This is a genomic window from Streptosporangium nanhuense, assembly GCF_059358815.1.
The window spans coordinates 224,541-337,315 of record NZ_JCADBG010000006.1; the positions used below are offsets into that span (position 1 = coordinate 224,541).

A 112,775-nucleotide genomic window follows, 5' to 3' on the forward strand; every position below is an offset into this window, starting at 1 on the left:
GACCGGCTAGCGGGCGGTCGGCTGATCCTGCTCGGGCTCGCGGACGACGGCCTCTACCACTCGCAGTTCGTCACGGGCACGAGCAACGGCGGTCTGACCGCCTATCCGGGCGGGGACCGGTGGCGCTGGGAGAGCCGCATCTTCGGCGGTGCGTACGACCGCGCACCGGCTCACGATCGCCCCGTCTACGGCGCGCTGAACTTCCGCGGCAAGCCCGTCGGCGCGGCGCCGCGGTTCGGGTCCGCGCACTTCAGGCTGACCGCGGAAGCCCTTTCACGGGCCACGTTCTGTTATCCGGACAGCGTCTTCGAACCGTCGGCCTTCGGTGTCGTGTCCCGCATGGCACTCATCGAACTGGCCGACGCCGATGATCCGGACGCCCTGGACGACTACATCGAGGCCCAGGTGCACGGATCGGTCAGGCTCGACCGTGACGTGGAGGCCCTGGTCCTGGATCCGAGTCATCGCGGAACAGCCGTGCAGGCCGCGGCCCACCGGCTTCCGTGCCCCGTCGAATGGCACGCCGGATTCCGGCTCGCCGTCGACCGGCTGCGACGCCACCCCGACTACCGCGGACAGGAACACGTCGATCTCGGTGCCGAGATCGCCGTGGACGGTCACCTCGATCCGCGGATCATCGGGGACGCGGCCCGTACGGGCCGCCACGCCTCGCAGGCACTCAAAAAGGTCTGGCACTGTCTGGCGCGTTTCGGCTCGCCGGCCGACGCGAGCCGGGCGGAGGCCCGCCACAGCATCGGCAGCGTGTGAAGTGCGCCGAGTATGGCAGGTGGACGACTGAGCAAGACGTGAGAGCCGAGGTCACATCGCCCCCGGCGGGCCGGGCAGGGTTATACCGAAGAAACCCTGCGCCCTGTACGTGGCGAGCTTCCGGGCCCTGCCGGTCCGGACGTTCACCGCGTAGGCGGTGAACGTCCGGTACGGCGGGTCGATCACAGCGGGCTCGTCGGCCGGCACCTGGGACAACGGCCTGCACCGCAGGGACGTGGTCAGGGCCGTGACCTCCTCGGCGCCGAGCCAGGTGCGCAGCAAGATGTGGGAGACACCGGCGGGTAGCCCGCTGATGACGGTCGTCCTCCGCTTCTTGCCGGTGAGCGTGTCCATCAGGGCGAGGTCGCCGCCCCGACGGCACGGCTTCTCGCGGGTACTGAGGTTCTCGATCACCGCGACGGTCTTCCCGTCGGGGGCGAGCGGGCTGAAGGAGTAGTGCACCGGCAGGATGACCGACGTGGAGTCGCCCTTCGAAGAGGCCGGCCACAGGTTCGAGATCGTCCGCAGTTGTGATCTGGGCGAGTACTCCGCGAGCGTGATGGTGGCGCCGTCCCGTGACAGCCCGATGGGGACCCAACGGTTCGGCAACTCGCGGACGACCCCGTCGCGCATGTCGATGAGCAGCGCGGGATCCTTGAACTCCGGGGCCTTGCTGAAGGCCACGAAGCGCCCGTCGTCCGACAGCATCAAACGCGAAATGCTTCCCAGCCGGCCCTTCGGCACCTTGCTCGCGGCCGTCGTCTTCTGGCCCGAGGCCAGGTCGTGGACCTGGAAGGTGCCTTCCGCGGCGCTGTAGTAGGCGATCTTCCGGCCGTCCCGGCTGATCGCCAGCGGGCTGTCGCGCAGGCCGGTGCGGCCGGGGGCGAGGCTGGGCAACGCCTCCGTCACGTGGTAGGTCCTGCCGCTCCGGGTGACCACCCGCCAGCCTCCGTCCCGGCAGTCCGACGGCGCCTTCCCGCTGGCCGGCTCGCAGAAGGTCTTGTACGCGTGGCTCAGCGGCCCCACCCCGCGCGCCGGCAGGTCGCCTCCGGAGGCGACCTCCTGCGGCCTGTCCGGCGGCGGCTCGTCCGGCAGCAGCCGGATGCCGGCCGTCGTGCCGAGGGCGACGGCCACGACCGTGGCCGCCGCGAGGAGCGAGATCACGGTACGCCGCCTGCGGTCGTGCGCCGCGATCGTGCGTTCGGCCAGGTCCACCTGTGGGGAGTCGTCGGCCATGTCGGCGAGCACGTTCCGTAGCCAGGTCATCGGTAGGCCTCCTCGGTCTCCATGTCGGCGAGCTTCGGCGCCAGTCCTGGCGCGAGTTCGCGTAAGCGGGCCAGCGCGTAGTGGGCCTGGCTCTTCACCGTCCCGATCGAGCAGTTCAGCAGCTCGGCCGTCTCACGTTCGGTCCTGTCCTCGTAGTAGCGCAGCACGATCACCGCCCGCTGCCGGGGCGGCAGCCGCATGAGAGCCTGGCGCATGACGAGCCGCACGATGGTGGAGTCCTCGCCCGAGTACGGCCGGTCAGGCGGGTCGGCGGTCGGGAGCTCGCTCCTGAACCGGTGCCGCCGCCACGAGATGTACTGGTTCAGCAGCGCCTTACGCGCGTACGCCTCGGGGCGCTCGACGCGCGACAGCCTGGACCAGCGCCCGAGCACCTTGAGCAGGACGCTCTGCAGCAGGTCCTCGGCCTGGTGGGCGTCTCCCGTGAGCAGGTAGGCGGTGCGCATCAGCGCCTGCTGATGGCCCGCGACGAACCTGCGGAAGCTGTCATTGCGGTCCAAGGGGACTCCTCTCAACCGTTACTGACTCCGGTGACAGGTCGAAAGGTTCGGTCCCACCCGGCCAGAACTTCGGGCCCCTCGGCACGGTCCGACACCGCCGCCCGGCAACGGCCATGTCCACCGGGGGCGATCAATGCGGCCTCCCGGCGCGTGACGTACAGGAGATGGGCTGACAACGGCCCGTGAGTCGCGCAGGAAGTCGCAGGGAGGGCCGATCGCGGGGTGGACGCCCAGGGGCTACGGCCCATGTGTGTCGACGGGCGGCGCCCTACCCCGTGACACCCGTCCTGACCTGCTGAGGTGCCAGGCCCGGGTGCCAGGACCACAACCCGGATGATCGACACCGAGGTGTACCTGCACCGGGATTCGAACCTGGGACCTCCGCATTATGAGTGCGGCGCTCTCACCGACTGAGCTATGCAGGCGTGCAGGAGGACGGAGTCGAACCGCCACAGCCGAAGCGTCCGGGTTACAACCGGGTGAGCTCACCACGTGCTCAGCTCCTGCGCGTTGAGGTGAGACTACCGAGCGAGCCCCGGCGATCTCACCTCGTTTTCGCGCACCGGGAGGGGACGCGCTTCACAGCGAACATCGGGCATATGGGACGGGGCCGCTTCTCCCGTCATGACGGTGAGCGTGCGGCGTACCCCACAATGAAGGAGATGTCTTCCGATCCTCTTGCGCGTGCCACCGCGTCTCTTCACGGCCTCGCCCTGGGCGACGCCTTCGGTTCCCAGTTCTTCGTCCCGGCCAACCGCCAGGCTCTGTCCGGCCACCTGCTTCCGCCCGAACCGTGGCAGTGGACCGACGACACCGAGATGGCGTGTTCCGTCTATCGTGTCCTGGCCGATCACGGTGTCATCGACCAGAATCGGCTCGCCGCCGGTTTCGCCACCCGTCATGACTTCGACCGCGGGTACGGCCCGGCCACCAACCGGATGCTCCGCCTCGTCCGCGAAGGCGGTGACTGGCGGACGCTCTCGGCCGAGCTGTTCGACGGCAAGGGCTCGTGGGGCAACGGCGCCGCGATGCGGGTGGCACCGCTCGGTGCCTGGTTCGCCGACGATCTCGCGCACGTCGTCCACCAGGCCACCCTGTCGGCGCGAGTCACCCACACCCACCCTGAGGCGGTGGCCGGCGCGATAGCCGTAGCCGTGGCCGCCGCGACGGTCGCCACGGAGCCCGCTCTCCCGTCAGGGCGTTTCCTGGACAGGATCACAGAGCGTGTGCCCGCGAGCATGGTCCGCGACGGCATCTCCGAGGCCCGTCTACTCCTCACCATCAGTGATCCTGTCCTCGCCGCCAAAGCGCTGGGCAACGGGCGGCAGGTCAGCGCGCACGACACGGTGCCCTTCACCCTCTGGGTCGCCGCCCGTGAACGCCGGGACTTCGAAGCGGCCATGTGGACCACCGCGACGGCAGGTGGTGACATCGACACCACCTGCGCCATCGTCGGCGGCATCGTCGCGGCTTCGGGGAACGTTCGCCTGCCTTCGGAATGGAGGAGGCGATGCGAGCCGCTACCGGCCTGGGCAGGCGCCCTGCCCCTCGGCCACGAGCCGGACGCTTCGAACAGTTTTCAGAGGCAGGGCTGGAGTGCCGGGGAGTGATGATCGGTTCTGGCCCCACGGAAAGGTATTGGTTAAGGATCAGTCGCAAACACCCGGTGCCGGCCGTGGATGGTTGGCATGAAGAACCCTCGTGTGCTCGTGTGCCCGTGTTGCCGCAGACCGGGCAAGGGTTCTCGCCGGCCTTGATCGCGCACCCTGCAGGATGATTCGAATCTGCGACCGTCGGATTAGAAGTGGAACGCTGCTTCTCGGCTTGGCGATACGCTGACCTGCCGGTAAATCAAGTGATCTTCATTTGGCAGGGAGGTCAATCCGCACATGTTCCGGATCTTGAAAAGCGCCTTGTGCGAGATTAACGGCAGGCGACTTCCTTTCAAGGGCGGCGAAAGTACCGGCCGATGTCAGGCCACCTCATCACGAACCACCATTTGATACTCTGCAGCCTCTGCCGCCTGCTCAACCAACCTGGTAGACGGGAATGCGGGACGAAGATCCATACGTCGGCGACGATGCTGTCCGCATGTTCGCGAACCACAAGGTCCAGGTCGCGCAGAAGCGGCCGGAGGATTTCCAGCGTCACGTCATCGATCTCACCGGTACGGCGGACCATGTGCGACACGGCGGTCAACCCCTGGCAGCGAAGCTGCCGTTTGTCGGAGGCGATGGCTTTGCGAGCCCGGGCAGCGATGACCTCGGCGTCGTCATGACACAGGGACAATCCGATCACGGCCACCCCGACCAGAGGATCACCTCGATTGAAGGCCGTGTCGACCTCGTCGGCGCACCCCTTCGGGTCGTGCGGAATGTTTCCCCAATCCACCCGGTCTCCCAATTACGCGATCTTCGCTTGCGCCCGTTCGCTTGAAGGCGCTGCCCGGATACAGCCACGGGGTTGGAGTAATCGGCGTTCCGGTACCAAGAGGGTTCGTCGCCCTCCACGCTTGATCCTCTCATCAGAGGCCGGTTCCATCGGAGCACCCCTGATCACGAATTTGTATCCGTCCCGTCCCCGGAGTTTGAGCGTCTCGCCTGAATGCCGATCTTCCGGACGCCGGTGATTATCGGTCATGACGTCCGCCCTGGACACCGTGTCCATCTGCATCGCCCGAAAGCGAAACGGACCCCATCAAGGCCTGGCACTGGGCTCCCGAACGACCGGCATGATCATTGGCAGCCATGTGCTGCGCCGGTCGCCAGGACTCCGCCCGTTTGATCTGTCCGACTCGGTTCGTGGTCACCCGGCCAGGCGGATTCGGGTGACTCTCACGCACAGCCCTCGTGTGAGGCTGAGCGCTGTGCGTACGCTGCCTCTGTGAACAGAGACGCGCTCGCCGGTCTCGTCGCCGGAACGGGAGAGGCCGGCCATGCGTGCCGCCGATCACTCATGGCCGGAGCGCACTTCACGATCTGGCCGGGCCTCGTTCCGACACTTGAGTTGATCAGTATTTACCGGCGGCGCGCACGCCACACTCGCCGCAAGAACATACCGACCCTCAGCTTCGACGAGACAATCCTCAACCTCGAAGCCTGCGGACTTGAGCACCTCACCCTCGGTGTCGTCCCAAGCACCCCGTCCGCTAGATCGCCGGGTGCTGGCCTTCCTGGCCTCCACCGGTGCCGAGCTGGACGTGGACGAATACGGGTGACCCTCGCCGAGAGGTAGTGATCCTCCCTCACCCGGGAGGGGTGACCGTAAGCTGCATGCTGCTCTAACAGTTTTCAAGAGGGCTGGGTTCCGAGCAGCGGAGGGGCCTCTCAGCAGGACGAGCAGTCCATTATGGAGATCAGTCTCCGAAGATCATCTCGCGTATATCCCGCGGTAGTCACCACCAAAGTCATGGTCATCACACCAGATAATGAAGTATGCCTCGACTTTCTGAGGATGTCCGCGCCAGCCTGCGCCTCTTTGCGTTCTACCTGGCCAACGGCACCATCGACATGGAGCTGTTGGAGGACATCGACTACCGGCCAGCCCTGATGGAGTTCGGTTCGCCGTTGGAGATGGTGTTCACGATCTTCACCAATGTGCTTGAGGTAGATGAGAACGGCATGGTCACCAACGAGGGGAACGCTCAGAGGCGGGCAGCCCAGTGGATCCGCCACCACTGTGACCCGTCTTACGAGGTCGACCCGCCGTTCCAACCATGGGAGACCGAACTCATCGGCCCTTGAACATCGGCTGTCCATAGCTTTGCCGTGGAACGGCGCGCGCGCTACTTTCCATACGCTCCGGCCACGGCGGGCCCAATGCCGACCGGCAAGTGCCTGGCAGCCAGCGCTACCGCCTCCTCCGGGCTGGCGGTTTCCCCCAGCACCGGTCTATATGAAGACGCCTTGACGACGTAGCCGCCTCTGCCGACTTGCAGACACACCACGTCGGGTGAGAACGGTGACCCCGTGGTCGTCGAGAATCGCAGTAACCAGTGGCTCACGTACGGAAACAACTGCCGTAGCCTAGGATCTGCGTAGGCAGCTTCGACCAGCACGCGATATTCGGGCTGTCTCGTCCAGCTCACGGTTTCGTGAAAAGGTTGAACACGTCGCTGAAGCCGTCAGTGAGGCTGTCGAGGAGGGCTTTGCCTTTTTCGGCGGTGGCCAGGGATGGCCGACCGATGATTCCGTTGTCTGTGTATGCCTGCATGCCCTTGGTCAGGAGATGGCGGCGGTCGTCGGCGATCCAGTCGGCGGACTGGTAGCCAGGGCGGATCACCTCGGGGCAGGCATGCAGCAGGAGAGAGGTCTCCAGTTCTCCGGCGTGCATGTCCTCGTGTGTGGAGCTGGTGAGCCGGGCAGCGCTTCGGGCTTCGTTCCAGTCCTCGCGGGAGGGGAACAAGGCCATGCGGCGGTCTTCGACGTTGGCCTCTTGGACGACGTTGCTCAGGACGTAGTTGCCGCCGTGGCCGTTGACGACGACCAGGGCGGTGGGTCCGGAGCGGGTGACGGAGGCGTAGACGTCGGTGACGATCGCGTGCAGGGTCCGCGCGGAGATGCTGACGGTTCCCGGCCAGGCGCTGTGCTCGTGCGAGCAGGAGATCGTCACGGGCGGGAGCAGCAGGACGGGGTGAGCGTCGGCGATCTGGCGGGCGATCAGGGTGGCCACGATGGTGTCGGTGCTGAGGGGCAAATGGTCACCGTGCTGTTCGAAGCTGCCGACAGGGAGAATCGCGACCTGGGCGTTGCGGTCTCGTTCATCGGTGGTGGTCGCGGTGGGCAGCAGGGTGGTCACCGGTCTCCTTGTGGCTGGGGTGCTGGCAGGGAGAAGGACTCCGAGAGGATGTCGAGCCTGGTGAGCAAGTCTGCCACGGAGGAGTCTGCAACCCATTGGGCCATGTGAGCGCGTAATGCTGTGAGCTGGGCGGTGACGCGGCTGGATCGAAGGGCTTGCATACGAGAGAGGGCGTCTTCGGTCACTGCGCAGGCGTGCTCTCGTTCACCCGCGATGGCGTAGGCGGTGGCCATACGGGTCAGGAACAGGACGTGGTCGCGCGCCTGGCTGGATTCGGGCCATTGGGAGCGGCTGGCCTCGAATATCGGGATGGCCGCGGTGGCCTGGCCCAGTAGGACGCGGATCGCGCCGGTTTCCATGGCGATGTAGGCAGGAGTGCAGTACGGGGCACGGTCGCTCTCGCTTTGCGCCGTCCCCGCAGTGGCTTCGACGAGGGCCGTCTCCGAATCGCGGGCAGAGTCTGCTGCCTCTCCGAGGTGGGCGTTCGCTGTCGCGCGGGTTCTGAGGATGACCGCCCTGAGTCGAGGTGTGAGGGCATCGGAGTTGGCCAGGGCCGTGTTCGCCAGTCCAAGGCCGTGGCCGTAGTCGCCGGACTCGGTGGCGATGGCGCTTTTGCGCATGAGGATGTAGGAGATGACGCGTGGGTCGCCCATCTCCATGGCATAGTCCAGGGCCTTGTTGGTCCACATCGTGGCGCGGATGAAGTCCCCCAGGTCCTGGTGGAGCCAGCCGCAGAATTCCAGCAGTTCGCTGGCGAAGTTCAAAGCTTCGGCGCGGTCGGCTCCTCGGGTCACCTGACAGAGCTGCCCGACTACGGGCACCTGGTCCTGAACCGCGCTGATCAAGAGGAGTGGCCCCATGATGGCCTCGGCCTGGATGTGGCCGGTGAGGACGTGCCGGAGTCCGGAGATGATGGAGCGGCTGGACGCACTGGTCAGGCCGGCGAGGTATCGAGTCGACAAGTTCGTCCTCGACGCTGACTGATCGGACGGTGGTGAGGTTGGTATGTGCCGAGGTTGTGGGCTGGCTGCGGGGAGCCGTTGTGGTGCCAGTCCGAGAGTCAGCCGGGCGGGGTCGGGCATGTCCAGGCCGTCGGCGATGCGCTCGATCACCTCGAATGAGGTGACCTGAACGGCTCCCTTCATGATCTCGCTGATCTTGCCTTGGCTGAGATTCGTCGCGATGCCGATGCGGGTCTGGCTGAAACCGGTGTACTGACGGATCAGCCGGAAGAGGTGCCCGATATCGCGGTCGCGGAGAGCTGCCAGTGTTTCCGGGCGCTGCCATAGCTCTGGCGGGATAACGACGAGTTCAGTCGCATCTGCAGGCATATGCGCCTCCCCCTTTCGCGGCTCGGCTTCCGGATATCCAACGCTTGTCACCGAGGGTTATCCCGTCAAGGGATATCGGTTATCCAGCCGGAGTATCGCGGCTCGGGATGGGGCGCGTAAGGCGAGGTGGCGACCCTTGATCCATGAGTGAGCCGACCATGAGGGTCATGGGTCCCGCCACGGTCGTGGTGAATCCACCGACCTCTTGTCACTGTCGAGTTCCGCTGGCGGCGACGTGATGAGCGGAGATGAGATTCCGGCCATCGGCCGGCAGAAGGCGATTACCCCGGTACGGGCGGCGCGGCGGCTGCGCGATGAGCTGGCCGCTTTGAACATCGCCTCGGATGTTCACGACGGGTACGGCCTGGCGCTGGTGTCGGTCTGGTTCGGGCTGGTCGTATGGACCGATGGCCAGGTGTTTCGCTGGTGGGCCGGACAGGAGACGGGACGGGCTCGCCTTCGGCGCTATGCCTTCTGTCCTGCGGGTGATCCGGTGACGGCCGCGCGTCGAGTCGCCGATCGTTGCGTCGAGCTTCGCGAGCGGGGGCCGGTTCCGGTTCCCGGCCCGAACGGGTGTGCTCCGCAATGATCGAGCTGACGGGCTGCCTGAGTCCGCATGTGTCCACGCCGCAGCCTGGTCATACGCGACTGGTCTGGCTGAGTCCTGACCGGGGGACGGCACGCCTGCGGGTGATCACCTGGACCTGCCGGTGCCGGGCCACGCTGTACGAGCTGTGCCAGGCCGGAGGGCAGGGCTTCATCCGGCGCACGCTCCAGTTGGAAGGCAGCCCGGAAGTACATGAGACCTATCGGTGGCCGATCCGGCAGGCCCGGCGATATATGGAGGGCGTTGCTCTCCGGGGAGGCCCGGTAGGCGGACGCGGCGGCACGGCGGGCCTCGGTTGGTCGTGTCGTCGCGTCACGGGAGGGGACGGGATGCTCAGGGTCCACGCCAAGTGCATCGACGGTCAGCGCGAGGTGGCCAGCCAAAGAATCTTGGCTGCGCTTGTCACGTGAGACGGATCATGCTCTGTGAAAGGCCCCCCGGGACCCCTCGGGACTCCGGAGCCCTCGGCCCCACCTGGGGAAACGGGGCCTCGGCCATTCCGCGTATGTTCCGCGACGGTTGGCATACGGCTGCTTTCGGCCGCCTGCGGCTGCATGAGGGGGTCGGACCTCGGACAAGCAAAAGACCAGGTCAGCGCGTGGATGACCTGGTCTTGGCAGCGCACCCTGCAGGATTCGAACCTGCGACCGTCGGATTAGAAGTCCGATGCTCTATCCAGCTGAGCTAAGGGTGCTCCCGCTCAATTGTGCATGATCCAGGGAGTGCCCACGTATCGGTTTTGGGCCGGTGTCGTGAGGATCACTCTGTGGATCTCCCGCTCTCCGGGGAGAGTGATCGCTCACCCGCTCCGGTTCGGGTGGGCGAGGGCCGTTCGGAGGGGGGAAGCTGGAACGCTGGAGGAGGCTTCCGGGTGGCTGACCTGGTCGTTCTTCCGCCGGGCGTGGCGGGGGAGAGGCCAGGGGTGTGGAACGGCGGGGAGGGCTTCCGGGGGGGCCTGTCGAGTGGGGCTCTATCCGAATTGTTCTCCCGCACGAGCGGGGCGGTCTAGGCTCGTATGCCATGTTCGTCACCACGGTCCAAGAGGAGATTCCCCTTCTGGGCGGTGATGTCACCGACGGGGTGGTGCGGGTCGGAGACACCGTCCGGCGGCCCAGCAGGGCTTCCACGGGGTCGGTGCACGCGCTCCTGCGTCACCTGGAGCGCTCCGGGTTCGAGGGTGCTCCCCGGTCGCTGGGGGCGGACGAGCGGGGCAGGGAGGTTCTGAGCTACGTCGAGGGGGAGTCCGCGGCCAGGCCGCTGCCCTCGTACGCGCTCACCGGGGAGTCGCTGGGCGCGCTGGCGCGGCTGTTGCGCGGATTCCACGACGCGGCGGAGGGGTTCGTCCCGCCTCGGGGGGCTGCCTGGGAGGCCGGGTCCAACGACGACGCGGCCCCCGAGCTGATCGGGCACTGCGACGTCAACCTCGACAATGTGATCTTCCGCGACGGGCTTCCCGCCGCGCTGATCGACTTCGACATGGCCCGGCCGACGACCCGGCTGTTCGACGTGGTGACCACGCTGCGCCACTGGGCGCCGATCGCCGATCCCGTCGATCTGGAACCGCTCCAGCGCCGCCTCGACGTCGGCCCCCGGCTCCGGTTGTTCTGCGACGCGTACGGCCTGGCGCCTCGCGACCGCCGTCGCCTGCTGGATCTCGCCCGGCTCCGCTTCGACCGCTCCTACCACGCGATGCGGATCAAGGCAGAGGCGCAGGGCGAGGGTGGCGGATGGGCCCGGATGTGGGCCGGTGGGGCGGGGGAGCGCATCCGGCGGGCCTGTGTGTGGCTGGAGACCCACCAGGATGAGCTCCATGAGCATCTCGTTTAGGCAGTCGAAGACCAAGAGGCGGCCGGGGGTGGCCGAGGGGGTGGGGATGCTCGCCGGGGTCGCGATCGACGCCGTGCTCGCCGACCCCCGGCGCGGGCACCCGGTCGCGCTGTTCGGCACCGCCGCCGCCGGGGTGGAGAGGCGGGTGTACGGGGACGGCCGGGCCCGGGGCGTCCTGCACGTGGCCTTGTGCGTCGTCCCGGTGGCGCTGCTCGGTCACCTCGCGACCCGGTCGCGCAATCCGGTGGTACGGGCCGCGCTGAGCGCGGCGGCGACGTGGGCGGTCGTCGGTGGTACGACGCTGGGCCGCGAGGGCGCGGCGATGGCCGGGTTCCTGGAGGACGGCGATCTCGCGGGGGCGCGGGGGAGGCTTTCGCACCTGTGCGGGCGCGACCCGTCCGGGCTGGCGGAGTCCGGGCTCGCCAGGGCCACCGTCGAGTCGATCGCGGAGAACACCTCGGACGCGGTGGTGGCGCCGCTGTTCTGGGGGGCGGTGGCCGGGGTGCCCGGCCTGCTCGCGTACCGGGCCGTCAACACGCTGGACGCGATGGTCGGCCACCGGAACGCGCGCTACGAGCGCTTCGGGTGGGCCGCGGCCCGCCTCGACGACGTCGCCAACTTCGTGCCCGCCCGGATCACCGGCCTGCTCGCCGCGCTCGGCGCCCCCCTGGTGGGAGGTTCGCCGAGGCGGGCGGCGGCGGTGCTGCGCAGGGACGGCCACCGCCACCCCAGCCCCAACGCGGGCCGCTGCGAGGCCGCCTTCGCGGGGGCGCTGGACCTCACGCTGGGAGGGGTCAACGTGTACGGCACCCGCGTGGAGCACCGGCCGGAGATGGGCGACGGGCCCGCGCCCTCGGTCGCGGACATCCGCAGGTCGGTACGGCTGGCGCGGGCGGTGGGCCTCGGGGCCGCGGCCCTGGCGGTCCTGGCCGTCCTGCGGCGCCGGTAGGTCGGGGAAAGGGGAAACCGGCGGGGGGCTTCGCCGGGAGCCGGGGAGCCGGGGAGCCCGGGTGGGCGGTGTGGACGCCGGGGCGGCATGCTGGTCGGCATGATGGTTGATTCCTCCGGAGAGATGCCTGTAATTCTTGTCGGTGCCGGGTTCGCCGCTCCTCCGGCCGGGGGGAAGGCGTGAAGGGGGCACTCCTGGTCGCGGGGACGACCTCCGACGCGGGCAAGAGCGTCGTCACCGCCGGGATCTGCCGCTGGCTGGCCCGGCAGGGGGTGAAGGTCGCGCCCTACAAGGCGCAGAACATGTCGCTGAACTCCTTCGTCACCGCCGACGGCGCCGAGATCGGCCGGGCCCAGGCGATGCAGGCCGCCGCGTGCGGGCTGGAGCCCAGCGCGGACATGAACCCGATCCTGCTCAAGCCGGGCAGTGACCGGCGCAGCCAGGTCGTGGTGATGGGCAGGCCGATGGCCGAGGTCGACGCGATGGAGTACTGGGACGTCAAGGAGCGGCTCCGCCAGGTCGCCGTGGACGCGCTGGAGCGGCTGCGGGGCGCGTACGACGTGGTGGTCTGCGAGGGGGCGGGCAGTCCGGCGGAGATCAACCTGCGCAGGGGGGACATCGCGAACATGGGCCTGGCCCGCGCCGCGAACCTGCCGGTCGTCGTGGTCGGCGACATCGACAGGGGCGGGGTGTTCGCCGCGCTGTACGGGACGGTGGCGCTGCTGGAGCCCGCCGACCAGGCGCTGATCGCCGGGTTCGTGGTCAACAAGTTCCGGGGGGCGCCCGAGATCCTCGAACCGGGGCTGGACATGATCAGGGAGTTGACCGGCCGCGAGGTGTACGGGGTGCTGCCCTGGCTGGACGGCCTCTGGCTGGACGTCGAGGACTCCCTGGCCCTGGACAACCGGCCCGCGATCGGAGCGCGCGCCCCGTACGGCAGGCAGACCCTGCGGGTGGCCGTGGTGCGGCTGCCGCGGATCTCCAACTTCACCGACGTGGACGCGCTGGCCTCGGAGCCCGGGGTGACGGTCCGCTTCGTGACCTCCCCCGGGGAGCTGGACGACGCCGACCTGGTGGTGCTGCCCGGTTCCCGGGCCACGGTCTCCGACCTGGCGTGGCTCCGCGCCACCGGCCTGGCCGCGGCCCTGCCGGGACGGGCGGTGCTGGGCATCTGCGGCGGCTACCAGATGCTCGCCAGGACCATCCGCGACGACGTCGAGTCGGGCGCGGGCCTGGTCGAGGGGCTGGGGCTGCTGCCCGCGTCGGTGGAGTTCGCCGCGGACAAGACGCTGGGCCGTCCGGCCGGCACCGCGTACGGCCGGCCGGTCGCCGCGTACGAGATCCACCACGGCGTGGTGACGGCCGACGGCGGCGAGCCCTTCCTGGACGGCTGCCGCGACGGTTCGGTGTGGGGTACCACCTGGCACGGTGCCCTGGAGAACGACGGTTTCCGCCGGGCCTTCCTCTCCGAGGTGGCCGCCGTCTCCGGCCGTGACTTCACCCCGGCGCCGGACACGTCGTTCGCCGCCCTGAGGGAGGAGAGGCTGGACGCGCTCGGCGACCTGATCGAGCGGAACGTCGACACGGACGCCCTGCTCCGGCTGCTGGAGGGCGGGGCTCCGCGGGGGCTGCCGGTGCTGCCGCCCGGCGGGTCCTCACGCGAGGCTCCGGACTTCTCGGCCGGTGCTCCCACGGCCGGCTGAACCGGTACTCCTTCTCGGCGTCGAGCCCGATGTTCCCCTTCAGACGAGGGGAGTGGTCTCTCGCCTTCCCGTGAGGATCAGCGAAAAAGGAAGTTTCCTCTCGCCGGGTAAACTCGGTGTTCCCCCACCAGATCCGATGGGGAGGTATGGGAGGCCGACCATGTCCCGCATCCTGATCCTGCTCTTCGTCATCGCGGTGGTCGCGGTGGTGGTACTCGGTGTGATCATGCTCGTCCGCGCGTCCGCGACACGGGCGTCCGAGGCTCGCGCGGCCGTCGCCGACAATCCCCGTGAGATCCTCAAGCGCCGCTACGCGGCCGGTGAGATCGACGAGGACGAATACCTCCGCCGCATGTCGGGCCTCTCCCAGGACTGGTAGCCCCGCGGGGCGCGATCACGCCGCCGGGGCGGGGGCCGGCTGGTTCGCGGAGATCCAGGCGTCGATCTCCTCCCACTGGTCGAAGAGCCAGCGGATCTGCTCCTCGCGGTCGCGCGGCACGTCGGCGGCCTGGACCCGCCACCACTTGGCCTTGATCTGGGCGCTGAGCGGGAGCCGGGTCCAGATGTCCCCGAGGGTGACCAGGTCGTCGAGGCCGGTGTGGGCGACGAAGACCACGTCGGCCTGGGGGCAGGCCTCGATGGCGGCGATGGCCCCGTTGGGGCGGGGGGCCATCAGGTGCTCCAGCTTGCGGGCCCGCGCGGCCTCCTCCGGCAGGCCCTTCTGCTCCAGCCGCAGGATGGCCCGCCAGCGGCGCTTGGGGGTGAAGTTGCCGCCCTCCGGGAAGATCACCAGGGCGTCGTCGGCGTCCATGTCGGAGGACAGGCGGCGGATCTCGTTGAGGACGCCGCTCTCGGCGACCTTGTGGGGGACGAAGGCGTTGGGGAGACGGTTGATCACCACGTCCAGCGAGGGGTCGAACTGCAGGGCCGCCTTCATCACGATCCTCGGGCGCCTGCCGTACCGGGCGAGAAGATGGTGGACGAGCAGGAACGAGTCGCCGGGGCCCGCGTGGCGCGACAGGACGATGACGGGGCGGGTGAGGCGCCGGGAGATCTCGTCGGAGGTCGGCGGCGGCTCGTCGATCGCGACGCTCAGGCGGAAGATCCGCACCGCGGCCTCGTAGATCTTGGACAGGAACCACTGGATCAGCTCGTAGTGCCGCTCCTGGTACTCGTCACGGTTGAGCCGGCCGCCCAGGCCGTTCGTCACCCACAGCCACAGGCAGGCGCACAGCGCCATCGACTCCAGCGTCAGCCACGCCAGCGCGAACCAGACCAGCCGGGTGCCGCGCCGCTGCGGGGGCGGCAGCCGCAGCGAGGCCGCGGTCACCACCAGCAGCCAGATCGGCAGCGTGAGCACCGCGCCGACGGTGAGCACGATGACGAGCGGGGCCAGGACCAGGCGGCGGATGATGCGAGGAGGCAGCACGAGCGGCTCCTGCCTGTGTGGATGTGCGGTTGTGGTGCGCGTACCGGGGGGCCGGTGTGACTCAGGTGGGTGATGTGCCGGAAATATCCCCTCATATGGGGTACCCCGATGTGGGCGTACGACGCGGTTCGCGTCACATCGGTGCGTGTGAGGGCGGCTCAGGGGGACGATCGCCGGGCCAGGTAGTCGGAGGAGGCCCGGTATGCGCGGTCAATGTATTCAGATATATGCGATAAATCCCGATAACGCAGCTGAGAAAGATCTATTCCTGGACGGGATTCGGCCCCGGCCGGCATGACGTGCACCTCGATGTCGTCCGGCAGGGTGGCCATCTCCTCGGTGAAGCGGTGCCGCCTGGCGATCTCGAAGGCGGTCATGCCGACCTCCCACGGGCGCCGGGGCACCACCAGGGGGCGCTCGATCCTGCCCACGTGCAGCACGTAGACCCGCCGGGCGCCGAGCGCGACGGCCCGGCCGACCGGGATGCTGTGCACCAGCCCGCCGTCGAGGTAGTGACCGTCGCCGACGCGGACCGGCGGCAGCAGCCCGGGGACGGCGCAGGAGGCGAGGACCGCGTCGACGAGGGGGCCCTCGGTGAACCAGTGCGCCGCGGCGCGCTCGACGGAGGCGGCCACGCACTGGAACGGCACGGAGAGGTCCTCGATGCGCGAGACGGGCAGCGTCCTGGCCAGCAGGTCGCGCAGCGGCTCGGAGGAGTGCAGGTGGGTGCCGCTCTTGGCGAGGGTGGACAGCCGGGTCACCCAGGAGCCGGCGAACGCCGTACGGACGATGTCCGAGGCCCACAGCGTGGTCAGGCGCTCGACCGCGTCACCGGGGGCGGCGGCGAGCACGACGCCGTTCAGCGCGCCCACGGACGTGCCGATGATCACGTCGGGCTTGATCCCCGCCTCGTCGAGCGCCCGCAGCATACCCACCTCGTGGGCGCCGAGGACGCCCCCGCCACCGAGTACGAAGGCAGTGTCCAGGCTCATGGGCTCACCCTAGCCCCGCGGCGGGACACGACACGGCCGGGCGGTTCCGGATCCGCGCAACGAAGGGGCGGCCAGCTGTCCGGGTCCGGTAATGCCCCCGGCGGCGGGGAGAGGGCACGATCTGATGCATGACAGCGGTGGTGGAGACCGAGGGGCTCACCAAGTTCTACGGCGGGCGCCGGGGACTTGAGGATCTCGACCTGGAGATCCGGCCAGGGGAGGTGTTCGGGTATCTCGGCCCGAACGGCGCGGGAAAGACGACGACGATCAGGCTGCTCCTGGACGTCATCCGCCCCACCAGGGGACGGATGACGGTCCTCGGCAGGGACCCCCGCGACGCGAGCGTGCGGAGCCGGATCGGCTACCTGCCGGGGGAGCTGGCCCTGGAGGGCAGGGAGAAGGCCGGGGAGTTCCTCGCCTTCCTCGGCGCGGTGCGCGACGGGGTGCCCAAGGGGCGGATCGACGGGCTGGCCGAACGGCTGGAGGCCGACCTCTCGGTGCCCATGGGCAAGCTCTCCAAGGGCAACAGGCAGAAGGTCGGGCTCATCCAGGCGTTCATGCACGAGCCGGAGTTCCTGATCCTCGACGAGCCGACCAGCGGCCTGGACCCGCTGGTGCAGCAGGAGTTCCTGGCGATGATCCGGGAGGTCCGCGCCTCGGGCCGTACCGTGCTGATGTCCTCCCACGTGCTGGCCGAGGTCGAGGACGTCTCCGACCGGGTCGGCATCGTGCGCGGCGGCAGGCTGGTCGCGGTGGAGGACGTCTCCGCGCTCAGGGAGAAGGCGGTGCGCCGGGTGGAGTTCCACTTCGACGCCCCGGTGCCCCGCGAGGCGTTCGAGAACCTGCCCGGGGTGCGGGACCTGCGGGTGGAGGGGGCCGGGCTGCGCTGCACCATCGACGGCCGCCCGGACGCGCTGATCAAGGCGGCGGCGAGGTTCACCGTGGTGCACATGGTCAGCGCCCAGCCCGACCTGGAAGAGATCTTCCTGACCTACTACAGCCAGACCGAAGAAGGGGAGGCGCGCGATGCCCACGCTGGTGTCGAAGAGCCTGCGTGACTACCGCAGGCCGCTGCTCGGCTGGACCGTCGGGATCAGCGCGTTCTTCACGCTGTACCTCGCCTACTACCCGACCATCAAGAGCAACCCCGAGGTTTACGGGAACGCGGCGCTGACCAAGTTCCCCGGGGCCATGCGCGACCTCATGGGCGGCCTGGAGGGCGGCTTCACCAGCGGCTCCGGCTTCCTGCAGGCGCTGGTCTACCAGCTGTTCGGGCCGCTGCTGTTCATCGCGTGCGCCGCGGTGATCGGCAACCGGGCGATCGCCAGGCCCGAGGAGTCGGGCACGCTGGAGCTGGTCCTCACCCTCCCGATCGACCGCAGGCGGCTGGTCCTGGAGCGCTTCGCCGCCCTGGCCCTCGCGCTGCTCGGCGTGGCCGCGGTCACCTTCCTCGTCGTGCTGGGCCTGGTGACGGCCGTCGACATGGGCGTCCCCGCGGACAGGATCCTCGCCGGTCACGTCGGCGTCTTCCTGCTCGGTCTCTTCTTCGGCACGCTCTGCCTGACGGTCGGCGCCGCGACGGGACGCCGGGGGGTCGCCCTGGCGGTGGTCGGGGTCGTCGCCGTGGCCGGGTACGTGGTCGAGACCATGGGCAAGAACGTGGACGGGGTGTCCTGGCTGCGCTGGATCTCGCCGTTCCACTACTACCTCGACGGACGGCCGATCCAGCTGGGATTCCCGGCGTGGGACTATCTCGTGCTGGCCGGGGCGACCGTCGCGCTGCTCCTGGTCGCGATGCCGGCCTTCGACAGGCGTGACGTGGGAGTCTGATGGACGAGCTGCTCGGCGGCCATCTCCGGGTGTTACGGGAGGCGGTCGCCACCGGCAGGCCGCCCGGCCGGGCCGAGCTCGACGACTGCCGCGCCGCCGGTGCGCTGGCCGCCGAGCGGGGCGCGTCCGTTCGGGCCCTGGTCGAGGCCGCGCTGGCCGTGGCCGAGTCGGTGCACCCCACCCCGCTCCCGGCCCTGCGGCGTACGGTCTCTGCCCTGATGGAGGGGTACGAGAACGCCCAGCGGTCGGCGCTGCGCCAGGAGGAGGCGGCGCGCAGGGAGTTCGTCGACGACCTGCTCCAGGGGCGGGCCGACAGGCTCGCCGAGCGGGCCGAGCACTTCGGGCTCCGCCTGGCCGAGACGTACGTGGTCGCCGTCGCACGCCCCGCCGGAGCCGCGGGAGCCGCCGGAGCCGTTGAGGTCTCCGGGGGCTCCGCGGCCGCCCCGGGCAAGGCTCCGGGGGACGGCGGGTCCGAGAGGGGCGGCGGGCTCGCGGGGGAGGCCGAGGGGACGGCCCGGCGGATCGAGGACGCGCTGGTCTCCCGGTTCGGCTCGCACAACGTGCTGGTCGCGGTCCGCGACGGGATGCTCGTGTGCGTCGCGCCGGGCAGCCTCACCGTCGCGAACGGCGAGTTCACCCACCACGTGCGCCAGGCGTTCGCGCCCGGCTGGCGGGTCGGGCTCGGCCGGGCGCACCGGGGCCCCGGCGGGGTGGTCACCTCCTACCGGGAGGGCGCCAACGCCATCGAGCTCGGTGACCGGCTGGGACTGCGGGCACCCGTGCTCAAGGCCGCGGACCTGCTGGTGTTCCCGGTGCTGCTGCGGGACCGCGCGGCCATCGAGGACCTGGTGACGAGCGTGCTCAGCCCGCTGCTGGAGGCGCGGGGCGGTCCCGAGCCGCTGCTCGCCACGCTGGAGGCCGTCTTCGCCTCCCAGGGCAACCAGACCGCCGCCGCGCGCAGGCTCGGCGTCAGCACCCGGGCGGTGACCTACCGGCTGGAGCGGATCCGCCGCCTCACCGGGTTCTCGCCGGACGACTCCACCCAGCGTTTCACCCTGGAGACGGCGGTCCTGGGCGCCCGCCTCCTGGACTGGCCCGCCCACCCGCTGCGCTGACCGGCCCGGGACTCCCACTCGTCGTACTGACAGGCCCGCGCAGATCGGGGCGATCCCTCGCGCCGTTACGGGATCAGGAGCACCTTGCCGGTCGTACGGCGCGCTTCGAGGTCCTCGTGCGCGCGGGCGGCCTCGGCGAGCGGGTAGCGCTCGGAGATGTGCACCCGCAACTGCCCCGCGGCCACCCAGCCGTAGAGGTCGGAGGCGCGCCAGGTGAGCTCGTCCCGGGTGGCGATGTAGGAACCCAGCGTCGGGCGGGTCAGGAAGAGGGAGCCGTTCCTGGCGAGAATCTGCGGGTCGAGCGGCGGGACCGGGCCGCTGGCCTGGCCGTACAACGCCAGCATGCCGCGCGGCCGCAGCGAGGCGACGCTCTCGTCGAAGGTGGCCGCGCCCACGCCGTCGTAGACGACGTGCACGCCGGAGCCGGTCAGGTCGCGGACCGCGTCGGCGAAGCCCTTGTAGCGGAACACCTCGTCGGCGCCCGCCTGGCGGGCCAGGATCTCCTTCTCCTCGGTGGAGACCGTGCCGATCACCCGTGCGCCGCGCAGCTTGGCGATCTGGGTGAGCAGCAGGCCCATGCCGCCGGCGGCGGCGTGCACCAGGACGTCGTCCCCCTCCTTCACCTCGTACGTGGAGTGCGTCAGGTAGTGCGCGGTCAGCCCCTGGAGGGTGACGGCCGCCGCGACCTCGGCGGTGACCCCCTCGGGAACGGCGAGCAGCTTGGAGGCGGGAACCGCGACTTTCGAGGCGTAGCTGCCCGGCACGCTCGACCAGGCCACGGTGTCGCCGACGGCGACGTCACGGACGTCCTCGCCGACCGCGGCGACGGTGCCCGCGCCCTCCTCGCCGGGGACGAAGGGCAGGGAGAGCGGGTAGCGGCCGATCCGGTGGTAGATGTCGATGAAGTTGACCCCGGAGGCGGCGACGTCGACGAGGACCTCGCCGGGGTTCACCGTGGGATCCGGGTGATCGTCGGTGTGGGCGAGCACCTCGGGCCCGCCGGTGGCGGAGATGACTATGGCGCGCATCGTGCTGAACTCCTTCGGTCGGTCGGCTGCCCTGGTCGTGCCCGGCGCCGTGTGGATCACTCGCCGTCGCGGCCGTCCGGTCAGGGCTGCGTGGGGGTGGCGGGGCCGTGCAGGGTGAAGTTGTCGAACGCGGTCCGCAGGACGGCGTTGCTGTTCTCGCCCACCCGGGCGATCACGCCGACCAGCCCGTTGGGCAGCGGGTTGGTGTCGAGGAACGACTGGGCCTGCTCGTCGTTGACCCACATGGTGAGCTGCACGCCCCCCGCGACGCCGCTGCACTCCGCCGCGAGCCGGATGACCTCGCCCTTGGGCAGGTCGACCTTGACGGGCTTGGTGAGCTCGCCCCCGGCGCTCTTGACGGTCTTGCGGATGCGGGCGTTGCCCGAGGTGTCGAGCAGGAACTCGTACCGGGTCGCCCTGTTGTCGTCCTCGCCCCGGCAGAACAACCCGTACTCGCCCATCCCGGTGGTGCCGGTGCGGATCCTGATGTCGGAGCCGAGCAGGATCCGGCTCGGTGTGATCGGCGTGGGGCTGGCCGAGGGGTCAGGGGTGGCCGGGGGAGCGGACACGAAGGGGATCGGGGCCTGCTCCCGCCTGACGGGGGAGTATCCGCTGACGTCGACGGCGTAGTAGCCCTCGGGGGCGTAGCCGTACGTGCCGGTCATCGGGCTGTAGGTGCCGCCGCTCCAGCCGGTGCCGCTCTGGGTGAAGTCGTCCTGGTAGAGCAGGGCGAGGTTCTCCGGCGGGCCGCCGGGAGCGAGCGCGAGGCGCAGCCCGAGCCCTCCGGCCACCACCATCAGGGCCGCCACCGCCACCCCGGCGAGCAGTTTCCGCCGCCTGGTCACCCCGCCCCGCCAGAAGAACCCGGTGTCGTCCCGCGGACGCTCGGGAAGGGTGTGGCCGGGACCGTCGGGGGAGGAGCCGGGCCCCGCCTGCGCGGTGCCGGAGATCGTGTGCGCGGCCTGGGAGGAGGGCGCGGTGTGCGCCCAGCCGGGATCGCCGGGCCGGCCCGCGTCGTCCCAGCCGGGGGCGGGGTTCTGTCCCGCGGGACCGGGGTGCCCCCAGCCGGGGGATGGGTTCTGTCCCGAGGGTCCACGGCCAGGGTCGGGGGAGGGGGGCCCGGTGGGGCCGGTCCACGGGGGGCCGGGCGGTCCCTGAGGTCCCTGAGGTCCCCGGGGTCCCTGCCAGGAGGCCTGGACCGAGTGGGCGGCCTGCTCGGGCGCGGCGGAGCGGCCCACCAGGTGGTCGAGGAGCTGCTGCGAGGTGGGCCGGTTGCGTGGGTCCTTGTTCAGCGCGTAGGTGACCAGCTCGCGCAGCGCGGGCTCCATGCCCTCCAGGGAGGGCTCGGTGTTGAGCACCTGGTACAGCACCGCGGGCAGCGCCTCGCCGCCGAACGGCGCCCGCCCGCTCGCGGCGAAGGCCATCAGGCAGCCCCACGAGAACACGTCGCAGGCGGCCGAGACCGGCTCGCCGCGCAGCACCTCGGGGGCCATGTAGCGGGGGGTGCCCAGGATCTCGCCGGTCCCGGTCATCCCGCTGAGGGTGTCCAGCGCGCGGGCGATGCCGAAGTCGATCACGCGCGGGCCGACGGGGGAGAGCAGCACGTTGGAAGGCTTGAGGTCGCGGTGCACGACACCGGCGCCGTGGATGGCGGTCAGCGCGGTCGCCACCCCGACGGCCAGCGCGTCGAGGCTGGAGCCGCGGAGCGGGCCGCCGGAGTCGACGGCCTCCTCCAGGTTGGGGCCGGCGACGTACTCGGTGACGACGTAGAGCTGGTCGTCGTCGAGCGCCGCCTCGACGACCGCGGCCGTGCAGAACCTGCGGACCCGCTGCGCCGCGTCGGCCTCCCTGCGGAAGCGCATCCGGAACCGTTCGTGCTGGCTGTACTCCGGATTGATGACCTTGATGGCGACCTGCTGCCCGTCAGGGGACTCGCCAAGATAGACCGTGCCCATCCCGCCCCGGCCCAGCCTGCTGAGCACGCGGTATCGGCCTATCTGCAAGGGTTCGTCGGGACTGAGGTTGTTCACCTTTGTACCTAACCGCATACGGCGTCACATGAGTGGTTCAGCCTATCGATCTCTTGCCGCTCGCCAGCAGTCGCAACAGCGGCAGGTCCACTTTTTCCAGACTGTCCACGGTCAGTACGTCGTCCGCCACCGGGTCGCCGGAGACCGACACCACCCGGCACCCCGCCGCGCGGGCCGCCGCGAGGCCGGTGGGACTGTCCTCCACGGCCACGCAGTCGGCGGGGTCGAGGCCCAGCCCGGAGGCCGCCCGCAGGTACGGGTCCGGCAGCGGCTTGCCGCGCGCGGTGTCCTCGGCGGCCACGACCAGGGCGAACCGCTCCGCCCCGACGGTGTGCAGCACCATGTCGACGATGAGCCGCGGTGAGGCGCTGACCAGTGCCGTGGGCACGCCCTCCGCCCTCAGGTCGTCCAGCAGCCGGATCGCGCCGGGCAGCGGCGTCACCCCGCCGGAGACCCGCTCGGCGAAGGCCTCGGTGAGCCGCGCCCCGACGCGTTCCACGTCGCCCCGCTCCACCTTGGCCCGACCCACGCCGACACGTTCCACGCCGGGCGGTACGGGTGCGCGGCGCGCGAGGTAGCCGGCCGCGTCCTCGACCAGGCGGCCGAGGACGTGGCCGGCGTCGGCCTCCGTCAGCTCCAGGTCCAGCTCGGCGGCGACCTCCACGCACGCCTGCCACCACATCCCCTCGGTGTCCACGAGCGTGCCGTCCATGTCGAACAGGACGGCTCCGAGCTCACCCGACACCCGCGACGTCCTCCGGCTCGGCCGCCTTCGAGGACCCAGGGAAGACCGCGGGGTCCTCGGAGGTGAGAGCGGGAGCGGGGGCGGTGCGCGCCGCGACGAGCACGGGCCGCTGCACGAGGGCGACGTCCACCCGCGTGCCCGGCGCCAGGCGTACCGCGTCGTGTCCCGGTACGTCGCTGAGGACCTCCAGCTCGCCCACCCGCACCCGCAGCCGCGCGGTGGAGCCGCGGAAGGAGGAGGCCACGATCGTGGCCTTCCCGTCGGGGGAGGGGGTGACCAGCACGGCCTCGGGGCGTACCAGCACGTCGACGTCCGGCGAGGACGGCAGGGGGCCGTCCACCGGCATGAGCTTGCCCATGACGGTGACCTCCTGGCCTGACAGGCGGCCCGGGACGTGGTTCATCGCGCCGACGAACTCCGCCACGAACGGGGTCGCGGGCCGGTCGTAGACCTCGGCCGGAGGGCCGCACTGCTCCAGCCGCCCCGCGCGCAGCACCGCGACCTTGTCGGCGACCGACAGGGCCTCCTCCTGGTCGTGGGTGACGAAGATGGTGGTGATGCCCAGTTCGAGCTGGAGGCGCCGGATCTCCTCGCGCAGCGAGACGCGGACCTTGGCGTCCAGCGCGGACAGCGGCTCGTCGAGCAGCAGCACGCGCGGCTCCAGCGCCAGCGCCCTGGCCAGGGCGACGCGCTGCTGCTGCCCGCCGGACAGCTCGTGCGGGTAGCGCTGGGCGTGCGTCGGCAGGCCGACCAGCTCCAGCAGCTCGTCGGCCCGCGCGTGCCGCTTGGCGGTCGGCACCTTGCGCACCCGCAGCCCGAAGGCCACGTTGTCCCTGGCGTTGAGGTTGGGGAACAGGCTGTAGGACTGGAAGACCATGCCCGCGTCACGCCGGTTGGCGGGGACCCGGGTGATGTCCTTGCCGTCCACGAGCACCGCTCCGGCGTCGGGGTGCTCGAAACCGGCGACGCAGCGCAATGCCGTGGTCTTCCCGCAGCCCGAAGGGCCGAGCAGGGCCATCAGCTCGCCCTGTTCGACGGTGAGGTCCAGGCCGTCCAGGGCCACCGTACGGCCGAACGCGCGGCGCAGCCCCCGGAACTCGACGGTCATCTGCGTTTCCTTCCTGCACCCGAGAGGGTGAGCAGCAGCAGCCAGATGAGGAGCAGGCTGATGATCGACAGGGCGACGGAGAGCTGCCCGTCGTTCCCGGAGATGGTGACGATCCAGACGGGGAACGTCTCGTAGCCGAGCAGGGCGGCGATGGTGTACTCGCCGAGCACCAGCGCGAGGGTGAGGAACGAGGCGCTGGCGATGGAGGACCGGATGTTGGGGATGATGACCCGGAACAGCACGTATGGCCACGAGGCGCCCAGGTTGCGGGCCGCCTCCACCAGCGTCCGCACGTCGATCGCGCGCAGCCCGGCGTCCAGCGACCGGTAGGCGAACGGCAGCGTCAGCATCACGTACGCGAGCACGAGGACGAACGGGAACCTCTCGTCCTGGATGGCGATCAGCGTCGCCCAGAACGGGGTGGCGGCCAGCGCGTCGACGCCGTCGCGCAGCGCCGTGCTGATGCCGACCACGTAGGTGATCGGCGGCACGACCAGCGGGAGCGTGGAGATGAGCTCCAGCACCGGCCGCAGCCGGGGCGCGCCGAGCCGTACGGCCAGCATCGCCGGAAGGGTGAGCAGCAGCACCGCGACGATGGTGCAGGCGGCCAGCGCGAGGGAGAGCAGCAGGCTGGGCAGGAAGCCGGGCGCCGACAGGATCCGCCCGTAGGCGGCGAGCGAGAAGCCCTGGCCCTCCGAGTAGACGGTGAACCAGAAGGACACCGCCATCGGCACGACGAAGTAGAGCGCCGCGACGACCAGTACGATCCACCGCCAGGCCTGGCGCTGCCCGGGACGCGCGGTGGCCGCGGGACCCGGGGTGACGTCGGGCAGGGTGGCTACCGCAACCATCGGGAGCTCCTCTTCTGCAGCGGCAGGTAGACCGCCATCACCAGCAGGGCGACGACGATCATGTCGAGGCTGAGCGCGAGGGCGACGTTCTCGTACCCGATGAGGACGTCCCCGGTGAGGGCCTCGGCGATCTGCAGGGTGACCAGCGGGACCGTGCTGCCCACCATGGCGTAGGCGGTGGCGTAGGCGGCGAACGCGCCGCCGAACAGCAGGACGACGCCGCCGAGCAGGGCCGGGGTCAGCACCGGGATGCCGACGTAGCGCCAGAACTGCCAGGTGGTGGCGCCGTTGTTCTGCGCCGCCTCCCGCCACTGCGGGCGCAGGCCGTCCAGCGCCGGGGTCACGACGAGCACCATCAGCGGCACCGAGAAGTACATGTAGACCAGGGCCAGGCCCCAGAAGTTGTACAGCACCCCCGAGCCGAGGCCCAGCGCGGTGGTGATCACCCCCGAGTTGCCCAGGGTGGCGATCCAGATGAAGGCGAGCGGCACGCCGCCGAAGTTGGCCAGCACGCCGGAGAAGGTCAGCACGGCCTCGCGCAGCGCCGTGAACCGGGAGGTGATCACGGCCTGGGCCAGGAACGTCCCGGCGACCGCGGCGACGACCGCCACCACGGCCGACAGCTGGACGCTGCTGAGCAGGGCGTTGAGGTAGGGGCCCTGCAGGCTCCTGGACAGGTTGGCGGTGCCGAAGGAGGACACCTTGGTCGCCGGGTCCTTGACGGTGAACGCGCCGGCCAGCAGCGTGAGCGCCGGGATCCCGAAGGCCACCGCCGTCACGACCAGCAGCGGCAGGGCTCCCAGCCAGTTCTTGGATCGAGGACGGCCGCCGCCGCGCGGGGCGGCGGCCGTGACGGCGGGGACGGTCATCCCGAGACCGCGGCGCCCCAGCCTCCGGCCAGGACCTCCTTGGCCTTGTTGACCTGCTCCTCCGTCGGGAAGGTGGGCTCACCCTCGACCGGCGGGAGGTTGGCCTCGGCGGCGGCGTCGACCGTGCCGTCGGCCTTCATGGCGGGCAGCAGCACCGGGCGGGCGAAACCGCCGAGGTAGAGGTTCTGGCCCTCGGGGCTGTAGAGGAACTCCTGCCACAGGCGCGCGGCGGCCGGGTGCGGGGCGTCCTTGTTGATGGCCTGGGCGTAGAGCTGGAAGTACTTGCCGTCGCTGGGGATGACGGTCTTCCAGTCGAGGCCCTTCTCGGCCATCTTGGGGGCGTAGGCGGCGTTGTTGTAGTCCCAGTCGATGCTGATCTGGGTCTCGCCCTTCTCGATGGTGGCCGGGGTGGTCTCGACGGGGTTGAAGTTCCCGGCGTCCTTCAGCTTCTTGAAGAAGTCCAGGCCGGGCTGGATGTCGTCGAAGGAGCCGCCGTTGGCGAGGGCCGCCGCGTACACGCCCGCGAACGCCGAGCCCGACTTGGTGGGGTTGCCGTTCAGCGCGACCTTGCCCTTGTACTCGGGCTTGAGCAGGTCGGCGTAGGTCTCCGGGCACTTGGCGATCTTCTTGGCGTCGCAGCCGATGGAGACGTAGCCGCCGTAGTCGTTGAACCAGAGGCCGCTGGCCTCCTTCTGGTTCTCGGGGATCTTGTCCCAGGTCTGGACCTTGTACGGCGCGAACAGGCCCTCGGCGGCGCCGCTGATCGCGAAGGACTGGCCGAGGTCGAGCACGTCGGGGGCGCGGTCCTGGCCCTTGCGGGTCTTCACCGCGTTGATCTCGTCGGCGCTGGCGGCGTCGGGGGTCTCGCTCTCGATCTCGATGCCGTACTTCGCCTTGAAGGTTTCGATGATCTTGCCGTAGTTGGCCCAGTCGGGCGGGAGGGCGATGACGTGGAGCTTGCCCTCCTTCTTGGCGGCCTCGACGAGCTTGTCCAGCCCGCCGAAGTCGGCCGCGGAGGTGGCGGTCCTGGCGTCCACTCCGGCCGCGGCGCCTGAGGCGCCTGCCGACGGTGCCTCCGTACCGGGAGCGGCACCGCACGCGGCGGCGCCGACCAGGAGGAAGGCCGCCAGGCCTGCAAAGCGAACTCGGGATGCGATCACTGTGTCTCCCAAGGGGGTGTCGCGCAATATTTCACGAAAGTAGACGAACTTGTACAAACAAGCTAGACCTGCTCTGTCGTGAATCAGTTGCTGTTTGGTGAACGCACGAAGTACGCCGGTGAAATGCGCGAACCTGGGCTATGTGTGCCATTGATGCTTGTTTAGGGTGGTGCTGAACCGGCCGCCAGGTGCGCGCAGCGAGGGATCCCGCGGACGCGCGCCGGGCCGGACGAGACAGGGCGGCTTGAGAGGCGAGGCGAGATTGCGCGGTCACCGAGTGTGCGCGGACGCGTGGAAGGGTGCCCTGGAGTTCGCGGGCCGTCCTGGAGGGGCGCGGGTGTCTGCGGGCCGCCCTGGAAAGGGGCCGGTGTCCGCGGGCCGTCCGGAAGGGGCGCGGACATGACGGCCCGGTACATGGGCATCGCGGAGGAGTTGCGCGACGCGATCATGCGGGGTGAGCACCCCGTGGGCGCGCAGCTGCCCTCCGAGGCCGAGCTGGCCACCCGCTTCGCCGCCTCGCGCGGCACGATCCGCCAGGCGGTCGCCGTACTCGCCACCGAGGGCCTGGTCGGGTCCCGGCAGGGGGCCAGGCGCATCGTGCTCGGCCGCGAGCGCAGCCAGAGCTTCGCCGAGCTGCACAGCTTCGCCCAGTGGGCGCGGGCGATGGGCTACCGGGTCAGCGGGCAGGTGCTGCAACAGCGCCGCAGGGGCGCCGACACCACCGAGGCCGTACGGCTGGCGCTCCAGCCTGGCGACCCGGTGCTCTCCGTGCTGCGGCTGCGCTCCCTGGAGGGCGAGCCGGTGATGCTGGAGCGCACGGTCTACGCCGGGTGGATCGCCCCGGCCGTCGAGCGCATCGAACCCGACTGCGAGTCGGTCACCCAGGCGCTGTACGACAGCGTCGGCCTCGTCTTCGCCTACGGCGAGCACCTCATCGACGCGGTGGCCGCGGGCGTCGAGGACGCCAGGCTGCTGGCCGTGCGCAGGGGCAGCCCGCTGCTGCGCCAGCGCCGGGTCACCACCACCCACGAGGGGCGGCCCGTCGAGTGGTCCGACGACCGCCACCGCGCGGGCAGCGTGACCTTCAGCATCCGCAACTCGGTGGACGCGAACCCGCTCGTGCGGCAGATGGGGGACTTGCGCCCGGCTCCGTGAGAACGTATGTTCGATACGCCAGGCCCGCCTTCCCCCGGGTGCTCATCCGAAAGCCGCGGGAGAAGCGTCTTGAGCAGACTTTACGGCGACCCCATAGAGGTGTGGATCCGCGACGGGCAGCCCGTCCAGTTCGTCTGGCGCGACCGTCTGTACACCGTCCGCCGGGTCCTCGACCACTGGGTCGTCGCGCGAGAGTGGTGGAAGATCTCCGACAGCGATCCCGGTGAGCGCCGGTTCTGGCGGGCCGAGGCGGCCTCGGGCGACCAGGCGGGCACCTACGAGCTCCGGTTCGACACCGCGGGCGAGGGCTGGTTGCTGCTCAGGGCGTGGGACTGACGCCTCACCCGGACGAGCCTCTCATCGGCGATGACTCGGACACCTCCGATGAGGCGGCCTCCGGCGAGGCGGCCTCCGGTGAAGCGGCCTCCCGGGAGGCGGGCGAGGAGGGCGGGGAGCTCCTCACGAGCAGGTTCGGGACCGCCTCCGCCGGAGGGGGCGGGAGGTGGCGCTCCGGATCGGCCCGCCGCCGGTGCCCGGCGCCCGCGGCCTGGATGCCGGTGATCTGCCGTACGGTCGCCGCGCACAGCAGGGAGGCGACCGCGACGGCGGTCAGCTCGACCAGCCCGAAACCGGTCAGGTTCGTGCCTCCCTGGGGCGCCCCCGGCCACAGCCGCGCCAGCACCAGGGTGAGCGCGACCAGCCAGCTCAGCCACCAGGCGGTGAGCAGCGCCGTCCAGCGCGGGCGGCGGTCCAGCGGCGGGCGGGAGGCCCACCACAGCCGGTCGAGCAGCACGGCGGGCGCGACCAGGTTGACCACCGGCACGAACCAGCTCACCAGGACCGGCGCCACCGCGGGCAGGTCGGCGCCCTGCCGGGCGCGGAGCAGCCAGTTCAGGTACGCGGCGAGGGCGGCGACGGCGGCCGCGGCGAAGAACATGATCAGGATGGCGAAGACGGTGACCGCGCCGAAGACCGCGTCGGCGCCGGGGGCGCGGGGATCGCCGCCGAGCTTCGATATCTCCAGGACGAGGCTCCGGCCACGGGCCTGTTCGAACACCACCAGGGCGGCGATCGCGATCACCAGCGCGGTGAGCGCGACATAGACGGCCGAAGCCGACCTTTTCTGTAGAGCTGGGATAGAGCGCATGTATATCTCCCCCCGCCATGCGCCGAGGACCTGCCCTTTTTCTATCCCGTCAGCTCTCTCGCTAATCAGCCCAAACGACCCGCTCAGCCGACGATGCCGGACTCCCACGCCCACGCGGCGATCTCCACCCGGTTCCTGGCTCCCAGCTTCGTCTGGATGCTCCCCAGGTGCGTCTTCACGGTCGACAGCGAGACGAACAGCTCGGCGGCCACCTCCTGGTTGGTCCGCCCCCTGGCCACCAGGCGCACGACGTCGAGCTCGCGCTCCGTGAGGGGTTCGCTGGGCGGCCGGGCGGCGCCGGCCCGGGGGTGGGAGAGGTGTTCGAGCAGGCGTACGGTCACCGACGGCGACACCAGCGCGTCGCCGGCCGCCGCGGCCCGGATCGCCTCGATGAGCAGCGTCGGCCCGCTGTCCTTGAGCAGGAAGCCGGTCGCCCCGGCGCGCAGCGCCCCGTAGACGTACTCGTCGAGGTCGAAGGTGGTGACGATGACCACCCTCATCGGGTCGGGCACCCCCGGCCCCGCGAGGATGCGGGTGGCCTCCAGGCCGTCCAGCTTGGGCATCCGGATGTCGAGCAGGCACACGTCCGGCCGCAGCCTCCGTGCCAGCTCCACGGCCTCTGCCCCGTTGGCGGCCGTGGCCAGGACCTCCATGTCCTCCTGGGCGTCCAGAATCATCTGGAACCCGGTTCGTACCAGCTCCTGGTCGTCGGCGATGAGCACCCGAATCGTCACCTGATGGATTGTGCCAGCACGGAGGCGGGACCGGATCGGGCATCCGGCCGATGTGCCGGTGAACGACGGCGAATCATCCTTTCGGCCGACCCGCGCCTGGGCCGCGGGGACCATCGGTCGATCCGTCGCCCCGCCCTCGCGCGGGAGGGTGCTCGGCATGAATGTTGTCCTTGAGGGATCCGGGCTGGTCAAACGCTTCGGAACGACCGTGGCGCTGGGCGGTGTCGGGCTCGCGGTCCACGCGGGCGAGGCCGTGGCGATCATGGGTCCGAGCGGGTCCGGGAAATCGACGCTGCTCCACTGCCTGGCCGGGATCATGAAGCCGGACGAGGGTGAGGTGCACCTGCTCGGCGACCGCGTCGACACGCTGGGGGAGCGGAAGCGCAGCGCCCTGCGCCGCACGCGTTTCGGCTTCGTGTTCCAGTTCGGCCAGCTCCTGCCGGAACTACCCGCCGACGAGAACGTCGCGCTGCCGCTCATGCTCGGTGACGTGCCCCGGGCCGACGCCGTACGGATGGCGCACGAGTGGTTCGGCCCGCTCGGCCTGGGCGGGCTGGAGGGGCGGCGCCCCGGGGAGCTGTCCGGAGGCCAGGCGCAGCGGGTGGCGATCGCCCGCGCGCTGGTCACCCGCCCCGCGGTCGTCTTCGCCGACGAGCCGACGGGGGCGCTCGACCAGAGCACCGGCCACGACATGATGCGCCTGCTGACCGGCGCCACCCGGCACAACGGCGCCTCGCTGGTCGTCGTCACCCACGACCCTCAGGTGGCCCGCTGGTGCGACCGCGTGGTCGAGGTCCGCGACGGCCACCTCCTGCCGGGCACCGGCACGCGGGAGCCGTACGGGGACGCGCGGGCGCCGTACGAGGGCACGCGGGAGCGGGACGGCGCCGAGGCGGCGACCCGGGCGCTTCCCGGGGTCCGGGCGTTTCCCGGGGTGAACCGGTGAGCGGGCCGCTCGGCCTGAGCTGGCGGCTGCTGCGCGGCGGGGGCCGCCGCAGCCTGCTGGGGGCGGGGCTGACCGTGGCGGCGGTGGCGGTCTCCACCGCGCTGCTGCTCTTCGCCGTCGTGGCCAACCTCGGTTTCCAGGACAGGGCGGCCCGTGAGGCGTGGCGCAACCCGGTACCGGCCGCGAGCGGGGCCGTGGCGATCCAGGCCGTCCGCACGGACTACGTGCGCGACCAGTGGATCACGGTCGTGGACCTCGCCGCGCTCGGCCCGCAGGCACCCCCGCCGCCCGGCCTGGAGCGCTTCCCCGCGCCCGGCGAGGTCTGGCTCTCCCCGGGGCTGGCGGAGCTCGCCGGCGAGCTTCCGGCAGGGCAGCTCGCCGACCGCTTCCCGGGAAGGCGTGGCGGGACGATCGGCGACGAGGCGCTCGTGTACCCGGGGGAGCTGGTCGCGGTACGCGGGCAGGCGGCGGACTCGCCGGTGATGAGGGCCACCTCGTCGGACGACTCCCGCGGCGGCTCCCTGCCGACGAGGATCTCCGGCTTCACGGGAAGGACGACGGACGACGCGGTGGGCTACGGCGCGCTCGGGCTGATCGCGAGCGTGCTCATGGTCGTACCGCTGCTGGTGTTCGGCGGCGCGGCGGCCCGCCTGACCGTGGCCCGCAGGGACCGGCGCCTGGCCGCGCTCCGGCTGGTCGGCGCCTCTCCCGGCCAGGTGGTCGCGATGACCGTCTACGAGGCGGTGATCACCGCGTTCGGCGGCGCGGTGCTGGGAACGGCGCTGTACGGGCTGCTCACCCCGCTGCTGGCCCGGATCGGGATCAAGGGAGGTCCCTGGTTCCTGGCCGACGTGTGGCCGGGGGTGCTTCCCACGCTCGCCGTGCTGGTGGCCGTGCCGCTGCTCGTCGGGGTGTCGGCCGTGGTCGGCCTGCGCCGCGTGGTGGTCAGCCCGCTCGGGGTCGCCAAGAGGGAGACCCCTCCGGCGATGCGCTTCGTCCGGATCGTCGTGCTGTTCGCGGCCCTGGCGGCGGTCCCCCTGATCGGCCGCGGCGCCGAGGTGGGGGTGATCGCCGCGGTCATCGGCGGTGCCTTCCTGTGCGTCAACCTCGCCGGCCCGTGGGTCGTCGCACTGATCGGCCGGATCACCACCCGTAAGGCCCGGAGCCCCGCCCGGCTGCTGGCCGGGCGCCGGTTGACCGACGACCCCAGGTCCGCCTGGCGGACGGTGAGCGGCGTGGCCCTGACGGGATTCGTGGCCGGCTTCGTCGGTCTCCTCGCCCCGGGCGACGTCATGTTCGAGGGCCCGCGGGCGGAGCTGCGCCTGGCCGTCCCCTCGGCGCGGGTGGCCGAGGTCACCGCCGAGGCGCGCGAGCGCCTGGCCGCGGCGGGTGTACGGGCGGAGGTCGGTCTCGTGAGGAAGGACGGGGAAGGGGGAGAAGGTGATGACGGCGGCGACGGTGGCGACAAAGTGATCGCCGTCTCCGTGGGCCGCACCGCCCCCGGCGGCAGCGGTTCCGATGCCGAGAGGCCGGTGGACGTGGTGGCACTCGACCGGGTGCGTACCGCGCTGGAGGGGCTGGTGCCCGGACACGGGGCGACCTCGGCCGCCGACGACAACCGGCTCGAGGCCCAGATCCTCGACGACATCGGCACCGGCACGGTCATCGTGCTCGCGGTCTCGTTCCTGGTGGCGATCGTCAGCGCCGGGATCACCGCGGCCTCCTCGGTCCTCGACCGCAGGCAGACCTACGCGCTGCTCCGTCTGGCCGGTACGCCGCTGGAGGTCCTGAACGCGGCCCGCCGGGCGGAGACCCTCATACCGCTGACGGTCATGGGAGGCGGCACCATCGCGGTCGGTGTCTTCTGCGCCCTGCCGTTCGCCGCCGTCGCGATGAACGTCACGGGCGCGATCATCCTGCTGGTCTGCGTCGCGCTCGGGTTCGCCGGGGTGATCGGCGCGGGGGCGGCGAGCGCTCCGCTCCTGCGTTCCGTCACCGCCGACCCGGCCCCCCGGCCGGACTGAGACCGGGCCGGGAGGGCGGTCGTGAGGAGAGGGGCGGGTCAGCCCAGGACCAGGTCCCTGACGGTCTTCAGGGAGGCCTCGTCGCGGGGGCCCATGACCAGGAGGTTGCTCACCGGGCTGTCCCGCCACAGCTGCAGGCGCTCGCGGATGCGGTCCACCGGGCCGACCAGGGAGATGCCGTCGGCGAGCTCGTCGGGGATCGCGCTGAACGCCTCGTCCCTGCGTCCGGCCAGGTAGAGGGCCTGGATCTCCTCGGCGGCCTCGGCGTAGCCCATCCTGCCGATGATGTCGGCGTGGAAGTTGCGGCTCTTGGCCCCCATGCCGCCGATGTAGAGGGTCAGCATCATCTTCACCCCGTCCAGCGCCGCCCGGACGTCGTCGGTGATCACGGTCATCACCATGGCGGCGATGTCGAAGCCGGGACCGGCTCCGGCGAGCGAGGGGCCGTACATCCGCTCGATCTTCTCGGGGAACACGAACAGCGGCAGCCAGCCGTCGGCGATCTCGGCGGCGAGCGCGACGTTCTTCGGGCCCTCCGCGCCGAGGTAGAGGGGGATCTCGGCGCGCAGCGGGTGGGTGATCAGTTTCAGCGGCTTGCCGAGGTTCGCGCCTCCCGGGTAGGGGAGGGGGTAGTGCTCGCCGTCGCTCGTCACCGGCTCCTCGCGGCGCCACACCTTCCGCATGATCTCGACGTACTCGCGGGTGCGGGCGAGCGGTTTGGGGAACGGCCTCCCGTACCACCCCTCGACGACCTGGGGCCCCGACGCGCCGATGCCGAGCAGCAGCCGCCCGCCGGTGAGATGATCGAGCGTCATCGCGGTCATCGCGGTCGCCGCCGGGGTTCTGGCGGAGATCTGCACCACCGATGTGCCCAGTTTGATGCGGGACGTCCGCGCGCCGTACCAGGCCAGAGGGGTGAAGGCGTCGCTACCGTAGGCTTCCGCGGTCCAGACGGACTCGTATCCCAGCCGTTCCGCGGTCTGGACGAGTTCGGTGGCGTCGTCGGCGTTCCGTTGCCAGTAGCCGAGGTTCAGGCCGAGCTTCAGGTCGGTGCTCACGGGGGTCTCCTCGCGACGTGACGCCGGACAGGCCCCGCAATTAGAACACGTTCTACATTGGTCGGTCGAGTGTGAGGTGTCGAAATTCGGTCTTTCGGGAAGCGTGCATTTGTGCTCAACGCCGCTCGCAAACTCCTCTCCCTGATGTCGCTCCTCGCCCTCGCCGCCGTGGGAACGATCCCGGCGGTGGCGCACGCGGCGGGGCGGCCCAACGTCGTGCTGATCCTCGTCGACGACCTGGACGCGGGTGATCTGCAGAAATTTCCCAACATCTGGAGCCTGCTCGCCCAGGGGGGCACCAGCTTCGACAGGTTCTTCGTGCCCAACTCCTGGTGCTGCCCCTCGCGCGCGTCGATCATGCGGTGCCAGTACGTGCACAGCCACGGCGTGTACACCAACACCGCTCCTGAGGGAGGTTTCACCAAGTACTACACATCAGGTCTGGAACGCTCCAATATCGCGACATGGATGAAATCAGCCGGATATCGCACCGGACTGATGGGTAAATACCTCAACCACTACCCAGGCGGCGCCGCCCCCGCCACCCACGTGCCACCGGGCTGGGACGAGTGGGACGTGCCGGTGCGCAGGCTGTACGAGGAGTACGGCTACACGCTCAACGAGAACGGCACGCTTCGGAACTACGGCTTCGCGCCCCAGGACTACCTGACCGACGTGCTCAGCGCGAAGGCGGCGACGTTCGTCTCCCAGCCGAGTCAGGACCCGTTCTTCCTCTACCTCGCCCCGGTCGCCCCGCACAACCCGGCCAACTACGCCCCCCGGCACCAGGCGGCCTTCGCCGGGGTGGTGGCCCCGCGCACCCCGTCCTTCAATCAGGCGGACGTGAGCGCCGAGCCGCTCTGGATCAGGTCGCTCCCGCCGCTCGACGCCGCGAAGATCCGCAGAATCGACCGGCACTACCGGGACAGGCTCCGGGCGATGCTCGGCGTGGACGACATGGTGGGCACCCTCGTCGAATCTCTGAGGGCCTCCGGCAAGCTGGACGAAACGTATATCTTTTTCGCTTCCGATAACGGGTTCCACCTGGGCCAGCACCGGCTTCCCCAGGGCAAGACCACGCCCTTCGACGAGTCGATCAAGGTGCCGCTGCTGGTCAGGGGGCCCGGTGTCCAGGCGGGCCGCGTCGTCGGGGACGTGGCCGCGAGCATCGACCTCGCCCCGACGTTCGCCCAGCTCGCCGGGGCCGCGCTCCCCAGCTTCGCCGAGGGCCGCTCCCTGCTGCCGCTGCTGCGGGGCGAGACGCCGTCCTCGTGGCGCCAGAACGTGCTGCTGGAGTTCTACCGCCCGACCAGTCCTGGCTCGGCCCGCCAGACCCCGGTCCCGGCGTACCAGGGGATGCGGACCGCCCGGTACACCTTCGTCCGCTACTCCACCGGCGAGTACCAGCTCTACGACCTCACCAGGGATCCGTACCAGCTCCGCAACCTCGCCGCCGAGACCCCGCTCACCGTGATCGCCGAGTTCAACCGGCAGCTCGACGCCCTGGTCTCCTGCTCGGGCGCCACCTGCCGCTCAGCCGACTCGGTCACTCCGCCCCTGCTGCCTTTCAAGCCCCTCGTCGTCCTCAGCCCCTGGGGGACGTGAGATGCCGGGGTAGGCCCGCCGCAGGTGGTCCTCGACGGCGGCCGAGGCCTCCGCCGCGTCCCCGGCGGCGATGGCCCGGTGGATCCGGCGGTGGTCGGCCATGAGCCCGCCCGTGTCGCCGAGGCGCTCGACCGCCTCGACCGCGTAGCGGCGGAGCGAGTCGCGCAGCGAGAGCATCATGGCGGTGGTCAGCCGGTTGCCCGAGGCCTCGGCGATGGCCACGTGGAAGGCCGTGTCGTGCTCGACGAACTCCTCGGCCGTCGTCGTGGCGTCCATGCGCTCCAGCGCGGCGGTCAGGGCCGACAGGTCGGCCCCGTGGACGGCGGCGTGCGAGGCCGACCACTTCTCGATCATCAGCCGGGCGTCGACGACCTCCTCCAGCGACAGGCTCGACAGCCCGAGGTGGAGCCTGAGCAGGTCGCTCAGGGCCTCGGCGGGCCTGGAGATGAGGAAGGCCCCCGCGTCCGGCCCTCTTCCGACCTGCGACGACACCACTCCCAGGGTCTCCAGCACCCGCATCGCCTCGCGTACCGACGACCGGCTCACCCGCAGCTGCTCGGCGAGCTGCCGCTCACCGGGCAGGCGGTCCCCGACCCGGAGCCCGTCATCCGCGATGCGCCGCTCGATCTGGGCGATCACGTCCTCGAACGCCCGGGTGCGCCGGACCGGTTGCCAACCGCTCAAGAGGACCTCCTCTTGTGGGGGAATGTGGTCAGACCATACTGTGGTCGGACCATTGAAAGGAAGGAGTGCCGTGCGCGTCGCCCTCTTCATCACCTGCGTGAACGACACACTGTTTCCCGGCACCGGGCGGGCGGTCGTCACGCTGCTGCGCCGCCTGGGGTGTGACGTCGAGTTCCCCCGGGCGCAGACCTGCTGCGGCCAGATGCACGTCAACACGGGATACCCCGATGAGGGCAGGCGGCTCGCGCGGCACTTCGTGGACGTCTTCGCCGGGTACGACGCGGTCGTCGCGCCTTCGGGATCGTGCGCCGCGATGGTCCGCGAGCAGTACCCGCGGCTCGCCCGCACCTCCTCCGTCCCCGCCTCCGCCGCCCGCACCTCCTCCGTCCCCGCCTCCGCCGCCCGCACCTCCGCCGCACCCGCCCCGGTCGGGGCCGGAACCCCCGGCGGCCTGATCACCGGGACCGTCGAGGCCGCGGCGGGAGACGCGTCCGGCTCCTTCGCCGCCGAGGTCGCCGAGCTGGTGCCCAAGGTCTACGACCTCTCCGAGTTCCTCGTCGACGTCCTCGGTGTCACCGACGTCGGCGCCTACTTCCCGCACCGGGTGACCTACCACCCGACCTGCCACTCGATGCGCATCCTCCGGGTGGGCGACCGGCCCACCCGGCTGCTGGAGCAGGTCAGGGGGCTGGAGCTGGTCCCGCTCCCCGATGCCGACCAGTGCTGCGGCTTCGGCGGCACCTTCGCGGTGAAGAACCCGGCGATCTCCGCGGCCATGTGCGCCGACAAGGTGCACAACGTCACGACCACCGGCGCCGAGGTTTTGTGCGCCGCCGACAACTCCTGCCTGATGCACATCGGCGGCACCCTGAAGCGCCAGCGCACCGGCGTGCGGATCATGCACCTCGCCGAGATCCTCGCCGCCACCGAGGCCACCCGATGAGCGGCACCTTCCTGGGCATGCCCGCCTTCCCGGCGAACGCCGCGGTCGCCGTGCAGGACTCACAGCTCAGATACAACCTCCGCAAGGCCACCCGTACGATCCGCGGCAAGCGGGCCTCCGTGGTCGGCGAGCTGCCCGACTGGGCCGAGCTCCGCCGGGCGGGCAAGGAGATCAAGGACCACACCCTGCGCAACCTGGAGCGCTACCTCCTCCGGACGGAGGAGGCCGTCACCGCGGCGGGCGGCCACGTCCACTGGGCGGCCGACGCCGAGGAGGCCAACAGGATCGTCGCCGACCTGGTCAAGGCCACCGGCGAGACCAGCGTGGTGAAGGTCAAGTCGATGGCCACCCAGGAGATCGGCCTCAACGAGGCCCTCCTGGAGGAGGGCATCACGGCGTACGAGACCGACCTGGCCGAGCTGATCGTCCAGCTCGGCGACGACTGGCCCTCGCACATCCTGGTCCCGGCGATCCACCGCAACCGGTCGGAGATCCGCGAGATCTTCCAGGACAAGATGGCCGACTGGGGACGCGCGGCGCCCGAGGACCTGAGCGACGAGCCCCGCGCCCTCGCCGAGGCCGCCAGGCTCCACCTGCGCGAGCGCTTCCTGTCGACCAAGGTCGCGATCTCCGGTGCCAACTTCATGATCGCCGAGACCGGCACGCTGGTGGTGCTGGAGTCCGAGGGCAACGGGCGGATGTGTCTCACCCTGCCCGAGACGCTGATCAGCGTGGTCGGCATCGAGAAGCTGCTGCCGAGCTGGCGGGACCTGGAGGTCTTCCTCCAGTTGCTGCCCAGGAGCTCCACCGGCGAGCGGATGAACCCCTACACGTCCACCTGGACCGGCGCGGTCGAGGGCCAGGAGTTCCACCTGGTGCTGCTCGACAACGGCCGCACGAACGTGCTGGCCGACGAGGTCGGCCGCCAGGCGCTGCGCTGCATCCGATGCTCCGCCTGCCTCAACGTCTGCCCGGTCTACGAGCGCGCCGGGGGCCACGCGTACGGCTCGGTCTACCCGGGCCCGATCGGGGCGATCCTCACCCCGCAGCTGCGCGGGACCGCCTCGGAGCTGGACGCGTCGCTGCCGTACGCCTCGACCCTCTGCGGCGCCTGCTTCGACGCCTGCCCGGTCGCGATCGACATCCCCGAGGTCCTGGTCCACCTGCGCGGCAAGGTCCGCCACGCGCGTGCCGAGCGCATGGGCATGCGCGCCGCCGGGTGGGTGTTCGACCGCCCCGCGCGGCTGGCACGGGCCCAGCGGTTCGGCGGGCGGCTGCGCAGGTTCGTCCCGGGGCGCCTGCCGGGGCCGCTGTCGGCCTGGACCGATACTCGCGACATTCCCGACATCCCCGCCGAGTCCTTCCGCGACTGGTGGAACCGTACCGACGGAGGCGCCCGATGACCCCCGCACGCCCGTCCGAAGCGACCGGCGCCTCCGGTGAGGGCGGCGCCTCCGGTAAGAGCGGCAGGGAGCTGATCCTGTCGAGGATCCGTTCCGCCGTGGCCGGAGCCCCCGAGGTCGAGATCACCCGGTCCTACCGCACGTCACCACCGGCCGGTCCGGAGGGCGTGGTGGAGTTGTTCGCCGAGCGTGTGGCCGACTACCGGGCCGCCGTGCACGTGGTCGAGGCGGCCGAGGCGGCGGAGACGATCGCGGCTGCGCTGGCCCGTCAGGGTGCCGTCCGGCTGGTCGTCCCGGACGGCCTGCCGCCGGAGTGGGCACCGGACGACCCGATCACCGACGATCCCCCGCTGAGCGCGACCGAACTGGACACGGTGGACGGGGTCGTCACCGGGTGCGCGGTCGCCGTCGCGGAGACCGGGACCATCGTGCTGGACGCCGGGCCCGGGCAGGGGCGGCGGGCGCTGACCCTGGTCCCCGACTACCACCTGTGTGTCGTACGGGCCGGGCAGATCGTGGCGGGTGTCCCGGAGGCCGTCGGCAGGCTCGACCCCTCCAGGCCGCTGACCTGGATCAGCGGCCCCTCCGCGACCAGCGACATCGAGCTGAACCGGGTGGAGGGCGTACACGGCCCGCGCACGCTGGAGGTCGTCATCGTCCGCTGAGCGCGGGCCGGGACCGACCCGGGCACGGGCCACGACCGGCCCAAGCAAGGGCCGGGACCGGCCCGGACACGGGCCACGACCGGCCCAAGCAAGGGCCGGGACCGACCCGGGCACGGGCCCGCCAGGCCCGGCGGCGCGGTCCCGATCCGCCGGGTGCCGAAGACCCGTCGGACGCTTTCACCGGATGCCGGAGGCCCGTCGGACGCTTTCACCGGATGCCGGAGGCCCGCCGCGCGCTTACGCCGGATGCGGTCCCCCGGCCGTACCCCGCTCGCGGGATGAGGCGAATGTCCGGGCTTGCGCGGGCGGGGGCGCCGGGATGAGGGTGGGGCCACACATCCCCCGGCAAGGAGGGCGCGTGACCGCCTTCGCACCCGATCCGCCGATCCTGACGGGCCGGCTCGTGATCCGGCCCTTCCACCCCGGTGACGCGGCCCGTGTCCGCTCGGTGATCGAGGCGCGTGCCAGGTTCCTGCCGCCCGGCGCGCCCGGTCATCCCTCGGGCGTCTCCCAGTGGCTCTCCCACGGTGCGCACGAGCTGCGCCGCTCCGGCCAGGGCGTACACCTGGCCATGGAGGCCGAAAACCTTGTCGTGGGGGCGATCAGCCTTTTCAGGACCCTCTGGGGCGCCGGGACCACCGAGGTCGGGTACGGGGTGCACCCGCTGCACCGGGGCCGGGGCTACGCCACCGAGGCACTGCTCGGCGTGACGCGCTGGGTGTTCGAGACCACCGCGATGCGCAGGATCGAGCTCCGCGCCGACCTGGCCAACACGGCCTCCCTCCGGGTCGCGGAGAAGGCCGGTTTCGTCAGGGAGGGCGTGCTGCGCGCAGCCGAGCTGGCGGAGGACGGCCCGCGCGACATCGTGGTGTTCGGAATGCTCAGAACTGATCTGTCCTGATCCGCGCCTGATTTTCGTGTCGTGGGCGGCGCGACGGAAGACCTCCCTGGCCAGGAGGGGGAACGGGCTGGTGGCGCGGGGTGTGAAACACCGGCGTGGCCGTGCTGGACGTCTCCCGCGAGCCCGGTTACCGTGCCATGGCGTGTGATCCAGTTGGCCCGGCCGGTGAGGGAGCATCGCCCGCCGCCGCCGGTCCCGTCTTTGCGGCCCGTCACACCCGCGCAAGAAAAGACAGAATTTACCTATCCGTTACCTGTCCATGTAGTGCCGTCATCGGATATTGTCGCGAGTCGCCACTGCGTAACCCCAGGTCAAGGTCATTGGAGTCCTGTTTCCGTCAACGACCCCCTCCTGAAGGAGAGGGCTTGAGGTGTAGCGATGCGCTTCGAAGTCCCGCGTTGACCAGCCCGAGTCGATCACTGAGGAGGTGCATTCGATTGACTACGTTTCATGTAGGCCGGCAGACCCACCAGCGGGTGCTTCCTCAGCCCGCTGCTCTGGAATCCGCGTCAGCAGACACGCCCGAGGGTGGGCACGAAACGGGACGCGGACACCGCCTCGCGGCGGTAGCCGGCGTGGAACATGGGCGAGGGGAGATCGGATCGGACGGCACCCGTCCGCTCCGGCGTCACCCCGACGGCGCCACGGCGCCCGAGGGAGCCGACCGTGAGGTTCACCCGGCCGTGTTCGTCCTGGACACACACGGCCAACCGCTTGATCCGTGTCACCCTGCCCGCGCCCGCCGCCTGCTGGCCTCCGGCCGGGCCGTGGTCCACCGGCATACCCCGTTCGTCATCCGCCTGCGTGAGCGTGCCGTCGCCGACTCCACGGTCCAGGGCGTCGAGGTCGGCATCGACCCCGGCTCCAAGCACACCGGCATCGCGGTGTTCACCGAACGCGACGGGATTCGTGCCGGCATCTACGGCATCCAACTCGATCACCGGGGTGCCCGGATCCGCGACAGGCTCGGCGCACGGGCCGCGCTGCGCCGGGGGCGCCGTTCCCGCAACCTGCGCTACCGCGCGCCCCGTTTCTCCAATCGCACCAGGCCGCAGGGTTGGCTCGCGCCATCCCTGCGACACCGCGTGGACACGACGATGTCCTGGGTGGGACGACTGGGGCGCTGGGCGCCTGTTCGAGCCGTCCACGTCGAACGTGTCGCGTTCGACACGCACGCCATGTCGGCGGGCAAGCTCCTCGAAGGAGTGGAGTACCGGTGCGGCACCCTCGCCGGATACGAGGTCCGAGAGTATCTGCTGGCCAAATGGGGACGCATGTGCGCGTACTGCGGCAAGCGGGACGCGCCGCTCAACATCGAACACATCCACCCGCGTTGCCGGGGCGGCTCTGATCGCATCGACAACCTCACCCTGGCCTGCGTCCCCTGCAACCAAGTCAAGAACGCCACCTCGATCCAGGAGTTTCTCAAGGCCACGCCCGCGCTCCTGGCGAAGATTCTCGGGAAGGCGAAGGCGTCGTTGCGGGACGCGGCGGCCGTCACCGGCTGGCCGTCCAGGGTGCTCGTGGTCAAGGCGACCGGGCGTGGCACCTACTGCCGAACCCGCGCCGACAAGTACGGGTTCCCCCGGCTGCGGCTTCCCCGGATCAAGACCGTGCGCGGTTTCCAGACCGGTGACCTGGTCCGGGCGAACGTCCCGACCGGGAAGAAGGCCGGGGTCCACACCGGTCGGGTCGCGGTCCGCTCCACCGGCACGTTCAACATCACCACCCGGCACGGCACCGTGCAGGGCATCGGCCACCGCCATGTACGTCTGCTGCAGAGAGCGGACGGCTACGCCTACACCCTCCGTTCAGAGGCGTGGCTTCGTGCCGCGTTTTCTCCCCCGCCTGAAGACGTGGGTATCCACGCTGGAGAAATTTGATGAAACCGCCGCTGCTGCTCATCGGGCAGGGCTCGCACGACGACAATGGATCTGCTGAATTCGGTAGATTCATCCACCGGCTCCGCTGCCGCCTGGACCAGACGGCAGCGGACGTCTCCGGCGGCTACATCGCCAGGGCCAGACCGCGTCTCAGCGACTCCGTCGCCTCGCTGGTCGCGCGCGGGCACCACCGGATGGTGGCCCAGCCGATGAGCCTCACCGGCGACGTGTGGCTCGGCGCGGACATCCCCGCCGCGATGGCCCGCGAGCAGGAGCGGCACCCCATGCTGACCTGCGACTACGGACGCCCCCTGGGCTCCGACCCCCGCATCCTCGCGCTGCTCGCCGAGCGCCTGGCCGACGCCGCCGCCGAGGTCGCCAGCCTCCGGCTGGTCCCGGCCGCCGCCGGGGCGTTCGACGACGAGCCCGAGCACATCGAGATCGGCGAGACCGCCGTCGTCCTGGTCGGCGACGGCTCCACCAGCCCCGAGACGAACGCCGACGTGCACCGGGTCTCCCGCCTCTTCTGGGAGACCCACGCCCACGAGTACATGACCGTGGAGACGGCCTTCGTCTCCCTCACCCCGCCGGGCGTCCCCGGCGGCATCGAGCGCTGCCGCCGCCTCGGCGCCAAGCGCGTGATCGTCGTTCCCTACCTGCTGTTCGCCGGCGGCCTGCTCGACCGCGTCTGGGCGCAGGCCATGGCCTACGCCGCCGGCCACTCGAACCTGGACGTCCGCTGCGCCGACGTCATCGGTGACTGCGAGGGCCTGGCCGACGTGGTCATCGAGCGCTACGAGGAGGCGCTCAGCGGCATCGCCTGGTGAACCCCGGCGAGCGTCGAAGCCGTGTCCCAAGGGAGACTGATCACATGACCATCCTTGAGGAGACCATCGCGGCGATCCGTCCCGCGGACCCGGCGGCCGTCGCCGAGGCCCGCGCCCACCAGGACCGCCTGACCAAGCCCCGTGGCGCGCTGGGCGCCCTGGAGGACGTGGCGGTACGGCTGGCGGGAGCCGCGGCGGTCAGCCCGCCACCGCTCCCGGTCCCCGCGGCTCTGGCGATCTTCGCCGCGGACCACGGAGTCCACGCCAGAGGCGTGAGCCCGTGGCCACGGGAGGTCACCCTGCAGATGGTCGGCAACTTCCTCGCGGGCGGTGCCGTGGCCAACGCCTTCGCCGCCCAGGTCGGCGCCTCGGTGACGGTCGTCGACGTCGGCGTGGCCGCCGACCTCGACCCCGCGCCCGGCCTGACGATTAGCAAGGTCGCGTACGGCACGGCCGACCTGTCCCGGGGACCGGCGATGACCCCCGAGCAGGCGACCGCGGCCCTGGAGGCCGGGATGGCCGTGGCCCGCGCCCTGGTCGAGGGGGGTGCCCGTTGCCTGGTCACCGGGGACATGGGCATCGCCAACACCACCGCCTCGGCCGCGCTGATCTGCGCGTTCACCGGCCATGAAGCGGCCACCGTGACCGGCAGGGGTACCGGCGTCGACGACGAGACCCTGGCGCGCAAGGTCGAGGTGGTTCGCGAGGCCCTCCGGGTGAACGGCCTGGAGGGCGGGCGGGGCGACGCCCCCGGGAGGCCCGCCCTGGAGACGCTGGCCGCGGTCGGCGGCCTGGAGCACGCGGCGATCGCCGGGTTCGTCCTCGCCGGGGCGGCTCTTCGCGTACCGGTCATCCTGGACGGCGTCATCGCGGGGGCGGCGGCGCTGGCGGCGGCGGCGCTGGCCCCCGGCGCCGTCGACCACTGCGTGGCGGGCCACCGTTCGGCCGAGCCCGGTCACGCCGTCGCCCTGGACCACCTCGGGCTGCGCCCCCTGGTCGAGCTGGAACTCCGGCTCGGCGAGGGTACGGGCGGCCTGCTCGCCCATCCCCTCGTCTGCGCGGCCGTCAGGGTGATGCACGAGGTCGCGACCTTCGATTCGGCCGGTGTGACGGACAAGGAAGCCTGATCTACGGAAGTCTTGGTCCGGCGGATTGACAGCGGTCAGCCCTTCCTTGACAGCTGTTAACACGGGAGCAGCGAAGAGGGCGCCGTTAGCCGGTAGGTTTACCTCTTAGCACGCCATGCTTCACAATTCCTCGCGAACGGGAGATCTGTCGTCATGTCGCCCTACCTGCTTGGCTTGCGCCTCTCCGGGCGGCGAGTGCTCGTCGTGGGTGGAGGGCGCGTCGCCCAGCGGCGGGTGCCGGCACTGCTCGAAGCGGGTGCCCTGGTCACCATCGTCTCGACGAGTGTCACGCACGCCCTCGACGACCTCATCGCGACGGGCCGGGTGACCTGGGAGACCAGGCGCTACCAGGTCGGCGACGTCGACGGGGCCTGGCTGGTGCAGGCCTGCACGAACGACCGCGCGGTGAACGCCGCGGTGGCCGCGGAGGCCGAGGCCAAGCGGATCTGGTGCGTACGCGCCGACGACAAGGACGCCTCGGCGGCCTGGACCCCGGCCAGCGGCAAGGTGGACGAGATCAGCGTGGCGATCACCGCCGGAGGCGACCCCCGCCGCGCCGCCGGGATCAGGGACGCCGTCGTCGGAGCCCTCAGGGACGGCACGGTCGACGCCAGGCGCAACCGCGCCAAGCCGGTGGGTGTGGCCCTGGTCGGCGGAGGGCCAGGCGACCCCGGCCTGATCACGGTTCGCGGGCGGCAGCTGCTCGCCCAGGCCGACGTGGTCGTCGCCGACCGCCTCGCCCCGCAGGCCCTGCTCGACGAGCTCTCCCCGGACGTCGAGCTGATCGACGCCGCGAAGATCCCCTACGGCCGCTACATGGCCCAGGAGAGGATCAACGAGCTGCTGGTCGAGCACGCCAAGCAGGGCAAGTTCGTGGTCCGGCTCAAGGGAGGCGACCCGTTCGTCTTCGGCCGTGGCGGCGAGGAGATGCTCGCCTGCGCCCGCGAGGGCATCCCGGTCATCGTGGTTCCGGGCATCACCAGCCCGGTCGCGGTGCCCGCCGCCGCCAACGTGCCCGTGACACATCGCGGTGTGAGCCAGGAATTTCACGTGATCTCCGTGCATGTTCCGCCGGGTGACGAGAGATCCACCGTCGACTGGCCCAATTTGGCCAGATCCGGCGGCACGCTGGTGCTTATGATGGCGGTCGAACGGATCGGAACGATCGCCGAAACGCTGATCCATGACGGACGTTCGCCGGAAACTCCCGTAATGGTGGTACAGGACGGTACCCTTCCGACCCAACGCGCTCTTTACGCCACGCTATCCACCGTGGCGGAGCGCGTGAGCGCGGCTGGGATTCGGCCACCTGCGATCGTGATCGTCGGCGATGTCGTGAAGGTCGGCCAGGAGGTCGAGATGGTTCGAGCGGAGCGAGTACCGTGAAATCGGCGTCCAACAGGCCCCCCCACTCAGGTGGTGGCCGCGACCCTCGCCTTGCCGGCACCCCCCAGGAGCCACCCGACGGCACCCCGTCGGATGACAAGGAATCCCCCGGCGAGCAGACGGTGACCTTCGGCGCCATCCGCGCCGACGACGACGCGGCCTCCATCCGCGCCCGCGGGCAGTCCCCCGCGACCCAGCCGGGAGCAGCCGCCCCCGGAACGGTTCCCCCCGGCACCGCCGCGCCCGGAGCGCCCGGCGGTCCCGCCGCGCCCCGGGGCCGGGTGGCCGGTCCCGCGGTCCCGGGTGGCGTGACCGGCCCCGCCGCGCCCTCGGGCAGGACCGCGGGCCCCGCCGGGCCGGGCAGGGCAGCAGGTGCCGCGCCCCAGGCCGGGGCGAGCGATCCCGCCGCCCCGCCCGCCCCCGAGGAGGCGATGGCGGCCTTCCGCGCCGCCGCCGCAGCCGCCCAGGCCAAGATCGAGGCCATCACCACCTCCCGTGAGGCGGCCCCCGGCCCCACCTCCCCGCGCACCCAGGGCGGTCGTCCAGCGGCCCCCTCACGAGGCGGCCCCGCCGCGGCTCCGCCCGGTGCGGCTCCGGGTCAGGGCGCTCCCGGTTCTCGTGGTGGCGGCCCTGTGGTGGCTCCGGGTCAGGGTGCTCCCGGTTCTCGCGGTGGCGGTCCGGGCGGCGCTCCCGGTTCTCGTGGTGGCGGCCCTGTCGCGGCCCCGGGTCAGGGCGCTCCCGCCTCCCCGTACGCCTACCGTCCGAGCGCCCCCGTCTCGCCGAGCGTTCCTCGTACACCCGGCCCCGGCACGCCTTCCTCCGGTGCTCCCGGTGCTCCCGGTGCTCCTGGTGCTTCCCGGGGAGGCGTTCCCGGCTCTCGCGGCGGCCCCGCCGCGGCCCCCGGTCAGGGCGCTCCCGGCTATCCGAACGCCCCTCGTGGGGGTGCTCCCGGCTCGCCGGGTGCCGCCCCCGGTGCCGCCGCCCCCGCCCCCCGGGGCGCCCCGGCCGCGCCGGGCGCTCCCGCCTCTCCGGGCGTGCCCCGTGGAGGCGCCCCCACCGCTTCTCCGGGTGTTCCCCGAGGGCAGGGTGCTCCCGGTCCCTCGGGCGCCTCTCGCGGCGACACCGCTCCCGGCGCGCTCTTCCGCCCGGGCGCCCCCGTCCCGCCGAGCGCTCCTCGTACACCCGGCCCCGCCGCGCCCTCCTCCCCGGCCGCCGCCCCCGGCGCGGCCTTCCGCCCAGGCGCCACTGTCCCTCCTGGCACTCCCCGGGACGGGGACGCCGCCGACAACGCTCCCGGCGCGATCTTCCGCCCGGGGGCTCCCGTTCCCCCGAGTCCCCGTACGGGCGGCCCCGCCACGCCCCCGCCGCCCGGTGGGGCGGGAAGTGAGACTCCGAGTCCCGCCCCCGGGGAAGCCTCGGCCCCCGCGGATTTGGAAGACACCGACGCCTCCCGTACTGCAGGCGAGGAAGAGCGGTCCCGCGCCGAAGGCGCTCCGCCCCTTCGCGCGAGCCGGACCGATGAGGAGCGGGAGCGGTCCGAGAAGGACGCGGAACGTGACGAGGTCGTCTTCATTCTCGGCACGACCACCGAGAAGCCGCGCGACGGCTCCGGGGAGAGCGCGGAGAGTGACGGTGGGACGCCCGGAGCCGACCACGCCGACGATCAGGTCGAGGCCGGACGGCCCCTGACGGACGGCGATGACGGTGAGGACCGTGAGGACGGTGAGCCCCGCGTGGGCGGCGCTACCGCCGGCACCTCGCGGGCCGACGACGCTCCCGAGGCCGGTGCCGAGAGCGCCGACGGTGCCCGGAGCGACGGCCATGGCGAGCTCCCGTCCCGGGACGAGGAAGAGGTCGAGGTCGAGGACGAGCCCGCCGGGATCGACGACGCCGAGACCGGCGCCGCGATCCCGCGAGCCGTTGAGACCGAGAGTGACGAGAGCGGGAGCGACGAGGTCCGGCGCGACGCCGAGACCGCCGGGACCGACGGCCGGACCGCGACCGACCCCGAGCCCTCCAAGACCGCCGACGAGAGGCGAGACGAGAGCGACGGGGACGAGGCCGGAACCGCCGACGGCGACACGGAGGCCGAGACCGAAGCCGAGACCGAGGCCGAGACCGAGGAGACCCGCGACGAGGACGGCGCCGGGTCGCCGGATGGCCGGACGCGGGAGACCCCGCTTCCCGAAGCCGTCTCCGAGGCGCTGAGCAGCGCGCTCACCGCCGTACGAACCGGTGTCACCGACCTCAGCTTCGGCCTGGACCTTCCCGGGGCGGAGGAGGCCAGGCGGGTCCAGGGCGAGATCCTGGCCCAGCTCGACGACTACGTGATCCCTCGTGTCCACACGAGCACCGCGCCCGCGCTCGTCGTGGTCGCGGGCTCCACCGGCGCGGGCAAGTCCACGCTCCTCAACACCCTGGCCAACGCCAAGGTCAGCGCGACCGGCGTGCGCCGCCCGACGACCGGGACGCCCGTGCTGGCCTGCCACCCCGACGACCACGAGTGGTTCGCCAAGGGCGACCTGCTCGGCAGCCTCCGGCGGCTCAGCGAGCCCGACCCCGAGGACGCGTCCGGGGGCCTCGTGCTCGTCTCCACCGAACGCCTCCCGGCGGGCGTGGCCCTGCTCGACACCCCCGACATCGACTCGGTCGTCGAGGAGCACCACGAGATCGCCCACCGCATGCTCGACGCGGCCGATCTGTGGATCTTCGTCACCACCGCCGCCCGGTACGCCGACGCCCCGGCCTGGCGGCTGCTCCGCCTGGCCAAGGAGCGCGGGGCCCGGCTGGCCATCGTGCTCTCCCGGGTCCCGCCCAGGTCCCAAGAAGTGATCAACAAGCACTTCGTCAGGATGCTCACCGAGTACGGCCTCGGCGAGGTCGACCGGTTTGTCATCAACGAGAGCAAGGTCACCGACGGGATGCTCCCCGACCACGAGGTGAGCGAGCTGCGTCTGTGGCTCACCGAGCTGTCGGTCGACGACCGGCGCCGTGCGCAGGCCGTACAGGCGACCCTGGACGGGGTGCTGAACAGCTTCCGCACCCGCGTGCCCGCGCTGGCCAAGCAACTGGAGATCCAGGTCGCCTTCCGGAGGGACCTGCGCGGCGACGTGGACGGCGCCTACACCCGCGCGCTGGCCGAGATCGACAAGAGCACCGGAGACGGTTCGCTGCTCCGGGGCGAGGTGCTCGCCCGCTGGCAGGACTTCGCCGGGTCCGGCGACCTCATGCGTACCCTCCACCTGCGCAGGCCGAGCCGTTTCGGCGGCAAGGGGAACCAGCAGGCGCCCGAGCGGCTCAGCGCCCTGAAGTCCGCGCTGCGGGCGGGGCTGGAGTCGATGGTCGTCTCGGCGGCGCACCGGGCCGCGGAGGAGGCCGCCTCGCGCTGGCTGAACCGTCCGGGCGCGCAGGAGGCCCTGGCGTCGGCACCCGGTCTCGGCCGCGCGTCCGACGAGCTGCTGCGCAGGACCGGCCGGACCATCGCGGCCTGGCAGGAGCACATCATCGAGCTGATCCGCACCGAGGGGGTGACCAAGCGGTCGGTCGCCAGGGTGATCTCGTTCGACGTCGAGTCCCTGTCGCTGATCCTGACCATCGGGCTGCTCGGTTACGGCTCCTCGGACGCGCAGAACGGCACCGGGGCGCTGCCGCAGCGGCTGGTGCACGCGCTGCTCGGCGCGGAGTCGCTGCGCAACATCGGCGTGAAGGCCCGGAGCGATCTCCGAGCCCGGATCGGCATGCTCTTCGACGACGAGATGGCGCGTTACGTCCAGGCTCTCGACGGTGCGGGCATACCTGACGAATCCGCCGCCACCCGCCTTTACCAGGCAACGTACAACCTTGAGGTCGCCCGATGAGTGTTGGCACCACCCAGTCACGCCAGGGTCTCGGCAGCCGGCTCGCCGCGCTGGCTCGGATCGTGGAGCTGGGGCCGGGCAAGGTCGAGCCCAAGCTCCTCACCGACGCGGGGCAATTGCTGCTGCGCGCCGGTGACAGGCTCAAGCTCTCCTCCGACCACACGGTGGTCGCGCTCGCGGGAGGTACCGGCAGCGGCAAGTCGACCCTGTTCAACTCGATCTCCGGCCTGGAGCTGTCGCCGACGGGGGTACGCCGCCCGACCACGGCCCGTACGCACGCCTGCGTCTGGGGCCTGGACGGCGCGGGCCCGCTGCTCGACTGGCTGCAGATCCAGTGGCGGCACCGCTTCGCGCGGGCCAGCGCCCTGGACCGGGGCGAGAGCCAGCTCCACGGGCTGATCCTGCTCGACCTGCCCGACCACGACTCCATCCGGGCGCTGACCGACACCGAGGCCGACCGGCTGATCCAGGTCGCCGACCTCGTCGTGTGGGTCCTCGACCCGCAGAAGTACGCCGACGCCTCCACGCACCGGCGCTATGTGACCGACCTGGCCGGGCAGGAGGCGGTGACGATCTTCGTGCTCAACCAGGCCGACCGGCTCGACCAGGAGGAGCTGGCCGAGTGCGTCGCGGACCTCGACGGCCTGCTCCGGCGTGAGGGGGTCGAGCGCCCGGTGATCGTCACCACCTCGGCAATCACGGGCAGGGGCGTCGACAACCTCAAGGGCGTCCTCGCCGAGACCGTTTCCAAGCGCAGGGCCGCGACCCAGCGGCTGGAGGCCGATCTCGGCCGGCTGACGCTCCGCCTCGCGAAGGTCATGCCCGCCGACGGCACGTCCGCTCCGCCCTCATCCATCGACGACGCCCGCAGGATCGGCCTCACCGACGCCCTCTGCGACGCGGTCGGCGTTCCCGCGGTCGGCGAGGCGATGGAGAACGTCTACGCCGAGCGGTCAGGCGAGTGGGTCGGCTGGCCCTACACCCGATGGGCCGCCAAGCTCCGTCCCGACCCGCTGAGCAGCCTGCGCCTGGGCAATCTGCGAGACGAGATCCACGGCCTGACCGGCGGCTCGGTCAGCGCGCAGCCCGCCGAGGTGGACACCGCCGTCCAGGCGCTCACCGACGGCCTGAGTTCGGGCATGCACGAGGCATGGCAGAACGGGATCAGGGACGCCGCGCGTTCCCGCTCCTCGCAGCTGCCGGAGGTGCTCTCCGAGGAGCTGTCCGAGGTCGCGCCGCGGCTGGACAGGGTGCCAGGCTGGTGGCGGTTGCTCCTGGCCTGGCAGTACTTCCTGGTCCTGCTCTTCGTCGCGGGCCTGGCCTGGGTCGGTACGGCCCTCACCTACGGCGTGTTCGAATCCGGGAACCCGCCGGAGGGGCTGGAGGTGTTCGGCGACGCCGCCTCGTTGCCGTGGGTCGGACTGATGATCTTCTCCGTCCTGGGACTCGGCCTGCTCACCGCGATGGCCAGCCGCAACTTCGTCGTGCTCGGCGCGGGCAACGAGCGTGACGCGCTGGAGCGCGAGATGCGCCGCCGGGTCGCCGGGGTCGCCGAGAGCATGGTGATCGAGCCGGTGGAGCGGGAGCTGACCCGCTACAACGAGTTCTACTCGGCCATGCGGGGCCTGCGAGGCTGACCCGTTCCCTCCTGCTCGCTCGGGGGTGAACCTTGCTCGGGGTGAACCTCGCTCAGGGGTGAACCTCGCTCGGAGGTGAACGAGGTCGGCTTCGTTCGGAAATCCTCGCTCGGGGGTCTTTGTTCAAGAACCCTTGTTCGGGAACCCTTGTTCGGGAATCTTCGCTCGGGAACGAGGTCGGCCCTCCTCGCGCCGGGCGGGTGAGGCCGGGTTGTCCACAGCTCTCGCACGCCTCCCGGGCTTGTCCACAGAGCGCGATTCGGTAATCCGTGCGGGGGGTGGGCCGGGCCATCGTGTCCTTCATGCCGCCGGCATTCGGCCGGCTCTCATGGGAGGCACGATGAACGACATCTACGTCACGCTGACCGGTAACGTCGCGGCCCCGCCGCGCCAGCACACCTTCCCCGACGGCTCCCGGGTGACCTCGCTCAAGATCGCCTCGACGAGCCGTTACTTCGATCGCGAGAACCAGCAGTGGCGCAACGGTGAGACGACCTACTTCGGGGTCCGCTGCTTTCGCGGGCTGGCCGACAACGTCGCGCAGTCGGTCCATCTGGGCCAGCCGGTCGTGGTCCAGGGACGGCTGCGGATCCGCGAGTTCGCTCACGAGGGGGAGCGCCGGTTCATGCCCGAGGTGGAGGCCAACTCGCTCGGTCACGACCTGCGCTGGGGGCTCGGGAGCTTCACCAAGCCGCAGCGCGGCGGGCCGGTCGCGGCCCTCGGCAGCGCGGAGCGGATCGAGCTCGACCGGGAGACCTCCGACTGGGCCATGAGCGGCGGCGCCCCCGTCGCGGCCGGTGCCGCCGGCGTCCTGTCCCTGCTGAAGACCGGCTTCGACGACGAGGCGCCCGCTTCGCGCGAGGCGGAGATCACGCCGGGCGGTGAGGCGGCCGAGGACGCCGCGACCTCCGGACGCGTCACCCATCCCGGAGGCATCACCGGTCTCGGGGACACCGCCGATTCCGGCGAGGCCGCCGAGGTCCCGCCGCGCGAGGCGGATCACGAGCCGGCGGGGGGTCACGAGCCGGCCGGGGATCACGAGCCCGCCGGACAGGATCACGAGCCTGCCCGGAAGGTGGCGGTCGAGGGAGAGGCCACGGCGAGGCGTGGAAGGGCGGGAAGGAGCACGACGGCGAGGCGGCAGGACGCGGTCGGGACGAGAGGCTCGGGCACGGGGGAGGAGACGGCCGAAGGCGTGCCGGGTGCGGTGAGGGTCCGCCCGGATGCGAGCGATGAGGCGCCCTGGCCGACGCGGGAGAGCGTGGCGGCCTGAGCCGCTTCCCACTGGAAGGCCCGGTCTCACCGGGAGCCCCGGGCCCCGGGCCTTCCGGTGGACGGCGTTCACGGCCGGAACGCCGATGCGAGGCAGCGTTCGGGAACGGCGTCGACCCACGTAGGGAGGACGCCGCGTCTGGCGGGAAGGGAGCCGGTTCGGTCAGGGAGGTGAACGGGGGCAGGAGGTCCTGGCCGGGGGGGAGGGGACGCCGGAGGAAGGGAGACGGAAGGGGAAGAGAGGGGCGAGGGGGGATGGGGTTCGGGTGTGCGGAGCGTCTGACGGAGCGAGGGCTTCGCGGAGGGGAGGCCTGGTGCGGGCGGAGTGAGGGGGCATCGGCCGGACGCGGTCGGTGTCTCGCCGCGACAGCGCGGTGACGCCGAGATAACCGGCCGATGGTCTTGCCCGTGTCAGATGCCGAGACACCTGTTAGGTCCAGGTCACGCCCCGCAGCATGGCTTGCTCCTTTCCCACACGGCCCGCTCGCCGAGCGAGCGGTTTTCAAGTCGTGGGTCAACCGGTGGGCTGACTCACTCTGTCAAAGGTAGCGGTTACCATCGCGCGTCGCACACTCCGCAACTATTGTGTTACACATCGTTAGTCGGAGAGGGGGACGACATGGCGGCTCCCAGTCACACGTCGGTCAAACCGCGCGACGGCATGACACCCTTGGTCGATCGGTGGCCCTTGCTGGGGCAGCGTCGCCCGCTGGTCGGCTACCTCTGCGGGATAGTAGCGCTGGATCTCGCCGCGATCGCGTTTTTCTCGATAACCGGTGTTTTCCGCTGGTCCGATGTGCTGACCTTCACCGCGTTGATGGCGTGCGGAGCCGTGTGCATCGAGGCGACCCGGAGGCTCGGCATGCCCGCGGGCGTCTACCGTGACCTGCTTTCCGCCTGGTGGCTGCCCGCCGCGCTGCTCCTCCCGCCCCTCTACGCCCTCCTGGCGCCCATCCCGCTCCAGTTCCTGTTGCAGAAGCGGGTGCGCGCGACGGTGGTCTACCGGCGGGTCGTCAGCTCCGCGGCGATCGGCCTGGCCGGATGCGCGGCCTCCCTGCTCTTCCACGCCGTGGTCGGCGACCTGAACGCGCTGACCAGGGGCGAGGGCGGGCCGATCCTCGTGGCCGTCGGCTGCGCGGTGCTGTTCACGGTGATCAACACCGCCCTGATCGCCGTCGCCGCCCACACCGCCGACCCCGACAGCCGCTGGCGGGAGGTCCTGTGGAACCGGGAGAACCTGCTCCTCGACGTCGTCGAGCTCTGTCTCGGCGTCCTCGTCTCCATCACCTGCGGGCTCAACCCGGCCCTGCTGGTCCTGGCGCTGCCCCCGGTGGTGCTGCTGCAGCGCAGCCTGCTCCACGCCCAGCTCCAGGCGGCGGCCCGCACCGACCTCAAGACAGGCCTGTTGAACGCCGCGGCCTGGCAGCGGGAGGCCGACACCGAGATCGTCAGGGCGCGCCGCACGGGGGAGACGCTGGCGTTGCTGATCGTCGACATCGACCATTTCAAGAGGGTCAACGACACCTACGGCCACCTGATCGGCGATCAGGTGCTCGTCGGGGTGGCCGACACCATCCGCAGCCAGCTGCGCGACTACGACGTGGTGGGCCGGTTCGGTGGCGAGGAGTTCGTCGTCCTGCTGCCCAGGGCCGACGTGACCGAGGCCCGCAGGGTCGCCGAGCGGCTGCGCTCCCGGGTGGGGCGGATGGCGGTTCCCGCCGACGAGAACATGATCACCGTGACCATCTCGGTCGGTGTCGCGATCATGAGCGTGCACGGGGACGACCTGATCGAGCTGCTCGCCGCGGCCGACCTCGCCCTTTACCGTGCCAAGGAGCTCGGCCGCGACCAGATCTGCCTGCCCGCCACCGTGGTGCCCCCGGCCCGCAGGCCCGGATCCGAGTCCGCCCCCGGCTGAACTCCCGGGCCCTGTCCCAGGCCGCCCCTAGCTGAACTCCCCAGGCCCTAAACTAAAGGCATGCCGGAGTACATCTACACACTGCAGCGCGTGCGCAAGGCGCACGGCGACAAGGTCGTCCTCGACGACGTGACGCTGTCGTTCCTGCCGGGCGCCAAGATCGGTGTCCTGGGCCCCAACGGCACCGGAAAGTCGACGCTGCTGAAGATGATGGCGGGCCTGGAGCAGCCGTCCAACGGCGACGCCCGGCTCATGCCCGGCTTCACCGTCGGCATGCTTCAGCAGGAGCCCCCCCTCAACGAATCCAAGACCGTCCTCGGCAACGTCGAAGAGGGTGTCGCCGAGACCAAGGCGATGCTCGACCGCTTCAACGAGATCGCCGAGCTGATGGCCACCGACTACAGCGACGAGCTCCTCAACGAGATGGGCAAGCTCCAGGACGCCCTCGACCACCGCAACGGCTGGGATCTCGACAGCCAGCTGGAGCAGGCGATGGACGCCCTCCGCTGCCCCCCGCCGGAGGCCGAGGTCACCCAGCTCTCCGGTGGCGAGCGCCGCCGGGTCGCCCTCTGCAAGCTGCTCCTGGAGCAGCCCGACCTGCTGCTGCTCGACGAGCCCACCAACCACCTCGACGCCGAGAGTGTCCAGTGGCTCGAGTCGCACCTGGAGAAATACCCGGGCACCGTCCTGGCCGTCACCCACGACCGTTACTTCCTGGACAACGTGGCCAACTGGATCCTGGAGCTCGACCGGGGCCGCTGCCACCCCTACGAGGGCAACTACTCCACCTATCTGGAGGCCAAGGCGGCGCGGCTCAAGCTCGAGGGCCAGAAGGACGCCAAGCGCAAGAAGCGCCTGGAGGAGGAGCTGGAGTGGGTCCGTTCCAACGCCAGGGCCCGCCAGACCAAGAGCCGGGCGCGTCTCCAGCGCTACGAGGAGATGGCCGCCGAGGCCGACAAGCACCGCAAGCTCGACTTCGAGGAGATCCAGATCCCGCCGGGCCCGCGCCTGGGGACCACGGTCATCCGGTCCGAGAAGCTCACCAAGGGCTTCGAGGAGCGGGTCCTGATGGAGAACCTCTCCTTCGACCTCCCGCGTAACGGCATCGTCGGCATCATCGGCCCGAACGGTGTCGGAAAGACCACCCTGTTCCGGATGATCACCGGTAGCGAGACGCCCGACAACGGCGAGATCGTCATCGGCGACACCGTCAAGATCTCTTACGCCGACCAGAGCAGAGGCGGGATCGACCCGTCCAAGAACGTCTGGGAGGTCGTCTCCGACGGGCTCGACTACATCAAGGTCGGCCAGGTCGAGATGCCGTCGCGCGCCTACATCGCCGCGTTCGGGTTCAAGGGCCCGGACCAGCAGAAGAAGGCGGGCATCCTGTCCGGCGGTGAGCGCAACCGGCTCAACCTGGCGCTCACCCTCAAGCAGGGCGGCAACGTGCTGCTGCTCGACGAGCCCACCAACGACCTCGACACCGAGACGCTCTCCAGCCTGGAGAACGCGTTGCTGGAGTTCCCCGGCTGCGCGGTCATCACCTCGCACGACCGGTGGTTCCTCGACCGCATCGCCACCCACATCCTCGCCTGGGAAGAGGGCTCGAACTGGTTCTGGTTCGAGGGCAACTACGCCGACTACGAGAAGAACAAGGTCGAGCGCCTGGGCGCCGACGCGGCCCGGCCGCACCGCGTCACCTACCGCAAGCTCACCCGCGACTGACCCCGGTCCCGGAGACCGGGCCGGTCTCCGGGCCGGAGTTCCGCACCTGACACGGGTTCGCCCGCGACGGGTGCGGTCCTGCCGGGTGTGCCAGGCACGCCTCCGACGCGCCCCCGATGTCCCGCCGTGCGGCGGGCACCGGGGGCCGCTACGGTTTGGGGGTGTTTGGACAGAGAATCGCGGACGGCGTCGGTCATGGTCACCGGCACGTGTTCCCCAGGGCCATCAGGTTCGCCGACATCGACTCGCTGGGACACGTCAACAACGTGCGGTTCCTCGACTATCTGGAGGACGCGCGGCTGGCGCTGTTCCACGTCGACCCCCACCGCGAGGGCGGTGAGCCGTTCAAGGGGTTGGTGATCGCCCGGCACGAGATCGACTATCTGCGCCCCCTCACCCTCCGCCCCGATCCGGTCCGGGTGGAGTCGTGGGTGACGGAGATCCGGCCGGTGCGGTTCACCCTCTCGTACGAGATCCGCGACGATGAGGAGATCTTCGTCAAGGCCCGCTCGGTGCTCGTGGCCTACAACGTGGAGAGGGCCTCCCCGCGACGGTTGAACGAGGATGAGCTCGCCTATCTGGGCAGGTTCGCCGGCGCCTGAGACCGGGGGTTCGACGCTGGGGCCCGGGGTGTGCCGTCCGCCCGTGAAGCGTCCGCCGTTTCTCCTCGGGGGAGCCGGCGCGTCCCCTGCCCCCCGTGACGCGTCCGGTCCCCCGGGAGCGGCCGCCATACCCGTTGCCCGTCCGCCCGCCCATGACAGGCGGGCGGACGGGTGCGTACCGGGGGCCTCAGGCGTCGGGGGTGTAGAGCCAGGCCGCGGTGTCCGGCAGGAGCAGGTGGCCGTCCACCGGGGCGCTGCCGATCAGGACGCGGTCGTGCGGCGGCAGCTGCACCGACTCGGAACCGCAGTTGATGACGCAGGTCAGGGGACCCCGACGGAAGATGAGGGCGTCCTCGGGGGCCTCCAGCCAGGTGATCTCGTCGGGCAGCGTGCCGCGCAGCTCGCGGCGGGCGCGCAGGGCCTCCTGGTAGAAGCTCAGCGTCGATCCCGGGTCGTTCGACTGGCGCTCGGCGGAGAGCGCGGCCCACTCGACCGGCTGGGGCAGCCAGGGCCGTGCCCCCTCGGGCGAGAAGCCGTAGGGCTCGGCCACGCCGGACCAGGGGATGGGGACCCGGCAGCCGTCACGGCCGGGCAGCTCTCCCTTGGAGCGGGCGAAGATGGGATCCTGGCGGGCCTCCGGGGGAAGATCCTTCACCTCGGGGAGGCCTAGTTCCTCCCCCTGGTAGAGATATGCCGAGCCCGGCAGGGCGAGCATGGTGAGCAGGGCCGCGCGGGCACGGGACAGGCCCGTCGTGGAGTTGGCCAGGCCGCCGCCGTACCGGGTCACGTGGCGGATCACGTCGTGGTTGGAAAGCACCCAGGTGGGAGCGGTCACGGCGGCCAGCGTGTCATCGATGATCTTCTTGAACGCGGGCCCGGACCAGGGCGCCTCCAGCCAGGCGAAGTTGAAGCTCTGGTGCAGCTCGTCGGGGCGGACGTACAGCGCGAGATCCTCGGCGGAGTCGGTCCAGACCTCGCCGATGGCCATCCGCTCGCCCTCGTAGGAGTCGAGCACCTTGCGCCAGTCGCGGTAGACCTCGTGCACCTCCGGCTGCCCCCAGATCGGCGACTTGGCCTTGAACGCCTGTCCCTCCGGAGGGGTGTCCGGCAGCCCCTCGGCCTTGTACAGACCCATCGCCACGTCGATCCTGAACCCGTCCACCCCCCGGTCGAGCCAGAACCGCAGCACGTCCAGGAACTCGGAGTGCACCTCGGGGTTGCGCCAGTTGAAGTCGGGCTGCTCGGAGGCGAAGAGGTGGAGGTACCACTGCCCGTCGGGCGTCTTGCTCCAGGCCGGGCCGCTGAAGGTCGACTGCCAGTTGTTGGGCGGCAGGTCCCCGCCGTCGCGGAAGACGTAGCGGTCGCGTCCCTCGCCCTTCAGCGCGGCCTGGAACCACTCGTGGGCGGAGGAGCTGTGGTTCGGGACGATGTCGACGATCACCCGCAACCCCAGCCGGTGCGCCTCGGAGACGAGCTCGTCGAAGTCGGCGAGGGTGCCGAAGAGCGGGTCGACGTCGCGGTAGTCGGCCACGTCGTAGCCGCCGTCGGCCATGGGGGAGCGGTAGAAGGGGGTCAGCCAGATCGCGTCCACGCCGAGCTCGGCGAGGTACGGCAGGCGCTGCCTGATGCCGGGCAGATCGCCGACGCCGTCTCCGGAGGCGTCGGCGAAGCTGCGAACGTAGATCTCGTAGACGACGGCGTCACGCCACCAGGGGGTTTCCATGTGCATGGGTTGCCCCCGCTCGGTGGGGTTTATGCGTCGCGGCCCCCGACCGTGGGGTGATTCACTCCGTCGGGGGCGTTGACCGCGCGATGGGCCGAAGCGCTGGTGTGCCGGCCGTGTGGACAGCCCGAAGCGCCGGGGTCTTGACCGTGTGGACGGCCCGGAGCCCCGGGGGCGTTGACCGTGTGGACGGCCCGGAGCCCCGGGGGCGTTGACCGTGTGGACGGCCCGGAGCGCCCGGGCCCCCGGCCGTGCCGTGGTCTACGCCTCGGGGGCGTTGACCATGCTGTGCGCCGCGTACACGAGATAGTCCCAGAGACGTTTCTCCAGCTCGTCGGGGAGCTGCAGGGAGATCACCGCGTCGTGCATGTGCCGGAGCCAGGCGTCGCGTTCGGCCGAGCGGATGACGAACGGGTTGTGCCGCATCCGCAACCGGGGGTGGCCACGCTGGGTGCTGTAGGTGTTGGGACCGCCCCAGTACTGGATGAGGAACAGGCGGAGCCGTTCCTCGGCGCCTTCGAGGTCTTCCTCGGGGTACAGCGGCAGGAGGATCGGGTCGGTCGCCACCCCCTGGTAGAAGCGGTGCACCAGACGCCTGAAGGCCTCCTCGCCGCCGACGGCGTCGTAGAAGGACTGGGGTTCATCGGGGATAGCGGACACCTCCTCAGCCTAATTGACGTCAGGCGGCGATCGTGATGTCGGCCCGGTCGAGGGCGGACTTGATCCGCAGGCGGAGCTCGCGGGCGACCTCCGCCTGCCGGGAGGGGATGGTCTTGGCGCTGACCCGGAAGATGATGGCGGTGTCGGAGATCTGCTCGATGCCCCAGACCTGCGGCTCCTCGACGATGATCGAGTCGCGGAAGGCCGGCTCGTTCCACATCTCGTCGGCGACCTCCTTGAGGAGGTCGCGGACCACGGGGATCTCCGAGGCGTAGGCCACCGGCACGTCGACCGTGGCGCGCGACCAGCCCTGCGACTCGTTGCCGACCCGGGTGATCGTGCCGTTGCGGACGTACCAGACCCGGCCGTCGGCGTCGCGCAGGCGGGTGATGCGCAGGGTGACCGCCTCCACGGTGCCGACCGCGGCGCCCGCGTCGATCACGTCGCCCACGCCGTACTGGTCCTCCAGGAGCATGAACATGCCGGCGATGAAGTCCTTGACGAGCTCCTGGGCGCCGAAGCCGATCGCCACGCCCAGGATGCCGACGCTGGTCAGCAGGGGGGCGATGGGGACGGAGAGGCGTTCGAGGACGGTCAGCACGGCGGTGCCCAGGATGATGATCGAGGCGATGTGCCTGAGCACCGAGCCGATGGTCTCGGCCCGCTGCCTGCGCCGCTCGGCCACGATCGCGTCGAGGCCCTCGGGGGTGACCGTCTCCCTGCCGCGCAGCCGCCCCGCCAGGGACGTGCGCTCGGTGGACGCCCTGCGCACCACCCGGCCGATCAGCCGATGCGCCACGTTGCGCAGGATCAGCGCGATGACCACGACCAGCGTGATGGCGATCAGACCCGCGATCACGGGGGCCACCCAGTCGACGGCCGCGGGCACGAGCATCTTCACGAAGTCGCAGATTACCCCACCGCCGTTCCCGCACCCCTGTGTTAAGCCCGCGCTCATGTCGAGAAGGTTCTCGACGACCACTCCCGGACCTGAGGTCGGGGTGACGCTGGGGGTGGGGGTGGGCGTGGGGGAAAGCAGGAACACGGAGTGGATCCCTCTCGGATCGGATCGACTGGCAGACCGGATGAGTCGTGCGACCCATCCATATTGCCGATCGAACCGGCCCCCGTCACATCACGCCGGGGAAGACGGGGACATCCTGGTCTAGGGCCGCGGGGGCGGACCCGGATGCCCCGGTGACGGGATGACCCGGACGGGACACGCACCCGGAAGCGTGTCCCGTACCGTTCCCGAAAGGGATCCCTCCGGTCACCGCCCGGACGAGATGTCGGACGGCAGCCTTTGCTCTACAGCAGTTCGTGGGCTTCGGCTCGCGAGAGCCTCCGCGTTCCGGACGCGTTCCGGACGTGTTCCGACCGCGTCCCAGCCGCGTTCTCGAAGTTTCCGCGGGTGGGGGTTCGCGCGTGTCGGCCGGACGATTCGGAGCCGGCGGGGTGCCCAGCGTCCGAGGACGCTCCGCACCGGGCACCCCGCCGGCTCCGCCGAGCCGCGGCAGGCGCGGCACACCGGGCGGGTGAGGCCCGTTGTGCCGCTCACCTCACTCTCCTACCGCGGCGAGCACGCGTGCGACCTTGGTCGCGGCACCGGCGGGATCCTCCACCGTGTGCATTCGTTCACCCCAGGACCACCAGTAGTACCAATCCCGATGGCTGGGGGCGGCCTGTGCCCGGCAGGTGACGTTCTCCGCCAGGCTGGTCGCCTTCGGATTGATCACACGCACGAACGCACGGCCCGAGTGGGTCCGCACCACGCGGGCGTGCAGCCCGCGGCAGTCAAGCTCCGTCACCAGCCGTTCAAGGTGCCGGAAATCGTCTTCACCCACCTCGTCCCTCCTCGTGGTCTCGGCTCGCCGCACTGAATCGTGTTCGTTCGATCACGCTTACGGTGCTGCTCGCCAAAGATGACTCACGGTGGCCCTACGGGTCAATTCGGGGAAAACCCAGTTCAGGGTGGGCGATATGCCAAGTAGGTTGAAAGAAACAGTCCTTCGGGGGACGATTCTTAGCCAGCGGCTTTATTAGCGTGTTCCGGATGAGTCAAACGTGGTCCATCATTCTCGGTAGGCGCAGTGCGACGAAAAGATCACACTGAGTCATAGGGAGAGAGGACCGGTCGGGACCAGTGTGCCAGCCAGCCCGGCCGGCCACGAGAGAGGGGCCGGTATGTCCGGCAGGCAGCACAGGGAGACAGAGTTGGCACGGCAGATCCGGGCCCGTGGCCTGGCCGCCGGCAAGTCCTCGGCGCAGATAGCCGAGGAAATCTACGAGAAGTGCAGTTCGCAATTCGGGACCACGCGGATTAAAGGTCACCGCCTCGCGCACGGCGTCGCCCTCGCGGACGTCATCGAACAGATACGGGCGTTGTTCGAACGCGACGGCAAGGCGGCCCCCGGCATCGGCGAGACGCTCCTGTCCGCGTACGAGAGCGGGCTGAAGCGGCCCGGTCCCGAATACCTGCACTACCTGTGCTCCGCCTACCGGGTCGAGCCCGTCTCCCTCGGGTACGACGGCCCGTGCATCTGCGGCCACGGCCACAAGATGCCCGGTGTCGTCCGGGGTGATCTCCAGGATGGAAGACCCGACACTTCCCCTGGTCCGCGTGAGCTGCTGATCCAGCCGATCGGCGTCGAGCATTCCGCGGACGGGGGTGAGGAGGACGAGAACGTGCTACGGAGGACGCTTTTACAGCTCCTGGGCGGCAGTGCCATCGCGCTGGACGGGCAGGTGCTCGGATCGGTGGAGAGCATGCGCAGGAGGATGGACGACACGCTGGTCTCGGCGACCGTCTCGCCCGCGATGCTCGACCAGTGGGAGGAATCCACCATCGGCCTCGGCCGCCAGTACGCGAGCACCGCCCCGCTCAGGCTGCTGTGCGACGTGATGCTCGAATTCGCCGCGGTGCGCAAGGCCATGGAGCGGCGCCAGCCGGTCGACCTGCAGGAACGATTGTGCCGCATGGCGGCGCAGCTCGCCGGTCTGAGCGGCATGATCATGGTCAATCTCGGTGACCACCGGCTCGCCCGGTCCTTCTTCAGGACCGGCAGGACCGCGGCGGACGAGACCGGCGACCGGGCGCTGAGGGCGTGGGTCACCGCCCGGGAGGCCCTGGTCCCGCTCTACTACGGCGATCCGCGCGAGGCCCTCAACCTCGCCAAGAAGAGCCGTGACCTGGCCGGGCAGACGCCCTGCGCGGCCCAGGCGATGGCCCCGGTGGTCGAGGCCCGCGCGCTCGCGATGATGTCGGGTTCGGGCAAGAAGGAGGTGGTCGACCAGGCGAAGCGGGCGCTGTCGAGGGCGAGAGCCGCCTTCTCCCAGATGGCCGCCGCGGACCAGGACGACTCGACCTTCGGCTACACCGAGCGCCAGCTCTACTTCCACCAGGGAGACGCGCTGGTCAAGCTCGGGCAGGCGATGGAGGCCGACCTCATCCTGGAACAGGCGCTCACCAAGTACGGTCCGACCGACTGGCTCGACCCGACTTTCATCAAGTTCGACCGGGCCCAGTGCAAGATCCTTGAGGGCGACGTGGACGAGGCGCTGGAGATCGCCCAGCGTACGGTCTCGGGGCTCGACGAGGCCTGCCGGCCCGACATCCTCATGCAGCGTGCCCACGAGGTGGGCAAGCAGGTCGAGGTGAAGGCTCCCGGCCATCCCAAGCTCAAGACCTACATGGAGTCGCTGCGCGTCCGCAGCGCGTCGACAGAGGATCCGACAGCCGACAGGAGTGGCAGTTGAAGCCGAGGCTTCGGCGTTATCGCTGGTCCGATCTCGAATCCGTCTGGGCGCTCCACCAGATATGCCTCGCCCAGGTCGGCCTCGCGCCGGGAGACGGCGTCTACTACGAGGACGACTTCCCGAGGATCCACGAGATCTACCTCGCCGACCGGGGGGAGTTCCTCGTGGGGGAGATGCCCGACGGGCGTGTCGTCGCGATGGGCGGTCTCCGCCGCGTCGACGGCCAGACCGCCGAGATGTGCCGCATGCGGGTCCATCCGGAGTTCCAGCGCCGCGGTTTCGGCGCCCAGATGGTCCTCGCCCTGGAGGCGCGGGCCGTCGAACTCGGCTATGTACGCCTTCGCGGTGACACCACGCTGAATCAGCTTGCGGCGATGGAGCTCTATCGCAAGTTCGGATGGCGCGAGATCCGCCGGGAAGAGCGAGGGGGATGTGTGGTGATTTACGGAGAAAAGGACCTGGTAGCCGCTATGTCCTCTTTAACTAAGTGATCTGAATTTTAGCGGTCTTACTGCTGACTGTTGCCTATTTCGGATATATGAGAATAATTGTTCTTCGTACCTACCGCTATTCTTTGGCGAGTGCGATGAAAAAGATCATTGTTCACAAAACCGGCGTGTCCAGGCTCAGTGGCGTCGCCAGCGTCATCCACAAGGGATGAGTTTCTTTCCGGCCGGGAGAATCGGGCGCTGACGGCCGCGGCCCTCGATCCGCGGGATCGAGGGCCGCTCCCGCTCAGCCGTTCTCGGCGGCCGGTTCACCCCAGCAGGGTGATCCGGGAGACGATCTCCGGCAGGTCCGGGGGCTCCAGGAAGTCGGGGAGCCCGGCCATCTCAGCCGGTGAGAACCAGCCGTGGCCGAGATAGGTGATGTTCTCCTCGGCGGTGAACGCCTCCGCGCGCACCTCGGGGCTGCCCCCGAACCTGGCCAGGTAGAACCGCTCGGTCTTGACGTAGTGGACGCCGATCCAGCGGAAATCCCGGCGCACCGGCACCCACCGGTCCAGCACCGCCTCGCCCGGCAGGCCCGTCTCCTCGGTGAGCTCGCGCCGCGCGGCGGCGAGGGGGGCCTCACCCGGGTCGATCCCGCCGCCCGGCGGCTCCCACAGGGTCTGCCCACCGGCAGGGTCGCGCCAGTGCATGAGGAGCACCCGGCCGGACCCGTCCACACAGATCACCCGGGCCGCGGGCCGGTCGTTCGGCTGAGGGTCGTCCATAGGTCAGGGACGCTATCACCGCCGGTTTCGCGCCTGTGGCGGCCGTGGCCCCTGCCGACTCGCCACGTGCCGGACCGCCGGGTGCGGTGGCGGGATTCGCTGTACTCTGCCCACGTCAGGTGGAAAGCATCGTACGATCCGACCTCTCAAGCTCAAGGGTGAAGGCATGGGTTCCAGGGCCGAGTTTGTGTTGACGCTGTCCTGTCCGGACCGTCCCGGGGTGGTGGCCGCGGTCTCCGGTCTCCTGGCCGGGCGGGGATGCAACATCATCGAGAGCCAGCAGTTCGGTGACGTCGAGTCCGAGCGGTTCTTCATGCGGGTGCAGTTCGCCTCGTCGCTGCCCGACGGGGAGCTGCGCGAGGCCTTCGCCGCGCTCGCCCCCGAGTTCGGCATGGATTTCAAGCTGCGAGAGGTCTCCGTCAAGCCGCGCGTGCTGGTGATGGTCAGCAAGTTCGGCCACTGCCTGAACGACCTGCTCTACCGGACGCGCTCGGGCCTGCTCGACATCGAGATCGTCGCGGTCGTCTCCAACCACCCGGACCTGCGGCCGCTGACGCAGTCGTACGGCATCGACTACCACCACCTTCCGGTCACCTCCGGGACCAAGTCCAGGCAGGAGGAGGAGGTCCTGACCCTGGTCGACCACTACCGGGCCGATCTGGTGGTGCTCGCCCGCTACATGCAGGTGCTGTCGGAGGACCTCTGCGTGAAGCTCGCGGGCAACGTGATCAACATTCACCACTCGTTCCTGCCGTCGTTCAAGGGTGCCAAGCCCTATCACCAGGCGTACTCCCGCGGCGTGAAGCTGATCGGCGCGACCGCGCACTACGTGACCGCCGACCTCGACGAGGGGCCGATCATCGAGCAGGAGGTCGCCCGGGTCAACCACACCCACTCGGCGGAGGACCTCGCCGCCATCGGCCGCGACGTCGAGTGCCAGGTCCTGGCGCGCGCCGTCCGCTGGCACACCCAGCAGCGCGTCCTGCTCGACGGCCACAAGACGATCGTCTTCCCCCGCTAGGGCGGCGATCGGGCGGCGTGTCCCGCCCGGTGGTCGAGGGGCGTGTCCCGCCCGGTGGCCGCGAGGCGGTCGCCTTTCCCTCGCGGGCCGCCACGGGACACCGCGTCCACCGGGATCCTCACGCGCCCACCTCTCCGTCGCCGAGCGAGCGGTCGTTCCGGGGTCCCCCGGCCGATTCCGGGGAGTCTCCCGCCTCCGAGGAGGTGGGAGGGCGCGCGCCGGTGGCCTCCTCCACCGAGCGGATCGCGCCGTGGAGCCGTTCCAGCAGTTCGGGCGGCATGTTGCCGACCATGTCGATGAGCTCGGTCACCCGGGGGTCGGTCTCCCGGGCCTCCAGGGGCTCCTCGTCGGTGAGGGTGAGCGTGCGCAGGTGGAGCATCTCGTCGATCTCCGTGGAGTCGAACAGGGGGCCGGGACTCTCCGGCGCGACGTCCGGGTGGTCGTAGAGGATGATCGGCGAGGAGAGCACGACGTCCCGGTGGCCCGGCTCGCCCACGAGCACCGGCCAGGTGTGCTCGTTGCGGCAGGTCTCCACGGCGGGCCGCGCCCACTCCGGCGGGTCGAGCAGGGAGACGAAGGCCCCGGCGTTCACCGCGATGATCAGGTGCGCCGAGATCAGAGCGTGCCGCAGCGCCTGCTCGCGCGGCGCGCCCAGCGGTTGCCAGTCGTCGGTGTTCTCCACCCGGGCGCGCAGCTTGACGAGGTCGTACGGTCCGGGCACCGGCTCGGCGGAGACCCTGAGCGCGGCGCGCAGCGGGAGGTGCTCGGAGACGAGGCGCCCTATCACCTCTCCGGACGGCGCCACGATCGGCTCGACCACGCGGTCTCCTGGGATGCGTATCTCGATCACCCGCTCGGGGGCGTCGATCAGCCCGGCGATGGGGAGTGCCACCTCCGCCTCCCGCTCGGTCGCCTCGTCGAAGGTGAGATAGGTCCGGTGGCCGTTGCGCAGCTGCTGGACCGGCCAGTAGCCGTCGTCCTCGGCGCGCTCGACGCCGCGCGTCCTGACGTGCAGGAAACGCAGGTTCAGATGCGTCACGGCGTACGAGGCCCCTTCGAGGAGGCACTCGGTCACGCTGGCCGGATGCTCGGCGGTCGCGGTGAACCCCGGCGGGACGAGCACCCCGAACTGCCAGCGCACCTGGCTCTTGGCCGCCGAGTCGCGGTAGGGGTAGAGAAGGTGGCCCTCGTAAAGCACCGCGTCCGCCACCCGGCGCGCGATGTCCATCGGAACGCTCATGGCCGCGTCTCCTTGAGCAGTAGTTCCAGGGTCTCGTCCCAGGTCGCCAGGGTGCGCCCGGACTTGAACCTGCTGAGTTCCCGCAGCGTGTCGCGGCGTGGCCGCACGGCACCGGCACGTCGATCTCGGTGCTCCCGGTGAACGCCGGGACCATGACGGGGACGTCGGCGAACCGCAGGGGGCTCAGCGTGTCGCCCCATCGGGCCGGGTCGCCGAACAGCTCCGCCTCGCCGTCGCCGTGGATGGGGCTCCGCCCGGATCTGGCGGCGCGGCTCGATGGTGCGCGCCCCGCCGGGGGAGGGGGCGGTGACGCGCAGCCGGAAGGCCGGCGTCGGGGAGGCCGCGTACGCCTCCGCCCGCACGTCCACGCGGACGACGGGTTCCTCTCGCTCAGGAGAGCTGCCGTTCGCTGCGTCCGTCGGCGCTGTCATGACGCCTCCCACTTCTCGTGGATGTCTGCGGGACGTGAAGGGGGAGGGCCTGCGCGGGTGTGCTCCTCCTCACCCGGGGCTGTGCGCCCGCGGTGTCGGCGCCGGTCCGAGCGCGTGCCGGGTGAGCTCCCGCAGGACGTGGTAGGTGGTCTGCGGGCCGGTGCGCTCGTTGTCGTGCAGGAAGGGGTACGGGCCGCGCACGGTCTCCGCGGGTGCTCCGTCAGGCCTGCTCATCGCAGTCCTTCCCGCCGTCGCCGTCGCCGTCGCCGTCGCCGCCTCCGCTGTCGCGCCGGTGGGTGATCATCGCGACGGTCTCCATGGCGTGGGCGAGGACGGTGTCGCCCAGTGCCGGGTCGACCAGCGCCACGCTCACCTCTTCGAGGACCCCGCCCGCGCCGACGATCGCCGGCTCGCCCCCCAGCAGCCTGACCACGCGCATCGGCAGTGCCTGGTCGGAGCAGATGACGCGGACACCGTCGGTGCGGTCCTCGGGGCCGTTCACCGGTCCGCCTCCCGCCCGGCCGGGCCGGGCCGGTCGATGAGGACGTGGACCGGCTCCCACAGCAGGTGGCAGGCGGTGACGTGGACCTCCTTGACCACGGCGGGATCGTCGGACGCGACGTGCGCGGCGTCCGTTCCCGCGCCGCCGAACACGATCAGCTTGCCGCCGAGGCGGAACCTGGTGGCCATGGCCCGGGCCGCGCTCGCGACGCGTTCCACGTCATCCGCCAGGGCGAGCCCCGCGTGGTCCCGCCGCGCGAAGGCCGCGATGGCCGCCGCCTCCGTGACCGGTATGACGACCGGTGGCGAAAGGGGCGTTGTGCGCGTACTCGGTGTGCCAGGCATGTCGACGCTCCGTATTTTTCACGGTAGTCGCCACATTACGATCGGCCGTTTCAGGCCCGACACCCTCCGCTCGACAACCAACGGCAAAGCTCTGATCATTCGCGTAACCTTCCCGTCCAGATCATGCGAGCCCCCGAGGCGTTCCCGCCGGTCGCGGGAAGGATGGCGGGATGGGCACTGCGACGAGCGCCGGGGCGGCTCCGGACCCCCGTCCCGGAGCCGCCGCGTTGGCGGCACTGTGGAAGCACCGTGCGAGGTCACCGGCTCAGGGCCGGTACGTCCCGAAGTACCAGTCGTTGCCCTCCAGATCCCTGCAGGCGTAGTCGCGCGAGCCGTAGTCCTTGTCGGTCAGCCCGCTGGTGATCTCCGCCCCGGCCGCGACGGCCCTGGCGTGGTGGGCGTCGGGGTCGTCCACGGCGACGTAGATGCCCGGCCCGCCCGGCTCGCCCGTACCGGTCATGATCATTCCGGTGCCGGCGATCAGCTCGCCGTGGCGGATGCTCCCCTCGGGCGTCCTGACGAGCTCGTGGACCTCGAAGCCGAACGCCTGGACCAGCCAGTCGACGGCCTTGTCCGCGTCGCGGTACCGGACCAGTGGATACACCGTTCGCATGTTCTCTCCTCCCGTGCGGTGACCATCACGATGTCACCGGCGGGAGCGGCGCGGCTTGGAAAAATCTGACCTGTCACCCGGGGGTGCGCGAGGGCGGCACCAGCTCACGGGGAGTGGCCCCCGCCATGGTCCTGAAATCGCGGTTCATGTGGGCCTGGTCGTAGTAACCGCAGGTGGCGGCGGTGTCGGCGAGGGACATGCCGGACCTCAGGCGGCCGGTGGCGTGCTCGAAGCGCAGCACCCTGGCCGAGGCCTTCGGCGCCAGCCCGATCTGGTCGTGGAAGCGGGAGACCAGGTGCCGGTGGCTCCACCCCAGCTCGGCGGCGATCGAGGCCACGGACGCCGTGCCGCGGGTGGCGACCAGGCGGTCCCACGCCCAGCGGACCCGGCGGTCCGGCCCCGGAGCCTCGGCGATGCGCCCGCTGAGCGCCTCGTCCAGCAGGGCGATCCTGGCGGCCCCGCCGGGGGCCTCCGCCAGCCGCTCGACCGTGGCCGTGGCCCAGCTCCCGAGCACCTCCTCCGGCGAGACCACCCGGTTGGTCAGCTCCCGCAGGGGCACCCCGAGCAGCCGCCTGGCCCCGAGCGGTGTGAGGTTGACCTGCACCCCCTCGGCGACCCCGGCCGTGGTGGTGTCGACGTAGGTGTCGTGCAGGCCGGCGGCGAACGAGGCCAGCCGCCGGAACCCTGCGGGGCCGCTCAGCGCGAGCGGCGCGCCGAACCCGAAGATCATGACGACCCCGGCGAACGGCGGCTGCCGCCGGGGCGTGGGAGCGGCGTGACGCTCGGTGTAGGCCGACAGATGCGTGACGTACGGCCGCAGGAAGGAGCCCGGCTCGCTCTCCGTGAAGGTCAGGCCCTCGGCCACCGCCGTGTCGTCCACGCCCCGACCCTAGCCGCCGCCACCGACAGTACGGCCGTCACGGCCGTCACGGCCGTCGAGGGGCGCACCGGGATTCCCGGACGCACCCGGCCTCCCGGATGCACAAGACCCCTCGGACGCACGCGGATCCCTGGACGTACTCGGTCTCCCGGACGCACACAGACCCCTGGACGCGCGTGGCCTCTCGGGCACACGCGGACCTCCGGACGCGCCCGGATCCCTGGACGCGCCCGCTTCTCTTAGGCGCGCCCGCTTCCCCGGATCCGCGCTTTCCCCGGACGCCGCGCTCCCCGTCGACCCGCCTCGACGCCCGCCTTCTGGGCCCCTCCCGAGCTCAAGCCGGGCCTCCCCGTCCCCTCAGGAGGTCAGCCCGGTGTGGTGGGCGAGGAAGGCGAGCTGGTCGGCGGCCAGCTCGACGGTCTTGCTCACCGCGCGGGCCCCGTGACCGGCCTCCGCCTCGTTGCGGAGCAGGATCGGCCGGTCCGAGGCCTGGGCGTGCTGCAGGGCGGCGCACATCTTCCAGGCGTGCAGCGGATGCACCCGGGTGTCGGACTGGAAGACGGTGAACAGCGTCGCCGGGTAGGACACGCCCTCCCGCACGTGGTGGTAGGGGGAGTAGGCGTACAGCCAGGCGAACTCGTCGGGCTTCTCGGCGGAGCCGTACTCGACGTTCCACGTCGCGCCCAGGCCGAACAGCTCGTAGCGGATCATGTCGAGCAGCGGTGCCGAGCAGACCACCGCGGCGTACAGCTCGGGGCGCTGGGTCAGGGCCGCGCCGACCAGCAGGCCGCCGTTGGAGCCGCCGGAGATGGCCAGCTGCGCGGACGTGGTCACGCCGGTGGCGATCAGGTGCTCGGCCGCCGCGTGCAGGTCGTCGAAGACGTTCTGCTTGTGGGAGAGCATCCCGGCCCGGTGCCACTCCTCGCCCTGCTCCCCGCCGCCGCGCAGCTGGGCGATGGCGTACGTGCCGCCCGCCTCGACCCAGCTCAGGACGGACGCGGAGTAGCCGGGGGTCATCGAGATGCCGAAGCCGCCGTAGCCGTACAGGACGGTGGGGCGCGGGCCCTCGGCGCCGGGAAGGGAGATCACCAGCATGTGGACCTCGCTGCCGTCGGCCGAGCGGTAGGTCACCTGCTCGGTGCTGACGGCGGGCACCTCGACGGCCCCGGGGGAGGCCGCCCAGAGCGTCGTCTCGCCGGTGCGGGCGTCGTAGCGCTGGATGCTCGGCGGCGTGGTGTTGTCGGTGTAGCCGAACCAGGCCTCGTGGCCGCCCTCGGGACGCTCGCTGATGCCGCCGATGGTGCCCAGCCCCGGGGTCGGCACCTCGCCGACGCGCTCGCCGGTGACCAGCTCGTGGACCGAGATCTCGCTGATCGCGTGGCGGGTCCAGCCGACGAGCATGACCGGCCGGTCGAGGCCGTCGAGGATCGCGAAGTCCGTCAGCACGGCCTCGGGGTCCTGCGGGATCAGGTCGCGCCAGTTCTCGAAGCGGGGGTCGGCCGGGTCGGTCACGCAGACGCGGGCACGCGGGGCCTCCCGGTCGGTGAAGACGTACAGGCGGCCGTCGCGGCCGAAGTGCAGGGCGCTCTGGGCGTCGACGCCCTCCTGGACGACGACCAGTTCGGGCGAGGCGGGGGAGGACGCCCGCAGGTCGGCCACCCACAGGTCGTTGCGCGGCGCGGTCCCCCTGGAAGCGGAGATCTGCAGCCAGCGGCCGTCGAAGGAGACCGCCACGCCGTAGTAGTTGGTCTTCTCCAGCCCGTCACCGAAGATCAGGATGTCTTCTTCGGTGGAGGTGCCGACCTTGTGCAGGTAGACCCGGCGGTGGTACTGCTCCTCACCCTCGGGCACCTCGGTGGCGGGCAGCCTGCGCACGTAGTAGAAGGCCTCGCCGCCGGGCAGCCACGCCACGGGGGAGTAGCGGCAGCGGTCGATCGGCCCCTCGATCCGGTCGCCGTACGCGACGTCCATGAGGTAGAGGCTCGACTCCTCGTCGCCGCCCACCGAGACCTGGTAGGCGAGCAGGCGGCCCTCCTTGTCGGGCTGCCAGGAGTCGAGGGTGGTCAACCCGGTCGGGTCGAGCGTCATCGGGTCGAGCAGCGCCCGCTCGGTGCCGTCGGGGTCGACGGTGTAGAGGACGGCGTGCTCCTGCCCGGGGGTCCGCCGCATGAAGAACCGCCGCTCGCCGCGCCAGGTCGGCGCGCCGATCGACCCAGAGCCGAGCAGCTCCGCGATCCGGGCCTTGAAGCCCTCACGGCTCGGAAGGGCGTCCAGCCCGGTCTCCAGCAGTCTCTCCTGCCCCACCAGCCAGTCCTTCGTCGCCGGGTCGTCCGGGTCCTCGAGCCAGCGGTAGGGGTCGGGAACAGGGACACCGTGGAGCTCCTCGACGAGCTCAAGGCGGCTGGCTGGAGGATACGGCTGTCGCGTCATGGCTGGAACCCTACGACCTCCGGGCCGCGGGACGTGGCCATTGCGCGGGCGGCGTATCTGATCTGCGGCGGGAGGAGTTAAAAACTGGTAATGCGGGCATAAAACGTATCAGGTGTCTCTCCAGTCATTTATGGGTGGCGAGAACCACGTTGCAGCAGCCAAACTTGGTGAAGGACGGTGCCGTGGTGAGCATCCGCTGGGCCGTCCGGCGGAGGTCCTCGTGACGGAAGCGCCCGGGCCCCAGGAGGGGCCGCCAGCCGGGGCACGCATCGGCGTGCCCCCTCGATTGACGCGTCGTGCGGCGGGAGAGGCCCGCTGATGCGCCAGGTCCTGCTCTTGAACGCCACCTACGAACCCCTGACCACGCTCTCCCTGCACCGGGCCGTCGTGCTCGTGCTCAGGGAGAAGGCGGACGTCGTGCACCGTGACGGGCGGGGCGCCGTGTTCCGCTCGGCGAGCCGCACGCTCGACGTCCCCTCGGTGATCAGGCTTCGAAGATATGTTCGGATCCCGTACCGGTCGCGGATCCCGCTGACGAGAACCGCGCTGATGCGCCGGGACGACTACCGGTGCGCCTACTGCGGCCAGCGGGCCGAGACCATCGACCATGTCATCCCGCGCTCGCGAGGCGGCCCCCACACCTGGGAGAACTGCGTCGCGTCGTGCACGACGTGCAACCACCGCAAGGCCGACCGCATGCTGGAGGAGCTGGGGTGGACGCTCAACGTCGCCCCGGTGGTGCCACGCGGCGTCCACTGGCGGTTGATCGGCGCGCACATCGTCGGCGACCCCCAGTGGGCGCCCTACCTCGCGGAGAGCGCGGCCTGAGGACCGGGATCCGATGACGGGGCCGCCGCGGCCACCTTCGGGAACGCGGCGGCCCCGCCATGTCCGTGCGCCGGGCCGCACCTCTGGAACGCGGCGGCCCTGCCAGGTCCGCGTGCCGGCTCGCACCCTGGGAACACGGCGGTCCTGTCATGCCCACCTGCCGGGTCACACCTCGTGAACGCGTCGGCGCTCTCGCGTCCGCGCGCCGGGTCGCATCGGCTGGCGCGGAAGATCCCCGGTCGGCACAATCGCCTCATGACATGGATCTTCACCTCCGATGTCGAGGCGTACACGGGTGTGGCGGAGCCGTGGCTGCTGCGGGATCCGGTTCGCAACACCGTCCCCCTCACGGTCCTGCGCGCCATACGCAACGGCCTGTGGGGTGACAACGCGCTGCTGGGGCGGCTGGAGCGCGACGGCCAGGTCGTGGCGGCGGCCATCCAGACGCCTCCTCACTTCCTCCTGCTCCCCGCGATCCCCGCCGACGTCGTGCCGGAGCTCGCCGCCCGTCTGATCGAGACGGAGAGGGCGATCTCCGGGGTGAGCGGGCCGCTCCCGCTGGCCGAGGTGTTCGCCGCCTCCTGGTGGCGGCCCGAGGCGGGGCGCCGCGCCGAGCGCCTCTACCGGCTCGACGCGCTCGTCTCCCCTCGACCCCCGGCGGACGGGGCCTCCCGCGTCGCCGAGGCCGCCGATCTCGACCTCCTGGTCCGGTGGGGCGAGGAGTTCCAGGCCGAGGCCGAAGGCGTCGCGCCCGTCGACCTGACCCCGCTGGTGGCCAGCCGGATCGCCAGGCGCGAGCTCGTCGTGTGGGAGGCGGGCGGTCGGCCCGTCGCGTTCGCCGGGGCCTCCGTGCCCATCGGCGGTATGTCCCGGATCGGCCCGGTCTACACGGCCCCGGAGTCTCGTGGGAGGGGCTACGGCACCGCGGTCTCGCACGCGACGAGCGCCAAGGTGAGTGCCGAGGGCGCCGCCGAGGTGCTGCTCTTCACCGACCTGTCCAACCCCACGGCCAACTCGATCTATCAGGCGATCGGCTATCGGCCGGTGAGCGACTACGTCTCCATCACCTTCGCGTGATCGGTCCGGGCAACCTGGGTAACCTTGGGGGCATGCCCCGATACGACTTCCGCTGCCGCGCCTGCGGGTCCACCTTCGAGATCTCCCGCCCGATGGCCCGCTCCGGCGATCCGGCGCTCTGCCCCGACGGCCACGACGACACCGTCAAACTGCTCTCCACGGTCGCCGTGACCGGCGGCTCCACGGGCTCCTCGGCCGCTCCCCAGCCCTCCGGCGGTGGCGGCGGGTGCTGCGGCGGCGGATGCTGCGGCTAGGCACCGTCGTCAGCCGCGGCAGGAGCTCCTCCGCGGTGTCCGTCACCCGGATCGGCGCGCACCACCGGGTGACGGATCGGATGAGCCCCGCCGGCTCGCGAGACCGGCGGGGGTGACCGGCTAGGCGGCGCGCTTGCCCTGGAAGGGCAGGAACGCCTCGGCCCGGTGCGGGCGGGCCGGCACGAAGGTGGGCTCGGTGGCGATGATCCGGTCGAACCTGAACGCCCGGATCGCGCCGCGCAGGCGGCACATCCCGACGAGATACCAGTATTCGCGGTGGACCATGCAGGTCACCGGGTCGACGTCGCGGACGGTGACCCGCCCGGAGACGTCCTGGTAGTGGAGGCGGATGACAAGGCCCGAGGTGATCGCGTTGGCGATCGTCCGGGCGCGGTCGGCGGTCGGGGCGGACATCGGCTCGGTGAGGGTCGCCAGGGTGGTGGCGACGATGTCGTCGTCGAGCTCCATCTGCTCGAAGGCGTGGCGCAGGCCGCTGCGGGCGGCGTTGGCCTGCGGACCCGACCCCAGATGCGCCATCGACAGGGCGAGGGCGGCGATCTCGGCGGTCGTCAGCGGGGCGGTGAGCTTCATGACATCAGCCATACCCTGATAATACGTCCGAGCACCGACATTTTTTCGAACTTCCTGTCGGGTAAGGCATCTCTACCCGACAGGAAGCCCAGGTCAGCGGGACAGCTGTGACAGGTCGCGCGAGGCGCCGGTCGAGGCGGAGGTCGTGAGCGCGGCGTACGCCTGGAGCGCGGCGCTCACCTGGCGCTGGCGGTCGCGCGGCCGGTAGCCGCCCAGGTCGGCCAGGAGCCTCTCGCGGCGGGCGGCCAGCTCCTCCTCGGCGACCTTCAGCTCGATCGAACGGCCGGGGATGTCGATGGCGACGAGGTCGCCGTCCTCGACGAGGGCGATGGTGCCGCCCTCGGCCGCCTCGGGGGAGGCGTGGCCGATGGACAGCCCGCTCGTGCCGCCGGAGAAGCGGCCGTCGGTGACCAGCGCGCAGGCCTTGCCCAGCCCCTTGCCCTTGAGGAACGAGGTGGGGTAGAGCATCTCCTGCATGCCGGGCCCGCCCTTCGGCCCCTCGTAGCGGATCACCACGACGTCACCGGCCTTGACCTTGTTGTTGAGGATGCCCTCGACCGCGTCGTCCTGCGACTCGAAGACCACGGCCGGGCCCTCGAATTTCCAGATCGACTCGTCGACCCCGGCGGTCTTGACGATGCAGCCCTCGGTGGCGATGTTGCCGTACAGGACGGCCAGGCCGCCGTCGCGGGTGTAGGCGTGCTCGGCGTCGCGCACGCAGCCCTCGGCGCGGTCGAGGTCCAGCTCCTGCCAGCGGGCGCCCTGGGAGAAGGGCTTGATCGTGCGGGCGTTGCCGGGGGCCGCGTGCCACAGCTCCAGCGCCTCGGGCAGCACCTCGGGCGACTGGGGGTCCCAGCCGTCGAGGTAGTCGCCCAGGGTGCCGCCGTTGACGGTGTACGCGTCGCGGTGGAGCAGGCCCGCCCGGTCGAGCTCGCCGAGGATCGCCGGGATGCCGCCCGCGCGGTGGACGTCCTCGACGTGGTACTTGGCCGTGGCGGGGGCGACCTTGCACAGGCAGGGCACCCGCAGCGAGATCTCGTTGATCTCCTTCAGCCCGAAGTCGACCTGGGCCTCGCGGGCCGCGGCCAGGATGTGCAGGATCGTGTTGGTCGAGCCGCCCATCGCCACGTCCAGCGCCATGGCGTTCTCGAACGCGTCCTTGGTCGCGATGGCGCGCGGCAGGACCGTCTCGTCGTCCTGCTCGTAGTGGCGCTTGGTGATCTCCACCAGCTGGCGCCCGGCGTCCTCGAACAGCTTCCTGCGCGCCTTGTGGGTGGCGAGGATCGTGCCGTTGCCCGGCAGCGCGAGGCCGATGGCCTCGGCGAGGCAGTTCATCGAGTTGGCGGTGAACATCCCGCTGCACGAACCGCAGGTCGGGCAGGCGTTCTCCTCCATCTCCAGCAGCTCGGCGTCGGAGACGGCGTCGTCGGCGGCGGCGATCATCGGGTCGATCAGGTCGAGCTTGCCGTTGGGGGTCTTGCCCGCCTCCATCGGCCCGCCGGAGACGAAGACCGTGGGGATGTTGAGCCTGAAGGCGGCGAGCAGCATGCCCGGGGTGATCTTGTCGCAGTTGGAGATGCAGATCAGCGCGTCGGCGCAGTGCGCGTTGACCATGTACTCGACCGCGTCCGCGATCAGCTCCCGACTGGGCAGCGAGTAGAGCATGCCGCCGTGGCCCATCGCGATGCCGTCGTCGACGGCGATCGTGTTGAACTCGCGCGGGATGGCGCCCGCCTCGCGGATCGCGCCGGCGACGACGTCGCCGACCTCGCGGAGGTGGACGTGCCCGGGAACGAACTGGGTGAAGCTGTTGGCGACGGCGATGATCGGCTTGCCGAAGTCCTCACCCGCTACACCCGTCGCCCGGAGCAGGGCCCGGGCCCCGGCCATGTTCCTGCCGTGAGTGACCGTACGAGACCTGAGGGCGGGCATGAGGCTTCTCCCATCATCGAAACCGTGTCTACGAATGGTACGGCTACCGCCCGGTGCGTGAGACGCCTGTCCACGCCGCGAGACGTCCGGCCCGTGACCACATGTTCCGTGAACAGCGGATTCCGTGAACGACGTATTCCGCGAACGCCTGGCGAGCATGGCCGACGTACGGGACGGGGGCCGGGGGCGGCGAGGCGCCGCGCTGGTGTCCGGGACGGTTCCGGGACGCCGACGGGGCACGGGGTGGGCACCGGGGCGGCGGCCGGCGGGCCCGATACGGGCCCAGGGTGTTCCCCGACACTACCGAAGGTCTCCACGCCCGGCGAACCCGGGGCGAGCGACGCCCGACCGGCCGGGACCGGGGCCTCCACCGCCCGCGCGGCGGAGGCCGGGCACTCGGCGCCCGCCCCGGAGGGACCGGGCACCGGCCGCCTGCGCGGGAGGACGGCAAGGGGAGGGCGGGAGGGGAAGACGGGAGTCGCCGGGCCGGGGCGCCGTGGCGGGGCGAACTCCCGTCGGTCCCGACGGGGAAAGACTCGGTCGTGCGAAAACCGGCTCGCGGGACGGCCGGAATCAGTTCTCCGGGTAACGGGCGGGCAGGACCTGCTCGGCGGCCTCGAAGATCCTGTCGATCTCGGCGTCGGTGAGTGAGCGTTCCCGCTTGGTGATCCATTTACGGACACGACTGCCGTCGAACACGTCGACCTCGCGGACGTTGAGGACCTTCCAGGGAATGGCCGGGCCGTAGATCGCCAGAGAGGGCACGATCGTGACCTCGCGGCCCAGCTCGGCGCCGATCAGCTCTCCGGCCTGGGAGGCCTCCCAGCGGGCCTCGTCGAGGCGCGGCTTCTGGTTGAACGGCCCGTGGAACAGCTTGCGGTGCGACTGGACGCGGACCGGCAGGCGCTTGTCCCACTTCTCGGAGTCGACCGCGTAGACGCCGGTGGGACCCACGACCAGATGGTCGATCTGGGCCTCGCTGCCGGGGATCGCGCGGGCGTGCAGGGTGCGGTAACCGCCGCGCTCCAGCCGTTTCAGCTGCATCTCCGTGCGCCGCTCCGCGACCGAGGCGCGCCGCCAGGCGGGCACCGACGAGTTGGAACGGGCGCGAAGCACCGTGTCGACGATCGCGGCCACCACGGCGGCGGTGAAGCCCAGCGGCCAGCTGGCCAGCAGGACGCCCGCGAGCACGCCCACGCCGACCGAGATGATCACACGTCGGCGCAGGTGGCGGTACTTCGGGTTGTCGAGCAGGCTGCGCAGCGAGGCGCGCTCGACGGGTGCGTACGTAGACGCTGGCGCGGCGGGTCGAGACGTCGGCCGATCTTCGGCCTGTCGGTCACTGACCCAAATCGGTGACGCATTGTTACCGTCTTCTGGTACCTGACCGGAATCCACGTAACTCACGGTAGCTGACGTCCTCGGGGGTGCCTAGTATTGCGTATCTCATACTTTTGTGACCGCCGTCACCCGCTTGGCACTGCTATGAACCGGGTACCTTAGGGCTTTTTGCCATGGATAACCCTGGCCGCTGCGCCTAATCTGCGGGGCGTGACCCACATTCACGATCTTAGTGCCCTGGAGCAGGCGGCGGCCGTGCGGCGCAGGGAGATCTCACCCGTAGAGATCACCGAGCACTACCTCGACCGGATCGCCCGCCTGGACCCCGAGGTCGGCGCCTACGTGACGGTGACCCCCGAGCTCGCCCTGGAGCAGGCCCACAAGGTCGAGGCCCGGGTGCTCGCGGGGGAGGACTTCTCGGCCCTGGCCGGGGTGCCGATCCCGATCAAGGACCTCAACCTCGTCAAGGGCGTGCCGATCCGCTTCGGCTCGGCCACCTACGAGGACTTCGTCGCGCCGGTGGACGACAGCCTGGTCGAGCGCCTCAGGGACGCCGGGACGATCATGCTCGGCAAGACGGCGACCCCGGAGTTCGGGCTGCCGTGCTACACCGAGACCTCCGTCTCCCCGCCCAGCCGTACCCCGTGGGACCTCTCCCGGTCGGCGGGAGGGTCCAGCGGCGGCGCGGCGGCGGCGGTGGCCGCGGGCCTGGCCCCCGCCGCGCAGGGCAGCGACGGCGCCGGGTCGATCCGCATCCCCGCCTCGGCCTGCGGGCTGTTCGGGATCAAGCCCTCCCGGGGCAGGATCAGCTTCGCGCCGATCGTCCCCGACCTGGCGGGCATGTCGACCAACGGCCCGATCACCAGGACCGTCGCCGACGCCGCCGCGCTGCTCGACGTGATGGCCCACCACAACCCCGGTGATCTCTACCACGCGCCGCCGCCCGAGCTCGGCTCCTTCGGGGCGTACGCGGGCCGCGACCCCGGGCGCCTGCGGATCGCCCGCTACGCCGAGCCGCTGGTCCCCGGCGCCGTGCTGGACCCCGAGGTGCTCGCCGCCTACGAGCACGCCTCGGCGGAGCTGGCGGCGCTCGGGCACGAGGTGGTCGACATCGCCCCGCCGTTCGGGCCCGAGCTGGTGCCGCGCTTCGTGACGCTCTGGTACGCCTTCTCCTGCATGCACCCGGTCGACCTGACCAGGCAGGACAGGCTCAGGCCGCTGACCGCCTGGCTGCGCGAGCGCGGCTTCGCCACGCCCGCCCCCGACTTCCTGCAGGCCCAGTCGGCGCTGCAGCTCGCCACCCGGACGGGCCTGCGGGCGACCGACCCGTACGACGCCGTGCTCACCCCGACCCTGACGCAGCGGCCCCGGCCGGTGGGCTGGTTCGAGGACGTCGACGACCCCGAGGAGACCTTCGAGCGGATGAAGAGGTTCGCCGCCTTCCCCGCCGTCTACAACGTCAGCGGCCAGCCCGCGGTCAACCTCCCGCTGCACTGGAGCGCCGAGGGCCTGCCGATCGGGGTGATGCTGGCCGGGAGGTTCGGTGACGAGGGCACGCTGATCTCCGTGTCGTCGCAGGTCGAGGCCGCAGTAGGGGGTTTCTGGGGCGAGCGCAGGCCGACCGTCTGGTAGCTCTCGACGGGAGATCGGCGCCGGGTTACTTTTGAGGTGTGGACAGCGCGATCGAGGTCTTCGGCTTCCTCGTCGGAGTCTCAGGCGGCCTGTTCCTGCTCATCGCCCTGCTCGTGACGATGCCGGGCAGGATGCGAGACAGGGCCGCGAGAGGCACCTCGGCGGGTGCGGTCTGGCTGGGAGGCCCGTCCGGCAGCGAGCGGGGGATCACCGACGCGGTTCTCGTGCTGACCGAGCGGCGACCCACCGGGCCTCCGGCGCCGGAGGTCGACTGGGTCGCGCTGGCGGAGACCTCCGAGCCCGGACGGCATGTCGGCGGGGCGTCGGCGGCCTGGTGAACCGGCCGGCCGGTGGATCACCGGACCGGTGAAGGTGAGGTGGCGCAGATGCTCACTCTGACCTCGACACAGGGGGACGACGTCCGCGGTGCCCTGCGCGCCGCGGAACGGAGTACGGGACTGCGCTTCGCCGCCTACCTCGGGCCGGCGATCGGGCCGCGCCGCCACTTCTCCGAGCGGCTGCACGCCGGGCTGGGCGCCGACGCCGACAGGGGTGTGCTCGTCTTCGTGGACCAGCGGGGGAGGGGGCTGGAGATCGTCACGGGTCCGCTGGCCAGGCGGTCGCTGCCCGACGCCGAGTGCCGGGTGGCCGCGACGTCGATGGCCGCGGTGCTGGGCCTGGGCGACCTGGTGGGAGGGCTGGTCACCGGGGTCCTGATGCTCGCGGACCAGGCGTCGCGGCACGGGTGACGCCGCGATCCCGCCGGTTCAATGATCTTCAGGGCGATCCGCTCGTGCGGAAAGAAGATGATTTACCAGGATAATCGGCTCGTGCTGAGGATCATGTGGGACGCGCTGCCGGGTCGCTCTCGCGGGAGGTGCGCGGCGGAGCGGGAGCCCGTCAAGATCCTCGACTACGTCCAGGCGACGCTCGCGGACGCCCGCGGGAGGGTCCGCAAGGAGAACGAGACGGCGGCCATCCTGCTGTTCACGACGGGGGCCGCCGCCGTCGCCGCGGTCGTCGGGCTGCTGAACGGCCACTGGAGCCCCGGCCGGCTGTCCAGCAGGGCCGAGTGGCTCTGGTGGACGAGCATGTTCTTCTGGCTGATGGGGCTCCTCGTCCTCGCCGCGGCCCTCTACCGCCGTACCGCCGGGCTCGCGGGCAGGGCGCTGGAGCGGCGCCGCTTCTACCCCGGGGGGTTCGCCGACGACACCCCGCCGGCGCCGGACCCCCGCCTGGGGTACCGGCCGGAACCCGGCGCGGCCGGCCGCGACGCCGAGGCCAGGGTCGACCTGGCCGTCCTGGAGATCAGGAGACTCAACTCCGTCGGGGACGCCAAACAGCGCTACATCCGCCGGAGCGTCCTGCTCATGACGTTCTCCGTGGTCTGCTGCGGGCTGTCGGTGCTCATCGACCGCTCGCTCTGAGCCGCCCCGAGCCGGGGGCTCAGGGCTGGAGAAGCTTCACCAGGTACGTGCTGATGTCCGCCAGCAGCGTCGAGGGCGTCACCTGGGCGCCCGCGACGGCGGAGAACAGGGAGGGCAGCCCCGGCAGCGGGAAGCCGTCGTCGTCGGACGCCTCGCCGCCCACGCCGTTCTTGGCCAGCACGGTCCGGCTGCGCTCCCACGCCTCGGTGACCTCCTCGGGAGAGGGCACGCCGAACCCGTGGCCCACCGGGGCCGCGTGGCGCAACCGCACCAGCGGGGTCTCGGCGAAGGCCAGGGCCACCCGGGAGCGCAGCGCGAGGTCCTCGCGGCGCTCCGGCTCCACCCAGTCCATCGCGGTGCAGGGGTTGCGGCAGTCGGCGACACAGGTGGCCAGCGCCCCGGCCACCTGGCTGTGCTGGCGGTCGAAGTAGGCGCGCCACCCCTCGGCCGGCTCCCCGGCCACCCGCAGGGTCCGGTTCACGGCCGACTGCTCGGCCCGCGTGTGGTCGCAGTCGCGGTCGCCGATCACCCCGAACCTGCTGCCCGGCGCGGTGAGGCCCTCCGGCCAGCGCGCCGGGTCCCCGGCGCTGCCGAGCACCGGTTCGAAGGCGAGCAGCGGGAGATACTCGCTGGCGATGTGGACGGCGGCGACCATGGGGCTCAGCTCGCGCCGGTGCCACCTGACCGCGATGACCTCCAGCAGCAGCCCGTACGCGGGCCGCAGCGACTCCAGCGCGCCGCGAGGCTGCTCGCGGGGCGTCTGCGGCATCGTGCAGGCCCGGGCCCGCCGCCGCAGGTCGCTCGGCACGGCCCGCGCCTCGGCGGCGAAGTCCTCCGCGTCGAGCGACATCAGCCGCTGGCCGAACTCGCAGGCCGCCTCGATGTTGCCCGCGTCCTCCACGACGCCCGAGGCCAGGGCCCCGACGTCACCGAAGGCGTATCTGCGAGCCAGGGAGACGAGCAGGTCACGTGCCGTTTCCACGTGATTACCCTCTCACGACCCATGAACGACAGAACTGTTGTCTATGCAAAGACAACACGTGAGGTGCTTCCCACGCTTGACGACTATTTCTACCAGTGTTTGCCGGAAACCACTCAAGGCTTCGCCCGGGGGCACCCCGCGAAACCGGCCCGGCCTGATCGCCGGGGGCGGCTTCGCGGGGCGAGCCGGGCTCAGGACGCCGAGGCGTCCCTGGCCTGGTTGCGCAGGGCGCGGGCGATGCTGTCGGCGCCTTCGAGCAGCAGGCGCTTGAGGGCGTGCGGCGGCTGGGTGGACGAGATGAGGTCCTGGGTCTTGGCGACCGTCTCCGGGGAGATGTTCAGCGCCGGGTAGCAGCCGTTCGCGAAGTTCTGGGCGCTGTCAGAGCTCCAGGACGCCCAGATCTCGCTGATCTCCTCGAAGTACCTCGCCCCGTACGGCTCCAGCAGCTCCGGGTGGCGCGGGTCCATGAAACCGGCGATCGTCGAGCGGAGCAGCGCGCCGCTCAGCTTGCCCTCGGTCATCGCGGCCCAGGCGTTCGCCTTGCCCTGGACCGTGGGGATCCCGGCGCGGCAGAGGGCGGCCGAGCGCTCGCCCGTCGCGGTGGCGTCGCGCAGCAGCTCCTGGGCGATGTCCTCCTCGCCGAGCAGGCCGCCGGAGACCAGGGCCCCGGTCAGCGTCCAGCGCAGGTCGGCGTCGACGGTGAGGCCCGCAAGGACCGTCTCGCCGTCCAGCAGCCCCTTCAGGAACGCCAGGTCCTCGGTGGAGGTGGCCACGGCCGACAGCGCGTTCAGGTAGGCGAGCTGGTGGTCGGAGCCGGGCTCGGCGGCGCCGACCAGGCCGCGCAGCGCGGAGGCCAGCCGGGCCAGGCCCTGGGGGCGCCAGGCGGGGTCGGCGTACTGCTGGACGGCCAGCCGGGCCTGGCGGAGCACGGTCTGGGCGACCGTGATGTCCGCGACCGACTCGATGTTGGAGACGACCAGGGTGAGGTAGTCGCGGGTGGTCATCTCGGCGTCACGGGTCATGTCCCAGGCGGCCGACCAGCACAGCGCGCGGGGCAGGGACTCGGTGAACCTGGCGATGCCGCCCTCGGTGACGGTCCGCAGCGACCGCTCGTCGAGCCTGACCTTGGCGTACGTCAGGTCGTCGTCGTTGATCAGGACCAGGTCCGGCTGGACCTCGCCGACCAGCTCGGCCACCGGGGTGCGCGCGCCGACGACGTCCAGCTCGACCCGCTTGACGCGGACCAGCTCGCCGTCCCGCAGGGAGTACAGGCCGATGGCGACGCGGTGCGAGCGCAGCGTCGGGTAGTCGGCCGGGGCCTCCTGGAGCACGTCGAACTCCAGGAAACGGCCCTCGGGGTCGACGGTGAACGACGGGCGCAGCGTGTTGACCCAGGAGGTCTCCAGCCACTCCTTCGACCAGGAGGACAGGTCGCGCCCCGAGGTGCGCTCCAGCGCGCCGAGCAGGTCCGCGAGCGTGGTGTTGCCCCAGGCGTGCTCGTTGAAGTAGTCGCGGACCCCGGCCAGGAAGTTGTCCAGCCCCACGTAGGCGACGAGCTGCTTGAGGACCGAGGCGCCCTTGGCGTAGGTGATCCCGTCGAAGTTGACCTCGACCGCGTGCATGTCGACGATGTCGGCGGCGATCGGGTGGGTGGAGGGCAGCTGGTCCTGGCGGTAGGCCCAGGCCTTCTCGACGTTGGCGAAGGTCGTCCAGGCGCCCTGGCCCCAGCGGGTGGCCTCGGCCTGGCAGAGCACCGAGGCGTAGGTGGCGAACGACTCGTTCAGCCACAGGTCGTCCCACCAGCGCATGGTGACCAGGTCGCCGAACCACATGTGCGCCATCTCGTGCAGGATCGTCTCGGCGCGGCGCTCGATCACCGCGTCCGTGACGCGCGAGCGGAAGACGTAGTCCTCCAGGAAGGTCACGCAGCCCGCGTTCTCCATCGCCCCGGCGTTGAACTCGGGCACGAAGAGCTGGTCGTACTTCCCGAACGGGTAGCGGACGCCGAAGATCTGGTGGAAGAAGTCGAAGCCCTGCCTGGTCACCTCGAAGAGGTTGTCGGCGTCGAGGTGCTCGGCCAGCGAGGCCCGGCAGTACAGGCCCAGCGGGATGCCGTCGTGCTCGGAGGTCACCTTGTGGTACGGCCCGGCGCACAGCGCGGTGATGTAGGTCGACATCACCGGGGAGGGCGGGAAGTGCCAGCGCCTGGCCGCCTGGAGGGCCCCGTGCCTGCCCCGGTGCTCTTCCAGCTCCTCGGAGGCGTCGGGCGCCGCGTTGGAGATGACCTCCCAGTGGGAGGGCGCGAGCACGGTCAGCTCGAAGGAGGCCTTGAGGTCGGGCTGGTCGAAGCACGCGTACATCCGGTGCGCGTCGGCCGTCTCGAACTGGCTGTGCAGGTAGACGCTCTTGTCGACCGGATCGACGAAGCGGTGCAGGCCCTCGCCGGTGCGGCTGTAGGAGCAGTCGGCGTCCACCCGCAGCTCGTTGGTCTCGGCCAGGCCCGGCAGCGGCAGCCGCCCGGTCTCCGGGTCGTAGCCGCTCACGTCCAGTTCGACGCCGTTGAGGACGGCCTTGCGCACCTTGGCGCCGGCCAGATCGACGAACGTCTCCGCACCCGGCCGGGTGCTGGTGAAGCGGACCGTGGTGACGCTCTCGAAGCGCTCCTCACCCTCGGTCAGGTCGAGCTCCACCGCATAGGACTGCACGCTGAGCAGCCGTGCGCGCTCGCGCGCCTCGTCACGGGTCAGATTGCCTGCCACTACCGCTCCCTCTTCACAACTTCCCCCGCTCCATTGCTAAGGGGTGACTGAATCCTGCCACGTAAGGGCGCGGACCGCCGCTTCGCGTCAGCCTGCAGACCGATACCCGGATTTGAGAATAAAGAGGCATGTCAAGGTATTAATAAGCCTGTGGAATAGGGGACTCCGTCGTCCGGGTTGTCGCTACCGAACAAGCCTCACGACCAGGAAGCCGGAGAAAATGACTGAGCGCACCCCTGTGGATCTCTGGTTCGACCCCTTCTGCCCGTTCGCGTGGATGACCTCTCGCTGGTTGCTGGAGGTGGAGAAGGTGCGGTCGATCGAGCCGCGCTGGCACATCATGAGCCTCAACGTGCTGAACGAGGACAAGGACGTCCCCGACGCCTACCGCGAGATGATCGCCGAGGCCATCGGGCCGGTCCGGGTGGTCGCGGCCGTGCAGGAGAAGTACGACTCCGAGACGGTCGGCCGCCTCTACACCGAGCTTGGCACCCGTTTCCACAACCAGGGCAGGCTCAAGGAGCTCGACACGCTCCGCGAGACCGTCCAGGAGGCCCTGGAGGCCGCCGGGCTGGACCGCGCGTTCGCCGACGCGATGGACTCGACGGAGTTCGACGAAGCGGTGCGCGCCTCGCACAACGACGGCATCGACCGGGTCGGCCAGGAGGTCGGCACCCCGGTGATCTCCATCGGGGACGTCGCCTTCTTCGGCCCGGTCATCTCGCCCGCCCCCAAGGGCGAGGAGGCCGGCAAGCTCTGGGACGGCGTGCGCCTGGTGGCGGGCACCGACGGGTTCTTCGAGCTCAAGCGCTCCAGGACCCGCCAGCCGATCTTCGACTGATCCGTGTCCTCCCGCCGCCGTTCCCGTCCGCCGCGCGCGACCGCGGCCGGGGCCGGCCCGGGAGCGGACGGCGGGTCCGGTCCCGCCCCACCCGCCCGCGTGGCCCCGCTGTGCTCCCGTACAACGATCACCGTCGTACGGGAGCCGCGCCCGGCTCGCCCTCGCGCAACGACGGCACGCACGCAAGGATGAGGGGATGCGCCACCTTTATCTGAACGGAGCCTGGCAGTCGTCCGCGTCGGCCGAGAGCATCGACGTGATCAATCCCGCGACCGAGGAGCTGATCGACCGGGTCCCCGCGGGGTCGCCCGCCGACGTCGACGCCGCCGTGGCCGCCGCGCGCGCGGCCTTCCCCTCCTGGTCGGCGACGGCCCCCGCCGAGCGGGGCAGGATCCTCGCCGCGGCCGCGGACCTGATACGAGAACGCTCCGACCAGATAGCCAGGATCATCTCCACGGACATGGGCGCCCCGTACGGCCTGGCGATGAGGGTGCAGACGCTGATGCCGGCCGGGGTGCTGGCCTCCTACGCCCAGCTGGCCGAGACCTACGACTTCGAGGGCGGGCAGGTCGGCAACTCCCGCGTCTTCAGGGAGCCGGTCGGGGTGGTCGCCGCCATCACCCCCTGGAACTACCCGCTCCACCAGGTCGTCTGCAAGGTGGGCGCCGCGCTCGCCGCGGGCTGCACGGTGGTGCTGAAGCCCAGCGAGGTGGCGCCGCTGGCGGCCTTCGCGCTCGCCGGGATCTTCGACGAGGTCGGCCTGCCCGCCGGGGTCCTCAACGTGGTCAGCGGGTACGGCCCGGTGGTGGGCGAGGCCCTGGCCGCCCATCCCGGGGTGGACATGGTGTCGTTCACCGGCTCGACCCGGGCCGGGCGCCGGGTGGCCGCGCTCGCGGCCGAGTCGATCAAGCGGGTGGCCCTGGAACTCGGCGGCAAGTCCGCCAGCCTGGTCCTGCCGGACGCCGACCTGGGGGCGGCCGTCAAGGCGACGGTGGCCAACGCCTTCGTCAACTCCGGCCAGACCTGTTCGGCATGGACCCGCATGATCGTCCATCGCGACCGGTACGACGAGGCGGTCCGTCTCGCCGTCGAGGCCGCGGGCAGGTACGTCGTCGGCGACCCCTTCGACGAGGCGACCAGGCTCGGCCCGCTCGTGTCCGCGGCCCAGCGTGACCGGGTCGTCCGCTACATCAACCGGGGCCAGGAGGAAGGCGCCCGGCTGGTCGCCGGAGGCACCGACCGGCCCCTGTCGCGCGGCTTCTACGTCGAGCCCACGGTGTTCGCCGGGGTGGAGCCGGGGATGGTGATCGAGCAGGAGGAGATCTTCGGCCCGGTCCTCACGATCATCCCCTACCTCAGGGGCGAGGACGAGGCGGTCACCATCGCCAACGGCACGCCGTACGGCCTGGCGGGCGCGGTGTGGGCGGGCAGCGAGCAGCGCGCGGTCGAGGTCGCCCGGCGGCTGCGCACCGGCCAGGTGTCGGTCAACGGCGGCCGGTTCAACCCGCGGGCGCCCTTCGGCGGCTACAAGCAGTCGGGCCTGGGCCGCGAGCTGGGCGAGTTCGGGCTCGAGGAGTATCTGGAGATCAAGGCCGTCCAGCTCTGACCCGGTGATCGGGGCCGTCCGGCTCCGGGGTCAGGGGGCCTGGAGCAGGACCTTCCTCGCGGCCTCCCTGGCCAGCCTGTCGACGTACAGCCTGCCGTCGAGGTGGTCGGTCTCGTGCTGGAAGCAGCGCGCCAGCATGCCCCGGGCCCTGATCCGGATCGGCCGCCCCAGCCGGTCCAGGCCGCTCACGGTGACCCCCGCGGCCCGGGGCGTCCTGGCGTAGATGGGGGTGCCGGTCCCGCGGTCGGGGACGGACAGGCAGCCCTCCTCGTCGAGGACCTCGGTGTCGTCGTCCACGGTCAGCTCGGGGTTGATCACGTGGCCCTTGCGGTTGCTGCAGTCGTAGACGAAGATCCGCTTCGACACGCCGATCTGCGGGCCGGCCAGGCCCACGCCCTGCGCGGCGTACATCACGTCGAACATCTCGTCGATCATGCGCCGCAGGTCGCGGTCGAAGTCGATGATCGGCTCGGCGGGGGTGCGCAGGACAGGGTCACCGACCACTCGGATGTCACGCATGTGGGGGATCTCTCTTGTAAGGGTTCCATGAGCATTACGGCTATTACTCTAGCCGGGGGCCGGGTGGAGCCGCCCGCGTACACCTGCGAAACTGTGCGGGTGCGCGTCTACATCGGTGCCGACCATGCCGGCTATGAGCTCAAGAACCACGTCGTCTCCTGGCTGAAGGAGCACGGCCACGAGGTCGAGGACTGCGGTCCCTTCGTCTACGACGCGGAGGACGACTACCCGCCCTTCGTGCTGCGCGCGGCCGAGGGCGTCGTGGGTGACCCGGGCAGCCTGGGCGTCGTCATCGGCGGTTCGGGCAACGGCGAGCAGATCGCGGCCAACAAGGTGCGCGGGGTCCGCGCCGCCCTGGCCTGGAGCGAGGAGACCGCCAGGCTCGCCCGCGAGCACAACAACGCCAACGTCGTCAGCCTCGGCTCGCGGATGCACGAGCCGGAGGAGGCGATCCGGTTCGTCGAGACCTTCCTCGGCACCTCCTACTCCGGGGCCGAGCGGCACAACCGCAGGATCGCGCAGCTCGACTCGTACGAGACCATCGGCCAGCTCCCGCCGCTGCCGTAGCCCCCGGCCCCCTACCGGTGGCGGTCGCGGGGCGGAGACTCCCCGCGCGGCGGCTCCTTGCGGGCCCCGTTGCGCGCCGGCTCCTTGCGAGGCGTCTCGTCACGCAGGGGGCGGCGGTCCGCGGCCTCCTGCTGCTCCCGCGACGGGCGTGAGACGTCTCGCGCCCGCATCGCGGTGATCGCGTTGATCTGCAAGCTCTGCAGTGCCATGCCCGCCACGATAACCCGCTCCGGTCCTGTGCGGCTCTCGATGGACGGGGCCGTCAGAAGACCAGGCCGGCCCAGGGGGCGGGGTCCCACGACATGGCGGTGGACAGCTCCCGCAGGGCCCCCGCACGCGACTCGCGCACCACCCCCGCGGCCAGCAGCGCCGCCAGCGGTCGCCCGCCCAGGTAGGCGGCGCCCAGCACGGCGACGGGCATGGTCAGGTCGGCGGGGTCGTCGCAGGGCGCGCAGCGGGCGCCGGAGGTGTCGGCCGTCAGCCGCCAGCGGCGCGCGTTCCACGGGCACACGGTGTCCTCGACCTCGATCACCACGTCCACCGGCGCGCTGTAGCTGCGGGCCGGAAGGGCCCGCTCGACGTCCACGACGCGGATCCAGAGGTCGTCCTGCCAGAGCGCGTGGAGCACGCGCGGCTCGGCCAGCAGGTGGATCAGCGGGTCGTCCGAGGGCCGGGCCTGGGTGACGACGTGCGAGACCAGGTCGCGGTCCAGGACGTGCCGCCAGAGCAGCGCGTAGGCGGCGGGGTCGAGGCCGAACAGCTCCTTGAGCCGCAGCTCGCCGGCGGGAAGGTCGTGGTCGTCGAAGGCGGCCTTGATCCGGAAGAGCGCGTAGCCGCGCGGGCCGCCGTCGTCCTCGGCGACCACGGCGCGCAGCGGACCGGCGCCGCCCTGGTCGGAGTCCTGGTCGGTCAGCACCGTGTCCCAGCGGCCGGGCGTGCGGGCGTACAGCCCCGGACGCTCCTCGAACGCCGACTCGTAGATCTTCTCGAAGGCTGACCTGGCCTCCGCGGGCCTGACGACGCGCAGCCGCAGGGCGGGATCGGCCGGGGCGTGCCGGGTGAAGGCCGCCCTCGCGGTGGGGATCCGGAAGGGCATGCAGTCGGCGGCCCTGCCGTAGCCGTAACGGCCGTAGATCGCGGCCTCGGCCGCGTAGAGCGCGGCGACGGCCTCGCCCCGCTCGCGCAGGTCGGACAGCTGGCGGGTCATCAGCGAGGTGAGGATGCCCCGGCGGCGGTGCGAGGGCAGCACGCTGACCGCCGTGACGCCGCCGACCGGGATCGGCCCGCCGGGCACGGTCATGCTGAAGCTGTGCACGGCGGTGGTGCCCACCAGCAGATCGCCGTCGAACACGCCGAGCGTACGGTCGAACTCGGTGTTGCGCCTGTAGGTCTCCTGCCGGTGTTCCGGTATGGCGGCGCCGAACGCCTCCTCGTCCACGGTGATCCAAGCGGACCATTCGGATTCGCTGATGGGACGTAGGCTGAGAGTCATCTTCCAAACGGTAGTAGGGGACAAACGGCTCCGGCCATCTAATATCCCTGCTTAATGATCAAGGCGTTGGTCAAGTGGGCTGCCCAAAGGGGGGACAGCCAGATACAGTCGAGCGCATCATGAGTTCCCGTCCGGTGCCGCTGCTCCCTCCGGCGCTCCGCGCGTTCCTGGTCCGCGTCCCCCTTCTCGTCCCCGTCGTGCGCTTCCTGCGGCGCGGCCCCCTGGCGCGCGACCGAAACCTGCTCATCACCCTGACCCTGCTGACCCTGCTGATCGGCGGGCTGGCCGCCAGGGTGTCCATGGAGTGGTTCTCCCCGGCGCTCATGATCCCGATCACCCTCGTGGCGGGACTCCAGCTCAGGCTGAACAGCCTCGCCAAGCTGCTGTGCGCGGTCACGATCTCCCTGATCTACGTGGCGGTGGTGCGCGGGGTGGGACACATCGGTCCCGGCCTGCTGGTCACCTTCGGCTTCACCGCGGTGCTGGCCGCGCTGATGGCCCGCACCCGGGGCAAGCTCGGCGTGCAGGGCCTGCGCGGCGACGCGATGCTGCTGGAGTTGCGCGACCGTCTCAAGAGCCAGAGCGACCTGCCCCCGCTGCCCAAGGAGTGGGGCTCCAAGGTGGTCCTCAAGCAGGCCGGGGGCTCCTCCTTCGGCGGCGACTTCCTGGTCTCCATGCGCGAGGGCGACACGCTGGACCTCGCTCTGGTCGACGTGTCGGGCAAGGGCGTCGACGCGGGCACCCGGGCGCTGCTGCTGTCGGGCACCTTCGGCGGGCTGCTCGGCTCGGTCGCCGACTTCCTGCCCGCCTGCAACACCTACCTGCACCGCCAGCGCGAGGCCGAGGGCTTCGTCACGGCGGTCCATCTGCGCCTCAACCTCGTGACGGGCGAGTACGTCATCACCTCGGCCGGTCACCCCCCGGTGGTCAAGTTCGAGTCGGGCACCGGCACGTGGCGGGTCTCCCCGGCCAAGGGGGTCGTCCTCGGCGTCGTGCCCGACCTGCACTGCGAGGCCGACCAGGGGATGCTGCGCAAGGGCGACGCGCTCATGCTCTACACCGACGGCCTGATCGAGCAGCCGGGGCGCGACATCGACGCCGGCCTCGACCGCCTGCTGGGAGAGGCCGAGCGCCTGATGCCCTCGGGGTTCCGTGACGGCGCCCGCAACCTGGTCGCCTCCATGTCGTCGGGCCACAACGACGACTGCGCCCTCATCCTCATCTGGCGCCCCTGAGACCCGTTGTCCCGGGGAACCGGGCGGGGTTCAGAGCCAGCCGGAGTCTCCGGCGATGCGTACGGCGTCGAGACGGTTGCGCGCCTGGGTCTTGCACATGATCCGCGACAGGTGGTTGCGGACCGTTCCCACGGAGAGGAACAGCTGGTCGGCGATCTCGCTGGACTTGGCCCCCTGCGCGACCAGCCGGAGCACGTCGAGCTCCCTGCGGGTCAGGGGGTTCTCCACCGCCCGCAGGGCCGCCACCGCGAGCTCGGAGTCGACCGCGCGCCGTCCGGCCGCCACCTGGCGGACGCCGTCGGCCAGCCGCTCGGGAGCGACCTCCAGGCCCATGAACCCGAGGGCGTGGGCGGCGAAGGCCCGGCGGACCTGGCCGGGGCTGGGGTCGCGCGACAGCAGGAGGACCCCGCAGCCGGGAGCCTCCTCGTGCAGTCGGAGCGCGGTGGTGAAACCGCAGACGTCCGGCAGGTCGAGACCGATGACCGCCGTCTCCGGCGCGTGCCGCAGGACGGCGGGGAGCACGTGCTCCCCGTCGGCCACGTCGGCCACCACCTTCATGTCGGCCTCGTTCTCCAGCGTCGCCACCAGCCCGCGACGGACCAGGGGAAGATGTTCGGCAACCAGGATCCCGATCAAAACGCTCCTATCTCTCGCGCCCTCACCCTCACCTTCATCAAAGGGTGTTCGTGCGATCGCTGAATGTCAACGGAGTGCGTCCAATCGGCAAAGGGCCGGGAACGGCCCGATCGAGGGAGCGGCCGGGAACGCCGCTTCTCCACGGCTTCTCCTCGGCTTCTCCACGGCGGCGTGCGGGCCGGATACTTGGGCTAACCTCTTATGGGGCATTGTCGGTGAAACCGCGATGGGGGTATGAACCTGTGAGCTGGCTCTCCGTGGTCGGGGTCATCGTCTTTCTCGTGGGACTGATGGTGTCGATCGGGCTGCACGAGATCGGCCACCTGGTGCCGGCCAAGTTGTTCGGTGTCAAGGTCACCCAGTACATGGTCGGGTTCGGCCCGACGATGTGGTCGCGCCGCAAGGGCGACACCGAGTACGGCATCAAGTGGCTCCCGCTCGGCGGCTACATCCGCATGATCGGCATGCTGCCGCCCCGGCCCACCGACGCCCCCGGCAAGGTGCGCTCGGTCTCCACGGGCCCCTGGCAGGGCCTGATCGAGAACGCCCGCGACGTGGCCCTGGAGGACGTGCGGCCGGGCGACGAGGACCGGGTGTTCTACCGCAAGCCCTGGTGGCAGAAGGTCATCATCATGTCCGGCGGCCCGGCGATGAACTTCGTGCTGGCGTTCATCCTGTTCGGCGTCGTGCTCATGGGGTTCGGCATTCCCACGCAGAAGACCGAGATCGCCTCGATCCCGCAGTGCGTGAAGACCGCCGCCGAGTACGCCAAGAACCCCGAGTGCACCGCGACCGACAAGCCCAGCCCGGCCAGCGAGGCGGGGCTGAGGCCGGGAGACGTCATCGTGTCCGTGGCGGGCAGGCCCGCCGCGAGCTGGGACGCCGCGACGCGGGCCATCCGCGACCACGGCGCGGGCCCGATCGCGATCGGCGTCAGGCGGGCCGGTCAGGACCTGACCGTCAACGCCAGCCTCATCGCCCAGGACCGCGAGTCGCTGGACGAGCCGGGCAAGATCGAAAAAGGTGTCGGATACCTCGGGGTGAGCCCGAAGATCGTCATCGAGCAGCAGAGCTTCGGCGCCGTGGCCGCGCACATGGGGGATCTCACCTCGGCCACCGCCGCCTCGCTGCTCAGGTTCCCCGAGAAGATGGTGGGCGTCTGGCACGCCGCCTTCTCCGGGGACGAGCGCGACAGGAACGGCCCGATCGGTGTCATCGGCGTCAGCCGCATCGGCGGTGAGATCGCCGCCGCCGCGATCCCGCTGGAAAACAAGATCGTCGTCTTCATCAACCTGCTGGCGGGCTTCAACCTGGCGATCGGCCTGTTCAACCTGATCCCGCTGCTTCCCCTGGACGGCGGCCACGTCGCGGGCGGCCTGTGGGAGGGTCTCAAGCGCGGCTTCGCCCGCGTCGCCCGCCGCCCCACGCCCGGCCACGTCGACATCGCCAAGGCGCTTCCGCTCACCTACGCGATCGCCTTCCTGATGATCATCATGGCGGGCCTGCTGATGTACGCCGACCTGGTCAACCCGGTCCGCCTGTCCGGCTGACCGTCTTCCCCTCCCCGGGCGGATCTCCTCGGCCCGCGCGGTGTGTGCCGGGGCCGGGGCGGTCGGCGCGGCGTATCCGCCCGAAGAGGTTAGGGTGACGCCGTGAACGAGGGAACGCCTGGAGCGATGATCGACGTGGCCCTGTTCCGGCTGCGCCGGATCTGGTCGCGGCCGCTGCGCGCGCGCAGGGCCGGGGAGCCGCAGCCGCCGGTGCACATGTCGAACGTGATGGTCGTGCACGCCGTGCACAAGCTGGGCCTGGACGTGCCCGAGGTGACCGTGGGCGCCGTCGCCGAGCAGCTGGGCGTCGATCCCTCCACGGCCAGCAGGCTGGTCAACGACGCGGTCGGCGCGGGGTTCGTGGAGCGCGAGGAGTCGGCCGTGGACGCCAGGCGGGCCCGGCTCGTGCCGAGCGAGCGGGGCCGCCGCGTGCTGGAGGTGGTGGTCCGCCACCGGCGCACCTACCTGGACGGCCTGATGGCCGACTGGGACGAGCCGGACCGCGAGGCCTTCGCCCGGCTTCTCGACCGTTTCGCCGAGGCCGCCATCGCCCGCCCGGCGAACCTCGCCAACCTCGACCGGATGATCGCCGAGACGATCGTGGAGACCTCGGCCCCGGGCTGACCCGGCCGTTGTCGCGGCCGGTCCTCCACGGGGCGCGTGTCCCACGGGGCCGGTCGGCGCTACTCGCCGGTGACCCCGTCGATCCGCTGGCGGATGATGTCGGCGTGGCCGTTGTGCCGGGCGTACTCCTCGATCATGTGGACGAGGATCCAGCGGAGCGAGACGTCCTGGTCGCGGCGCTGCGTCTTCCCCACGGTGTCCATGGGCAGCCCGGCGGACAGCTCGCGCGCGTGCTCGACCTCGCCTCGCCAGCGGGCGAACGCCTCCTCCGTCGTGCTGGTCTCCAGGGTGTCGAAGTCGCCGTCGGGATCGTCGTCGGAGTAGTAGAACGGTGCGACGCCCTCGCCGTTGAGGATGTTGCGGAACCAGTTGCGCTCCACCTCGGCCATGTGGCGGACCAGACCCAGCAGGGAGAGCGTGGACGGCTCGGCGGAACGCAGGCGAAGCTGCTCGTCCGAGAGCCCGGCACACTTCACGGCCAGGGTCTCCCGGTGCCAGTCGAGCCAGGAGTGCAGCATGGCGCTCTCGTCGGCGACGAAGGCGGGGTCAACGCGTGTGTCGGTCATGGCGTCCAATCCTGTCGGCGCGCGAGGCCGCTGTCATACCCTTTTCCGGCTGATCGGCCGGCGCGCCGTCAGCCGCCGACGGGAGACCACGACCCGCGTGAAGGCCCCGAGTCTCGTCCTGGTCACCGGCGGGCCGGAGGGCGCGTACGCATCGGTATATGTCAGTACTACTCGGTGTTCAGTCGCCACGTTCTACAACAAGTGAGACTCGGTCGTCCACCTGCCCTCAACAATCCCACCAGGGGCATATAGGCGAGTCCACAGAGCAAAGTAGGCAATTCAGCCCGCCGCGACCCCGGCCGGGCCGCCGTGACGACCCGGGCTCGACTAAGGAGGTGTCAATATTCGCCCGGGTCGATCGGTGGATTGGTGATGAAAATCGGGCACGCGGCCAAAGGTTTGTCATCGCAGGATTCAGGTCGAGTGCGGCTTTTCCTCGTTCGATCGAGACTGTTTCCCCGGTCGGTAATGGTTTCCCAACGGCCCGCGGCAAGGCCTCTTCCAGGTCGTGTTCGCCGCCGTTCCGGGATTCTCCGGTGCCCCGATTTACTGTGGAGGGGTTTCGGTGTTCGTCATGACGGCCTCCCGCGGTCGGTCGCGCCGAAAAGTGATCGAGCTGGATGGATCCGGAAAGAAGGCGTTCCCAGGTGCGCGCGAATTCAGAGAAGATACTTGTCGTCGGGGCCGGGGTAAGCGGGTTGACCACTGCGCTGTGCCTGGCCAGGGAAGGGTTTCGCGTCACCGTCGTCGCGGAGAGATTCGCGCCCGACATCGTCTCGGTCGTCGCGGGCGCGCTGTGGGAGTGGCCGCCGGCGGTGTGCGGTTACCACCACGACCAGATCTCCCTCGCTCGTTCCAAGAACTGGTGCCTCACCTCGTACGACATGTTCGAGAAGCTGGCCAGGGCCAAGGTTCCCGGGGTGGCCATGCGAAGGTCCAACTTCTATTTCAAGCACCCCGTCGAGGAGAGCCCGCACGATCTCCACAAGATGCGGGAGCTCGCGGGGAAGGTGCGCGGCTTCGTCCGCGACCGCTCGCTCGCCGAGCGCAACGGCATCAGTCCCGACTACGGCGTGGTCGACGCGTACTCGCACATGGCGCCCATGATCGACACCGATCAGTACATGGCGTGGCTGATGCGGCAGGTCAAGATCCACGGTGTGCGGGTCGAGCGGTACCGGGTCGAGGGGCTGCTGGCCGAGCGCAGGTCCGAGCTCCTCGACCGCTTCGACGCCGAGCTGATCGTCTGCTGCGCGGGTCTCGGCACCGCCGGGCTCCGCGGCATCGGCATGTACCCGCTGCGCGGCGCGCTGGTGCGGGTCCGCAACGACGGGCTGCGCGGGCGCCGGATCCGCGAGGCCCACTGCGTCTCCCACGACGAGCGGAACGCGGGCGAGCAGGACATCGTCTTCATCGTGCCGCGCAATCCGAAACTTCTCGTTCTCGGAGGGCTGGCGGAAAAGGACGAGTGGGATACCGGAATCAACCTGGAGAACCACGGTCCCGTACGGGAGATGTACGAGCGGTGCCTGGCCTTCATGCCCGCGTTGCGACACGCAAGGCTGGATCCCGACGAGCCGGTACGGGTGGGGCTGCGGCCGTTCCGGAACGAGAACGTCTGCCTCGAGTGGGACGACGAGGAAAAGGTCGTCTACAACTTCGCACACGGCGGAGCGGGATTCAGCTTTTCCTGGGGTTGCGCCCAGGAGGCCGTCGGCCTGGTGCGGGCGGCGACAGAGGACCGCGAGTACTCGTATTCCTTCTAGTGGACCAGCGGATTTCTCCAGAGAGTGGATGGGCGTCAAAAATGCGGAGAACCATCACGTGCTTCCTGATCGCGAACTCGGCCCTCGCGCTCACCGGGTGCCTGCCGTTCGGTGTCGCGAACACCGGTGTCGTGTCGTCGCGGCATTCCGGGACGCCCGTTCCTCATGAGCGTCCTCCCGCGCCTCGCGCCGAGCCCGCCCCGGTGTCGCGGTTTCCCCTCCTGCGTCCCGGCGACAGGGGGAACCAGGTCCAGGGGGTCCACCGGCGTCTCGACCGGCTGGGGTTCGGGCCGGGACAGGTCGGCGACGAGTACCGCCCCGCGATGCGCGCGGCCGTGTGGGCCTTCCAGAAGGCGAACGGGCTGCCTCCCACCGACCAGATCGACCCGCTGACCTGGCGGGCGCTCTCCCGTCCGGCGCGCCTGCGGCCGCTGGTGTCGTACGGGGAGCCCACGAGGGTGGAGATCGACCTGCGCCGCCAGCTGCTCACCGCGTGGCGGGACGGCAGGCCCGCGCTGGTCTCCCACATCTCGACCGGCAACGGCGAGCACTACTGCAAGAAGGGGAACTGCGGGGTCGCCGTCACGCCCACCGGGGACTTCCGCGCCTGGTTCCGGACGCCCGGATGGACCAGCGGGCCGCTGGGCGACCAGTTCTACACCATCTATTTCAACGAGGGCATCGGCTTCCACGGCTCGGAACGGGTTCCACGGCATCCCGCGTCCCACGGATGCATCCGGGTCCCGCTCCACAACGCCAAGGCGCTCTACGACATGACCCCGACGGGAACCCCGGTCTACGTCCGCCGCCCGGAGGCTCCCCGGCCTCCCGACCGCGCGAGGTCTCCGGAGCGCGTCACCTCTCCTGAGCGTGAGACGCCGGAGTCTCCCGGGCTCCCCGGACGGGACGCGGACCGGCCGAAGGCGCTTTGAGCCCCTTTGAGACCATTTGGGCCCCTTTGAGTCCGGCCGCCGGTCGCCCGGGAGCGGACGTCCCGCGCGCGAGGAGTGCGTCGATGCCGGCGACCCCTCGCCGCGCGGGGGTGTCATGCCGCGAGTCCCCGGGCCGCTCGGGGCTTGCAGGCCGCCCGTCGCTCATGTCGTGAAACTCCGTCACTTCAGGTGAATGAAGTTCAAGATCTTCGCAGACGTATGAGACAAGATCAGGAACCGGACGACGCAACGGCCCGGCGATCAGAGACGCATGTCGTGGGGGTGCTGGTCGTGACGGCCGGACAGCAGGATCTCTCGGAGGCTGCTTCTGAGCAGTTCGACGCCGTCGTCGTCGATCTGGAGATCGATCCGGACGACGGGTTCCACGTTCAGTTCCTTCGCGGCCTGCGCGGTGAAGTGGAAGGTCAGGCGGCCGGAGTCGATCCCGCAGTGGGTCACGCCGCCGTAGGTGGTGCCTGCCTGATCCTCTCACCCGGCTTGTACTCGGCCGCTTTCAGCTGATGGAAAAGGTCACCGAGGTCCTCGCCGTCTCGAACATGCTGGGAACCGTCCGCCATCCGATAGGTGACAGCGGTTATGCCGAAGGTGCCGAGCTGGCAGCGAAGGACGTCGACCTCCTGCCATCCGTCCGGAGCGCCGGCCTGCACGGTCCGCCCGATCTCGACACAGAGCTCATGGGTGCGGTCGGATGACATGCTCACCGGGCCTTTTCCATCGGGCGAACGAGAACAGGAGTTCGTTGGGCATCATCCCAGATGGTTACGTCTGATCATGCGTGCGCTCGAACACATCGCCCCACCTCGGCCGGCTCTCGTGGCGGCGACCGTACGAAGAGCCCTTGACCTCGGCTGGGATCCCTCACAGGCGGGCAGCGCCTTCGCCCTCAACCTCACCGAGGACGATCTGAGCGACGTGACGAACGGTCATCCGCCCCCTCACAGGAATCTCCTTTAGACCCGGCCGGCCGATTTGAAAGACACCCGCTTCAGGAAAGTTCTGGGTGACCTACAAGGACGCCAAGTATCGATCATCTCGCGTATGTCCCACACCTGGAGTTATCGGGAAGGGCAGCCCCGGCTTTGTGCCGCACACGCGGCAGCCACTAGAAACGGGATGTCCTCTTCACCGTGAATACCCAGGCCGCTGACGTGGGCTGACGCGATCGCGCGCACCTGGTGACACAACTCTTGATGACACCCTTCCGTACGGAAATCAGCGACGGAGGGAAAATCACCTCGCGACCTGGTTCGCCGTTGACCTGACCGTCAACGCCTGATTGTCGGTGCGGATCAATAGGCTTCGGCCCATGATCGACATTATGTTACGCGAGGCATTCGCATGAACGCCGTCCGGGAGCTCCTCGACCGCATCGAGGCGGGCTCGGTCACGCACCTCGTCACGCACCTGAACGGTCTCGGTGACGACGACAAGCGTGCGGTCGCCCGACACCTGCCCGCCCACCTGAGCGAACGCCGGCGTTCCGGGTTCGAGGCCGAGCAGCGGGTGAGCGAGCTGGCCCCCCTCTACCGTCTGGCCGGAGCGGCCTGCCTGGGGGGAGCCGAACAGGTGGCGAGCTGGCTCAACCGGCGTGAGCTGCGCCGGGTGGAGCCGGAGGCCGACGCCGCACGCGTCATGTCCGTGCTGAGCGACAGGCCGCAGGCGTGGCGGCGCGACCTGGCCGTACGCCTGGTGCGGCGGCTGGCGCCGACCACCGGCTCGACGTGGCGGCGCATACAGGCGCTGGGAAACTGGGATCTGGCGGCCGCGCTGGTGATCGAGACGGGCGCGGAGCCGCCGGAGAACGACGCGTTCGTGTCCGGGTGGGTGTTGCGCAAGGCCGAGCGGCAGCGGACGAACCGGAACCAGGTGCTCGCCGACGATCGGCTGCTCGACCACATGCTGCCCCGCCTGTTCCAGGCTCAGGGCGTGGCGGACGGGCTGACCTGGGACCAGGAGTGGCAAGAGGACCGCACCGTCCTCGGGCAGCTGGTCGCGATGGCCGGGACGGGCCGCGTGCCGCGCCGGGTTCTGCTCGACGGCTGTGCGAGCCGGTTCCTGGCCGGAGCCGACGCGGCCGAGGCGGCTCCCTTTGTCGCGCTGTGGCGGCGGTTGGAGCCGGAGGTGGCCGAGATCCCGGTGGCCGACTTCGTACGGATGTTGCCGTCGAGCTCCTCGCCCGTCGTGCAGCTCGCGTTGGAGGAGTTGCGAAGGGCGGAGCCGGCGCTCGACGGGGAGCTGTTCGCCGAGGCGGTCCAGGCGCTGGCGTACCGGCCGGAGAAGAAATACGTGGCGGCCGCGGTGAAGTGGATCGCTGCCGCGTCACCGTCCAGGGGCGCCCTCGCGGTGGCCGCGCTCGTGCCCGTCTTCGACGTCGACACGCCCAGCCTGCGCGAACGTGCGGTGCGTGTCGCGGTCAAGCTCGCCCCGCACACCGCTGAGCCCGACAGGGAGGCGATCCGCGAGGCGGCCGTCGGGCTGCCCGCCGACCTGCGCGAGCGGGTCGCCACCGCCTTCGGCGCGGTGAAGGAGATCCGGCCGGAGGCCGTGGCCGCCGCCGTCACACCGACCGCGACGCCGCTGCCCGCCCTGGCCCCGCCCGTGGCCTCGGTCGAGGAACTGGCCGCCGAGCTGGCCGCACGGCTCTGGCCGGAGGTGCCCGCGCGGTTCGAGCGCATCCTCGCCGCCCTGGTCGGTCTGACCCACCGGGACCGCGACGCCGTCGTGGCGGGGTTGCAGGCCTGGTGGCGGACGAACTGGCGGCATCCGTTCGACGCGCACACGTACGCGCGCGGCATTTCCGGCTTCGACGAGCACGTCCGTTTCCTGCTGGAGCGTTGCGCGCTGGCCGTCGTCTCGCCCGCCGACAGCCGCGCTCTGACCGCGGCGCTGAAGGAAGGCAACCGCTGGGCCAGCTCCGACCCCGCCCCGCAGCGATTCGTCCAGCGGCGTTTCCGTGAGGTCATGTCCCTGTTCGAACGGGGCGAGTCGATCCCCGTGCTGCTGGCCACGCCGACCTCGCCCACCGGGCACGTCGACGCCGCCACCCTGGTCGCGCGCATGGAGGAGCTGGGCGACACCGAGCCGCTGGAGTCCGACTTCCTGCAGGCGCTGCTGCGGTTGCCGCGCCACATCGATCCCGGGCTGGTGGTGCGGGCGGAGAAACTGCCGTCACGGGCGGGGCGGCGGCTGGCCACCTGCCTGCGCGACGGCGGGTTGCCCGAGCCCGCTGTGACCTGGGAGCTTCTGGCGTTCGACCGCCCGGAGTCCTACCACGAGTCGCTGCACGAGGCCCATGCCGGCCTCACGCCGCCCGAGGGGGTCTCCGGGCAGCTCGCCGAACTCTGGACCTTGAGCCCCAAGCCCGGCCATCCCCCCTTCTCCCGAGACATGGTGTGGTGGCCGCCCAGCATGCCGTCCCACCGTGAGGCCGTCGCGGCCCACGTCCTCGCGTGCCTGCCGTGGGTCATGGACAGCACCGACGGCCAGGTCGAGGTCGTGGCCGCCCTGGCGCACACCGGCGGCCCCGCGGGCATCGCGACCGCCGGCACGATCGTCATCGGCATGGGGCATCAGCTCCCCGCCCAGCGGGCGCTCGCCGCCGACGCGATCACCACCCTGGCCGCGTACGCCGAGCTGCCGGCGGCCGACCTCGGCCGGGCCGTGGGCCATATGGTCCGAGGCGATCAGGTCAAGCTCAACCGGGTCACCGGCGTGCTCGACGAGGTCACCTCGGCCGGGGCGCACGCCGAGGTGTGGTCCGTCATGACGGAGGCGATCCCGCTGCTGCTGCCCGGGCCCGGGGAGAAGGCCAGGGCCGGGCTGGGCGAGCTGCTCAAGGTCGCCGTGCGGGCGGCGGAATCGGCCGGGGCGCGAGGCGAGATGCCGGGGCTGGGGGACCTGGCCGCGCGCAAGGGCTCAAGCCAGCTGCTCCACCAGGCGCGACGCCTGCACGAGGTGATCGCGGGGTGATCACGGGGTGATCGTCCGCTCACAGGCCGACGCCGGGCCGTGCACGGGGTGATGCCGCGCTCACCTGGCCCGGCACCGGTCCCGGGCCAAGGAGGTCACCGGCAAATCCTGCCCCGCTCCGGCGTCCGACGGGCGTGGACTTTCATCCAGTGAAAGGTTTTCTGCTGTGCGATGACCGGCGGTTAGCATGACCGCCTTCTCGTGATTCAGGTTTCCGAACAATGCGGCCCTTCGGTGGGACCCCAGCTCGGCGCGGACGGTTGATGGGAGCGTGACCCGGTGGGCTACGGCGACCTTTTCGAACACGGCGCCACCGACGCCCTGGTGGGGCGCGCCAAGCAGGTCGGACGCATACGCGACTTCCTCGCCGCCACCGACCACGGCAGGGCGCTCCTGCTGTCGGGACAGCCGGGGGTGGGCAAGACGGCCCTGCTCAACGCCACGGCGAAAGCCGCGTCCTCGGCCGGAACGCGTGTCCTGCGTGCCGCCGGGGTCGAGTTCGAAGCCGACGTGAGCTACTCCGGGCTGAACCAGCTCCTCTTCCCCCTCTCCGAGGCGTTCGGCGATCTCGACAGCGCGCACAGCGAAGCCCTGCGTGTCGCGCTGGGCTTCAGCGGCGGACCACCACCGGACCGGCTTGTCGTGTCCAGCGCGACCTTGATGCTCCTGCGCCAGGTGGCCACCGCGGCCCCGCTGCTTCTCATCATCGACGACCTGCCCTGGGTGGACCGATCCAGCGCCGCCGTGCTGGGCTTTGTCTCGCGCAGGCTCGACGGCAGCCGTATCGGCTTCCTCGGCGCCATGCGCTCGGGGAGTGAGACCTTCTTCAATCGCGGCGGGCTGCCTGAGTACGAGGTGGCGCCGCTGGACGCGAAGTCGTCGAGGGCCCTGCTCGACGCACGCTTCCCCAACCTCGCCGAGCGGGTGCGTCAGCGATTGCTGGCCGTGGCCGAGGGGAACCCGCTGGCTCTGCTCGAGTTGCCGACGGCGCTGAGCGGGCAGCAGCGCGTGGCGCTGGAGAATCTCCCCGTGGTGCTGCCGCTCAGCCAGCGGCTCCAAGCGCTGTTCGTCTCCCGGGTCTCCAGCCTCCCGGCTGCCGCGCGGCGCCTGTTGCTGCTCGCGACGATGGACGGAACCGGTGACCTCGGGGTCTTGCAGGCATCGGCGCGGCAGGCCGGCCATGACGCCGATCTCGATGACCTCGCGCCCGCCGAGCGGGACCAGTTGGTGAACTTCGACGAGGGCACCCGGCGGCTCGTCTTCCGTCACCCGTTGATCCGCTCGGCGGTCGTGGACGCCTGCACCAGCGCCGAGCGCCGCGCGGCCCATCGTGCCCTGGCCCACGTACTGGCGCATCAGCCCGAGCGCCGGGCCTGGCATCTGGGGGAGGCGTCCGTCGAGCCGGACGAGCAGGTGGCCGCCCTGCTGGAACAGGCCGCGCGTCTCATCGCGGCGCGCGGAGACGCCGTCGGGGCGGTGGCGGCATTGGTGCGGGCCGCCGACCTGAGCCCCCGCGGTCCGGACCGTGCCCGCCGGCTGGCGGAGGCCGCCTACATCGGCGCCGACGCGACCGGGGAACTGCGCGGAGCGTCGGAGCTGCTCGAGAACGCGCGCCGGGCGGACTCGGACCTGACGGGCTCCCTGCACTCCGCCGCCGCCACCGTCTACCTGATCATCAACGGTGACGGAGACATCGACACCGCTCACCGCCTGCTGGTGGGCGCCATCGAGTCCGGCACACACCGGTACGACGCCAGGGACAACGCCCTCATCGACGCGGTCCACCTGCTGCTGCTCCTGTGTTTTTTCAGTGGCCGCGCGGAGATGTGGGCCCCCTTCTACACCGCGGTCGCCCGCCTGCAACCGGAGCCGCCCGCACTGCTGTCCGTGGCGGGCAAGACCTTCTCCGACCCGGCCCGTACGGGAGCCGCGGCTCTGGAACAGCTGCAGTCCGTCCTCAGTGAACTTCCCGAGGAGACCGACCCCGGCCGTATCGTCCGAATCGGCACCGCGTCGCTCTACCTCGACCGGCTGGCAGACCTTCGTGAGCCCTCCTGGAAAGTCGTCCTCCAGGGGCGGGACGGCGGCCCGGCGCGCAGACACCTCGGCGCGCTGATGCACCTGTGCCTGGACGACTACCTGACCGGCAGGTGGGACGAGTGCGTGGAACTGGCCGACGAAGGACTCCAGTTGTGCGAGGACTCCGGCTACCAGTTCTTCACCTGGTACTTCTGGTACTGCCGAGCCGTCGTCGCCGCCGCCCGAGGGGACGACGACACGGTCGCCCTCCTCACCGGCCAGATCACCCGCTGGGCGACGCCTCGGGGGGTCGGGACGGCGCTGCACTACGCCCGGCAGGTACGCACGGTCGCGGCTCTGGGACGCGGCGACTTCGAAGGCGCCTATCAGCACGCGACGGCGATCAGCCCCGCGGGTACCTTCGCCTCCCATGTCCCGCACGCCCTGTGGGTGGCGATGGACCTCGTCGAGGCCGCGGCCCGCACCAACCGCCGGGCGGAGGCGGTCGCCCACGTGCACGCCATGCGGGAGAGCGGCATCGGGGGGCTCTCCCCACGGCTCGCTCTTCTCGCCGGCGGCTCAGCGGCGCTGTGTGCCGCCGAGGACGAGGAGGCGGTACGCCTCTTCGACACGGCGCTGGCCGTGCCGGGCGTCGAGCGGTGGCCGTTCGATCTGGCGCGGGTGCGGCTCGCCTACGGTGAAAGGCTCCGGCGAGCGCGGGCGAACGCGGACTCCAGGGGGCCGCTGAGTCTGGCACACGACGCCTTCACCCTGCTCGGCGCCCGTCCCTGGGCGGAGCGGGCGTCCAAGGAACTGCGTGCCACCGGATGGGTCGCGCCGAGAGCCGCCGCCGCGGGCGGCAGGGTGCTCACGCCGCAGGAGCGGGAGATAGCGGATCTGGCCGCATCCGGCCTGAGTAACAAGCAGATCGCCGAGCGGCTCTATCTCTCGCACCGGACCGTCGGCGCGCACCTCTACCAGATCTTTCCCAAGCTCGGGATCACCTCCCGAGCCGCGCTCCGCGACGCGCTCTCGGCCTTGGACGAATGACGCCGGAGGTGTCCGTCCAGGTGGAGCAGGCTTTCGGGGCCGGTCCTGCGGGCCACGGCGCGGCCCTTCCGGCGCACGCCTGTCTGCCTGCGCACGCCTGTCTGCCTGCGCACGCCTGTCTGTCTACGCACGCCCGTTTGCCTGCGCACGCCCGTCTGCCCAACCGCCGCTGCCCGCGCCGCCGGTCCTCGGTCCGTCGCCGAGGGGACCGGCGGTGACCCGCAGCGGACGGCTGCCCTTCGGGCCGTCCACCATGGCCGCGATGGCCTCGGCTGTCTGGGCGACGTCCGCGTGGGTGCCGGCCTGCTCCGCCAGGGTCACGTCCACGTGGTGGACCAGACCGGGATACCGGCCCTCGTAGGCTTCGGCGGTCTCGGTGTCATCCGGATAGACCAGGTGCGGGTGCTGCTGGTCGGTGTCAGGCATGAGCGAGCCGGAGACGACGATCGAGGTCTCTATCCCGAAGCCGGTCAGCTCTTTCGCGTAGCTCGCCGCGAGATGGTCGATCACCGTGACGGCCTCGGAGTGCAGGGCGAGGTAGGGAGCCACATCGGTACGGTGGCCGGAGGGCACGACCCAGACCAGCAGGCCGTCCTGGCGCTCGCGCATCTGCGGCAGCACGGCACGGTTCACCCGCTGGGTGGACAGCACATGCGCGTCGTAGATCTGCGCCAACTGGTAGGGGGTGAAGGACTCGACGGGTCCCCGGGGTACCGGTCCCATGGTGTGGATCACCACATCGATCCGTCCGGCTTCCGCGGTGATGTCCCTGACCGCGGCGGAGACCGAGCGCTGATCGGAGATGTCGAGCGCGAGGGGACGCAGCCGCGTGTCCCGCGTGCGGACGTCCCCGTCCAACTCGGCGAGGCCGCCGGGCGAACGGCCGGAGGCGGGCCCGATTCCGGCGTAGGCGGTGTGACCGGCCCCGGCCAGTGCCCGCGCGGTCGCCGCCCCGAGGCCGCTGGAAGCCCCGGTGACAAGAACGATCTTCGACATCATGCTCCCCGGCGGATGACGGGGGCGGCGAGGCGACCGTGGGCAGGGCGAGCGCCGGGCTGTGGAACGGCACCGGCGGATGCCCGGCATCTCACGTTCTCCGTCGCGGTCGCTGTCGATCCCCGCCCGTCCACGTTGCTTTCCATACGAGACCTCGCCCAACGTCCGTCACGCGGTGGGCGGGGCACTTCGCCCCCCGCCCGAGCTATCCGCTCGGCGGGTGAGGTGAGGCCCTGCCCGACAGGTGCGACGCGCACCTGACCACGTGGCCAGTGTCGGTGCCGCGGGACCGGCCCGCCTAAGTCAAACGACTGTGCGAGAGACTGCGGTTCACGCCGCCTCGCGACAGGGGGCGCGTGAATGGTCGCCCGGCACCGGGGTTCCGGCCCCGAACACCGTCAGCACGCTGATTCCGACGGTCGTGGCGGGCACGGCGTCTTGCGCACGTGGCCGTCGAGCACCACCCGCCGCAATTCCCGGCCGGTCGCCAGGGACCCGCGAACGGGGACCGGGACGCCGCGCGGGATCCGGGCCACGTACAAGCGGTCACGCACCTGACCTGCTCGTGTCGACGCCCATCGCCGTCTCACGCGTCCCGGCGGTGACCCGTGGCGGCCCCACCCCGTCGTGGGTCCCCAGGGAGGCGGGGCCTCGGTTCGTTCACGCGCACGGAGGGCACGACGGCCGGCCCGACGTGGGCGAAAGCCAGGCCGGGCCGCCTTCGAGACCCGCGTTGGGTACGGCTGACCTGTGGAAACACCGGCGGGCTGTTGAAACGACTGTCCGGCACAGCATGACGGTGCGGGTTTCCGGTGGCCATTCGACAGATGCGGACGGGGCGGGTCCGCCGACACTCTGGAGAAGCGCCGCAGGATGCACTCGACGTGCATCGGGGGCGGCTCGCAGGGAGCGATGGTCCTGCCGATCCATCTCCACCACCGCGCCCCCCGCGGACAGGCGTATTTGCGCTCAACAAGCGACAACCCATCCCTCAAGGAGAAACCGATGTTCAACCGTCATGCTTTCCGTATCGCCGTCGTCGGCGCGACCGGGGCCGCCCTCGCCGTCGCTATGACCCCCTTCGCGTCGGCCGCGTCCTCCCCCAAGACGACCTCGAAGCCGACCGTCGTCCTGGTCAACGGCGCCTGGTCCGACCCGGCCAGCTGGAGCGGCGTGATCAAGCGCCTGCAGACCAAGGGATACCCGGTCACCGCCCCTCCCACGGCCCTGCGTAGCCTCTCCGACGACTCGGCCTACCTGGCCTCCTACCTCAAGACCATCCAGGGCCCCGTCGTCCTGGTCGGCCACTCCTACGGCGGATCCGTCATCACCAACGCCGTCACGGACAACGCCAAGGTCAAGGCCCTGGTCTACATCTCGGCCTTCGCGCCGGACAAGGGCGAGAGCGTCGTGGACCTGACCGCGAAGTTCCCCGGCACCCACATCACCACCGACCCCCACGCGGCCATCCCCACCGCCCTCACCCCCGTCCCCTTCACCCTGGCCGACGGCACCGCCGGAGTCGACCTGTATGCCAGGGCCGACAAGTACCGGGACCTGTTCCTGAGCGACCGCCTCGGCAGCAAGGTCGCCGCCGAACTCGCCGCCACGCAGAGCCCCGCCGCCCCGCACGCCCTCGACGAGGCGTCCGGCGCGCCCGCGTGGAAGACCATTCCCTCCTGGTATCTCGTCTCCAACGACGACCACCTGATTCCCCCGGCGGCCCAGCGGTTCATGGCCGCCCGAGCCCGCGCCCACACCGTCAAGGCCGACACCCCCCACGCCGCACAGGTGACCAACCCGGAGATCGTCACCGACCTCATCGAGAAGGCCGCCGCGACCACCCGCTGACAACGAGCACCGGCCATGGCATCGCCGGTCGGCCCGACGCACTCCGCCGACCGGCGCATCGACCGCGCCACGGGGAACAGCGAGGCCGCCCGGCGGTGCTGTCCGATCGCCGTTCGCAGGTGACGGAGGCCGGCGACGCCGTGGTCCGGCAGGACGCCTTCCGGGACCGCGGCTTCGAAAGAATCGCGGCCTTGGAACGGGCGCCGTTCGAGTTCGTCAGCGGAGGGCGTGGGAAATTCCCCGGGCAGCCGCCTGAACGGAGGGAACAAGCGACCGGGGGGATTGGCTGCCCACCCGGAAACAAATGGACACGGCTGCCACCACCGAACCGTTCACCCCGTAGACCGGCGCCCCGACGCAGTGGATGTCCGACCTCACCATTCTTTCGCTGGTGGAATAGCCCTCCCTGCGGACACCGGCCAAAATCGAGCGGAGCCGGGCAGGGTCGGTGACGGTGTTCCTGGTGTAGCGAGGCAGTGGGTTGCTCAGATACTCCTCTCGTACGGCGCCGGGGGCGTGGGCGAGCAACACCAGCCCCGCTCCCGTGGCGAACGCGCCGAACCGGCCCCCTGCCCGGCTGTCGGCCTGCGGGGCGTTGGGCGCGCTCAGACGTTCCAGGAAGACGACGTCCAGGTGATCCCGCACGGAAAGATGGATGTGTTGTTCTTTCGTGGCGTCGTACAGGTCCTGCAGGAACGGCAGGGCGACATTCCGCAGGGCGAAGCCGCGGGGCGCGAGGGTGGCCACCTCCCACAGCCGCAGGCCCACCCGGTAGCGACGGTCGGGGCCGCGTTCCAGGGCCCCCCACTCGACGAGTTCGGCGGCACGACGATGGACGGTGGGCAGCGAAAGGCCCGTCCGCCTCGACAGTTCGGTGAGCGTCAGTGCGGGAGCCTCATGGGAGAACGCTCCGAGCAGAGCCAGGACCTTGTCGGTCACCGACATGTTGTGCTCGTTGGACATGTTGCCCGCCTTCGTGCGCGATGGTTTCCGCGCCGTTCCATGGGTGCTTGATCAGCCACCCGAAGACAAATGTAGTTCGATGGGCGAGAGGCCGTGCCGACGGAGTGGCCTGGTGGGACACCTCGCCGCACCGCCCGACGCGATCGATCGGACGACGGTCGAACGGCACCGCGTTTCAGGCGGAGTCCAGGACCGGGGCCCTCGCCTCATCCACCGAAGCCGACGCGCACCTGCTCGGTGAAGTGGTCCTCGAACAGCGTCCGGTCCCGGCGGTCCACCGAGACCGCGTAGGTGGTGACGCGTTCGCTGATCAGCGCGCGGTCCTCCAGGCGCCGGACGCGGGCAGCCAGGTCGGTATCGACGGTCATGGAGTTCTCCACAATTCTAGGGATGGTTCCATCCCTGGCAAGAACGTACGACATCGGATTATCCGAATCAACTTAATCTGATTGGTGATGGTTTGTCGTAGGATGACCAGATGTCCGCCGAGAACGAGACCGACGCCGAGGCCGAGGCTGCCGCTTCGAGCGTGGCGCACGCCGATCTGACATGGCTGACCCATCGCGCCGCCGCGGTGCTGGCCGATGCCTTCAACGAGGTGTCGAGAGAGGCCGGACTGGCCGATCTCCGCGACTGGCTGGTGCTCGCCCTGGTCTCCGACGGCCCGGAACGCACCCAGATGGAGATCGCCACCGAACTCGGCATCGACAAGACCACGCTGGTGTCGATCCTCGACCGTCTGGAACGCGGCGGCCTCGTCGTCCGCAAGGTCTCCGAGCGCGACCGCCGGGTGCGGATCCCCGAGGCGACCGCGAAGGGCGTCGAGGTCAAGGCCCAGGTCTCCGTCGCCCGGGAGACCGCGGTCGGCCGCCGGCTCGCCGCCATCCCGCGACACGAGCACGCGAGGTTCCACGCGATGCTCTGGAGCATTGTGGAGGGTTCTCCCCGGGTTCGGCCCGCCGAGTGATCACGGCCGGGGCGACCCGCCTCGCTCCCGGCGGGACGTGGCGTCGTCCCCGTTGCCCGGGAAGCCTCGGCTCCTAGTACATCGAGATGTGCGGATGGTCGAAGTGGTTGGCCGTGATGCCGCCGCGGTTGGACATGAAGTTCCAGCCGGAGCCGTGGTTGATGCGCTGGCGCCAGATCACGTACTTCACGCCGAGCCTGGCCTTGTTCTTGATGGCCCAGGCGGCGATCTCGTCGCCGAGCGCGATGTTGGCGGCCGAGGGCATCGTGCCGCCGGTGCTCATCATGAAGTCGCACGCGCGGCCCAGCGGGTGCTCGCCGCCGTCGTTGGCGGACCGGTAGCAGCCGACGGAGTACGGGAGGCTGAAGCGCCGCATGACGGCGTCGCGCATGATCCGGGTGCGGTCGGTGATGTTGTCGGCGCCGGTGGGGAGCTGCGGGGCCCAGGTGCCGTCGGAGCGGCGGCCGGAACCGGTGGGGGCGAGGCGGTCGAGCCTGTCCTTGACGTCGCGGATCACGTCCTCGGCCTTCTCGCGCTGGCCCTCGACCTCCTTGGCCTCCTCGCCGATCTCGTCGGTGAGCCTGGACGCCGTCTCCGAGGCCTTCTTCCTGCGTTCGAGGCTGTCGGCGAAGCCGTCCAGGTAGGCGGTCTGCTGGGCGGTGAGCTGCTCCATCACCGCGGCGGCGCCCATGTCGCCGGAGAACATCAGCGCGGGCAGCCCTCCGCTGCTGCTGGTCTGGTAGCGCAGCTGCACGATGGTGTCGACCTGCCTCTTGGCCTCGACGTAGGTCTCCTCGGCCTTCTTCAGGTTCTGCTTGGCGACGGTCTCGGCCTTCTGCGCCTTCCTGAGAGACTCGCGTTTGGCGGCGTAGGTCTCGATCAGCCCGTCGAGCTTCTTGCCGAGTTTGGCCAGGTCGGCGCGGAGCTTGGCCTCGGTCGGCTTGGGTTCCGCGCTTCCCGCGGTGGGGGCGCCGATGGTGAACGCCGCGATCGAGCTCAGACAGAGGGCCAGAGCGGCATGCCGACGGAACGTGGGGGACGAGGCCGCCACGAACTCTCCTCTCCTTGCGCCTGCCGGGTTAGCTGACGGGTTCGGGCTGGAGGAAGCCCTTCCACCGAAGTGGTTTCACCCCAGGTGCGGTGGTTCCCCGGCTCCCGGGCGAGGCGCCCGGGATTAGGCATATCAGCGTTTGAAGCCGATGTGGGAAGGATAGTAGTGGTAAACAGCAGGTCATGCGACCTCAAGACGAGACCAAGCGGTAATCACTTCGTGATGACAGAGCGCAGGAGATGTGCTGTTCCCTCGGGTGACACGTCGTTCACGAACGCGCCCATGGCCGACTCCGACCCGGCGAGGTATTTCAGCTTGTCCGGCGCGCGGCGGATGCTGAACAACTCCATGTGCGCGTACGACAGATCGCGGCCGGTGGAGACCGGCGCCTGGTGCCAGGCGGCGATGTAGGGCATGGGCACGCCGAACAGCCCGTCGAGGCGGCGGAGCACGTCGGTGTAGAGGGGGCCGAACGCCGCGCGCTCCCCGGCCTCCAGCGCGACCAGGTCGGGAACCTGGCGGTGCGGGTAGAGGTGGACCTCCACCGGCCAGCGCGCCGCCGCCGGGACGAACGCCGTCCAGTGCTCGTTCGAGGCCACCACCCGGACCCCTGCCTCCCGCTCCGCGGCCAGGACGTCGGCGAACAGGTTGCCGCCGGTCCGCTCCCGGTGGCGCTCGGCCGCCCCGAGTGTCAGCCTGGTGCGCGGGGTCACGTAGGGGTACGCGTAGATCTGGCCGTGCGGGTGGGCCAGGGTGATGCCGATCTCCGCTCCCCGGTTCTCGAAGCAGAACACCTGCTCCACGCCCGGCGTCGCCGACAGCTCCGCCGTACGGTCGACCCAGGCCTCCATGACCAGCTCGACCTGCTCGGGGGAGAGCCGTGAGAACGACGAGTCGTGCTCGGAGGTGAAGCAGACCACCTCGCACCTGCCGGTCCCCGGGCGGATCTCGCTCAGCCCGCCGATCTCCCGGTGCTCGCCCGGCTGGGCGGAGAACGAGGGGAACCGGTTCTCGAAGACCACCACGTCGTAGTCGGCGGCGGGCACCTCGGTCAGGTTGCCGGGGGTGGAGGGGCAGAGGGGGCACTCGCTGGCCGGGGGCAGGAAGGTGCGGCCCTGGCGGTGGCCCGCCACCGCGATCCACTCCTCGGTCAGCGGGTCGTAGCGCAGCTCGGAGGCGGCGGGGCGGGGCGGCAGGTCGCGCCTGTCGGCTGCGCCGCGGTCGGCGTCGTCGCGCCGGTCGAAGTAGATGAGCTCCCGGCCGTCGGCCAGGTGGGTGATCGTGCGTTTCATCGGCCGGCGATCTCGCTCTCTCGCTGGGGTTCGGTGATGATCAGTTCGCCCGCCGAGGTGGCGAGCTCCTCGCGGGCCTCCTCGGTCAGGCCGGAGTCGGTGACCACGATGTGGGCCTCGGCCAGCTGGGCGATCGTGCTGATGCCGACCGTGCCCCACTTGGTGTGGTCGGCGAGCACCACCAGGCGGTGCGCGGAGGCGACCAGCGCGCGGTTGGTCTCGGCCTCGATCAGGTTGGGGGTGGTGAACCCGGCGCGGGTGCTCATCCCGTGCACGCCGAGGAAGAGGGTGTCGACGTGCAGCCCGCGGATCGCCGAGACCGCGACCGGGCCGACCAGGGCGTCGGAGGGGGTGCGGACCCCGCCGGTCAGCACGACCGTGCGGTCGGCCCTGGGGGAGCGGTGGAAGACGTCGGCGATCCGGACCGAGTTGGTGATCACGGTCAGCTCGGGCACGTCGGTCACGTGGTGGGCGAGCGTCCAGGTTGTGGTCCCCGCGGAGAGCGCGATCGCCGTGGCGGGCCGGACGAGCCGGGCGGCGTGCTGGGCGATCGTCTCCTTCTCCGCCTGCTGGCGCGCGGACTTGGCGGCGAAGCCCGGTTCCTCGGTCGAGCCGGGCCCGGCGGCGGTGGCGCCGCCGTGGACCTTCTCCACCAGGCCGCGCTCGGAGAGCACCTCGAGGTCGCGCCGGATCGTCATGTCGGACACGCCGAGCTCCCGGACGAGGTCGGCGACCCTGACCCCGCCGCTGCTGCGCACCCTCTCCAGGATCGCCTGCTGCCGCTGCTGGGCAAGCATTGACCACTCCCCTTAATCCACCAGATTCCACCAAATTAGCACGGTCGGCGTGCGGAACGTTGTTGAGTCTTGGTGACTATCCGCTCACGGTCATCCAAGCTCGGCCGCGCCCCACGGTCGCTCAAGCTCACCCGCGATTCGCATCGCTCAAGCTCACCCGCGATTCACAGTCGCCCGAGCTCGGCCGCGATGTTCGCTCTCGCCGCCTCCTCCGGGCCGGAGACCCGGAAGATCACCGGGAGGTCGAGCAGCGAGCGCAGCACGGCGGCCCTCCCGGCCCTGAACGCGTCGTCGGGGACGAAGCCGTACTCCTCGCGTACGGCCGCCGCGTATCGGGCGTAGGCCTGCGGGGACGCGCCCAGGATCGCCAGGTCCGCGTCGGACAGCACGGCCCCGTCCGCGTCGCCGGGCGCGGGGTCGTGTGTGACGGTCAGCCTGACCAGCCGGGCGACCGTGGCCACGGCCTCCGGGGACAGTCCCATCTCCGGCAGCGCGCGCTCGGCCAGCCCCGCGCTCCGCTCCTCGTTGTCGCCGCGACGGGGGTCGTAGACGGCGTCGTGGAACCAGGCCGCCAGCCGTACGAGGTCCGGATGCTCGGCGTGATCGGCCAGGGCGTCGATGTGGGTGAGCACCGCCTCCAGGTGGGCGGTCGTGTGGTACCTGCGGTGCGGCTCGTCGTACCGGGTGATCAGTTCGCCGCCGAGGGGGTCGGCCCCGAGGCCGGCCAGGGATCGCCAGCGGGCCATCAGCTTCTCGCTCATGGACGGAGCCTAGGACCCGGCCGGGTGCGGGGTGCGGGGTGCGGGGTCGATCGCATGTTCGCACCGGGGTGCGGAGCGGCGGGCCCGGGGAAAAACCGGGGCAAGGGCGGGGAAACACGGTTCACCGGAGTCGGACGGATCGTCGTCCGGGCCTTGTGCGACCGCCGTTCCGGGAGGAATGTGAAGGTCTGAGCCGGTGAGATCGGGTCCCGGGAACCTCGGCGAAAGGGTGGTCGGCATGGGCAGGAGAGCGCGTAAGGCCAAGGCCCGCAGGAAGCGCAAGGCCAACCACGGCAAGCGGCCCGCCTAGCGATCCGGACCTCCCCGCGTGAGCCGTGCGCGAGCGCGGGGGAGCGAACGGTCAGGCGCGACGGCCCCAGGAGGCCAGCAGCCGGGTCTGCGCGTCGATGTCGGAGGGCGCCTCCGAGGGCTCTCCGGCGGACGCGGCCTGCCGGTGGCCGGGCTCGGCGTGGCTGAACCAGGCGGCGCAGGCCTCGACCAGCTCCGGATCGAGCCGCTCGTCGGCGCCGATGGCGCGGGCCAGGTCCCAGGTGTGGATGAGCGCGTCGGCGAACAGCTCGGTGACGTACTCCCGGCCGGGCACGTCGCCGAACGGCAGGCGGACGAGGCGGTCGAGGGCGCC

Annotated in this window: 104 protein-coding genes, 3 tRNA genes, 2 pseudogenes and 1 riboswitch (2 of these 110 cut by a window edge); of the genes and pseudogenes, 55 read left to right on the top strand and 54 right to left on the bottom strand. The window is 70.9% G+C overall.

Translation table 11 applies throughout. The annotated features are described in order from the left end of the window. Positions 1–768, top strand: partial view of a DUF3626 domain-containing protein gene (locus tag AC5L38_RS14585; RefSeq protein WP_495243322.1) — the 3' portion only. 114 nt of this gene lie to the left of the window's left edge; only the last 768 of its 882 coding nucleotides appear in the window; its start codon lies beyond the left edge, outside the window; the stop codon is at positions 766–768. Positions 769–819: 51 nt separating this feature from the next. Here the strand turns inward: AC5L38_RS14585 and AC5L38_RS14590 are convergent, their stop codons facing one another. The 4 genes from AC5L38_RS14590 to AC5L38_RS14605 form a co-directional block, all read right to left on the bottom strand. Then, entirely contained in the window at positions 820–2,034 is a 1,215-nt protein-coding gene (locus AC5L38_RS14590) for a hypothetical protein (RefSeq protein ID WP_495243323.1), read from the bottom strand. Beyond that, a complete protein-coding gene (locus AC5L38_RS14595; protein WP_495243324.1) occupies positions 2,031–2,552 on the bottom strand; it encodes a SigE family RNA polymerase sigma factor in 522 nt (173 codons plus the stop codon). Before AC5L38_RS14595 ends, AC5L38_RS14590 begins: the two co-directional genes overlap by 4 nt. Before the next feature lie 351 nt (positions 2,553–2,903). Next, positions 2,904–2,977, bottom strand: a tRNA-Met gene (locus AC5L38_RS14600). Position 2,978: 1 nt separating this feature from the next. Then, positions 2,979–3,059: transfer RNA gene (locus AC5L38_RS14605), tRNA-Tyr, on the bottom strand. Positions 3,060–3,214: 155 nt separating this feature from the next. Between AC5L38_RS14605 and AC5L38_RS14610 the strand changes: the two genes are divergently transcribed. The 3 genes from AC5L38_RS14610 to AC5L38_RS14620 all read left to right on the top strand — a co-directional run bounded on the left by AC5L38_RS14610 (position 3,215) and on the right by AC5L38_RS14620 (position 6,295). Next, positions 3,215–4,162 carry an ADP-ribosylglycohydrolase family protein gene (locus AC5L38_RS14610; protein ID WP_495243325.1) on the top strand — a complete coding sequence of 316 codons (948 nt, stop codon included), beginning with the start codon at positions 3,215–3,217 and terminating at the stop codon, positions 4,160–4,162. Positions 4,163–4,643: 481 nt separating this feature from the next. Continuing rightward, positions 4,644–4,988 (top strand): hypothetical protein, encoded by a 345-nt coding sequence (locus AC5L38_RS14615; protein ID WP_495243326.1) that lies wholly within the window; start codon positions 4,644–4,646, stop codon positions 4,986–4,988. Between the two features lie 998 nt (positions 4,989–5,986). Continuing rightward, positions 5,987–6,295 (top strand): DUF7677 family protein, encoded by a 309-nt coding sequence (locus AC5L38_RS14620; RefSeq protein WP_495243327.1) that lies wholly within the window; start codon positions 5,987–5,989, stop codon positions 6,293–6,295. Between the two features lie 41 nt (positions 6,296–6,336). Here AC5L38_RS14620 and AC5L38_RS14625 read toward each other — a convergent pair whose 3' ends face one another. From AC5L38_RS14625 to AC5L38_RS14635, 3 genes are read right to left on the bottom strand one after another with little or no spacing between them, the layout of a single operon-like run. After that, entirely contained in the window at positions 6,337–6,639 is a 303-nt protein-coding gene (locus AC5L38_RS14625) for a DUF6193 family natural product biosynthesis protein (RefSeq protein ID WP_495243328.1), read from the bottom strand. After that, positions 6,636–7,349: a creatininase family protein gene (locus tag AC5L38_RS14630; RefSeq protein WP_495243329.1), complete on the bottom strand. Its 714-nt coding sequence runs from the start codon at positions 7,347–7,349 to the stop codon at positions 6,636–6,638. Before AC5L38_RS14630 ends, AC5L38_RS14625 begins: the two co-directional genes overlap by 4 nt. Next, positions 7,346–8,680 carry a helix-turn-helix domain-containing protein gene (locus tag AC5L38_RS14635; RefSeq protein ID WP_495243330.1) on the bottom strand — a complete coding sequence of 445 codons (1,335 nt, stop codon included), beginning with the start codon at positions 8,678–8,680 and terminating at the stop codon, positions 7,346–7,348. The genes AC5L38_RS14630 and AC5L38_RS14635 overlap by 4 nt, the downstream gene beginning before the upstream one ends. A 238-nt stretch (positions 8,681–8,918) precedes the next feature. On the opposite strand from AC5L38_RS14635, the gene AC5L38_RS14640 reads away from it, so the two are divergent. Then, positions 8,919–9,269 carry a hypothetical protein gene (locus AC5L38_RS14640; protein WP_495243331.1) on the top strand — a complete coding sequence of 117 codons (351 nt, stop codon included), beginning with the start codon at positions 8,919–8,921 and terminating at the stop codon, positions 9,267–9,269. A 638-nt stretch (positions 9,270–9,907) separates the two neighbouring features. Here the strand turns inward: AC5L38_RS14640 and AC5L38_RS14645 are convergent. Beyond that, positions 9,908–9,981 (bottom strand) — tRNA-Arg (locus AC5L38_RS14645). Positions 9,982–10,307: 326 nt separating this feature from the next. Here AC5L38_RS14645 and AC5L38_RS14650 point away from each other — a divergent pair. The 4 genes from AC5L38_RS14650 (at position 10,308) to AC5L38_RS14665 (ending at position 14,145) form a co-directional block, all read left to right on the top strand. Next, positions 10,308–11,114, top strand: coding sequence for a phosphotransferase (locus AC5L38_RS14650; protein WP_495243332.1), 807 nt, complete (start codon positions 10,308–10,310; stop codon positions 11,112–11,114). After that, positions 11,098–12,063, top strand: a complete 966-nt coding sequence (locus AC5L38_RS14655; RefSeq protein WP_495243333.1) for a cobalamin biosynthesis protein — start codon at positions 11,098–11,100, stop codon at positions 12,061–12,063. The genes AC5L38_RS14650 and AC5L38_RS14655 overlap by 17 nt, the downstream gene beginning before the upstream one ends. Before the next feature lie 179 nt (positions 12,064–12,242). After that, positions 12,243–13,766, top strand: coding sequence for a cobyric acid synthase (locus AC5L38_RS14660; protein ID WP_495243334.1), 1,524 nt, complete (start codon positions 12,243–12,245; stop codon positions 13,764–13,766). A 160-nt stretch (positions 13,767–13,926) separates the two neighbouring features. Then, positions 13,927–14,145, top strand: coding sequence for an SHOCT domain-containing protein (locus tag AC5L38_RS14665; protein WP_495243335.1), 219 nt, complete (start codon positions 13,927–13,929; stop codon positions 14,143–14,145). A gap of 15 nt (positions 14,146–14,160) precedes the next feature. On the opposite strand, the gene AC5L38_RS14670 is transcribed toward AC5L38_RS14665, so the two are convergent. Beyond that, on the bottom strand, positions 14,161–15,195 hold the full coding sequence (locus AC5L38_RS14670; protein ID WP_495243336.1) for a 1-acyl-sn-glycerol-3-phosphate acyltransferase: 1,035 nt from the start codon (positions 15,193–15,195) through the stop codon (positions 14,161–14,163). A gap of 158 nt (positions 15,196–15,353) precedes the next feature. Continuing rightward, positions 15,354–16,187, bottom strand: coding sequence for a patatin-like phospholipase family protein (locus AC5L38_RS14675; protein ID WP_495243337.1), 834 nt, complete (start codon positions 16,185–16,187; stop codon positions 15,354–15,356). Between the two features lie 128 nt (positions 16,188–16,315). Between AC5L38_RS14675 and AC5L38_RS14680 the strand changes: the two genes are divergently transcribed. The 3 genes from AC5L38_RS14680 to AC5L38_RS14690 are packed head-to-tail and all read left to right on the top strand — an operon-like array spanning position 16,316 to position 19,132. Next, on the top strand, positions 16,316–17,245 hold the full coding sequence (locus AC5L38_RS14680; protein ID WP_495243338.1) for an ABC transporter ATP-binding protein: 930 nt from the start codon (positions 16,316–16,318) through the stop codon (positions 17,243–17,245). Then, complete coding sequence (locus AC5L38_RS14685) at positions 17,214–18,017, top strand: ABC transporter permease subunit (protein ID WP_495243339.1); 804 nt, start codon at positions 17,214–17,216, stop codon at positions 18,015–18,017. The genes AC5L38_RS14680 and AC5L38_RS14685 overlap by 32 nt, the downstream gene beginning before the upstream one ends. After that, complete coding sequence (locus tag AC5L38_RS14690) at positions 18,017–19,132, top strand: PucR family transcriptional regulator (protein WP_495243340.1); 1,116 nt, start codon at positions 18,017–18,019, stop codon at positions 19,130–19,132. The genes AC5L38_RS14685 and AC5L38_RS14690 overlap by 1 nt, the downstream gene beginning before the upstream one ends. Before the next feature lie 65 nt (positions 19,133–19,197). Here AC5L38_RS14690 and AC5L38_RS14695 read toward each other — a convergent pair whose 3' ends face one another. The 7 genes from AC5L38_RS14695 to AC5L38_RS14725 all read right to left on the bottom strand — a co-directional run bounded on the left by AC5L38_RS14695 (position 19,198) and on the right by AC5L38_RS14725 (position 26,800). Further along, entirely contained in the window at positions 19,198–20,160 is a 963-nt protein-coding gene (locus tag AC5L38_RS14695; RefSeq protein ID WP_495243341.1) for a quinone oxidoreductase family protein, read from the bottom strand. A gap of 80 nt (positions 20,161–20,240) precedes the next feature. Beyond that, positions 20,241–22,190 carry a serine/threonine-protein kinase gene (locus AC5L38_RS14700; protein WP_495243342.1) on the bottom strand — a complete coding sequence of 650 codons (1,950 nt, stop codon included), beginning with the start codon at positions 22,188–22,190 and terminating at the stop codon, positions 20,241–20,243. A gap of 37 nt (positions 22,191–22,227) precedes the next feature. After that, on the bottom strand, positions 22,228–22,935 hold the full coding sequence (locus AC5L38_RS14705) for an HAD family hydrolase (RefSeq protein WP_495243343.1): 708 nt from the start codon (positions 22,933–22,935) through the stop codon (positions 22,228–22,230). Further along, the gene (locus tag AC5L38_RS14710) at positions 22,925–24,043 is read right to left on the bottom strand and encodes an ABC transporter ATP-binding protein (protein ID WP_495243344.1); all 1,119 of its coding nucleotides are present in this window, start codon (positions 24,041–24,043) and stop codon (positions 22,925–22,927) included. The genes AC5L38_RS14705 and AC5L38_RS14710 overlap by 11 nt, the downstream gene beginning before the upstream one ends. Next, positions 24,040–24,894 (bottom strand): ABC transporter permease, encoded by an 855-nt coding sequence (locus tag AC5L38_RS14715; protein WP_495243345.1) that lies wholly within the window; start codon positions 24,892–24,894, stop codon positions 24,040–24,042. Before AC5L38_RS14715 ends, AC5L38_RS14710 begins: the two co-directional genes overlap by 4 nt. Continuing rightward, complete coding sequence (locus tag AC5L38_RS14720) at positions 24,882–25,763, bottom strand: ABC transporter permease (RefSeq protein ID WP_495243346.1); 882 nt, start codon at positions 25,761–25,763, stop codon at positions 24,882–24,884. Before AC5L38_RS14720 ends, AC5L38_RS14715 begins: the two co-directional genes overlap by 13 nt. After that, complete coding sequence (locus AC5L38_RS14725) at positions 25,760–26,800, bottom strand: ABC transporter substrate-binding protein (protein ID WP_495243347.1); 1,041 nt, start codon at positions 26,798–26,800, stop codon at positions 25,760–25,762. The genes AC5L38_RS14720 and AC5L38_RS14725 overlap by 4 nt, the downstream gene beginning before the upstream one ends. 522 nt (positions 26,801–27,322) lie before the next feature. On the opposite strand from AC5L38_RS14725, the gene AC5L38_RS14730 reads away from it, so the two are divergent. Together AC5L38_RS14730 and AC5L38_RS14735 are read left to right on the top strand one after the other, a co-directional pair. After that, on the top strand, positions 27,323–28,078 hold the full coding sequence (locus tag AC5L38_RS14730) for a GntR family transcriptional regulator (RefSeq protein WP_495243348.1): 756 nt from the start codon (positions 27,323–27,325) through the stop codon (positions 28,076–28,078). A gap of 69 nt (positions 28,079–28,147) precedes the next feature. Continuing rightward, complete coding sequence (locus AC5L38_RS14735; protein WP_495243349.1) at positions 28,148–28,414, top strand: DUF6504 family protein; 267 nt, start codon at positions 28,148–28,150, stop codon at positions 28,412–28,414. A gap of 4 nt (positions 28,415–28,418) precedes the next feature. On the opposite strand, the gene AC5L38_RS14740 is transcribed toward AC5L38_RS14735, so the two are convergent. Together AC5L38_RS14740 and AC5L38_RS14745 are read right to left on the bottom strand one after the other, a co-directional pair. Continuing rightward, positions 28,419–29,225: a DUF4328 domain-containing protein gene (locus tag AC5L38_RS14740; protein WP_495243350.1), complete on the bottom strand. Its 807-nt coding sequence runs from the start codon at positions 29,223–29,225 to the stop codon at positions 28,419–28,421. Between the two features lie 83 nt (positions 29,226–29,308). Next, positions 29,309–29,959: a response regulator gene (locus tag AC5L38_RS14745; protein WP_495243351.1), complete on the bottom strand. Its 651-nt coding sequence runs from the start codon at positions 29,957–29,959 to the stop codon at positions 29,309–29,311. 157 nt (positions 29,960–30,116) lie between these two features. Between AC5L38_RS14745 and AC5L38_RS14750 the strand changes: the two genes are divergently transcribed. Then, positions 30,117–30,905, top strand: coding sequence for an ABC transporter ATP-binding protein (locus AC5L38_RS14750; RefSeq protein ID WP_495243352.1), 789 nt, complete (start codon positions 30,117–30,119; stop codon positions 30,903–30,905). Beyond that, a complete protein-coding gene (locus AC5L38_RS14755; protein ID WP_495243353.1) occupies positions 30,902–32,929 on the top strand; it encodes an FtsX-like permease family protein in 2,028 nt (675 codons plus the stop codon). Before AC5L38_RS14750 ends, AC5L38_RS14755 begins: the two co-directional genes overlap by 4 nt. A 38-nt stretch (positions 32,930–32,967) precedes the next feature. Here the strand turns inward: AC5L38_RS14755 and AC5L38_RS14760 are convergent, their stop codons facing one another. Then, positions 32,968–33,987 carry an LLM class F420-dependent oxidoreductase gene (locus tag AC5L38_RS14760; protein ID WP_495243354.1) on the bottom strand — a complete coding sequence of 340 codons (1,020 nt, stop codon included), beginning with the start codon at positions 33,985–33,987 and terminating at the stop codon, positions 32,968–32,970. 111 nt (positions 33,988–34,098) lie between these two features. Here AC5L38_RS14760 and AC5L38_RS14765 point away from each other — a divergent pair, with 111 nt between their 5' ends. After that, entirely contained in the window at positions 34,099–35,592 is a 1,494-nt protein-coding gene (locus AC5L38_RS14765; protein WP_495243355.1) for a sulfatase family protein, read from the top strand. Here AC5L38_RS14765 and AC5L38_RS14770 read toward each other — a convergent pair. Further along, positions 35,521–36,276 (bottom strand): FadR/GntR family transcriptional regulator, encoded by a 756-nt coding sequence (locus AC5L38_RS14770; RefSeq protein WP_495243356.1) that lies wholly within the window; start codon positions 36,274–36,276, stop codon positions 35,521–35,523. The two genes, AC5L38_RS14765 and AC5L38_RS14770, sit on opposite strands and share 72 nt — an antisense overlap. 70 nt (positions 36,277–36,346) lie before the next feature. Here AC5L38_RS14770 and AC5L38_RS14775 point away from each other — a divergent pair, with 70 nt between their 5' ends. From AC5L38_RS14775 to AC5L38_RS14790, 4 genes are all read left to right on the top strand, one after another. Then, complete coding sequence (locus AC5L38_RS14775) at positions 36,347–37,219, top strand: (Fe-S)-binding protein (protein WP_495243357.1); 873 nt, start codon at positions 36,347–36,349, stop codon at positions 37,217–37,219. Beyond that, positions 37,216–38,622: a lactate utilization protein B gene (locus tag AC5L38_RS14780; RefSeq protein ID WP_495243358.1), complete on the top strand. Its 1,407-nt coding sequence runs from the start codon at positions 37,216–37,218 to the stop codon at positions 38,620–38,622. Before AC5L38_RS14775 ends, AC5L38_RS14780 begins: the two co-directional genes overlap by 4 nt. Next, positions 38,619–39,287 carry a LutC/YkgG family protein gene (locus tag AC5L38_RS14785; protein ID WP_495243359.1) on the top strand — a complete coding sequence of 223 codons (669 nt, stop codon included), beginning with the start codon at positions 38,619–38,621 and terminating at the stop codon, positions 39,285–39,287. Before AC5L38_RS14780 ends, AC5L38_RS14785 begins: the two co-directional genes overlap by 4 nt. 358 nt (positions 39,288–39,645) lie before the next feature. Further along, a complete protein-coding gene (locus AC5L38_RS14790; protein WP_495243360.1) occupies positions 39,646–40,188 on the top strand; it encodes a GNAT family N-acetyltransferase in 543 nt (180 codons plus the stop codon). 509 nt (positions 40,189–40,697) lie between these two features. On the opposite strand, the gene AC5L38_RS14795 is transcribed toward AC5L38_RS14790, so the two are convergent. Beyond that, entirely contained in the window at positions 40,698–40,970 is a 273-nt protein-coding gene (locus tag AC5L38_RS14795; protein ID WP_495243437.1) for a hypothetical protein, read from the bottom strand. Here AC5L38_RS14795 and iscB point away from each other — a divergent pair. The 10 genes from iscB to AC5L38_RS14845 all read left to right on the top strand — a co-directional run bounded on the left by iscB (position 40,872) and on the right by AC5L38_RS14845 (position 56,422). Beyond that, a complete protein-coding gene (gene iscB / locus AC5L38_RS14800) occupies positions 40,872–42,071 on the top strand; it encodes an RNA-guided endonuclease IscB (RefSeq protein ID WP_495243361.1) in 1,200 nt (399 codons plus the stop codon). The two genes, AC5L38_RS14795 and iscB, sit on opposite strands and share 99 nt — an antisense overlap. Then, the gene (locus AC5L38_RS14805) at positions 42,071–42,898 is read left to right on the top strand and encodes a sirohydrochlorin chelatase (RefSeq protein ID WP_389915418.1); all 828 of its coding nucleotides are present in this window, start codon (positions 42,071–42,073) and stop codon (positions 42,896–42,898) included. The genes iscB and AC5L38_RS14805 overlap by 1 nt, the downstream gene beginning before the upstream one ends. Positions 42,899–42,942: 44 nt before the next feature. Further along, on the top strand, positions 42,943–44,025 hold the full coding sequence (cobT, locus tag AC5L38_RS14810) for a nicotinate-nucleotide--dimethylbenzimidazole phosphoribosyltransferase (protein ID WP_495243362.1): 1,083 nt from the start codon (positions 42,943–42,945) through the stop codon (positions 44,023–44,025). A gap of 153 nt (positions 44,026–44,178) precedes the next feature. Next, entirely contained in the window at positions 44,179–45,411 is a 1,233-nt protein-coding gene (cobA, locus tag AC5L38_RS14815) for a uroporphyrinogen-III C-methyltransferase (protein ID WP_495243363.1), read from the top strand. 1,430 nt (positions 45,412–46,841) lie between these two features. Then, entirely contained in the window at positions 46,842–49,268 is a 2,427-nt protein-coding gene (locus AC5L38_RS14820; protein WP_495243364.1) for a GTPase, read from the top strand. Continuing rightward, entirely contained in the window at positions 49,265–50,905 is a 1,641-nt protein-coding gene (locus AC5L38_RS14825) for a GTP-binding protein (protein WP_495243365.1), read from the top strand. Before AC5L38_RS14820 ends, AC5L38_RS14825 begins: the two co-directional genes overlap by 4 nt. 340 nt (positions 50,906–51,245) lie before the next feature. Beyond that, positions 51,246–52,178 carry a single-stranded DNA-binding protein gene (locus tag AC5L38_RS14830; RefSeq protein WP_495243366.1) on the top strand — a complete coding sequence of 311 codons (933 nt, stop codon included), beginning with the start codon at positions 51,246–51,248 and terminating at the stop codon, positions 52,176–52,178. Positions 52,179–52,865: 687 nt separating this feature from the next. After that, positions 52,866–54,095 (top strand): GGDEF domain-containing protein, encoded by a 1,230-nt coding sequence (locus AC5L38_RS14835; RefSeq protein WP_495243367.1) that lies wholly within the window; start codon positions 52,866–52,868, stop codon positions 54,093–54,095. 60 nt (positions 54,096–54,155) lie between these two features. Continuing rightward, on the top strand, positions 54,156–55,820 hold the full coding sequence (gene ettA, locus AC5L38_RS14840; RefSeq protein ID WP_495243368.1) for an energy-dependent translational throttle protein EttA: 1,665 nt from the start codon (positions 54,156–54,158) through the stop codon (positions 55,818–55,820). A 161-nt stretch (positions 55,821–55,981) separates the two neighbouring features. Further along, entirely contained in the window at positions 55,982–56,422 is a 441-nt protein-coding gene (locus AC5L38_RS14845) for an acyl-CoA thioesterase (protein ID WP_495243369.1), read from the top strand. Between the two features lie 187 nt (positions 56,423–56,609). On the opposite strand, the gene AC5L38_RS14850 is transcribed toward AC5L38_RS14845, so the two are convergent. The 4 genes from AC5L38_RS14850 to AC5L38_RS14865 form a co-directional block, all read right to left on the bottom strand. Next, entirely contained in the window at positions 56,610–58,151 is a 1,542-nt protein-coding gene (locus AC5L38_RS14850; RefSeq protein WP_495243370.1) for a glycoside hydrolase family 13 protein, read from the bottom strand. A 255-nt stretch (positions 58,152–58,406) separates the two neighbouring features. Then, positions 58,407–58,805: a globin gene (locus tag AC5L38_RS14855; RefSeq protein WP_495243371.1), complete on the bottom strand. Its 399-nt coding sequence runs from the start codon at positions 58,803–58,805 to the stop codon at positions 58,407–58,409. A 19-nt stretch (positions 58,806–58,824) separates the two neighbouring features. Then, positions 58,825–59,850 carry a mechanosensitive ion channel family protein gene (locus AC5L38_RS14860; RefSeq protein ID WP_495243372.1) on the bottom strand — a complete coding sequence of 342 codons (1,026 nt, stop codon included), beginning with the start codon at positions 59,848–59,850 and terminating at the stop codon, positions 58,825–58,827. Between the two features lie 514 nt (positions 59,851–60,364). Further along, positions 60,365–60,649, bottom strand: a complete 285-nt coding sequence (locus AC5L38_RS14865) for a hypothetical protein (RefSeq protein ID WP_326643182.1) — start codon at positions 60,647–60,649, stop codon at positions 60,365–60,367. 340 nt (positions 60,650–60,989) lie between these two features. On the opposite strand from AC5L38_RS14865, the gene AC5L38_RS14870 reads away from it, so the two are divergent. Continuing rightward, positions 60,990–62,561: an NsdA family TPR-like regulatory protein gene (locus AC5L38_RS14870; RefSeq protein ID WP_495243373.1), complete on the top strand. Its 1,572-nt coding sequence runs from the start codon at positions 60,990–60,992 to the stop codon at positions 62,559–62,561. Next, complete coding sequence (locus tag AC5L38_RS14875) at positions 62,558–63,052, top strand: GNAT family N-acetyltransferase (RefSeq protein WP_495243374.1); 495 nt, start codon at positions 62,558–62,560, stop codon at positions 63,050–63,052. Before AC5L38_RS14870 ends, AC5L38_RS14875 begins: the two co-directional genes overlap by 4 nt. Before the next feature lie 266 nt (positions 63,053–63,318). Here AC5L38_RS14875 and AC5L38_RS14880 read toward each other — a convergent pair whose 3' ends face one another. Then, on the bottom strand, positions 63,319–63,777 hold the full coding sequence (locus AC5L38_RS14880) for an NUDIX hydrolase (protein WP_495243375.1): 459 nt from the start codon (positions 63,775–63,777) through the stop codon (positions 63,319–63,321). A gap of 166 nt (positions 63,778–63,943) precedes the next feature. Here AC5L38_RS14880 and purU point away from each other — a divergent pair, with 166 nt between their 5' ends. Continuing rightward, positions 63,944–64,798, top strand: a complete 855-nt coding sequence (gene purU, locus AC5L38_RS14885; protein WP_495243376.1) for a formyltetrahydrofolate deformylase — start codon at positions 63,944–63,946, stop codon at positions 64,796–64,798. Between the two features lie 118 nt (positions 64,799–64,916). On the opposite strand, the gene AC5L38_RS14890 is transcribed toward purU, so the two are convergent. From AC5L38_RS14890 to AC5L38_RS14925, 8 genes and pseudogenes are all read right to left on the bottom strand, one after another. Beyond that, positions 64,917–66,038 carry a hypothetical protein gene (locus tag AC5L38_RS14890; RefSeq protein ID WP_495243377.1) on the bottom strand — a complete coding sequence of 374 codons (1,122 nt, stop codon included), beginning with the start codon at positions 66,036–66,038 and terminating at the stop codon, positions 64,917–64,919. Positions 66,039–66,195: 157 nt separating this feature from the next. Further along, positions 66,196–66,432 (bottom strand): annotated as a pseudogene (locus tag AC5L38_RS14895) (hypothetical protein); the annotation flags it as partial. Positions 66,433–66,538: 106 nt separating this feature from the next. Beyond that, complete coding sequence (locus AC5L38_RS14900) at positions 66,539–66,703, bottom strand: hypothetical protein (protein WP_495243378.1); 165 nt, start codon at positions 66,701–66,703, stop codon at positions 66,539–66,541. Beyond that, on the bottom strand, positions 66,690–66,971 hold the full coding sequence (locus AC5L38_RS14905; RefSeq protein WP_495243379.1) for a HypC/HybG/HupF family hydrogenase formation chaperone: 282 nt from the start codon (positions 66,969–66,971) through the stop codon (positions 66,690–66,692). Before AC5L38_RS14905 ends, AC5L38_RS14900 begins: the two co-directional genes overlap by 14 nt. Next, entirely contained in the window at positions 66,968–67,315 is a 348-nt protein-coding gene (locus AC5L38_RS14910; RefSeq protein WP_495243380.1) for a hypothetical protein, read from the bottom strand. The genes AC5L38_RS14905 and AC5L38_RS14910 overlap by 4 nt, the downstream gene beginning before the upstream one ends. A gap of 265 nt (positions 67,316–67,580) precedes the next feature. Beyond that, positions 67,581–67,928 (bottom strand): VOC family protein, encoded by a 348-nt coding sequence (locus AC5L38_RS14915; RefSeq protein WP_495243381.1) that lies wholly within the window; start codon positions 67,926–67,928, stop codon positions 67,581–67,583. Positions 67,929–68,001: 73 nt separating this feature from the next. After that, on the bottom strand, positions 68,002–68,808 hold the full coding sequence (locus AC5L38_RS14920) for a helix-turn-helix domain-containing protein (RefSeq protein ID WP_495243382.1): 807 nt from the start codon (positions 68,806–68,808) through the stop codon (positions 68,002–68,004). 357 nt (positions 68,809–69,165) lie between these two features. Beyond that, positions 69,166–71,238, bottom strand: a complete 2,073-nt coding sequence (locus AC5L38_RS14925) for a prolyl oligopeptidase family serine peptidase (RefSeq protein WP_495243383.1) — start codon at positions 71,236–71,238, stop codon at positions 69,166–69,168. Between the two features lie 318 nt (positions 71,239–71,556). Between AC5L38_RS14925 and AC5L38_RS14930 the strand changes: the two genes are divergently transcribed. The 3 genes from AC5L38_RS14930 (at position 71,557) to AC5L38_RS14940 (ending at position 73,397) form a co-directional block, all read left to right on the top strand. Beyond that, complete coding sequence (locus AC5L38_RS14930; RefSeq protein WP_329084484.1) at positions 71,557–72,066, top strand: HNH endonuclease; 510 nt, start codon at positions 71,557–71,559, stop codon at positions 72,064–72,066. A gap of 255 nt (positions 72,067–72,321) precedes the next feature. Beyond that, entirely contained in the window at positions 72,322–73,143 is an 822-nt protein-coding gene (locus tag AC5L38_RS14935; RefSeq protein ID WP_495243384.1) for a GNAT family N-acetyltransferase, read from the top strand. Between the two features lie 32 nt (positions 73,144–73,175). Next, positions 73,176–73,397 carry an FmdB family zinc ribbon protein gene (locus tag AC5L38_RS14940; RefSeq protein ID WP_495243385.1) on the top strand — a complete coding sequence of 74 codons (222 nt, stop codon included), beginning with the start codon at positions 73,176–73,178 and terminating at the stop codon, positions 73,395–73,397. A gap of 120 nt (positions 73,398–73,517) precedes the next feature. On the opposite strand, the gene AC5L38_RS14945 is transcribed toward AC5L38_RS14940, so the two are convergent. The 3 genes from AC5L38_RS14945 to AC5L38_RS14955 form a co-directional block, all read right to left on the bottom strand. Next, positions 73,518–74,000, bottom strand: coding sequence for a helix-turn-helix transcriptional regulator (locus AC5L38_RS14945; RefSeq protein WP_495243386.1), 483 nt, complete (start codon positions 73,998–74,000; stop codon positions 73,518–73,520). Between the two features lie 81 nt (positions 74,001–74,081). Further along, entirely contained in the window at positions 74,082–75,920 is a 1,839-nt protein-coding gene (ilvD, locus tag AC5L38_RS14950; protein WP_495243387.1) for a dihydroxy-acid dehydratase, read from the bottom strand. A 573-nt stretch (positions 75,921–76,493) separates the two neighbouring features. Beyond that, positions 76,494–77,135, bottom strand: a complete 642-nt coding sequence (locus AC5L38_RS14955) for a nuclease-related domain-containing protein (RefSeq protein ID WP_435286595.1) — start codon at positions 77,133–77,135, stop codon at positions 76,494–76,496. Positions 77,136–77,471: 336 nt separating this feature from the next. Here AC5L38_RS14955 and AC5L38_RS14960 point away from each other — a divergent pair, with 336 nt between their 5' ends. From AC5L38_RS14960 to AC5L38_RS14975, 4 genes are all read left to right on the top strand, one after another. Continuing rightward, the gene (locus AC5L38_RS14960; RefSeq protein WP_495243388.1) at positions 77,472–78,893 is read left to right on the top strand and encodes an amidase; all 1,422 of its coding nucleotides are present in this window, start codon (positions 77,472–77,474) and stop codon (positions 78,891–78,893) included. 38 nt (positions 78,894–78,931) lie between these two features. Continuing rightward, entirely contained in the window at positions 78,932–79,231 is a 300-nt protein-coding gene (locus AC5L38_RS14965; protein ID WP_495243389.1) for a hypothetical protein, read from the top strand. A 39-nt stretch (positions 79,232–79,270) separates the two neighbouring features. Continuing rightward, complete coding sequence (locus AC5L38_RS14970) at positions 79,271–79,642, top strand: TPM domain-containing protein (RefSeq protein ID WP_495243390.1); 372 nt, start codon at positions 79,271–79,273, stop codon at positions 79,640–79,642. Between the two features lie 81 nt (positions 79,643–79,723). Next, on the top strand, positions 79,724–80,320 hold the full coding sequence (locus tag AC5L38_RS14975; protein ID WP_495243391.1) for a Pycsar system effector family protein: 597 nt from the start codon (positions 79,724–79,726) through the stop codon (positions 80,318–80,320). Between the two features lie 19 nt (positions 80,321–80,339). Here the strand turns inward: AC5L38_RS14975 and AC5L38_RS14980 are convergent, their stop codons facing one another. After that, complete coding sequence (locus AC5L38_RS14980) at positions 80,340–81,302, bottom strand: hypothetical protein (protein WP_495243392.1); 963 nt, start codon at positions 81,300–81,302, stop codon at positions 80,340–80,342. A 191-nt stretch (positions 81,303–81,493) separates the two neighbouring features. Beyond that, positions 81,494–84,061, bottom strand: coding sequence for an aminopeptidase N (gene pepN, locus AC5L38_RS14985; protein ID WP_495243393.1), 2,568 nt, complete (start codon positions 84,059–84,061; stop codon positions 81,494–81,496). Between the two features lie 220 nt (positions 84,062–84,281). On the opposite strand from pepN, the gene AC5L38_RS14990 reads away from it, so the two are divergent. Then, positions 84,282–84,902 carry a mycothiol-dependent nitroreductase Rv2466c family protein gene (locus AC5L38_RS14990; RefSeq protein ID WP_495243394.1) on the top strand — a complete coding sequence of 207 codons (621 nt, stop codon included), beginning with the start codon at positions 84,282–84,284 and terminating at the stop codon, positions 84,900–84,902. 196 nt (positions 84,903–85,098) lie between these two features. Next, positions 85,099–86,508, top strand: coding sequence for an aldehyde dehydrogenase family protein (locus tag AC5L38_RS14995; protein WP_495243395.1), 1,410 nt, complete (start codon positions 85,099–85,101; stop codon positions 86,506–86,508). 30 nt (positions 86,509–86,538) lie between these two features. Here the strand turns inward: AC5L38_RS14995 and def are convergent, their stop codons facing one another. Next, a complete protein-coding gene (def, locus tag AC5L38_RS15000; RefSeq protein WP_495243396.1) occupies positions 86,539–87,027 on the bottom strand; it encodes a peptide deformylase in 489 nt (162 codons plus the stop codon). A gap of 99 nt (positions 87,028–87,126) precedes the next feature. On the opposite strand from def, the gene AC5L38_RS15005 reads away from it, so the two are divergent. Next, entirely contained in the window at positions 87,127–87,594 is a 468-nt protein-coding gene (locus tag AC5L38_RS15005) for a ribose-5-phosphate isomerase (RefSeq protein WP_495243397.1), read from the top strand. Between the two features lie 11 nt (positions 87,595–87,605). Here AC5L38_RS15005 and AC5L38_RS15010 read toward each other — a convergent pair whose 3' ends face one another. Further along, complete coding sequence (locus tag AC5L38_RS15010) at positions 87,606–87,803, bottom strand: hypothetical protein (protein WP_495243398.1); 198 nt, start codon at positions 87,801–87,803, stop codon at positions 87,606–87,608. 53 nt (positions 87,804–87,856) lie between these two features. Then, positions 87,857–89,086 carry a GNAT family N-acetyltransferase gene (locus AC5L38_RS15015; protein ID WP_495243399.1) on the bottom strand — a complete coding sequence of 410 codons (1,230 nt, stop codon included), beginning with the start codon at positions 89,084–89,086 and terminating at the stop codon, positions 87,857–87,859. Between the two features lie 119 nt (positions 89,087–89,205). Here AC5L38_RS15015 and AC5L38_RS15020 point away from each other — a divergent pair, with 119 nt between their 5' ends. Then, on the top strand, positions 89,206–90,321 hold the full coding sequence (locus tag AC5L38_RS15020) for a PP2C family protein-serine/threonine phosphatase (protein WP_495243400.1): 1,116 nt from the start codon (positions 89,206–89,208) through the stop codon (positions 90,319–90,321). Positions 90,322–90,351: 30 nt separating this feature from the next. On the opposite strand, the gene AC5L38_RS15025 is transcribed toward AC5L38_RS15020, so the two are convergent. Next, on the bottom strand, positions 90,352–90,957 hold the full coding sequence (locus AC5L38_RS15025) for a LuxR C-terminal-related transcriptional regulator (RefSeq protein WP_495243401.1): 606 nt from the start codon (positions 90,955–90,957) through the stop codon (positions 90,352–90,354). Positions 90,958–91,199: 242 nt separating this feature from the next. Here AC5L38_RS15025 and AC5L38_RS15030 point away from each other — a divergent pair, with 242 nt between their 5' ends. Together AC5L38_RS15030 and AC5L38_RS15035 are read left to right on the top strand one after the other, a co-directional pair. Continuing rightward, positions 91,200–92,507 carry a M50 family metallopeptidase gene (locus AC5L38_RS15030; RefSeq protein WP_495243402.1) on the top strand — a complete coding sequence of 436 codons (1,308 nt, stop codon included), beginning with the start codon at positions 91,200–91,202 and terminating at the stop codon, positions 92,505–92,507. A gap of 102 nt (positions 92,508–92,609) precedes the next feature. Beyond that, positions 92,610–93,131 (top strand): MarR family winged helix-turn-helix transcriptional regulator, encoded by a 522-nt coding sequence (locus tag AC5L38_RS15035; RefSeq protein ID WP_495243403.1) that lies wholly within the window; start codon positions 92,610–92,612, stop codon positions 93,129–93,131. A gap of 59 nt (positions 93,132–93,190) precedes the next feature. On the opposite strand, the gene AC5L38_RS15040 is transcribed toward AC5L38_RS15035, so the two are convergent. Next, entirely contained in the window at positions 93,191–93,697 is a 507-nt protein-coding gene (locus AC5L38_RS15040) for a DinB family protein (RefSeq protein ID WP_495243404.1), read from the bottom strand. Between the two features lie 620 nt (positions 93,698–94,317). Between AC5L38_RS15040 and AC5L38_RS15045 the strand changes: the two genes are divergently transcribed. Then, positions 94,318–95,463 carry an FAD-dependent oxidoreductase gene (locus AC5L38_RS15045; protein WP_495243405.1) on the top strand — a complete coding sequence of 382 codons (1,146 nt, stop codon included), beginning with the start codon at positions 94,318–94,320 and terminating at the stop codon, positions 95,461–95,463. A gap of 41 nt (positions 95,464–95,504) precedes the next feature. After that, positions 95,505–96,395 (top strand): L,D-transpeptidase family protein, encoded by an 891-nt coding sequence (locus tag AC5L38_RS15050; protein WP_495243406.1) that lies wholly within the window; start codon positions 95,505–95,507, stop codon positions 96,393–96,395. Between the two features lie 261 nt (positions 96,396–96,656). Here the strand turns inward: AC5L38_RS15050 and AC5L38_RS15055 are convergent. Further along, positions 96,657–96,872 (bottom strand): annotated as a pseudogene (locus AC5L38_RS15055) (Imm10 family immunity protein); the annotation flags it as partial. A gap of 44 nt (positions 96,873–96,916) precedes the next feature. Here AC5L38_RS15055 and AC5L38_RS15060 point away from each other — a divergent pair. The 3 genes from AC5L38_RS15060 (at position 96,917) to AC5L38_RS15070 (ending at position 103,454) form a co-directional block, all read left to right on the top strand. Beyond that, positions 96,917–97,108: a hypothetical protein gene (locus AC5L38_RS15060; protein WP_495243407.1), complete on the top strand. Its 192-nt coding sequence runs from the start codon at positions 96,917–96,919 to the stop codon at positions 97,106–97,108. A 646-nt stretch (positions 97,109–97,754) separates the two neighbouring features. Then, positions 97,755–100,385 carry a hypothetical protein gene (locus AC5L38_RS15065; protein WP_495243408.1) on the top strand — a complete coding sequence of 877 codons (2,631 nt, stop codon included), beginning with the start codon at positions 97,755–97,757 and terminating at the stop codon, positions 100,383–100,385. 279 nt (positions 100,386–100,664) lie between these two features. Beyond that, entirely contained in the window at positions 100,665–103,454 is a 2,790-nt protein-coding gene (locus AC5L38_RS15070) for a helix-turn-helix transcriptional regulator (protein WP_495243409.1), read from the top strand. Between the two features lie 123 nt (positions 103,455–103,577). On the opposite strand, the gene AC5L38_RS15075 is transcribed toward AC5L38_RS15070, so the two are convergent. Further along, positions 103,578–104,450 carry an SDR family NAD(P)-dependent oxidoreductase gene (locus AC5L38_RS15075; protein WP_495243410.1) on the bottom strand — a complete coding sequence of 291 codons (873 nt, stop codon included), beginning with the start codon at positions 104,448–104,450 and terminating at the stop codon, positions 103,578–103,580. Between the two features lie 1,005 nt (positions 104,451–105,455). On the opposite strand from AC5L38_RS15075, the gene AC5L38_RS15080 reads away from it, so the two are divergent. After that, a complete protein-coding gene (locus tag AC5L38_RS15080; RefSeq protein ID WP_495243411.1) occupies positions 105,456–106,301 on the top strand; it encodes an alpha/beta fold hydrolase in 846 nt (281 codons plus the stop codon). A 216-nt stretch (positions 106,302–106,517) separates the two neighbouring features. On the opposite strand, the gene AC5L38_RS15085 is transcribed toward AC5L38_RS15080, so the two are convergent. Together AC5L38_RS15085 and AC5L38_RS15090 are read right to left on the bottom strand one after the other, a co-directional pair. Continuing rightward, complete coding sequence (locus tag AC5L38_RS15085) at positions 106,518–107,264, bottom strand: IclR family transcriptional regulator (RefSeq protein ID WP_495243412.1); 747 nt, start codon at positions 107,262–107,264, stop codon at positions 106,518–106,520. Between the two features lie 206 nt (positions 107,265–107,470). After that, on the bottom strand, positions 107,471–107,632 hold the full coding sequence (locus AC5L38_RS15090) for a nuclear transport factor 2 family protein (RefSeq protein ID WP_495243413.1): 162 nt from the start codon (positions 107,630–107,632) through the stop codon (positions 107,471–107,473). A gap of 110 nt (positions 107,633–107,742) precedes the next feature. Between AC5L38_RS15090 and AC5L38_RS15095 the strand changes: the two genes are divergently transcribed. Further along, positions 107,743–108,231, top strand: coding sequence for a MarR family winged helix-turn-helix transcriptional regulator (locus AC5L38_RS15095; protein ID WP_495243414.1), 489 nt, complete (start codon positions 107,743–107,745; stop codon positions 108,229–108,231). Between the two features lie 73 nt (positions 108,232–108,304). On the opposite strand, the gene AC5L38_RS15100 is transcribed toward AC5L38_RS15095, so the two are convergent. The 4 genes from AC5L38_RS15100 to AC5L38_RS15115 all read right to left on the bottom strand — a co-directional run bounded on the left by AC5L38_RS15100 (position 108,305) and on the right by AC5L38_RS15115 (position 112,132). Then, positions 108,305–109,282 carry a coiled-coil domain-containing protein gene (locus AC5L38_RS15100; RefSeq protein ID WP_495243415.1) on the bottom strand — a complete coding sequence of 326 codons (978 nt, stop codon included), beginning with the start codon at positions 109,280–109,282 and terminating at the stop codon, positions 108,305–108,307. Positions 109,283–109,285: 3 nt separating this feature from the next. Further along, positions 109,286–109,422, bottom strand: a riboswitch (cyclic di-AMP (ydaO/yuaA leader). Between the two features lie 72 nt (positions 109,423–109,494). Further along, positions 109,495–110,574 carry a galactose-1-phosphate uridylyltransferase gene (gene galT, locus AC5L38_RS15105; protein WP_495243416.1) on the bottom strand — a complete coding sequence of 360 codons (1,080 nt, stop codon included), beginning with the start codon at positions 110,572–110,574 and terminating at the stop codon, positions 109,495–109,497. Next, positions 110,571–111,371 (bottom strand): DeoR/GlpR family DNA-binding transcription regulator, encoded by an 801-nt coding sequence (locus AC5L38_RS15110; protein WP_495243417.1) that lies wholly within the window; start codon positions 111,369–111,371, stop codon positions 110,571–110,573. Before AC5L38_RS15110 ends, galT begins: the two co-directional genes overlap by 4 nt. 164 nt (positions 111,372–111,535) lie before the next feature. After that, on the bottom strand, positions 111,536–112,132 hold the full coding sequence (locus tag AC5L38_RS15115; protein WP_495243418.1) for an HD domain-containing protein: 597 nt from the start codon (positions 112,130–112,132) through the stop codon (positions 111,536–111,538). 196 nt (positions 112,133–112,328) lie between these two features. On the opposite strand from AC5L38_RS15115, the gene AC5L38_RS15120 reads away from it, so the two are divergent. Then, positions 112,329–112,442 (top strand): 50S ribosomal protein bL37, encoded by a 114-nt coding sequence (locus AC5L38_RS15120; RefSeq protein WP_495243419.1) that lies wholly within the window; start codon positions 112,329–112,331, stop codon positions 112,440–112,442. Positions 112,443–112,493: 51 nt separating this feature from the next. Here AC5L38_RS15120 and AC5L38_RS15125 read toward each other — a convergent pair whose 3' ends face one another. Then, positions 112,494–112,775, bottom strand: partial view of a TIGR03086 family metal-binding protein gene (locus AC5L38_RS15125; protein WP_495243420.1) — the end only. It continues 288 nt past the right edge of the window; 282 of the gene's 570 nt are visible here — the last part of the coding sequence; its start codon lies beyond the right edge, outside the window; it ends in the stop codon at positions 112,494–112,496.

What these genes read in the sequence shown, in the direction of transcription:
- AC5L38_RS14655 (WP_495243333.1), top strand. Translation starts at nt 11,098, where the DNA reads ATGAGCATCTCGTTTAGGCAGTCGAAGACCAAGAGGCGGCCGGGGGTG.
- AC5L38_RS15050 (WP_495243406.1), top strand. Translation starts at nt 95,505, where the DNA reads ATGCGGAGAACCATCACGTGCTTCCTGATCGCGAACTCGGCCCTCGCG.
- AC5L38_RS15090 (WP_495243413.1), bottom strand. Translation starts at nt 107,632, where the DNA reads ATGACCGTCGATACCGACCTGGCTGCCCGCGTCCGGCGCCTGGAGGAC.
- AC5L38_RS14690 (WP_495243340.1), top strand. Translation starts at nt 18,017, where the DNA reads ATGGACGAGCTGCTCGGCGGCCATCTCCGGGTGTTACGGGAGGCGGTC.
- AC5L38_RS14910 (WP_495243380.1), bottom strand. Translation starts at nt 67,315, where the DNA reads ATGCCTGGCACACCGAGTACGCGCACAACGCCCCTTTCGCCACCGGTC.
- AC5L38_RS14680 (WP_495243338.1), top strand. Translation starts at nt 16,316, where the DNA reads ATGACAGCGGTGGTGGAGACCGAGGGGCTCACCAAGTTCTACGGCGGG.
- AC5L38_RS14615 (WP_495243326.1), top strand. Translation starts at nt 4,644, where the DNA reads ATGTTCGCGAACCACAAGGTCCAGGTCGCGCAGAAGCGGCCGGAGGAT.
- AC5L38_RS15065 (WP_495243408.1), top strand. Translation starts at nt 97,755, where the DNA reads ATGAACGCCGTCCGGGAGCTCCTCGACCGCATCGAGGCGGGCTCGGTC.
- AC5L38_RS15020 (WP_495243400.1), top strand. Translation starts at nt 89,206, where the DNA reads ATGAGTTCCCGTCCGGTGCCGCTGCTCCCTCCGGCGCTCCGCGCGTTC.
- AC5L38_RS14650 (WP_495243332.1), top strand. Translation starts at nt 10,308, where the DNA reads ATGTTCGTCACCACGGTCCAAGAGGAGATTCCCCTTCTGGGCGGTGAT.
- AC5L38_RS14640 (WP_495243331.1), top strand. Translation starts at nt 8,919, where the DNA reads ATGAGCGGAGATGAGATTCCGGCCATCGGCCGGCAGAAGGCGATTACC.
- cobT (WP_495243362.1), top strand. Translation starts at nt 42,943, where the DNA reads ATGACCATCCTTGAGGAGACCATCGCGGCGATCCGTCCCGCGGACCCG.
- AC5L38_RS15115 (WP_495243418.1), bottom strand. Translation starts at nt 112,132, where the DNA reads ATGAGCGAGAAGCTGATGGCCCGCTGGCGATCCCTGGCCGGCCTCGGG.
- AC5L38_RS14750 (WP_495243352.1), top strand. Translation starts at nt 30,117, where the DNA reads ATGAATGTTGTCCTTGAGGGATCCGGGCTGGTCAAACGCTTCGGAACG.
- AC5L38_RS14830 (WP_495243366.1), top strand. Translation starts at nt 51,246, where the DNA reads ATGAACGACATCTACGTCACGCTGACCGGTAACGTCGCGGCCCCGCCG.
- AC5L38_RS14925 (WP_495243383.1), bottom strand. Translation starts at nt 71,238, where the DNA reads ATGACGCGACAGCCGTATCCTCCAGCCAGCCGCCTTGAGCTCGTCGAG.
- AC5L38_RS14795 (WP_495243437.1), bottom strand. Translation starts at nt 40,970, where the DNA reads ATGCCGGTGGACCACGGCCCGGCCGGAGGCCAGCAGGCGGCGGGCGCG.
- AC5L38_RS14685 (WP_495243339.1), top strand. Translation starts at nt 17,214, where the DNA reads ATGCCCACGCTGGTGTCGAAGAGCCTGCGTGACTACCGCAGGCCGCTG.
- AC5L38_RS14915 (WP_495243381.1), bottom strand. Translation starts at nt 67,928, where the DNA reads ATGCGAACGGTGTATCCACTGGTCCGGTACCGCGACGCGGACAAGGCC.
- AC5L38_RS14780 (WP_495243358.1), top strand. Translation starts at nt 37,216, where the DNA reads ATGAGCGGCACCTTCCTGGGCATGCCCGCCTTCCCGGCGAACGCCGCG.
- AC5L38_RS14740 (WP_495243350.1), bottom strand. Translation starts at nt 29,225, where the DNA reads ATGCGCTCTATCCCAGCTCTACAGAAAAGGTCGGCTTCGGCCGTCTAT.
- AC5L38_RS14730 (WP_495243348.1), top strand. Translation starts at nt 27,323, where the DNA reads ATGACGGCCCGGTACATGGGCATCGCGGAGGAGTTGCGCGACGCGATC.
- AC5L38_RS15075 (WP_495243410.1), bottom strand. Translation starts at nt 104,450, where the DNA reads ATGTCGAAGATCGTTCTTGTCACCGGGGCTTCCAGCGGCCTCGGGGCG.
- AC5L38_RS14720 (WP_495243346.1), bottom strand. Translation starts at nt 25,763, where the DNA reads ATGACCGTCCCCGCCGTCACGGCCGCCGCCCCGCGCGGCGGCGGCCGT.
- galT (WP_495243416.1), bottom strand. Translation starts at nt 110,574, where the DNA reads ATGAAACGCACGATCACCCACCTGGCCGACGGCCGGGAGCTCATCTAC.
- AC5L38_RS15110 (WP_495243417.1), bottom strand. Translation starts at nt 111,371, where the DNA reads ATGCTTGCCCAGCAGCGGCAGCAGGCGATCCTGGAGAGGGTGCGCAGC.
- AC5L38_RS14695 (WP_495243341.1), bottom strand. Translation starts at nt 20,160, where the DNA reads ATGCGCGCCATAGTCATCTCCGCCACCGGCGGGCCCGAGGTGCTCGCC.
- AC5L38_RS14995 (WP_495243395.1), top strand. Translation starts at nt 85,099, where the DNA reads ATGCGCCACCTTTATCTGAACGGAGCCTGGCAGTCGTCCGCGTCGGCC.
- cobA (WP_495243363.1), top strand. Translation starts at nt 44,179, where the DNA reads ATGTCGCCCTACCTGCTTGGCTTGCGCCTCTCCGGGCGGCGAGTGCTC.
- AC5L38_RS15085 (WP_495243412.1), bottom strand. Translation starts at nt 107,264, where the DNA reads ATGTCCAACGAGCACAACATGTCGGTGACCGACAAGGTCCTGGCTCTG.
- AC5L38_RS14805 (WP_389915418.1), top strand. Translation starts at nt 42,071, where the DNA reads ATGAAACCGCCGCTGCTGCTCATCGGGCAGGGCTCGCACGACGACAAT.
- AC5L38_RS14990 (WP_495243394.1), top strand. Translation starts at nt 84,282, where the DNA reads ATGACTGAGCGCACCCCTGTGGATCTCTGGTTCGACCCCTTCTGCCCG.
- AC5L38_RS14590 (WP_495243323.1), bottom strand. Translation starts at nt 2,034, where the DNA reads ATGACCTGGCTACGGAACGTGCTCGCCGACATGGCCGACGACTCCCCA.
- AC5L38_RS15015 (WP_495243399.1), bottom strand. Translation starts at nt 89,086, where the DNA reads ATGACTCTCAGCCTACGTCCCATCAGCGAATCCGAATGGTCCGCTTGG.
- AC5L38_RS14825 (WP_495243365.1), top strand. Translation starts at nt 49,265, where the DNA reads ATGAGTGTTGGCACCACCCAGTCACGCCAGGGTCTCGGCAGCCGGCTC.
- AC5L38_RS14635 (WP_495243330.1), bottom strand. Translation starts at nt 8,680, where the DNA reads ATGCCTGCAGATGCGACTGAACTCGTCGTTATCCCGCCAGAGCTATGG.
- AC5L38_RS14610 (WP_495243325.1), top strand. Translation starts at nt 3,215, where the DNA reads ATGTCTTCCGATCCTCTTGCGCGTGCCACCGCGTCTCTTCACGGCCTC.
- AC5L38_RS15095 (WP_495243414.1), top strand. Translation starts at nt 107,743, where the DNA reads ATGTCCGCCGAGAACGAGACCGACGCCGAGGCCGAGGCTGCCGCTTCG.
- AC5L38_RS14785 (WP_495243359.1), top strand. Translation starts at nt 38,619, where the DNA reads ATGACCCCCGCACGCCCGTCCGAAGCGACCGGCGCCTCCGGTGAGGGC.
- AC5L38_RS14620 (WP_495243327.1), top strand. Translation starts at nt 5,987, where the DNA reads ATGCCTCGACTTTCTGAGGATGTCCGCGCCAGCCTGCGCCTCTTTGCG.
- AC5L38_RS15080 (WP_495243411.1), top strand. Translation starts at nt 105,456, where the DNA reads ATGTTCAACCGTCATGCTTTCCGTATCGCCGTCGTCGGCGCGACCGGG.
- purU (WP_495243376.1), top strand. Translation starts at nt 63,944, where the DNA reads ATGGGTTCCAGGGCCGAGTTTGTGTTGACGCTGTCCTGTCCGGACCGT.
- AC5L38_RS14945 (WP_495243386.1), bottom strand. Translation starts at nt 74,000, where the DNA reads ATGGCTGATGTCATGAAGCTCACCGCCCCGCTGACGACCGCCGAGATC.
- AC5L38_RS14870 (WP_495243373.1), top strand. Translation starts at nt 60,990, where the DNA reads ATGTCCGGCAGGCAGCACAGGGAGACAGAGTTGGCACGGCAGATCCGG.
- AC5L38_RS14675 (WP_495243337.1), bottom strand. Translation starts at nt 16,187, where the DNA reads ATGAGCCTGGACACTGCCTTCGTACTCGGTGGCGGGGGCGTCCTCGGC.
- AC5L38_RS15045 (WP_495243405.1), top strand. Translation starts at nt 94,318, where the DNA reads ATGGATCCGGAAAGAAGGCGTTCCCAGGTGCGCGCGAATTCAGAGAAG.
- AC5L38_RS15040 (WP_495243404.1), bottom strand. Translation starts at nt 93,697, where the DNA reads ATGACCGACACACGCGTTGACCCCGCCTTCGTCGCCGACGAGAGCGCC.
- AC5L38_RS15060 (WP_495243407.1), top strand. Translation starts at nt 96,917, where the DNA reads ATGGAAAAGGTCACCGAGGTCCTCGCCGTCTCGAACATGCTGGGAACC.
- AC5L38_RS14665 (WP_495243335.1), top strand. Translation starts at nt 13,927, where the DNA reads ATGTCCCGCATCCTGATCCTGCTCTTCGTCATCGCGGTGGTCGCGGTG.
- AC5L38_RS14880 (WP_495243375.1), bottom strand. Translation starts at nt 63,777, where the DNA reads ATGGACGACCCTCAGCCGAACGACCGGCCCGCGGCCCGGGTGATCTGT.
- AC5L38_RS14930 (WP_329084484.1), top strand. Translation starts at nt 71,557, where the DNA reads ATGCGCCAGGTCCTGCTCTTGAACGCCACCTACGAACCCCTGACCACG.
- ilvD (WP_495243387.1), bottom strand. Translation starts at nt 75,920, where the DNA reads ATGCCCGCCCTCAGGTCTCGTACGGTCACTCACGGCAGGAACATGGCC.
- def (WP_495243396.1), bottom strand. Translation starts at nt 87,027, where the DNA reads ATGCGTGACATCCGAGTGGTCGGTGACCCTGTCCTGCGCACCCCCGCC.
- AC5L38_RS14940 (WP_495243385.1), top strand. Translation starts at nt 73,176, where the DNA reads ATGCCCCGATACGACTTCCGCTGCCGCGCCTGCGGGTCCACCTTCGAG.
- AC5L38_RS14710 (WP_495243344.1), bottom strand. Translation starts at nt 24,043, where the DNA reads ATGACCGTCGAGTTCCGGGGGCTGCGCCGCGCGTTCGGCCGTACGGTG.
- AC5L38_RS15010 (WP_495243398.1), bottom strand. Translation starts at nt 87,803, where the DNA reads ATGGCACTGCAGAGCTTGCAGATCAACGCGATCACCGCGATGCGGGCG.
- AC5L38_RS14890 (WP_495243377.1), bottom strand. Translation starts at nt 66,038, where the DNA reads ATGAGCGTTCCGATGGACATCGCGCGCCGGGTGGCGGACGCGGTGCTT.
- AC5L38_RS14850 (WP_495243370.1), bottom strand. Translation starts at nt 58,151, where the DNA reads ATGCACATGGAAACCCCCTGGTGGCGTGACGCCGTCGTCTACGAGATC.
- AC5L38_RS14935 (WP_495243384.1), top strand. Translation starts at nt 72,322, where the DNA reads ATGACATGGATCTTCACCTCCGATGTCGAGGCGTACACGGGTGTGGCG.
- AC5L38_RS14900 (WP_495243378.1), bottom strand. Translation starts at nt 66,703, where the DNA reads ATGAGCAGGCCTGACGGAGCACCCGCGGAGACCGTGCGCGGCCCGTAC.
- ettA (WP_495243368.1), top strand. Translation starts at nt 54,156, where the DNA reads ATGCCGGAGTACATCTACACACTGCAGCGCGTGCGCAAGGCGCACGGC.
- AC5L38_RS14715 (WP_495243345.1), bottom strand. Translation starts at nt 24,894, where the DNA reads ATGGTTGCGGTAGCCACCCTGCCCGACGTCACCCCGGGTCCCGCGGCC.